This window comes from Thalassotalea euphylliae (assembly GCF_003390395.1).
Lineage (GTDB): Bacteria > Pseudomonadota > Gammaproteobacteria > Enterobacterales > Alteromonadaceae > Thalassotalea_F > Thalassotalea_F euphylliae_C.
Genome location: NZ_QUOV01000001.1, coordinates 749727 through 865069 on the forward strand (window position 1 = coordinate 749727; position 115343 = coordinate 865069).

Annotated in this window: 110 protein-coding genes and 4 tRNA genes (2 of these 114 cut by a window edge); 75 read left to right on the top strand and 39 right to left on the bottom strand. The window is 43.3% G+C overall.

The window, feature by feature from the left end:
• The 5 genes from DXX92_RS03225 to DXX92_RS03245 all read right to left on the bottom strand — a co-directional run.
• Positions 1–223, bottom strand: partial view of an AmpG family muropeptide MFS transporter gene (locus DXX92_RS03225; protein WP_115999122.1) — the 5' end (the start) only. 1409 nt of this gene lie to the left of the window's left edge; 223 of the gene's 1632 nt are visible here — the first part of the coding sequence; its start codon is at positions 221–223; the stop codon falls past the left edge of the window.
• A 165-nt stretch (positions 224–388) separates the two neighbouring features.
• Positions 389–718, bottom strand: coding sequence for a hypothetical protein (locus tag DXX92_RS03230; RefSeq protein ID WP_115999123.1), 330 nt, complete (start codon positions 716–718; stop codon positions 389–391).
• A 497-nt stretch (positions 719–1215) separates the two neighbouring features.
• Positions 1216–1803 carry a peptidylprolyl isomerase gene (locus DXX92_RS03235; protein ID WP_115999124.1) on the bottom strand — a complete coding sequence of 196 codons (588 nt, stop codon included), beginning with the start codon at positions 1801–1803 and terminating at the stop codon, positions 1216–1218.
• A 51-nt stretch (positions 1804–1854) separates the two neighbouring features.
• Entirely contained in the window at positions 1855–2535 is a 681-nt protein-coding gene (locus DXX92_RS03240) for a YajG family lipoprotein (protein WP_147301925.1), read from the bottom strand.
• A 10-nt stretch (positions 2536–2545) separates the two neighbouring features.
• A complete protein-coding gene (locus DXX92_RS03245) occupies positions 2546–3694 on the bottom strand; it encodes a methyltransferase (RefSeq protein ID WP_116002277.1) in 1149 nt (382 codons plus the stop codon).
• 239 nt (positions 3695–3933) lie between these two features.
• Here DXX92_RS03245 and DXX92_RS03250 point away from each other — a divergent pair, with 239 nt between their 5' ends.
• The 17 genes from DXX92_RS03250 to DXX92_RS03330 all read left to right on the top strand — a co-directional run bounded on the left by DXX92_RS03250 (position 3934) and on the right by DXX92_RS03330 (position 20316).
• Positions 3934–4485: an alpha-ketoglutarate-dependent dioxygenase AlkB family protein gene (locus DXX92_RS03250; protein ID WP_428977327.1), complete on the top strand. Its 552-nt coding sequence runs from the start codon at positions 3934–3936 to the stop codon at positions 4483–4485.
• 227 nt (positions 4486–4712) lie between these two features.
• Positions 4713–5030 carry a transcriptional regulator BolA gene (gene bolA, locus DXX92_RS03255; protein ID WP_115999127.1) on the top strand — a complete coding sequence of 106 codons (318 nt, stop codon included), beginning with the start codon at positions 4713–4715 and terminating at the stop codon, positions 5028–5030.
• 274 nt (positions 5031–5304) lie between these two features.
• The gene (locus DXX92_RS03260) at positions 5305–5853 is read left to right on the top strand and encodes a TRAP transporter small permease subunit (protein ID WP_245961388.1); all 549 of its coding nucleotides are present in this window, start codon (positions 5305–5307) and stop codon (positions 5851–5853) included.
• Positions 5853–7238, top strand: coding sequence for a TRAP transporter large permease (locus DXX92_RS03265; RefSeq protein WP_220347680.1), 1386 nt, complete (start codon positions 5853–5855; stop codon positions 7236–7238). Before DXX92_RS03260 ends, DXX92_RS03265 begins: the two co-directional genes overlap by 1 nt.
• A 66-nt stretch (positions 7239–7304) precedes the next feature.
• Positions 7305–8402, top strand: a complete 1098-nt coding sequence (locus tag DXX92_RS03270) for a TRAP transporter substrate-binding protein (RefSeq protein WP_115999130.1) — start codon at positions 7305–7307, stop codon at positions 8400–8402.
• Positions 8403–8523: 121 nt separating this feature from the next.
• Positions 8524–9714, top strand: a complete 1191-nt coding sequence (gene fabV / locus DXX92_RS03275; RefSeq protein WP_115999131.1) for an enoyl-ACP reductase FabV — start codon at positions 8524–8526, stop codon at positions 9712–9714.
• Positions 9715–10093: 379 nt separating this feature from the next.
• A complete protein-coding gene (locus DXX92_RS03280) occupies positions 10094–11431 on the top strand; it encodes a Na(+)-translocating NADH-quinone reductase subunit A (RefSeq protein ID WP_116002278.1) in 1338 nt (445 codons plus the stop codon).
• A gap of 2 nt (positions 11432–11433) precedes the next feature.
• On the top strand, positions 11434–12645 hold the full coding sequence (locus DXX92_RS03285) for an NADH:ubiquinone reductase (Na(+)-transporting) subunit B (protein ID WP_115999132.1): 1212 nt from the start codon (positions 11434–11436) through the stop codon (positions 12643–12645).
• A complete protein-coding gene (locus DXX92_RS03290) occupies positions 12635–13408 on the top strand; it encodes a Na(+)-translocating NADH-quinone reductase subunit C (protein ID WP_115999133.1) in 774 nt (257 codons plus the stop codon). The genes DXX92_RS03285 and DXX92_RS03290 overlap by 11 nt, the downstream gene beginning before the upstream one ends.
• Positions 13408–14031: an NADH:ubiquinone reductase (Na(+)-transporting) subunit D gene (locus tag DXX92_RS03295; RefSeq protein ID WP_115999134.1), complete on the top strand. Its 624-nt coding sequence runs from the start codon at positions 13408–13410 to the stop codon at positions 14029–14031. Before DXX92_RS03290 ends, DXX92_RS03295 begins: the two co-directional genes overlap by 1 nt.
• A gap of 5 nt (positions 14032–14036) precedes the next feature.
• Positions 14037–14660: an NADH:ubiquinone reductase (Na(+)-transporting) subunit E gene (nqrE, locus tag DXX92_RS03300; protein WP_115999135.1), complete on the top strand. Its 624-nt coding sequence runs from the start codon at positions 14037–14039 to the stop codon at positions 14658–14660.
• 66 nt (positions 14661–14726) lie between these two features.
• The gene (gene nqrF / locus DXX92_RS03305; protein ID WP_115999136.1) at positions 14727–15950 is read left to right on the top strand and encodes an NADH:ubiquinone reductase (Na(+)-transporting) subunit F; all 1224 of its coding nucleotides are present in this window, start codon (positions 14727–14729) and stop codon (positions 15948–15950) included.
• A gap of 112 nt (positions 15951–16062) precedes the next feature.
• A complete protein-coding gene (locus tag DXX92_RS03310) occupies positions 16063–17094 on the top strand; it encodes an FAD:protein FMN transferase (protein WP_115999137.1) in 1032 nt (343 codons plus the stop codon).
• Between the two features lie 200 nt (positions 17095–17294).
• Positions 17295–17516 carry a (Na+)-NQR maturation NqrM gene (nqrM, locus tag DXX92_RS03315; protein WP_115999138.1) on the top strand — a complete coding sequence of 74 codons (222 nt, stop codon included), beginning with the start codon at positions 17295–17297 and terminating at the stop codon, positions 17514–17516.
• 204 nt (positions 17517–17720) lie between these two features.
• Positions 17721–18488, top strand: coding sequence for a tetratricopeptide repeat protein (locus tag DXX92_RS03320; RefSeq protein ID WP_115999139.1), 768 nt, complete (start codon positions 17721–17723; stop codon positions 18486–18488).
• Positions 18489–18691: 203 nt separating this feature from the next.
• The gene (gene dinB / locus DXX92_RS03325; protein ID WP_116002279.1) at positions 18692–19756 is read left to right on the top strand and encodes a DNA polymerase IV; all 1065 of its coding nucleotides are present in this window, start codon (positions 18692–18694) and stop codon (positions 19754–19756) included.
• Positions 19757–19980: 224 nt separating this feature from the next.
• The gene (locus tag DXX92_RS03330; protein ID WP_220347621.1) at positions 19981–20316 is read left to right on the top strand and encodes a GNAT family N-acetyltransferase; all 336 of its coding nucleotides are present in this window, start codon (positions 19981–19983) and stop codon (positions 20314–20316) included.
• A 208-nt stretch (positions 20317–20524) separates the two neighbouring features.
• Here the strand turns inward: DXX92_RS03330 and DXX92_RS03335 are convergent, their stop codons facing one another.
• Complete coding sequence (locus DXX92_RS03335) at positions 20525–22225, bottom strand: methyl-accepting chemotaxis protein (protein ID WP_115999140.1); 1701 nt, start codon at positions 22223–22225, stop codon at positions 20525–20527.
• 244 nt (positions 22226–22469) lie between these two features.
• On the opposite strand from DXX92_RS03335, the gene DXX92_RS03340 reads away from it, so the two are divergent.
• From DXX92_RS03340 to DXX92_RS03400, 13 genes are all read left to right on the top strand, one after another.
• Positions 22470–23321, top strand: a complete 852-nt coding sequence (locus tag DXX92_RS03340) for an MBL fold metallo-hydrolase (RefSeq protein ID WP_115999141.1) — start codon at positions 22470–22472, stop codon at positions 23319–23321.
• Between the two features lie 177 nt (positions 23322–23498).
• Positions 23499–23936: a regulatory protein RecX gene (locus tag DXX92_RS03345; RefSeq protein ID WP_115999142.1), complete on the top strand. Its 438-nt coding sequence runs from the start codon at positions 23499–23501 to the stop codon at positions 23934–23936.
• 20 nt (positions 23937–23956) lie between these two features.
• On the top strand, positions 23957–26581 hold the full coding sequence (gene alaS, locus DXX92_RS03350; RefSeq protein WP_115999143.1) for an alanine--tRNA ligase: 2625 nt from the start codon (positions 23957–23959) through the stop codon (positions 26579–26581).
• 20 nt (positions 26582–26601) lie between these two features.
• Positions 26602–27828 (top strand): aspartate kinase, encoded by a 1227-nt coding sequence (locus DXX92_RS03355; RefSeq protein ID WP_115999144.1) that lies wholly within the window; start codon positions 26602–26604, stop codon positions 27826–27828.
• 128 nt (positions 27829–27956) lie between these two features.
• Positions 27957–28154, top strand: coding sequence for a carbon storage regulator CsrA (gene csrA, locus DXX92_RS03360; protein WP_115999145.1), 198 nt, complete (start codon positions 27957–27959; stop codon positions 28152–28154).
• 140 nt (positions 28155–28294) lie between these two features.
• Positions 28295–31027 carry a M16 family metallopeptidase gene (locus DXX92_RS03365; protein ID WP_115999146.1) on the top strand — a complete coding sequence of 911 codons (2733 nt, stop codon included), beginning with the start codon at positions 28295–28297 and terminating at the stop codon, positions 31025–31027.
• Between the two features lie 234 nt (positions 31028–31261).
• Positions 31262–31354, top strand: a tRNA-Ser gene (locus tag DXX92_RS03370).
• Between the two features lie 52 nt (positions 31355–31406).
• Positions 31407–31483, top strand: a tRNA-Arg gene (locus tag DXX92_RS03375).
• A 96-nt stretch (positions 31484–31579) separates the two neighbouring features.
• Positions 31580–31656: transfer RNA gene (locus DXX92_RS03380), tRNA-Arg, on the top strand.
• Positions 31657–31822: 166 nt separating this feature from the next.
• Positions 31823–31899, top strand: a tRNA-Arg gene (locus tag DXX92_RS03385).
• A 960-nt stretch (positions 31900–32859) separates the two neighbouring features.
• The gene (locus tag DXX92_RS03390; protein WP_115999147.1) at positions 32860–33126 is read left to right on the top strand and encodes an OadG family protein; all 267 of its coding nucleotides are present in this window, start codon (positions 32860–32862) and stop codon (positions 33124–33126) included.
• 14 nt (positions 33127–33140) lie between these two features.
• The gene (gene oadA / locus DXX92_RS03395) at positions 33141–34940 is read left to right on the top strand and encodes a sodium-extruding oxaloacetate decarboxylase subunit alpha (protein ID WP_115999148.1); all 1800 of its coding nucleotides are present in this window, start codon (positions 33141–33143) and stop codon (positions 34938–34940) included.
• A gap of 9 nt (positions 34941–34949) precedes the next feature.
• Positions 34950–36080: a sodium ion-translocating decarboxylase subunit beta gene (locus tag DXX92_RS03400; protein WP_115999149.1), complete on the top strand. Its 1131-nt coding sequence runs from the start codon at positions 34950–34952 to the stop codon at positions 36078–36080.
• Between the two features lie 110 nt (positions 36081–36190).
• On the opposite strand, the gene pdxH is transcribed toward DXX92_RS03400, so the two are convergent.
• The 9 genes from pdxH to napE form a co-directional block, all read right to left on the bottom strand.
• Entirely contained in the window at positions 36191–36853 is a 663-nt protein-coding gene (gene pdxH / locus DXX92_RS03405; RefSeq protein ID WP_115999150.1) for a pyridoxamine 5'-phosphate oxidase, read from the bottom strand.
• A 177-nt stretch (positions 36854–37030) separates the two neighbouring features.
• Positions 37031–38344, bottom strand: a complete 1314-nt coding sequence (locus DXX92_RS03410; protein WP_115999151.1) for an amidohydrolase — start codon at positions 38342–38344, stop codon at positions 37031–37033.
• A gap of 95 nt (positions 38345–38439) precedes the next feature.
• The gene (locus DXX92_RS03415; RefSeq protein ID WP_147301926.1) at positions 38440–38619 is read right to left on the bottom strand and encodes a PA3496 family putative envelope integrity protein; all 180 of its coding nucleotides are present in this window, start codon (positions 38617–38619) and stop codon (positions 38440–38442) included.
• Between the two features lie 211 nt (positions 38620–38830).
• A complete protein-coding gene (locus tag DXX92_RS03420) occupies positions 38831–39418 on the bottom strand; it encodes a cytochrome c3 family protein (protein WP_115999153.1) in 588 nt (195 codons plus the stop codon).
• A gap of 10 nt (positions 39419–39428) precedes the next feature.
• The gene (locus DXX92_RS03425; RefSeq protein ID WP_115999154.1) at positions 39429–39905 is read right to left on the bottom strand and encodes a nitrate reductase cytochrome c-type subunit; all 477 of its coding nucleotides are present in this window, start codon (positions 39903–39905) and stop codon (positions 39429–39431) included.
• 11 nt (positions 39906–39916) lie between these two features.
• On the bottom strand, positions 39917–42412 hold the full coding sequence (napA, locus tag DXX92_RS03430) for a nitrate reductase catalytic subunit NapA (RefSeq protein ID WP_115999155.1): 2496 nt from the start codon (positions 42410–42412) through the stop codon (positions 39917–39919).
• A 1-nt stretch (position 42413) separates the two neighbouring features.
• On the bottom strand, positions 42414–42755 hold the full coding sequence (locus tag DXX92_RS03435; protein WP_115999156.1) for a chaperone NapD: 342 nt from the start codon (positions 42753–42755) through the stop codon (positions 42414–42416).
• Positions 42736–43308 (bottom strand): ferredoxin-type protein NapF, encoded by a 573-nt coding sequence (gene napF, locus DXX92_RS03440; RefSeq protein WP_181901682.1) that lies wholly within the window; start codon positions 43306–43308, stop codon positions 42736–42738. Before napF ends, DXX92_RS03435 begins: the two co-directional genes overlap by 20 nt.
• Positions 43309–43366: 58 nt before the next feature.
• Positions 43367–43537, bottom strand: a complete 171-nt coding sequence (gene napE, locus DXX92_RS03445) for a periplasmic nitrate reductase, NapE protein (protein WP_115999158.1) — start codon at positions 43535–43537, stop codon at positions 43367–43369.
• Between the two features lie 238 nt (positions 43538–43775).
• Here napE and DXX92_RS03450 point away from each other — a divergent pair, with 238 nt between their 5' ends.
• Entirely contained in the window at positions 43776–46208 is a 2433-nt protein-coding gene (locus tag DXX92_RS03450; protein WP_115999159.1) for a GNAT family N-acetyltransferase, read from the top strand.
• A gap of 32 nt (positions 46209–46240) precedes the next feature.
• Here the strand turns inward: DXX92_RS03450 and DXX92_RS03455 are convergent, their stop codons facing one another.
• Together DXX92_RS03455 and DXX92_RS19045 are read right to left on the bottom strand one after the other, a co-directional pair.
• Positions 46241–46537: a hypothetical protein gene (locus DXX92_RS03455; RefSeq protein WP_115999160.1), complete on the bottom strand. Its 297-nt coding sequence runs from the start codon at positions 46535–46537 to the stop codon at positions 46241–46243.
• Positions 46534–46722 carry a hypothetical protein gene (locus DXX92_RS19045; RefSeq protein ID WP_147301927.1) on the bottom strand — a complete coding sequence of 63 codons (189 nt, stop codon included), beginning with the start codon at positions 46720–46722 and terminating at the stop codon, positions 46534–46536. The genes DXX92_RS03455 and DXX92_RS19045 overlap by 4 nt, the downstream gene beginning before the upstream one ends.
• A 127-nt stretch (positions 46723–46849) precedes the next feature.
• Between DXX92_RS19045 and DXX92_RS03460 the strand changes: the two genes are divergently transcribed.
• Together DXX92_RS03460 and DXX92_RS03465 are read left to right on the top strand one after the other, a co-directional pair.
• Positions 46850–47731, top strand: coding sequence for an ABC transporter ATP-binding protein (locus tag DXX92_RS03460; protein WP_115999161.1), 882 nt, complete (start codon positions 46850–46852; stop codon positions 47729–47731).
• A 2-nt stretch (positions 47732–47733) separates the two neighbouring features.
• Positions 47734–48747 carry an ABC transporter permease gene (locus tag DXX92_RS03465; RefSeq protein WP_115999162.1) on the top strand — a complete coding sequence of 338 codons (1014 nt, stop codon included), beginning with the start codon at positions 47734–47736 and terminating at the stop codon, positions 48745–48747.
• Positions 48748–48784: 37 nt separating this feature from the next.
• On the opposite strand, the gene DXX92_RS03470 is transcribed toward DXX92_RS03465, so the two are convergent.
• From DXX92_RS03470 to tal, 4 genes are all read right to left on the bottom strand, one after another.
• On the bottom strand, positions 48785–49219 hold the full coding sequence (locus DXX92_RS03470; RefSeq protein ID WP_115999163.1) for a hypothetical protein: 435 nt from the start codon (positions 49217–49219) through the stop codon (positions 48785–48787).
• Positions 49220–49351: 132 nt separating this feature from the next.
• Positions 49352–49858 (bottom strand): DUF6942 family protein, encoded by a 507-nt coding sequence (locus DXX92_RS03475; protein WP_115999164.1) that lies wholly within the window; start codon positions 49856–49858, stop codon positions 49352–49354.
• 166 nt (positions 49859–50024) lie between these two features.
• Positions 50025–50198 carry a DUF3545 family protein gene (locus DXX92_RS03480; protein WP_115999165.1) on the bottom strand — a complete coding sequence of 58 codons (174 nt, stop codon included), beginning with the start codon at positions 50196–50198 and terminating at the stop codon, positions 50025–50027.
• A 384-nt stretch (positions 50199–50582) separates the two neighbouring features.
• The gene (tal, locus tag DXX92_RS03485) at positions 50583–51533 is read right to left on the bottom strand and encodes a transaldolase (protein WP_115999166.1); all 951 of its coding nucleotides are present in this window, start codon (positions 51531–51533) and stop codon (positions 50583–50585) included.
• Between the two features lie 14 nt (positions 51534–51547).
• On the opposite strand from tal, the gene DXX92_RS03490 reads away from it, so the two are divergent.
• The 4 genes from DXX92_RS03490 (at position 51548) to DXX92_RS03505 (ending at position 55145) form a co-directional block, all read left to right on the top strand.
• Positions 51548–51781, top strand: a complete 234-nt coding sequence (locus DXX92_RS03490; protein WP_115999167.1) for a hypothetical protein — start codon at positions 51548–51550, stop codon at positions 51779–51781.
• Between the two features lie 150 nt (positions 51782–51931).
• Positions 51932–52711, top strand: a complete 780-nt coding sequence (gene yaaA / locus DXX92_RS03495) for a peroxide stress protein YaaA (RefSeq protein WP_115999168.1) — start codon at positions 51932–51934, stop codon at positions 52709–52711.
• Positions 52712–52830: 119 nt separating this feature from the next.
• Positions 52831–53352 (top strand): TIGR03546 family protein, encoded by a 522-nt coding sequence (locus tag DXX92_RS03500; protein WP_115999169.1) that lies wholly within the window; start codon positions 52831–52833, stop codon positions 53350–53352.
• Positions 53349–55145 (top strand): TIGR03545 family protein, encoded by a 1797-nt coding sequence (locus DXX92_RS03505; protein ID WP_115999170.1) that lies wholly within the window; start codon positions 53349–53351, stop codon positions 55143–55145. Before DXX92_RS03500 ends, DXX92_RS03505 begins: the two co-directional genes overlap by 4 nt.
• 144 nt (positions 55146–55289) lie before the next feature.
• Here DXX92_RS03505 and DXX92_RS03510 read toward each other — a convergent pair whose 3' ends face one another.
• Positions 55290–55751 carry a nuclear transport factor 2 family protein gene (locus tag DXX92_RS03510; RefSeq protein ID WP_245961389.1) on the bottom strand — a complete coding sequence of 154 codons (462 nt, stop codon included), beginning with the start codon at positions 55749–55751 and terminating at the stop codon, positions 55290–55292.
• 271 nt (positions 55752–56022) lie between these two features.
• Between DXX92_RS03510 and DXX92_RS03515 the strand changes: the two genes are divergently transcribed.
• The gene (locus DXX92_RS03515) at positions 56023–56649 is read left to right on the top strand and encodes a CCXG family PEP-CTERM protein (RefSeq protein ID WP_147301928.1); all 627 of its coding nucleotides are present in this window, start codon (positions 56023–56025) and stop codon (positions 56647–56649) included.
• A 135-nt stretch (positions 56650–56784) separates the two neighbouring features.
• Here DXX92_RS03515 and DXX92_RS03520 read toward each other — a convergent pair whose 3' ends face one another.
• From DXX92_RS03520 to fldB, 4 genes are all read right to left on the bottom strand, one after another.
• Entirely contained in the window at positions 56785–57165 is a 381-nt protein-coding gene (locus DXX92_RS03520) for a DoxX-like family protein (RefSeq protein ID WP_115999172.1), read from the bottom strand.
• Positions 57166–57247: 82 nt separating this feature from the next.
• Positions 57248–57598, bottom strand: coding sequence for a 5-carboxymethyl-2-hydroxymuconate Delta-isomerase (locus tag DXX92_RS03525; RefSeq protein ID WP_115999173.1), 351 nt, complete (start codon positions 57596–57598; stop codon positions 57248–57250).
• Positions 57599–57793: 195 nt separating this feature from the next.
• Positions 57794–59047: an ATP-dependent RNA helicase SrmB gene (gene srmB, locus DXX92_RS03530; protein WP_115999174.1), complete on the bottom strand. Its 1254-nt coding sequence runs from the start codon at positions 59045–59047 to the stop codon at positions 57794–57796.
• A 193-nt stretch (positions 59048–59240) separates the two neighbouring features.
• On the bottom strand, positions 59241–59777 hold the full coding sequence (gene fldB, locus DXX92_RS03535; RefSeq protein WP_115999175.1) for a flavodoxin FldB: 537 nt from the start codon (positions 59775–59777) through the stop codon (positions 59241–59243).
• Positions 59778–60077: 300 nt separating this feature from the next.
• Here fldB and dsbC point away from each other — a divergent pair, with 300 nt between their 5' ends.
• From dsbC to DXX92_RS03575, 8 genes are all read left to right on the top strand, one after another.
• On the top strand, positions 60078–60866 hold the full coding sequence (gene dsbC / locus DXX92_RS03540; RefSeq protein WP_115999176.1) for a bifunctional protein-disulfide isomerase/oxidoreductase DsbC: 789 nt from the start codon (positions 60078–60080) through the stop codon (positions 60864–60866).
• A 163-nt stretch (positions 60867–61029) separates the two neighbouring features.
• Positions 61030–62787 carry a single-stranded-DNA-specific exonuclease RecJ gene (gene recJ, locus DXX92_RS03545; RefSeq protein WP_115999177.1) on the top strand — a complete coding sequence of 586 codons (1758 nt, stop codon included), beginning with the start codon at positions 61030–61032 and terminating at the stop codon, positions 62785–62787.
• 117 nt (positions 62788–62904) lie between these two features.
• Positions 62905–64003, top strand: a protein-coding gene (prfB, locus tag DXX92_RS03550; protein ID WP_115999178.1) for a peptide chain release factor 2 whose coding sequence is annotated in 2 segments (ribosomal slippage) — positions 62905–62979 and positions 62981–64003 — 1098 coding nt in all. Because the reading frame shifts where the segments join, the coding sequence is not laid out codon by codon here.
• 76 nt (positions 64004–64079) lie between these two features.
• Positions 64080–65639, top strand: coding sequence for a lysine--tRNA ligase (lysS, locus tag DXX92_RS03555; protein WP_115999179.1), 1560 nt, complete (start codon positions 64080–64082; stop codon positions 65637–65639).
• A 475-nt stretch (positions 65640–66114) separates the two neighbouring features.
• Entirely contained in the window at positions 66115–68139 is a 2025-nt protein-coding gene (locus tag DXX92_RS03560) for a peroxidase family protein (protein WP_115999180.1), read from the top strand.
• Between the two features lie 347 nt (positions 68140–68486).
• Positions 68487–69764, top strand: coding sequence for an energy transducer TonB (locus DXX92_RS03565; protein WP_115999181.1), 1278 nt, complete (start codon positions 68487–68489; stop codon positions 69762–69764).
• Between the two features lie 185 nt (positions 69765–69949).
• Positions 69950–70225 carry a hypothetical protein gene (locus DXX92_RS03570; protein WP_115999182.1) on the top strand — a complete coding sequence of 92 codons (276 nt, stop codon included), beginning with the start codon at positions 69950–69952 and terminating at the stop codon, positions 70223–70225.
• 154 nt (positions 70226–70379) lie between these two features.
• A complete protein-coding gene (locus DXX92_RS03575; RefSeq protein ID WP_115999183.1) occupies positions 70380–70928 on the top strand; it encodes a YkvA family protein in 549 nt (182 codons plus the stop codon).
• A 401-nt stretch (positions 70929–71329) separates the two neighbouring features.
• Here the strand turns inward: DXX92_RS03575 and DXX92_RS03580 are convergent, their stop codons facing one another.
• Entirely contained in the window at positions 71330–71842 is a 513-nt protein-coding gene (locus DXX92_RS03580) for an FKBP-type peptidyl-prolyl cis-trans isomerase (RefSeq protein ID WP_115999184.1), read from the bottom strand.
• A 67-nt stretch (positions 71843–71909) separates the two neighbouring features.
• Positions 71910–73028 carry a tRNA-modifying protein YgfZ gene (gene ygfZ / locus DXX92_RS03585; RefSeq protein ID WP_115999185.1) on the bottom strand — a complete coding sequence of 373 codons (1119 nt, stop codon included), beginning with the start codon at positions 73026–73028 and terminating at the stop codon, positions 71910–71912.
• Positions 73029–73190: 162 nt separating this feature from the next.
• Here ygfZ and DXX92_RS03590 point away from each other — a divergent pair, with 162 nt between their 5' ends.
• Together DXX92_RS03590 and DXX92_RS03595 are read left to right on the top strand one after the other, a co-directional pair.
• A complete protein-coding gene (locus DXX92_RS03590) occupies positions 73191–73442 on the top strand; it encodes a succinate dehydrogenase assembly factor 2 (RefSeq protein WP_115999186.1) in 252 nt (83 codons plus the stop codon).
• Between the two features lie 97 nt (positions 73443–73539).
• Positions 73540–73923, top strand: a complete 384-nt coding sequence (locus DXX92_RS03595; RefSeq protein ID WP_115999187.1) for a hypothetical protein — start codon at positions 73540–73542, stop codon at positions 73921–73923.
• Here DXX92_RS03595 and nadB read toward each other — a convergent pair.
• The gene (gene nadB / locus DXX92_RS03600; protein ID WP_115999188.1) at positions 73920–75542 is read right to left on the bottom strand and encodes an L-aspartate oxidase; all 1623 of its coding nucleotides are present in this window, start codon (positions 75540–75542) and stop codon (positions 73920–73922) included. The genes DXX92_RS03595 and nadB overlap by 4 nt on opposite strands.
• Positions 75543–75799: 257 nt before the next feature.
• Between nadB and rpoE the strand changes: the two genes are divergently transcribed.
• The 12 genes from rpoE (at position 75800) to DXX92_RS03660 (ending at position 85590) form a co-directional block, all read left to right on the top strand.
• On the top strand, positions 75800–76378 hold the full coding sequence (rpoE, locus tag DXX92_RS03605; protein ID WP_115999189.1) for an RNA polymerase sigma factor RpoE: 579 nt from the start codon (positions 75800–75802) through the stop codon (positions 76376–76378).
• Positions 76379–76561: 183 nt separating this feature from the next.
• The gene (locus DXX92_RS03610; protein WP_115999190.1) at positions 76562–77197 is read left to right on the top strand and encodes a sigma-E factor negative regulatory protein; all 636 of its coding nucleotides are present in this window, start codon (positions 76562–76564) and stop codon (positions 77195–77197) included.
• The gene (locus DXX92_RS03615) at positions 77194–78168 is read left to right on the top strand and encodes a MucB/RseB C-terminal domain-containing protein (RefSeq protein ID WP_115999191.1); all 975 of its coding nucleotides are present in this window, start codon (positions 77194–77196) and stop codon (positions 78166–78168) included. The genes DXX92_RS03610 and DXX92_RS03615 overlap by 4 nt, the downstream gene beginning before the upstream one ends.
• Before the next feature lie 88 nt (positions 78169–78256).
• Positions 78257–78724 (top strand): SoxR reducing system RseC family protein, encoded by a 468-nt coding sequence (locus DXX92_RS03620; protein ID WP_115999192.1) that lies wholly within the window; start codon positions 78257–78259, stop codon positions 78722–78724.
• A 187-nt stretch (positions 78725–78911) separates the two neighbouring features.
• Entirely contained in the window at positions 78912–80702 is a 1791-nt protein-coding gene (gene lepA, locus DXX92_RS03625; RefSeq protein WP_115999193.1) for a translation elongation factor 4, read from the top strand.
• Between the two features lie 102 nt (positions 80703–80804).
• A complete protein-coding gene (lepB, locus tag DXX92_RS03630) occupies positions 80805–81737 on the top strand; it encodes a signal peptidase I (protein WP_115999194.1) in 933 nt (310 codons plus the stop codon).
• A gap of 2 nt (positions 81738–81739) precedes the next feature.
• Positions 81740–82429, top strand: coding sequence for a ribonuclease III (rnc, locus tag DXX92_RS03635; RefSeq protein ID WP_116002281.1), 690 nt, complete (start codon positions 81740–81742; stop codon positions 82427–82429).
• On the top strand, positions 82419–83330 hold the full coding sequence (gene era / locus DXX92_RS03640) for a GTPase Era (protein ID WP_115999195.1): 912 nt from the start codon (positions 82419–82421) through the stop codon (positions 83328–83330). Before rnc ends, era begins: the two co-directional genes overlap by 11 nt.
• A gap of 51 nt (positions 83331–83381) precedes the next feature.
• Complete coding sequence (recO, locus tag DXX92_RS03645) at positions 83382–84062, top strand: DNA repair protein RecO (RefSeq protein WP_115999196.1); 681 nt, start codon at positions 83382–83384, stop codon at positions 84060–84062.
• 26 nt (positions 84063–84088) lie between these two features.
• Complete coding sequence (gene pdxJ / locus DXX92_RS03650) at positions 84089–84820, top strand: pyridoxine 5'-phosphate synthase (protein WP_115999197.1); 732 nt, start codon at positions 84089–84091, stop codon at positions 84818–84820.
• Complete coding sequence (gene acpS / locus DXX92_RS03655; RefSeq protein WP_115999198.1) at positions 84820–85206, top strand: holo-ACP synthase; 387 nt, start codon at positions 84820–84822, stop codon at positions 85204–85206. Before pdxJ ends, acpS begins: the two co-directional genes overlap by 1 nt.
• A gap of 138 nt (positions 85207–85344) precedes the next feature.
• A complete protein-coding gene (locus DXX92_RS03660; RefSeq protein ID WP_115999199.1) occupies positions 85345–85590 on the top strand; it encodes a hypothetical protein in 246 nt (81 codons plus the stop codon).
• A 172-nt stretch (positions 85591–85762) separates the two neighbouring features.
• Here the strand turns inward: DXX92_RS03660 and barA are convergent, their stop codons facing one another.
• Positions 85763–88576 (bottom strand): two-component sensor histidine kinase BarA, encoded by a 2814-nt coding sequence (gene barA / locus DXX92_RS03665; protein WP_115999200.1) that lies wholly within the window; start codon positions 88574–88576, stop codon positions 85763–85765.
• A 99-nt stretch (positions 88577–88675) separates the two neighbouring features.
• Here barA and rlmD point away from each other — a divergent pair, with 99 nt between their 5' ends.
• From rlmD to DXX92_RS03685, 4 genes are all read left to right on the top strand, one after another.
• Positions 88676–90124 (top strand): 23S rRNA (uracil(1939)-C(5))-methyltransferase RlmD, encoded by a 1449-nt coding sequence (gene rlmD / locus DXX92_RS03670; protein ID WP_115999201.1) that lies wholly within the window; start codon positions 88676–88678, stop codon positions 90122–90124.
• Positions 90125–90228: 104 nt separating this feature from the next.
• The gene (gene relA, locus DXX92_RS03675; RefSeq protein ID WP_115999202.1) at positions 90229–92427 is read left to right on the top strand and encodes a GTP diphosphokinase; all 2199 of its coding nucleotides are present in this window, start codon (positions 90229–90231) and stop codon (positions 92425–92427) included.
• Positions 92428–92430: 3 nt separating this feature from the next.
• Entirely contained in the window at positions 92431–93336 is a 906-nt protein-coding gene (gene mazG, locus DXX92_RS03680) for a nucleoside triphosphate pyrophosphohydrolase (protein WP_245961390.1), read from the top strand.
• 15 nt (positions 93337–93351) lie between these two features.
• Positions 93352–93738 (top strand): YbaN family protein, encoded by a 387-nt coding sequence (locus tag DXX92_RS03685; RefSeq protein WP_115999204.1) that lies wholly within the window; start codon positions 93352–93354, stop codon positions 93736–93738.
• 325 nt (positions 93739–94063) lie between these two features.
• Here the strand turns inward: DXX92_RS03685 and DXX92_RS03690 are convergent, their stop codons facing one another.
• The 3 genes from DXX92_RS03690 to DXX92_RS03700 form a co-directional block, all read right to left on the bottom strand.
• Positions 94064–95653, bottom strand: coding sequence for a GGDEF domain-containing protein (locus DXX92_RS03690; protein WP_115999205.1), 1590 nt, complete (start codon positions 95651–95653; stop codon positions 94064–94066).
• A 200-nt stretch (positions 95654–95853) separates the two neighbouring features.
• A complete protein-coding gene (locus tag DXX92_RS03695; RefSeq protein ID WP_115999206.1) occupies positions 95854–96441 on the bottom strand; it encodes a DUF4202 domain-containing protein in 588 nt (195 codons plus the stop codon).
• Complete coding sequence (locus tag DXX92_RS03700) at positions 96425–96652, bottom strand: hypothetical protein (RefSeq protein WP_115999207.1); 228 nt, start codon at positions 96650–96652, stop codon at positions 96425–96427. Before DXX92_RS03700 ends, DXX92_RS03695 begins: the two co-directional genes overlap by 17 nt.
• Here DXX92_RS03700 and DXX92_RS03705 point away from each other — a divergent pair.
• Together DXX92_RS03705 and eno are read left to right on the top strand one after the other, a co-directional pair.
• Positions 96651–98285, top strand: coding sequence for a CTP synthase (locus tag DXX92_RS03705; RefSeq protein ID WP_115999208.1), 1635 nt, complete (start codon positions 96651–96653; stop codon positions 98283–98285). The two genes, DXX92_RS03700 and DXX92_RS03705, sit on opposite strands and share 2 nt — an antisense overlap.
• Before the next feature lie 194 nt (positions 98286–98479).
• Entirely contained in the window at positions 98480–99778 is a 1299-nt protein-coding gene (gene eno / locus DXX92_RS03710) for a phosphopyruvate hydratase (protein WP_116002282.1), read from the top strand.
• A gap of 109 nt (positions 99779–99887) precedes the next feature.
• Here eno and DXX92_RS03715 read toward each other — a convergent pair whose 3' ends face one another.
• The 4 genes from DXX92_RS03715 to DXX92_RS03730 form a co-directional block, all read right to left on the bottom strand.
• The gene (locus tag DXX92_RS03715) at positions 99888–101288 is read right to left on the bottom strand and encodes a transporter substrate-binding domain-containing diguanylate cyclase (RefSeq protein WP_115999209.1); all 1401 of its coding nucleotides are present in this window, start codon (positions 101286–101288) and stop codon (positions 99888–99890) included.
• Positions 101289–101449: 161 nt separating this feature from the next.
• Positions 101450–102196, bottom strand: coding sequence for a DNA alkylation repair protein (locus DXX92_RS03720; RefSeq protein ID WP_115999210.1), 747 nt, complete (start codon positions 102194–102196; stop codon positions 101450–101452).
• Between the two features lie 37 nt (positions 102197–102233).
• The gene (locus tag DXX92_RS03725; RefSeq protein WP_115999211.1) at positions 102234–102611 is read right to left on the bottom strand and encodes a VOC family protein; all 378 of its coding nucleotides are present in this window, start codon (positions 102609–102611) and stop codon (positions 102234–102236) included.
• A 271-nt stretch (positions 102612–102882) separates the two neighbouring features.
• Entirely contained in the window at positions 102883–103323 is a 441-nt protein-coding gene (locus tag DXX92_RS03730; RefSeq protein ID WP_115999212.1) for an SRPBCC family protein, read from the bottom strand.
• 346 nt (positions 103324–103669) lie between these two features.
• Here DXX92_RS03730 and DXX92_RS03735 point away from each other — a divergent pair, with 346 nt between their 5' ends.
• From DXX92_RS03735 to DXX92_RS03755, 5 genes are all read left to right on the top strand, one after another.
• A complete protein-coding gene (locus tag DXX92_RS03735; protein WP_115999213.1) occupies positions 103670–104557 on the top strand; it encodes a MipA/OmpV family protein in 888 nt (295 codons plus the stop codon).
• The gene (locus DXX92_RS03740; RefSeq protein ID WP_115999214.1) at positions 104545–105093 is read left to right on the top strand and encodes a DUF3019 domain-containing protein; all 549 of its coding nucleotides are present in this window, start codon (positions 104545–104547) and stop codon (positions 105091–105093) included. The genes DXX92_RS03735 and DXX92_RS03740 overlap by 13 nt, the downstream gene beginning before the upstream one ends.
• A 482-nt stretch (positions 105094–105575) precedes the next feature.
• Positions 105576–106301, top strand: a complete 726-nt coding sequence (locus DXX92_RS03745; RefSeq protein WP_147301929.1) for a hypothetical protein — start codon at positions 105576–105578, stop codon at positions 106299–106301.
• A gap of 200 nt (positions 106302–106501) precedes the next feature.
• Positions 106502–107251: a response regulator gene (locus tag DXX92_RS03750; RefSeq protein WP_115999216.1), complete on the top strand. Its 750-nt coding sequence runs from the start codon at positions 106502–106504 to the stop codon at positions 107249–107251.
• A gap of 103 nt (positions 107252–107354) precedes the next feature.
• The gene (locus DXX92_RS03755; protein ID WP_115999217.1) at positions 107355–108821 is read left to right on the top strand and encodes an ATP-binding protein; all 1467 of its coding nucleotides are present in this window, start codon (positions 107355–107357) and stop codon (positions 108819–108821) included.
• A 47-nt stretch (positions 108822–108868) separates the two neighbouring features.
• Here the strand turns inward: DXX92_RS03755 and DXX92_RS03760 are convergent, their stop codons facing one another.
• Entirely contained in the window at positions 108869–109270 is a 402-nt protein-coding gene (locus DXX92_RS03760) for a VOC family protein (RefSeq protein ID WP_115999218.1), read from the bottom strand.
• A gap of 110 nt (positions 109271–109380) precedes the next feature.
• On the bottom strand, positions 109381–109905 hold the full coding sequence (locus tag DXX92_RS03765) for a GNAT family N-acetyltransferase (protein ID WP_115999219.1): 525 nt from the start codon (positions 109903–109905) through the stop codon (positions 109381–109383).
• A gap of 383 nt (positions 109906–110288) precedes the next feature.
• Here DXX92_RS03765 and DXX92_RS03770 point away from each other — a divergent pair, with 383 nt between their 5' ends.
• The 4 genes from DXX92_RS03770 to yghU all read left to right on the top strand — a co-directional run.
• Positions 110289–112601, top strand: coding sequence for a marine proteobacterial sortase target protein (locus tag DXX92_RS03770; RefSeq protein WP_115999220.1), 2313 nt, complete (start codon positions 110289–110291; stop codon positions 112599–112601).
• Between the two features lie 20 nt (positions 112602–112621).
• Positions 112622–113245 (top strand): class GN sortase, encoded by a 624-nt coding sequence (locus DXX92_RS03775; RefSeq protein WP_181901683.1) that lies wholly within the window; start codon positions 112622–112624, stop codon positions 113243–113245.
• A gap of 251 nt (positions 113246–113496) precedes the next feature.
• A complete protein-coding gene (locus DXX92_RS03780; RefSeq protein ID WP_115999222.1) occupies positions 113497–114816 on the top strand; it encodes a sensor domain-containing diguanylate cyclase in 1320 nt (439 codons plus the stop codon).
• Between the two features lie 92 nt (positions 114817–114908).
• Positions 114909–115343: the beginning of a glutathione-dependent disulfide-bond oxidoreductase gene (yghU, locus tag DXX92_RS03785; RefSeq protein ID WP_115999223.1), read on the top strand. Its footprint extends 453 nt past the window's final position; 435 of the gene's 888 nt are visible here — the first part of the coding sequence; the start codon lies at positions 114909–114911; its stop codon lies beyond the right edge, outside the window.

Genomic DNA, 115343 nt, shown 5'->3' on the forward strand with positions numbered 1-115343 from the left:
GATCGGCTAGCGGTGACCACAAAAAGTTAATGCTATAGGCAACAAAAATTAGACCAAATAAGCCAATGCTAGAGCGAGATAAGCCTTCGTCTTTCAGCCAGCCTGTCATGGCAGAGCCAATCATCACCCATGGGAAGCCACTGGCGATGCCAAAAAAGAAAACGGTAAGTAGACGACGGTCTTGAAAGTAGCGCAGAGATTGAAGTAGCGAGCGAGCGGGCATACGGCACAAGAGTAACTAATAGTGCGCTAAGCCTATCAAACTGTGGTAGCGGACAAAAGGAGTTATTTGGCCGCTAGGCTTTAGGGCTAATATTGAGGGCTAATGTTATGGGAAAAAGTTCGGAACTAAGGTTTGCGGCTAAGATTTGGAGTTAAAGGTTTCAGACTAGGGTAGTGGGCGCCAGCCAACGCAATCGATAGGATAGCTGCCTTTGCCAGCAAAGAAATCTAAGCAGGTGTTAATTTCACTTTTAAAAAACAAATCGGTGGTTAATGCTTGCGCGCCATGCAAGCTGATTTCATGTATCAAATGCCAGAATACCCGCTCTTTCGCATTGCTCGGTGTTTCATCACTGACACTATAAGTTGTCCACTCTTCCATGGTATCGACAATGAATTTGTCGAGCTCAGTATAATGAAGTGTTCGCTCAATCACGGCGCTAATGTAAGCTCTGATTTGCTTTATTTTTTCATTGATAAACTGCTCAATTATCATGATGGTTACTCTTGCCAACGATGGAAATTTATTTAAAAAGCCACTAAAAGCTCTCGGCTCGATAATGATTATTATTTAACTTAGTTATTGACCAACATTGAGCTGTTGTCAAAGAATTGGGTTAAATTATCATATTAATCTGACACTTGTCAGATGTAAAAGTTTGATAGGTATGAACTTTTTTTATAGCCCTGCTAAAATTATGGAAATATAAGCAGCAAGTGTTGTCACTGGTTACGCAAATTAGCGAGAGTGCTTAGTCGGGGTAGCAAGGTTAGGTACTTTGGTTAGGTAGTTAGGTGAAGATATTTAGCAGAAAGGTTAGCAGAAAGGTGAATTGGCACGACTGGGTGAAATGATCAGGAGGTATAACTCAGGTAAGTACCCAGCTGAACATTATCAGATAAACCAGCTAGGCAATGTTGCAATGTAGCCGCTAGCTGGTTGATAGTCAGTTATTCAGAGTTGAGGTTTTTCTAGCTTGTCTTTGCGATGCATTACTCTGCTGGTAATAAGGTCGCTTTGATAAGCATAATTGGCTCAACAGGCACATCGTCCCAGCCCATCATTTCATTGTACTCTGTCGCTGAACTGCCCATTGCTTGCACAACTTCCATCCCTTCAACAACATTACCAAAAACCGCATAGCCCCATTGCCGGCCAGGATCTAAATTGGTGTTATCTGCTAAATTAAAGAAGAACTGGCGATTAGCGGTATGAGGGCGATTTTCTTTCGCCATAGCGATAGTGCCTTCTTCATTTTTTAGCCCGTTACCGGCTTCATTGACAATATCTGGCAAGGTTTTTAAATGCGTGAAGTCTTTATCATAACCGCCACCTTGGACAATAAAATCTTCGATAACTCGGTGAAAAATCGTGTTGTCGAAATCGCCTTGAACCACGTAAGTTAAAAAGTTATCCACAGTGACAGGGGCTTTGATGCGATCAAGCTCGACGATAATGTCACCTTTGCTGGTTTCCAACTTTACTTTCGGGAAGAGGTTGTCTGGGTCAATTGCCAAATTCTTTGCGTTAGCAAATGCGCTAATGAGTAGCAAAGTAGTGGCAAGCAATATATTTTTCATCGATAGTCCTTGGCTGATATCAGTTTCTTGTTTTAGGTTGCTTTTCTTGTTTTAGTTGTTTTGCATAAATGCAATTAGCTCTGGGTTGTTAGCAAGCTCACTAATAACCTTACCAAGCTGCTGATTTAAGTCGCGCTCCAATACAGCGATATCGGCCTTGATAGGACCATTGCTGTTACCTTTGGAAGTCAACACTTGGCTGTAGGTCTTATCCCCTTTATTGATGTTGACTAGCAGGCGAATTTCACTACTAGCTTGGTATTTCACCATCGATTGTTGAACGCTAACCAAGGCTTTTTCAATCGACACTTTCATTTGTGTTACGCCACCTTGCGTGCTCAGCCCTTGTGCATTGAGATACTGGCTTAAGCTTGCGCTTAAGGAGTCAGATAGCGACTGCGCTGGCGAGAATAATTCAGCAGGTTTGTCTTTGCGCAAAATTTGAATCAAGTGGTTACTTGGTCGTAAATCAACTACAGCTAACGATATATTGTTACCGCTGTAAATAGGCATGGCTGCTTGGCTTATCTGTGGCGCGACAATAACCTGTGAGGGTGGTGTCGCACAGGCGCCTAGCAAAGTAACAAATGAAACACTCAAAATGGTGCGATAGGAATTAGTTTTTACCGCTTTGCTGCTATTTCTTGCGGCTTTGCTCGCTTTGGCATTGGGCAAACTGCTCATAGAAAAGCAATGCGTAATAACTGAAGAGATGGCTGAAAAGTAAGACACTAATTGCTCCTTAACGTTTGATACTCGAGAGAACCACGAATTTTTTATTACTCGCAATGGTTTTGCAGTTCGAGAATACCCGCTGTAATTTAATATGGTAACCCAGTTGTCGATTGCCAATAATGCGCAGTTCGCCACCTGGTTTCAATACGCGTTTTGCATCATTAAACATCTGCCATGCAATATGGTCTGTGGTGGCATGCTGTTGGTGAAATGGTGGATTGCAAACAATTACATCGGCACTGTTGTCGGCTTCTGTTGTTAGGCAATCGTCGGCGCTAAAACGACACTGTGAAAGCAGCTCTGGCAAGTTTTCAGCAATGTTTTGCTCGGCGCTGGCAACCGCCATAAATGACTCATCTTTAAAGGTGATATGCGCAGCAGGTTGCTGAGCTAATAGGGTTAAACCTAAAACACCATTACCACAGCCAAGATCGACCACCTGTTGATTCGCTTTTACCTCAGGTAAATGCTCTAGTAAAAAACGTGCACCGATATCTAAACTCTCACGGGAAAACACCCCAGCCATATTGTGAATATTCATCACTAGCTCATTGTGTGCTAGCGACCATTGGCAATCTTGATGCGCTAAGGTGTTGTGAGTTTTCTCAAGCTGAGCAAAGACCAGTCGAGATTTTTTCTTGGCTAATGAGGTGGTCGTAGTTCCTAAAAACTTTTCGAATAGCTTGAGCGTTGAGCTGTGAATATCTTTAGCTTTTGCTCCAGCAATAAAGGTTGGCGTGCTAGCGTGATACGTATTTGCTATCAAGCTCAACTGGTAACTCAGCTGCGCATTACTTTTAGGAATACGATAAAGAATAACATCAACATTTGTTGGTAATTTATCTAACGAGCTTAGCAACTGAACATTATTCGTGTTTAGTTCGTTTTCTTCTAGGTTGTATTGGCTGCCTTGTTGAGCCAGATAAGAATCACTGACGCTAAAGACTTGTTGATCAGTAAGGTTACAGGCGAGTGCGCCAAAACTGTCGTTAAAAACTAGCACCGTTTTGTTGCCTGCCAGTAAGTTTTGCTCTTGGCAATGGGACAGTAAATATTCGTCAGTGGCGTCCCAAGCTTGTAGGCTGCGGTTGACCTGCTTTACGGGGAAACGTGACAAGCGAAGCGGCTTATCTTCGAAAAAAAATGGGCTGTGCATCATATGTAGTGACAATTTCGTGGCAGCAAGCAGCAACTAATTGCGCTGTTTGGGTTAGTCAAAAGTGCTAGTATTGTCGCAAATTCACGAGCCATCAGCCAAGTGAAAATGTACTGTATTGTTGCGTTTGTGCTGTCGCCTTTGTGCTGTTGCGCTTGTGCTAAGCACTTTCGCTCATCATAGTGACTAACTGAACGTTATCGAGGTTTATTATTAACATTACTGCCCCCAATGCCACGTTGATCTTTGAGCCGCAGTTCTATGGAATGCAACAAGCACAACAGCTTTTTGAACAACTGTACCAAGAGCTTGCATGGCGACAGGATGATATTTTTGTTTATGGCCGCCAAATTACTATTCCGCGTCTACAAGCTTGGTACGGTGACAACCAACAAGCCTACACATATTCTGGGCTGACATTAAATGCTCTACCTTGGACATCGACCTTAGCGCAAGTTAAACAAGCAGTAGAGGCCTACAGTGGTTGTTCTTTTAATAGCTGTTTAGCTAACTTGTATCGCGATGGTAATGATAGTGTGAGCTGGCACAGTGATGATGAAGCGGAATTAGGCATAAACCCCGTGATCGCTTCTGTTTCACTGGGGGCGAAACGCGACTTTCAGCTAAAGCACAAAGCGCAAAGTGAAAAACTGACCGTGCCTTTAAATAGCGGTAGTTTGTTAATGATGGCGGGCGAAACTCAGCATTATTGGCAGCATTGTATCGCCAAATCAAAGCGCGTAAAATCGCCGCGCATTAACTTAACCTTTCGGCAAATTGTAGTGCCGTAGCGCTTTATCTTGGCATCAGAGCAGCGTGTTGTTCGCTCAGACAAAAGCTGAAACTAAATTGCCTTGTCTGCTAGTAAGTTAATTGTCTTTGGTGCATTTCAAACACCAAACGGCTGGCACTTAAAGCGGGACAAACTAGACTTAGAGTAAACACGTACTCGCTAACAAAGGTGAAAAATAAAATAAAAACAGTGTATTACCATTGTTTGTTTACTAAGGGAAAAAATATGAATATAGCAACAACAATCGAGCAAAAATTGCTTTCAGCCTTCTCTCCATTGCATTTAGATGTGGTTAATGAAAGCCATCAACACAATGTTGCGCCAGGTAGTGAATCCCATTTTAAAGTGATTATTGTTTCTAAGAATTTTGAAGGCGAACGCTTAATCAAACGCCACCGAGCGATCAATCAAGTACTCGCAACTGAGCTGTCTGAGCATATCCATGCCTTAGCTCTGCATACCTATACGGAAAAGGAGTGGCAAGACTATTACGCCGACAACGTTCCGCTTTCACCTGCTTGTCTTGGTGGCAGCAAACGCTAAATAAAGCCATCAATGTCCGACAAACTTAATCAATTAAAAACAAACGAGTAACCCAATAATCTCGTTTGTTTTACCTTTCTTTTCTGTTATTACTAACCTGACATAAACGTCGATAGCTAATTTCGACGCCTTACTAAAATTATAAAAAACACAAAATGTGTAACGCTGTTAGCGCCTTACTGTATGCACTTTGGCGTAAAGTGGTGGTTCCCATTAATAATAAATAGATAGGGAGTAAGAAGGGGAGATGAACGGCTTAACGGTGCTTTTGGCTATGATTGATCGTATAACTGCCGGTTTTGGCGCGGTTATTCGGTGGCTAACCTTGTTGATGGTGGTGCTCACCTTTGCCATTGTTGTGTTGCGTTATGGATTCAATGTTGGCTGGATTGCCATGCAAGAGTCTGTACTTTATCTCCACGGCTTAGTGTTTATGTTAGGTGCAGCCTACACCTTAAAAGCTGATGGCCATGTTCGGGTGGATATTTTCTACCAAGGTTACACTGCCAAACAAAAAGCGCTGGTTAACCTAATGGGCACGCTAATCTTGTTACTCCCTGTGGTTATTTTTGTTTTTATCGTCAGTTTCGATTACATCTTAACGTCTTGGCGCATTGCCGAAAAATCGTCTGAAGCCGGTGGCCTACCTTTTGTTTATCTCAGTAAAGCCTATCTCTGGTTATTTGCCATAACGCTTGGCTTACAAGGGCTAGCTGAGATTATTCGCAATTTAAAGACGCTGTTAAGTGGTGAGTCAGAGCGCGAGCAATCAGATGGCAACAGTGATACACAATCACAAAGCCACCAAGGGGATAAATTATGATGAGTTATATCCCTTTATTGATGTTTGTGTGCGTTTGCCTGATTTTACTTATTGGCTATCCCGTTGCGTTAACACTAGCGGGTGTCGCTTTAATTTTTGCTGGCTTTGGCGTCGCCACTGGAGTCTTTGAACCTTTATTTCTGAATGCTTTACCAAGTCGATTATATGGTGTGATAAACAATCAAACCTTGCTGGCCGTGCCACTTTTTGTGTTTATGGGGGCAATGCTGGAGCGAGCGAAAATTGCGGAAAACTTATTAACGGCAATGTCGCTATTAATGGGGCGCTTTCATGGTGGTTTAGCTATTGCGGTCACGTTAGTGGGGATGTTGCTGGCGGCCAGTACCGGTATAGTTGGCGCGACAGTCGTTACTATGGGGTTATTATCACTGCCGACAATGCTTAAGCGCGGCTACGATCCTAAGTTCTCAACAGGTATTATTTGCGCAACAGGGACACTTGGACAAATTATTCCTCCATCGATAGCATTGGTGTTATTGGGGGATGTGCTCTCTAGTGCCTACCAGCAGGCGCAGCTAAAAATGGGGATCTTCAGCCCAGAAACTGTGTCGGTAGGAGAACTTTTCGCTGGTGCAGTCGTTCCTGGATTGTTACTCGTTGCACTTTATATTGGCTATTGCCTTGCGGTTGCCATTTTTAATCCTAAAGCTGCGCCGAAAGTTGCGAAAGAAGATATTGCTGAATTGGATCAGCAGCAATCGCTGAGCCGATTGATGTTAACTGCCCTGTTACCACCACTGTTTTTGATTATTGCGGTGTTAGGTTCAATATTATTTGGTTTTGCAACGCCCACTGAAGCGGCGGGGGTGGGCGCTATGGGCGCTTTGTTATTGGCTTTGATACAAGGTCAATTAAGCAAGGCCAACTTGCAAGCTGTAATGGACAGCACAGTTAAAATAACCTCTATGGTGTTTTTGATTTTAATTGGCGCTAGCCTGTTTTCTTTGGTGTTTCGCGGCTTCGGCGGTGAAGAGCTGGTGCATGGCTTTTTCCAGCAAATGCCCGGTGGTGTGCTTGGCGCGACATTAATTGTCATGCTGGTGATTTTTTTACTGGGCTTTATTCTCGATTTTATTGAAATCACTTTTGTTGTCATTCCAATCGTTGCGCCAGTGCTATTAATGATGGGGCTAGACCCAATTTGGCTTGGGATCATGATTGCGATTAACCTACAAACCTCCTTCTTAACGCCACCTTTTGGCTTTGCGCTGTTTTATTTGCGCGGTGTTGCCGATAAAGTAGTCAAAACAGCAGACATTTATCGCGGCGTAATTCCGTTTATTGCAATTCAACTGTTACTGCTGATTATTTTGGCAATCTGGCCACATTTGGTAACTTGGCTGCCTCAAATAATGTATGGCTAATGTGCGGCTAAAAGCTAATGTACGGCAGACATAAGGTTAATATAAAAACTAAAACAAGGACAAAACATGCAGCGTATTCTCTCTTATTTCTTCTCTAGTATCTTGTTAGTGGTATTGCTTGCTGGGTGCGGTGAGCAAGCAAAAACAACTTCATCCTCACAGAGCGTCGATACGCAGCAAACTTTCCAATGGAAAATGGTGACCTCTTGGCCGAAAAACTTTCCCGGTTTAGGTGTTGCGCCAGAGAAATTCGCTGCAATGGTTGGCGAAATGAGCGATGGCCGATTAACTATCCAAGTTTATGGTGCTGGCGAGCTAGTGCCAGGGTTTGAAGTATTCGATGCGGTTTCACAAGGTACAGTCCAAATGGGGCACTCAGGCTCGTATTACTGGAAAGGTAAAATTCCAGCGTCACCTATTTTTGGCGCTATTCCATTTGGTATGACAGCAACCGAACTAAACGCTTGGTTACATCATGGTGGTGGTCTTGAACTATGGCAAGAACTCTACAAACCATTCGGCATCATTCCGCTGGCAGGTGGTAATTCAGGAGCGCAGTTTGCAGGTTGGTTTAAAAAAGAAATCAATTCTATGGCAGACTTAGAAGGTTTGAAAATGCGTATTCCCGGCCTTGGTGGGGAAGTGCTAAAACGCGCTGGTGCAATTCCAGTCACATTAACGGGCGGTGAAATATTCTCGTCATTGCAAAGCGGTGCGATAGATGCCACTGAATGGGTTGGCCCATACAATGATTTAGCTTTCGGCTTTTATCAAGCGGCTGAATATTACTACTCATCAATTTGGCATGAACCAGGCACAGGCTTAGAGTTTCTGATCAATGAAAAAGCGTTTTCAGCGCTGCCAAAAGACTTACAAAAAATAATTGAAGTCGCGGCTAGAGCGGTTAATGAAGACACGCTAGATGAATACAATGCCCGCAATAATGCGGCAATGCAGACGTTAATTGAAAAACACAATGTTCAAATGCGCACCTTGCCAGAGTCCGTGTTGGCAGGCTTAAAAGCGCATACTGATGACGTAATTAACGAGCAAATTGCGGCGGACAAAGATTTTGCACGTGTTTGGCAATCGTACAGTGAATTTATGGCGTCTATTCGCCAATATCACGATAAAACGTTAAAGCAATACTTAAACAATCGATAAGCGCAACAGTCCTAAATAACTTATTGAAAATTGCTGCTCGTACCTCTTTTACTGTAAAGACAGGTACACTAGGCAGCAATTTTAAAAATAATGATTAGAACAAGGTTAACAAAGGTTTCTTATGGTTATTCAACCGAAAATTCGTGGCTTTATTTGTACAAATGCCCACCCAACAGGCTGTGCAGCTCATGTTGAAGAGCAAATCGCCTATGTAAAAAGTCAAACGCAAGCAGCGCAAAAACCAAAGAATGTGTTAGTGATTGGCGCCTCAACAGGTTACGGCTTAGCGTCGCGCATTACCGCAGCATTTGGCAATGGTGCAAAAACCTTAGGCGTATTTTTTGAAAAACCACCAACAGAAAAGAAAACAGCCAGTGCTGGTTGGTACAATACTGCGGCTTTTCAAAAAGCGGCAGATGAAGCGGGTTTATGGTCAAAAAACATTAATGGTGATGCGTTTTCTCACGAAATTAAAGCGAAAACCATTGAAACAATTAAAGCAGATTTAGGCCAAGTAGATTTAGTGATTTACTCACTTGCATCGCCGCGTAGAACCGATCCTGATACGGGCGAAGTATACTCTTCAACGTTAAAGCCAATTGGCGAAACAGTGACAACTAAAAACTTAAACACGTCAAAACGTGTGGTTGACGAGGTTACGGTTGAACAAGCGAATGATGCTGAAATTCAAGGTACCATTGATGTCATGGGCGGTGCTGACTGGGAACTGTGGATCAAGGCATTAGGCGATGCTGGTGTGTTAGCCGAAGGCTTCAAAACAACAGCTTACACTTACATTGGTAAAAAATTAACTTGGCCAATCTACGGGCATGCCACTATAGGTAAAGCGAAAGAAGATTTAGATCGCGCTGCCAAAGCGATTAATACATCGACAGCGAGCCTAGCTGGTCAAGCTTACGTGACTTCATTAAACGCTGTGGTTACGCAAGCGAGTTCTGCAATTCCAATTATGCCGCTTTATATCTCAGCCATGTTTAAAGTGATGAAAGGCGATGGCAGCTACCAGGGCTGCATTGAACAGATTCAAGATCTTTTCCGTGAGAACCTGTACGGTGACTCACCGCGTTTAGATGAGGCTGGCCGCTTAAGCCAGAACTACAAAGAGCTAGAAGATAGCGTGCAAGATCGCGTGCAAGCGATTTGGGATAAAGTTGAAACAGAGACAATCGACGAGCTAACCGACTATGTGGGTTATCACCAAGAGTTCTTGAAGCTGTTCGGTTTTGGGGTTGAGGGTGTTGATTACGACGCAGATGTTAGCCCATTGGCTGAGATTAACCATCTGAGTTAACTACTGATATTTTAAGTGTCTGAAAAAGCCAGCTATTTCACTAGCTGGTTTTTTTATGGGCAGCATATTTTAATATCTTGACTAGAATTTAACCTGAGTCGGCCGTTGTTTACGTATATTTGTTACGAAAAGTGACGAGCGCGGATAGCATAATACTCTTTTTTCGTGCTAAAATTCGCCGCTGAAATTTTTAACTTAAGTCTGGTGGCTAATAACTTTTGTTGAAATTATCTGCTGATAATCTATTGATTTTCGTCGGGTAGTCGATGCAAAGGCTGTGAAACCACTGAAATACACTGAAATCACTTAACGATAAGCGTGCTTAGCAAGATTATTGTTAGCTGGTTTTTATACTCCCGTCAAAGTAGTGCAAGTGTTTATGATTACAATCAAAAAAGGTCTGGATGTTCCTGTACAGGGTGCTCCCCAGCAAGTAATCCATGATGGTCCGTCCATCAAAACCGTTGCAACATTGGGTGAAGAGTTTGTGGGCATGCGCCCTACTATGCACGTCAAAGTAGGCGACCGTGTTAAAAAAGGTCAGGTACTTTTTGAAGATAAAAAGAACCATGGCGTTAAATTCACAGCTCAAGCAGCCGGTGTTGTTACCGAGATTAACCGTGGCGAGAAGCGTGTTTTGCAATCCGTTGTTATTGAAATCAATGGCGACGAGCAAGAAACCTTCAACAGCTACTCAGCTAATGAACTTGCGTCAATTGCACGCGAAGATGTTGTTGCTAACCTAGTCAACTCAGGTTTATGGACAGCATTGCGTACTCGTCCATACAGTAAAATCCCTGCGATTGATGCTGTACCGGCAGCAATTTTCGTTAGTGCCATGGATACCAATCCATTAGCAGCGAACCCAGAAGTTATTATTAACGAGCAAACAGAAGCGTTCAAACAAGGTTTAGTGGTACTTAGCCGCTTAACTGAAGGTGAAGTGTTCGTATCAAAAGCTCCTGGCGCTAATATTCCAACGAATGCTAACGAAGTGGTTACCGAATTTGCCGGTAAACACCCTGCAGGCCTTGTTGGTACTCATATTCACTTCCTTAAGCCTGTTGGTGCTGACAAGTTTGTTTGGCACTTAAACTACCAAGACGTTATCGCTTTTGGTCAGTTATTCACTACAGGTCAACTAAACAGTAACCGCGTTGTTTCTTTCGCTGGTCCTGCGGCCAAAAAGCCTAGCTTAGTGCGCACAGTACTAGGTGCTAACATTAATGAGTTAGCTGCTGGTGAAACTACTGACGGTGAAGTGCGTTTAGTGTCTGGCTCTTTATTACAAGGTCAAACAGCAAAAACCGTTCACGGTTACTTAGGCCGTTACCACAACCAAGTGGTTGCTTTACTTGAAGGTCGTGAAAAAGAATTCATCGGTTACATGTACCCAGGTCCGAACAAGTTCTCGGTTACTCGCGCATACATGTCGCACTTCTTTAAAGGTAAGTTGTTTAACATGACAACCACCACTAATGGTTCAAACCGTGCCATGGTGCCAATTGGTAACTATGAGCGTGTGATGCCATTAGATATTTTACCGACCTTATTACTACGCGATTTAGCCGCGGGTGATACTGACAGTGCACAGCAGTTAGGTGCGCTAGAGCTAGACGAAGAAGATTTAGCGTTATGTACATTTGTTTGCCCAGGCAAAACAGATTACGGCGTATTACTTCGTGACTGCCTGACGACGATTGAGAAGGAAGGTTAGACATGGGCTTAAAAACGTTTATTGAAGATATTGAGCCGCATTTTGAAAAAGGCGGTAAACACGAGAAGTGGTTTGCCCTATACGAAGCCGTAGCGACGGGTTTATTTACCCCAGGTTACGTCACCAAAGGCAAAACTCACATTCGTGACAGCATCGACTTAAAACGCATTATGATCACTGTGTGGTTAGCGGTTTTCCCTGCGATGTTCTTTGGTATGTACAACATCGGTTTCCAAGCCGTTGAAGCACTACAAGCAGGTTATGCATTACCTGATTCATGGCAAGTTGGTTTATTCCAAATGCTAGGTGGTGAGCTAACAGCAAACGCTGGCTGGTTTACTATGATGCTGTACGGCGCTTGTTTCTTCCTACCAATCTACGCAACGACGTTCATCGTTGGTGGTTTCTGGGAAGTGTTATTCGCGGCAGTGCGTAAGCACGAAGTAAACGAAGGGTTCTTCGTAACTTCAATTCTATTTGCCTTGATTTTGCCTGCTTCAATTCCATTGTGGCAAGTGGCTATCGGTATTACTTTTGGTGTGGTAATCGCTAAAGAAATCTTCGGTGGTACAGGTAAAAACTTCTTAAACCCAGCATTAGCGGGTCGTGCTTTCTTATTCTTCGCTTACCCAGCGGAAATCTCAGGTGACGCAGTATGGGTTGCTGTTGATGGTTTCTCTGGTGCGACGCACTTAGCAGCGGGCGCAGCAGCACAAGTAGGCGCAATTGACTACAGCATGAACCAAGCATGGTTCGACGCATTCTGGGGCTTTATTCCTGGCTCTATGGGTGAAGTGTCTACTGCCGCTATTTTAGTTGGTGGTGCATACATTCTTTACAAAGGTATTGCCTCATGGCGTATCGTATTAAGTGTATTCCTAGGTATGGCGGTAACAGCAACGCTATTTAACATGATTGGTAGCGATACTAATGCTATGTTTGCAATGCCTTGGTACTGGCACTTAGTGGTTGGTGGTTTCGCGTTCGGTATGATGTTTATGGCTACAGACCCGGTAACTATGTCATTTACTAACACAGGTAAATACTGGTTCGGTGCCTTAGTTGGTGTCATGGTTGTACTAGTACGTGTGGTTAACCCAGCGTTCCCTGAAGGTATGATGCTAGCGATTTTATTTGCTAACTTATTCGCGCCACTATTTGACTACTTTGTAGTGCAAGCCAATGTTAAACGGAGGATCGCACGTGTCAGCTAATAAAGAAACTTTTGGCAAAACGGTCGGCTTCGTTTTAGCGGTATGTATTGTTTGTGCAGCGGTTGTATCAACAGCAGCGGTTGGCTTAAAACAAAAGCAAATCGACAACAAAGCACTTGATCAACAAACTAAGATCTTAGAAGCCGCTGGTATTTTGCCAGAGAAAGTGAATAAGAGCTCAGTGAACAGCACCTTCGATCAATTCGTGGAAGCGAAAATGATCGACCTTGACTCAGGTGAGTATATTGACGGTAACCCTGAGTTGTTTGACGAGCGTCGCAACTCTCGTGATGCGCAAAAATCTGACAAGCCTGAAAATGATATCGCCGGTATCAACCGTCGCTCTCACGACGCTGTTGTTTACTTAGTACGTAACGGTGCTGGGGAAGTTGAAACTGTAGTACTACCAATCGTAGGTTCTGGTTTATGGGACTTAATGTTTGGTTACGTTGGTCTTGAAGCTGACTTAAACACAGTGAAAAACGTAATCTACTCTGATCACAAAGAAACTCCGGGCCTAGGTGCGGAAGTAATGAATCCTAAGTGGATCGCTATGTGGCCAGGTAAGAAAATTTACGGAGAAGGTGATGTTGTTAAAGCAAACCTTGTAAAAGGTGGCGCTAAATCTGGCGACATGCACGGTGTTGATGCGTTATCTGGTGCGACATTAACCAGTAACGGCGTAACACGCACACTGCAATTCTGGTTTGGTGAAGAAGGTTACTTGCCTTACATCAAGAAAAATCGCGGAGGGCTTAACTAATGGCTTCTGAAGCTAAAAAGGTATTAACTACCCCGATCGTAGACAACAACCCAATTGCCTTACAGGTATTAGGTATTTGTTCTGCGTTAGCGGTAACTAGCTCAATGGCAAATGCGTTAGTAATGACCTTAGCGGTTGTTTTCGTAACGGCATTTTCTAACTTATTTATCTCTATTATCCGTAACCACATTCCATCAAGTGTACGTATTATCGTGCAAATGGCGATTATCGCGTCATTGGTAATCGTGGTTGATCAGGTACTAAAAGCGTTCTCATACCAATTATCGAAAGAACTTTCGGTATTCGTTGGTTTGATTATTACTAACTGTATCGTGATGGGCCGTGCTGAAGCTTTCGCGATGAAAGAAAAGCCAGGTGTGAGCTTTATGGATGGTATCGGTAACGGTTTAGGTTACGGCTTTATCCTAATTACCGTGGCTTTCTTCCGTGAATTATTAGGTTTCGGTACCTTATTTGGTATTGAAATCCTACCGTTAATTCAAAACGGTGGTTGGTACCAAGCGAACGGTTTATTAGTACTACCATTCTCGTCATTCTTCATTATTGGTTTAATCATCTGGGCAATTCGCCAGTGGAAACCAGAGCAGGTTGAGAAGGACTAAGCACGATGGAACATTATTTATCACTTTTAGTTAAAACAATTTTCATCGAGAACATTGCGTTATCTTTCTTCCTTGGGATGTGTACTTTCCTAGCGGTATCTAAGAAAGTTAGCACGGCGATTGGTCTTGGTGTGGCGGTAGTTGTGGTACTAGGTATTGCGGTACCTGCTAACCAAATTATCTACCAAGCAATCTTGGCTCCGGGTGCATTAGATGCAGTGTTGGGTATTACTGATCCAACTGAGTCTATCGACTTAAGCTTCTTATCATTCATTACCTTTATCGGTGTGATCGCGGCATTAGTACAAATTCTAGAGATGGTTTTAGATAAGTACTTCCCGCCGTTATACAACGCGTTAGGTATCTTCCTACCGTTAATTACAGTGAACTGTGCGATTTTTGGTGCCGTATCTTTTATGGTTGCCAAGAACCTAACTTTAGGTGAGTCTGTAGTTTACGGTATCGGTTCAGGTATTGGTTGGGCATTAGCGATTGTTTTACTTGCGGGCTTACGCGAGAAAATGAAGTACTCTGATGTGCCAGACGGCCTTAAAGGTTTGGGTATCACGTTTATTACCGCTGGATTGATGGCTTTCGGCTTTCTATCTTTCGGTGGTATTTCGTTGTAATAAGATTAATGCAGAAGGTGAAGCGTTTAGCTAAGCCTTCTCAAGATAAGTGCTAAGGAAAAGTCGATGGAAATTATTCTCGGCGTATCGATGTTTACAGCAATTGTTGTTGCACTTGTTTTGGTAATTTTATTTGCCAAATCTAAGTTAGTATCAACGGGCGATGTAACCATCTCAATTAACGGTGACCCAGAAAAAGCGGTAACAGCAGGTGCTGGTGGCAAACTTCTGGGCGTATTAGCTGACCAAGGTATTTTCGTACCGTCAGCGTGTGGTGGCGGTGGTACTTGTGGCCAGTGTCGTGTACACGTTCATTCAGGTGGTGGCGATATTCTACCAACTGAATTAGGTCACATTACTAAGCGTGAAGCGAAAGAAGGCTGTCGTTTATCATGTCAGGTTGCGGTTAAGCAAGACATGGACATTGAACTTGAAGAAGAAATCTTCGGTGTTCAGCAGTGGGAATGTACTGTTGTTTCTAACGACAACAAAGCAACCTTCATCAAGGAGCTTAAACTAGCTATCCCTGATGGTGAGTCTGTACCTTTCCGTGCCGGTGGTTACATTCAAATTGAAGCACCAGCGCATCACGTGAAATACAAAGACTTCGATATTCCAGAAGAATATCGTGGTGACTGGGAGCGTTTTGGCTTCTTCGATATTGAATCGAAAGTTGACACAGACACGCTTCGTGCCTACTCAATGGCGAACTACCCAGAAGAAGAAGGTATTATTATGTTGAACGTGCGTATCGCTACGCCGCCGCCTAATAACCTATCTTTACCTGCGGGTAAAATGTCATCGTTTATCTGGAGCTTAAAAGCTGGCGATAAAGTGACTATCTCAGGTCCATTCGGTGAATTCTTCGCGAAAGACACTGACAACGAGATGGTATTTATCGGTGGTGGTGCTGGTATGGCGCCAATGCGCTCTCACATTTTCGATCAGCTTAAGCGTCTTAACTCTAAGCGTAAGATCTCTTTCTGGTACGGTGCGCGTTCATTACGTGAAATGTTCTATGAAGATGATTTCAATGGCTTAGCGGCTGAAAACGAGAACTTTGACTGGCATGTTGCCTTGTCAGATCCGCAACCAGAAGATAACTGGGATGGTATGACTGGCTTCATTCACAACGTTCTTTATGAAAACTATTTACGTGATCATGAAGCACCTGAAGATTGTGAATACTACATGTGTGGTCCACCAATGATGAATGCAGCGGTTATCGGCATGCTGAAAGATCTTGGTGTGGAAGATGAAAATATCTTACTTGACGACTTCGGTGGTTAAGATATTTTCCAAGGTTCGCTAGCGAGTGATTTAGTGATCTAGCTAGCAACCTAATAAAGAGCGGCATTAGCCGCTCTTTTTGTATCAATCGACATATTTTAGGGTTTATAAAATGAAGTTTAAGCTTGTTATAACAACTTTGCTTGTATCAGTATTTACCTTGCTACTTGCTGGCTGTTTTCCTGCGCCGTCAGAAGATGCTAAACAGGAATTTCATTTGCAAGGCCGTACCATGGGCACTACTTACAATATCAAAGTTGTGGCCAAGCAAGCGCAGTATGACTTAGCTCAATTACAGCAAGATATAGACGCAGCCTTAGTAGAAGTGAATAATCAGATGTCTACGTATCAGCAAGACTCTGAAATCACAGTATTCAACAATAGCCAAGGTAGCGAGCCAACCGTCATTTCAACAGGCTTTAGAACTGTTGTTAGCGAGGCGTTGAGGTTAGGTGATATCACCGATGGCATGCTAAATGTGACAGTAGGGCCATTAGTTAACTTATGGGGTTTTGGTCCTGACTTAAAACCTGAAAAAGTGCCTTCAGCAGAAGAACAGGCCGCAGCATTTGCCCGTATTGGGTTAGATAAGTTGTTGTTGACTGAACAGGGCTTAGCGAAAACGCAAGCAGACCTTTATTTAGATTTATCGACCATTGCCAAAGGTTGGGGTGTTGATGTTGTTGCTGATTTACTTGAACGCAAAGGCATTCAAAACTACTTGGTAGAAATTGGCGGTGAAATGCGCCTCAAAGGTTTTAAAGCCAATGGTACCTTGTGGCATATCGCGGTAGAAAAACCAATCACCACAGAACGTAGCGTGCATCAAGTGATCGTGCCGCAAGACAATGCCGTAGCCACCTCAGGTGATTACCGCAACTATATTGAAGTTGATGGTAAGCGTTACTCGCATATTATTAATCCTAAAACGGGTAAGCCGATTGATCATCGCTTAGTGTCGGTAACTGTGATTCATCCGTCTTCAATGACAGCAGATGGCTTATCGACAGCCATTATGGTAATGGGGCCAGAAAAAGGTTTAGCTTTCGCAGAACAACATGATTTAGCGGTAATGATGATCAGTAAAACCGATAAAGGTTTTGAAGAGATCAACACTAAGAAGTTTATGCCGTTTTTAAAATAGGCAGTCAGTAAACTAGTCAGTTAGTCTGTTAGATTGCTTTTTAAAAGTGGTATTAAATAGTTATAAGCGCAACATCGCTGAACATGGTGTTGATGTAACAAATGCGGTAAAATCGCACTGTTTTTAAGTTTTGAAATAGTTCAGTGAGACATGCTGGGCTATTGGGCACAACCGATTGCTTGGGTTAGCTTGGAATTATTATGACATTATTTTTAATTACGCTTGGTTTCTTTTTGTTAGTCGTTGCTGGAATGGCGGTGGGCTATATCTTCCAGCAAAAATCATTGGCGGGCAGCTGCGGTGGTTTAGGCTCATTAGGGATCGATAAAGCCTGTAACTGTGATAACCCTTGCGAAAAGCGCCAAGAGCGCGAGCGCAAAGCCGCGTTAGCAAAAGATAGTATTGATATTAAAATTATATAAACTGCTGGTTTTTAAAATGATTAATAGGTCGCATTAGCGGCCTTTTTTATACCTGTCGAATAATCATAACATCTTGGCTGATCACAAATAATCGGCCATCAATCACATAAGGCTTTAGTGACCTTGTTGTTTTTTCAATTTTTAGTATGGTGAAAGGGTATTTCCAACTAGGAAGGCTAACTAAGAAGGGAAAAAATAAGTTTAATGCTAATTGTTACTTGTACTCTGGCATTTCAAGCCAAGGCGAGTAAATTAACAGAATGTAATACCGACACTTGTGCTGAGTATTTTAAACAATATCAAGCAGCGGCAACGCGTGGTCATGCCGGTGCTATGAGCTTGTTGGGTCAGCTTTATCAAGCGGGTTATGGTACAGAAGCTAATATCAAAAAAGCACTGCATTATTATAAGAAAGCAGCAAAAGGCGGCGATATTGCCGCTCACTATAAAGCAGGTCTTATTTATCTCAGTGACCCAGGTTTCAAAGACTTAAACAAAGGTGTCCGTTACCTAGAAACCGCTGCCAGAAAAAATTATAAAAACGCGAATTTTTTACTAGGTATTGCTTACCTAAGTAAAGGTTTTGGTTTGCACGACTTGGTAAAAGCAGATAGCTATCTAGCCAAGTCTTATCAAGACAATCACCCTGATATGCCTGCTGTGATTGAGCTAATTCAGACATCACAGCCTATCACTGCGGAAAACTTTCCTGACCTTTCCCTAGCATTAGCTAACCAACCCTTGGCTAAAAATGAAAATGGCCGCTTGGTATGGCCACATGATGAAACTGAAGTTATTACTATTACTTCGCCGCCGATAGAAGAGGTGCTAACCGAGCAACTAGTGCTCTATCGACGCCCTGCCAAAGCGTTGGGCTCACGGTTACCAAACAGTCAGTGTAAAAATCAATTTGGGTGTTACTCTACTAGTGGTGCAGAAGGGCTGCTAGATTTTCCCTTCATCCGGTTCTAGCTCTATAGCAAATTACTCGCTTTGGCTTTTAGATAGAGCCTAACTGTATTAATATACAGTTAGGCTCTGTTTTTATGCTTCTATCATTCTGCTCGACATAAAAATAGAGGCCGAGCTCCATTAAGTTGCTGGCAATGACTAGTAACCTAGGGGCTAAATTTGAGCAATCTTCATTATTTATTAGGCAGAGTGTTAAGTTAACGATGCAAAGAAAAATTGCCCATATAGATATGGATGCCTTTTATGTGTCGGTCGAGATCAGAGATAACCCTGCGTTAGCGAATAAGCCTGTTGCAGTTGGTGGTAAATCCGATCGCCGTGGGGTATTGTCGACCTGTAATTACATTGCCCGACAGTTTGGTGTGAGCTCGGCAATGCCTGTTGCGCTGGCTCGTAAAAAATGTCCTGACTTAGTTGTCGTGCCAGGGCGAATGCAAGTGTACAAAGAAGTCAGCGAGGTTATTCGCAGCATCTTTGAACGTTATACAGACAAAATTGAGCCGCTGTCGCTCGATGAAGCTTACCTGGACCTATCACATTCGACATTACATCAAGGCTCTGCCACTTTAATTGCCCAAGAAATTCGCCAAGAAATCGTTAAAGCAACCGGACTCACCGCCTCAGCGGGTATTGCACCATTAAAATTTGTCGCCAAAATTGCCTCCGCTCTGAATAAACCTAATGGCCAGTGTACGATCGCCCCAGATGACATTTTGGATTTCTTAGAAAACTTATCGCTGCGCAAAATTCCTGGTGTCGGTAAGGTCACCTCTGAAAAACTCAGTAAGTTAGGTTTTAATACTTGCGGTGATATTCGTCGCTCTGAAGAGGCTTACTTAGTTAGTCAATTTGGCAAATATGGGCGAGTGCTTTGGGCGCGCAGCCATGGTATTGACGAGCGTGAAGTACAGGTGTCGCGCGTGCGAAAATCTGTAGGGGTTGAGCGTACCTTTGAATATGATATTGCGAGCTTTGATGAACTTAGCGAAATTATGGCGCAAAAGTTATTGCCCGAGCTTTATCGCCGTTCAGATAAATACCTGACAACCTCAGGAATGAATAAGCTTGGAGTAAAAGTTAAGTTTAATGATTTTGTTCAAACCACCAAAGATCAGAAAAGCCACGAAATTAGCTTGCCACTGCTTAATGAACTCTTAAAAGAAGCGCTGCATCGTGGGCAGGGTAAACCAGTACGACTATTAGGCATCCATATCGGCTTACAAGCACCCGAAGAGCAGACAGCACAATTAGGACTGGCGTTTGATTAAACCATTTTAAGCAATAGTTTTTGACCATGTTGTTGGCTGGTTCGTTTTGTTACTTATTCGTTGTTTTTTATTCTTTATTTATTTCTTTACGCCAAACTTCACTAGTCAATGCAAAGCACTCTTAAAAATAATAATTTCAGTGCTTTATATTGATTTTCATTTATCTTGCCCACATCACTTTACAAAGCGAATCATTAGTAACGAAACAGTTAGTAGGGAATAATATGGAAATCTCGCTACAAGAAATAACGAAAGACAACTGGCTCGATATGATCGACCTTGAAATTACTAAAGAGCAGGAAAAGTTTGTCGCGCTTCCATCTGAAGCGATCGCTGCCTCGAAATTTTATCAACATTACGTGAATCGAGGCGTGTATATAGGCAATAAAGCGATTGGTTTTATTCAGTATTATCCGAACTATGAGGATGATAAACCTTATGAAATTTTCATTGACCAAGTATTAATTGATGTTAGTCAGCAGGGTAAAGGCTATGGCTCACAAGCAGTAAAGTTAGTACTTGAAGAAATTCAGCAACTACAGGGCTTTAATTCCATCTAATTGCTATGTCGAAGGTCACGACATCATGAAAAAATTTTTTGAGAGATTTAATTTTGAAATTGTAGAGCAAGATGAATTTGATGAAACCATTATGGAACTACATTACGCCTAATCAGTTGCCCAACATTTAGAATACCAAAATAAAAAAAGGTCGTAAGCTAGTGATAATCTAGCTTACGGCCTTTTTGTTTACCTAACATGTTAACAGTTAGCGTGTTTTAAACTTCTGACATAGTTGATGCATCTGCTCAGCAAGCTCGTTTAACTGGCTAGCGCTGTTTGAAATTTGCAGTGTACCTTGCTCAACACTTTGTGAGATTTCAGCAATTTGCGAAATGTTGTCATTAACACTGCTCGCTGCCAAAGTCTGTGTTTCCGTTGATTGCTTAATGCTTTGGTTTACATCGGAAATATCATCAACCTGCTCACCAATTTTCAATAATGAGTGCTTGGTTTCTTGAATTTGCTCAACTGCCGTTGTTGCTTGCTCATTATTGGTGGTCATCGTACTGACCATGGTTTCAGTGGTGTTTTGTAGCTGATTGATGATGTTGTCAATTTCACCGGTAGAGTTCATGGTTTTACTGGCAAGTGCACGAACTTCATCAGCGACGACAGCAAAGCCTCGGCCTTGCTCACCTGCGCGAGCCGCTTCAATCGCGGCGTTTAACGCAAGTAAATTGGTTTGCTCGGCAATAGAGCCAATAACACTTGAAACTGTACCAATTTTTTCTACGTTGGTTTGTAGTTGATTAATAATCGCCATTGCTGCTTCTGCTTGTTCTGACATTTGCTCAATGACTGACACCGAGTTATCAACAACACTCTGGCCTTGCTGGGTTGCTGATTGTGCTGTTTGGGCTGCTTCACTTGCCTGTGTTGAGTTGTTAATCACTTCACTAACCGTATCTAACATGGCCGTCATTGATTGCTCTGTTTCAGCAGTGAGATGTGATTGACGCTCAGTACCGTCTTTTGCTTCTGAGGTAATGCTGCTTAAATCGCCAGCCTTGTCTTTTAGCTGGTTCGCTGAATCACTAATGAGCTCGATGGTTTGTTTGTATTGTTGGGTAATGCGGTTCACTGATTTCATGATCACCGCAAGCTCGTCTTCTGATTGCTGATGATCTAATTCTGTGGTTAAGTCGCCATCAACAACGTTATCAACGGCTGTGGTAATTGATTTCACTTTTTGCTGAATAAAGCGTGAGAAGCTGATATTGACCACAACAACGACAATCACTAGCAACAGCAGCAGGGTGCCTATGATAATCCATGCTAGCTTGTTATCAGCGGCGCGCTGCTCAGTGATGTCGATGCTCATCTCTAAGATGCCGCGCACATCGCCGAGTTGCCAGTCAGTTTTTGGCGAATCTGGGTGACTGTTGTGACAATTCACACAGTTTTGTGCGGTCAGCTTATCAGCGACACCGACACGCATTATCTGTTTACCGTTTACTTTGGTTAATTCTGAGTAGGCTTGATCAGGGTTTTTAGTTAAAAACTCCCACGCTTTTTTATTAAAGTCATCGAGTGTGCGACCACTGCGGTTAGCAAAAGGGTATGGGCTGATCAGTGAGAACTGCGTGTCTTCACTACTCATCTCATAGCTAACATCATGTAAGAAAGTGGCAGGCACAGGAATCACGCCAGTTTTGTCTTTGTGTTCAGTGGATGCTTTGATCGGGCTATCAGGGTTTATGACAGATTGGACGATATTTTTTGAGTAGTAGGTACGTAATTTCTTAAATTGTTGGGCGGTAAGTACAGCGCCGTCGACCGTTTCACTTTGGGTATTATTGCTGAGCGTATTGGGGAGCAATACAGCAAAGCCGATAATAACAAAGAGAAAAAAACTAATGGTGGGTAATAGTAATTTCCAAAGAATACTTTTGGATAAAAAATTCATCGAGGTATCTCTACTTATAATCGCCAATTGACTAATAATTGTTTTTGCTAGTTCCCTGCTAGTTAGCTTTTCATCCTTTTATCAGCTTCAAGCTCTTAACATACTCAAGGAGTTCAGGTTAATCAAATGGCTAGCTCATGATTTTTACATTTTATTAATGCTAAATTTTGTACCGTTCTGTACAAACAAGCGGTTATTTTATACAGTTTGATTAACATTCTGCTTACATGAAGAAGAACAACTAATGCTAAAAAAACTTTCTTTAATATTATTAGCCGCGACAACAAGTTTTGCTGTTTCCGCGCGCGACTTTAGTGACGTCAAAATTGAAACCAGTAAAGCGGCGGGCGATGTTTATATGCTGGCAGGTCCAGGTGGTAATATAGGCGTGTTAGCCACGGGTGAAGGTTTATTGTTGGTGGATGACAAATTTGCACCGCTGGCTGAAAAGATTGAAAACGCGATGAAGGCGATTGTTGATCAAGATCTAAAATACGTTATCAACACGCATTACCACGGTGATCACACGGGCAGTAACAGTTACTTTTCACACAAAGCGCCGATTTTTGCCCACCACAATGTCCGCAATCGACTAAAAAGCAATGACAGATTAACCAAGGATGCCTTACCTGTGGTCACTTACGACAAAGGCGTAACTATTCATTTAGCGAATGAAGAAGTGCAATTAACGCATTTGCCGAAAGGACATACTGACAGCGATACTATTGTGTATTTTAAAAATGCTAACGTGCTGCACACAGGTGACTTATTTTTTGAAGGGCGCTTTCCCTACGTAGACACCAATGGTGGAGGCTCCGTCGATGGTTATATTGCCAATGTGAGTTACATGGTTAACAACTTTCCCGATGATGTAGTGATAATTCCAGGTCATGGCAATTTGACAGACAAAGCGGGCATGAAAGAGTTTGTCGCCATGATGATAGACACAAGCAAACAAGTGAAAGCGCAGCTTAGCGCAGGCAAGAGCGAAGCAGATATTTTAAAAACGGGTGTCGCGCAAGAATACAAAGCCCTCTCTTGGAACTTTATTACCGAAGAGCGCTGGCTAAAAACACTGATTGCAGCCTATAAATAAGCCAGCAATCCAGCCTGAAAAAATATTCATTTTCATTTGAGTTTGGCGATTCCACACAGATTTGCACAGGAATCGCTAATTGCCGCTAAAACTCTGCAAATGCAAAGCAAAAACCACTACACATCTTCATTGGTTTAGGTAGAATACCGACTATTATTTGTCTGGCTTTTATATTTTTTGAACAAAGACGTTTTACACTCCGCCATCGGGCTATTATCGCGCCGAGAACACTCGACTAAAGAGTTAACGCAAAAGCTAAGCAAGAAGGCCTATTCATCTGACGATATCAAACAAGTGATCAACTTCTTACTCGATGAAGATTACTTGTCAAACATCCGTTTTGCCGAGAGCGTTATTCGCAACAAAGTAAGCCGAGGTTATGGCTGGAATGCGATTCGTCAAGAGCTCAAGCTAAAAGGGGTCAATAGCGATATCTACACAAGTGTATTAGACGAGTTGAACGTCGATTGGTACACCCAAGCAGAGCAAGCCTACCGCAAGCGATTTGGTGAAACACCCATTGAAGATCAAAAAGACAAAGCCAAGCGATTACGATTTTTACAATACCGTGGCTTCTCGATGGACGAGTGCTTAACGGCATTGAATGCAAATTAACCGAAAGTGTTGGAAAAACCATGATTAGAAGTAGTGCTGAGATTCGCAAAGCATTTTTAAATTACTTTGCCTCCAAACAACATCAAATTGTTCAAAGTGCCTCATTGGTGCCGGGCAACGATGCCACCTTGTTGTTTACAAACGCCGGTATGGTGCCATTTAAAGATGTTTTCTTAGGCGCAGAAAAGCGCAGCTATACGCGCGCTACCTCGTCACAGCGCTGTGTTCGCGCCGGTGGTAAACACAACGACTTAGAAAACGTCGGTTATACCGCACGTCACCACACTTTCTTTGAAATGTTAGGTAACTTCAGCTTCGGTGATTACTTTAAGCAAGACGCTATTAAGTACGCGTGGCAGTTCTTGACTGAGGTACTGGCATTACCAACAGAAAAGCTGTTAGTAACCGTATACGAAACTGACCAAGAAGCGTTTGATATCTGGAACAAAGAAGTCGGCGTGCCAGCAGAAAAAATTATTCGCATTGGCGACAAGCACGGCGCTAAGCAATACGACTCAGATAACTTCTGGTCAATGGGTGATACTGGTCCATGTGGTCCGTGCTCTGAAATTTTCTACGATCACGGTGAGCACATTTGGGGTGGTCCTCCGGGTTCACCTGAAGAAGATGGCGACCGTTTCATTGAAATCTGGAACTTAGTTTTCATGCAGTTTAATCGCCATGCTGACGGCACCATGGAGCCTTTACCCAAGCCATCAGTTGATACCGGTATGGGCTTGGAGCGTATCTCTGCGATCATGCAAGACGTGCACAGCAACTACGAAATTGACATTTTCCAAGGTTTAATCGGCGCTGCTGCTAACTTGCTAGCATGTGACGACTTAGAAAGTAAGTCACTGCGAGTCATTGCCGATCACATTCGCTCATGTAGCTTTATGATTGCTGATGGCGTAATGCCATCGAATGAAGGCCGTGGTTATGTGCTGCGCCGTATTATTCGCCGTGCAATTCGTCATGGTCACAAACTTGGCGCTAAAGATTTCTTCTTCCACAAATTAGTGGCGGCATTAATTGAGCAAATGGGTGAAGCTTACCCAGAGCTGGTTCAACAGCAAGCGGTTGTTGAAAAAATGCTACGCATTGAAGAAGAGCAATTTGGTCGCACCCTTGACCGTGGTATGGCGCTACTAGAAGACATTATCGCGAATATGACAGGTGATGTGATCAATGGCGACGATGTATTCAAGCTATATGACACTTACGGTTTCCCTGCGGATTTAACGGCAGATATCGCGCGTGAGCGTCAATTACGTATTGATCACAATGGTTTTGATGTTGCTATGGGCTTACAACGTGAGCGCGCGCAGCAAGCAAGCCAATTCGGCACTGACTACAACGAACAGCTTAAGTCTGAAAAACTGACTCAGTTTAAAGGTTACACTAACCACGAGTACTCAAGTACTGTGGTTGAGCTTTTCAAAGAAGGCGAAGCGGTTGTTGAATTAGCACCGGGCGATAAAGGTGTGGTGGTATTGGATAACACGCCATTCTACGCCGAATCAGGTGGTCAAGTAGGTGACACAGGTGTATTACATTTAGATGGCGGTACATTTGACGTTACTGACACTGTTAAAGTGGGTAATGCCTTTGCACACCACGGCACGGCACAAATTGCGATTGGCCTTAACCGCCGTGTGAAAGCAGAAATTGATGTCGCACGTCGTGAGAAAATTGTTAAAAACCATACCGCAACACATATTCTTCACGCGGCATTGCGCAAGGTGCTTGGTGAGCATGTGACTCAAAAAGGCTCATTGGTTGACCCAGACAAGCTACGTTTTGACTTCTCACACTTTGAGGCGGTTACCGCAGACGAGTTAAGCCAAATCGAACATATGGTGAACAGCGAAATTCGTCGCAACGTAAAACGCGAAACTGAGCTAATGCAAATTGATGAAGCCAAAGAAAAAGGTGCGATGGCACTGTTTGGTGAGAAGTACGATGACGAAGTGCGCGTAGTAACCCTTGGTGAATTCTCAACAGAACTGTGTGGTGGTGTTCACGTTGATCGCACTGGTGATATTGGCCTGTTAAAAATTACTTCTGAATCAGGTATTGCTGCTGGTGTTCGTCGTATTGAAGCGGTCACAGCAGAAGCGGCACTAACCTTTATTGATAGCCAAGCTGATACGCTAGCAACCATCGCTTCAATGGTGAAGTCTGACGTTGCCGGTACAACAGGTAAAGTTGAGCAAATGATTTCACGCGCTAAGCAGCTTGAGAAAGAAATTGCGCAGCTTAAGCAACAATTGGCATCAGCAGCTAGCGGTGACTTAGTTAGCCAGGCGGTTGATATCAATGGTGTTAAAGCATTGATTGCCGATTTAGACGGTGTTGAATCTAAAGCGCTACGTGGCATGGTTGACGAGCTCAAAGTGAAAATGGGCTCAGGTATTATCATGCTAGCCACCGCCAATGGTGACAAAGTTGGCCTAATTGCTGGTGTCACTAAAGATCTGACTGGCCAAGTGAAAGCAGGCGAGTTAGTCAACATGGTGGCACAGCAAGTTGGTGGTAAAGGTGGCGGTCGTCCAGACATGGCGCAAGCAGGTGGTAGCCAACCTGAAAATATTGCCGCTGCGCTAGCATCTGTTCAGCCGTGGCTAACTGAAAAATTGGGCTAATTCGCTCACTGTAATTTTACATGGCGATTATCGTTCAGAAATATGGGGGAACCTCGGTAGGTTCCCTTTCGCGTATTGAAGCGGTCGCAGAAAATATCATCACCACGGTTAGGCAAGGGCATCAGGTTGTTGTCGTGCTATCAGCCATGGCAGGCGAAACTAATCGTTTGCTGGCAATGGCACAGCAATTAGATGCGACACCGGCTAGCAGAGAGCTGGATATGCTGCTCGCTTCCGGCGAACAAGTCAGCATTTCATTGCTCGCCATCGCCTTAGTGCAGCGCGGCATTTCCGCTATCTCTTTATTAGCTCATCAAGTGGGTATTCAAACTGATAATCGCTTTGGCGCGGCTCGCATACAGGCAATTGATACTCAGCGCTTAACGCAGGCTCTGTCGCAAGAGCAAGTCATTGTTGTAGCTGGCTTTCAGGGGCAAGACGTTGAGCATAATGTCACGACACTTGGTCGTGGTGGTTCTGATACTAGCGCTGTTGCCTTAGCAGTTGCGTTAAATGCTGCAGAAGCACAGATCTTTACCGACGTTGATGGCGTTTATAGTGCTGACCCGCGCATTGTTGCCAAAGCACAACGCATCCCATGCTTAAGCTTTGATGAAATGCTGGTGATGGCCAGTTTAGGTGCTAAGGTGTTGCAAAATCGTGCCGTAGAATATGCGTTTAAGCATCAAATGCCTATTCGTGTATTGAGCAGTTTTAGTCAAGGGGAGGGGACACTTGTGTTGCCAAAAAGCCAAGCATTAGCTGAAAGCCAAAGCAATAATCCTGTGTCTAGTATTGTGCATGACCAACAACAGGCACTAATTTGCTTAACTGATGTCGCCGATAATGCGGTTTCATCAATCTTTGACTGCCTTGAAAAAGCCAATGTTGAACTTGATATGGTGCAGTTAGTAGGTGAGTCATCACTCGCTAAGCAGCTCTTGTTTACACTGAATAGAGATAAGCTGGAGTATGCGAGAAATGCACTACAAGAGATTACAATGTTTAACAAATTTGGTACTATCCGCAGCCGCGAATCAGTTGCTAAAATATCAGCAGTTGGTATTGGCCTAAATAGTCACACCAAAGTGGTTGGCAAAATTGTCGCACTGCTCGCGTCTGCTGAAATTGATATTGAATTAATTTCAACCTCAGAAATTTCATGTTCTGTTGTAATTGATGAAACTAATCTGGTTCAAGCAGCTCAAATACTGCATAGCGGATTCGGTTTAGATTCGTCGAACTAAGTTATCTATTTTTAACCATTGTTTTTATGGATAAATTTCAAATTTAGACTAACTTAGATAAGGTCAGTGACCAAAAACTAGCTTAGAAAAATTAGTGGATCTCAATTCATACTTAAAGGAATCGAAGAATGTTAATATTAACTCGCCGTGTCGGTGAAACCTTGATGATTGGTGACGACGTAACTGTCACAGTACTAGGTGTTAAAGGTAATCAAGTACGTATTGGTGTAAACGCACCGAAAGAAGTTTCTGTGCATCGTGAAGAAATCTATATGCGCATACAAGCAGAGAAAGGCGATTCAGAGCCTTCTGGCAACCAGTTCTAATGTAGAACTTGAGAAGAATTGATACAAATAAGGTCAGCATGTTGCTGGCCTTTTTTTTGCCTTTTTATTTCCAACGATGTCGATTTCCTTTACATTGTTAAATTGATGTTAATTTCTATAAAAACAACAAGGAGAACGGGATGTTCTTAACCCAACCCACCAAACGCTGGCTGGTTGCTTCTGTAGTCTGTAGCAGTTTGAGTGCGATTTCTTGGTCAGCATCTGCCGCTAATGAAATCACCAGCATTGAAGGTATTACTGAATACCACTTAGATAATGGCTTACAAGTCTTGCTGTTTCCTGATCAAACTAAGGAAACCGTGACCGTTAATGTGACCTATCATGTTGGCTCTAAACACGAAAACTACGGCGAAACCGGTATGGCTCATTTACTTGAGCACTTAGTGTTTAAAGGAACACCTCGTCACAAAGATATCCCCGCCGAGTTAAGCGCTCATGGTGCGCGCCCTAATGGCACAACTTGGACAGATCGCACGAATTATTTCGAAACGTTCACTGCTACGCCTGAAAACATCAACTGGGCGTTAGATATGGAAGCGGATCGCATGGTTAACTCGTTCATTGCGAAAGAAGATTTAGACAGCGAAATGACTGTTGTACGCAATGAGTTCGAGCGCGGTGAAAACAGCCCATTTCGTGTGACGCTGCAACGCACCATGGCAAGTGCCTTTGAGTGGCACAACTACGGTAAGTCGACGATTGGTGCTCGCGCTGATTTAGAAAATGTTTCAATTGACCGTTTAAAAGCTTTCTATAAAAAATATTATCAGCCTGATAATGCAACACTGATTGTTGCTGGTAAGTTTGAAAACGACAGCATGATTAAGTTGGTTGATAAGTACTTTGGTGTGATCCCTAAGCCAACACGTGTGATTGAGCCATTATACACTTTAGACCCTGCCCAAGACGGCGAGCGTCAAGTGACAGTGCGCCGTGTTGGCGATGTACAACTTGTTGGCAGTGTTTACAAAGTGCCTGCGGGTTCGCATGAAGACTTTGCCGCGTTAGATGTTGCCGCCGAGATTTTTGGTGCAGCAGCAACAGGTCGTTTACACAAAGCATTAGTTGAGAAAAAACTCGCTAGTCGTGCATTTGGTTTTAACTTCCAGTGGGAAGAGCCTGGCGTTGCTTTGTATTTCGCGCAAGTAGACAAAGATCAAGATTTAGCAGTTACTCAAGCACAGTTGCTAAAAACGATAGAGCAGACCATGGAGCAGCCATTTACCGACGAAGAAGTTGAGCGTGCAAAACGTACTCTTTTGAAAGAAATAGAGCTGACTTTTAACTCGTCTGAACGTATTGCTTTAGGGTTAAGCGAATGGGTTGGCATGGGTGATTGGCGCTTGCTTTTCTTAAACCGTGACCGCATTGAAAAAGTGACAACGGCTGATGTTAAGCGCGTTGTAGATACTTATTTTGTGAAAAACAACCGTACGGTAGGTCGTTACATTCCAACCGATAAACCAGAGCGTGTTGAAATTCCTCAAGTTGAAAGTGTTGCTGCTATGTTAGAAGGCTATAAAGGTCGTGAAAATATCGCTCAAGGTGAAGCATTCGACCCGAGTCACGATAATATCGATAGTCGCACTAAGATGGTGACGTTAGACAATGGAATTAAAGTAGCGTTATTGGCGAAGAAAACACGTGGTGAGTCTGTTGTTGTTCGCGTAGCGACTCAGATGGGCGACTTGGATTCATTGCAAAGTAAGGGCTTAATTGGTGACTTAACGGGTAGCATGTTGATGCGTGGTACCACGACGTTCACAAGAGAGCAGCTTAAAGACGAGTTCGACAAGCTGAAAACTAATGCGGTTATTGGCGGTGATGCTGAAGGTGCTTCAGCGCGTTTAGAAACGGTTAAAGCGAATTTAGTACCTGCCTTAAAGCTAATGGCACAAGTGTTAAAACAGCCTTCGTTTGATGCCAAAGAGTTCGACCAACTTGTTTCAACAACCGAAGTTGATATTGAGCAACAACTACAAGATCCACAAGCTATTGTATTTAGAGAATTCTCGCGCCGTCAAAACCCATTTGACGCGTCACATCCGCGTTATATCGCAACGATGGAAGAACAGTTAGCAAACTTAAAAACAGTGAAGTTAGCTGACTTACAAGCCTTCCACAAGCAGTTCTACGGCGCTAACAGCATGCAAGTTAGTGTTATAGGTGATTTTGACGAAATGGTCGCGGTTAAAGCGTTAAACGACTTATTCGGCGATTGGGCTTCGGAGCAAGCTTATAAACGCATTACCCATCCTTACCACAAGCAACCAAGCAAAGATCAAAGCTTTAATACACCAGATAAAGAAAATGCCGTATTTGTTGCTTCAACTACTTTGCCGGTAGGGGTTAACAGTAAAGATGCGCCAGCACTTGAGCTAGCAAACTACATTTTCGGTGGTGGATTCCTAAATAGCCGCTTAGCAACTCGTTTGCGCCAAAAAGACGGTTTAAGTTACGGCGCTGGCTCTTTTGTTCGTATGAGCAGCAATGACGCTCGTGCCTCAATGGGCGCATATGCGATTTGTGCACCGCAAAACTTAGCGAAAGTTGAAGTGGGCTTCAAAGAAGAGCTTGAGCGTTTAATTAAAGATGGTTTCACTGCTGAAGAAGTTGAAGCAGCCAAATCAGGCCTATTGCAAGGTAAGCGCGTTAGTCGCTCACAAGATAGAGAGTTAGTCGCTAAATTAAATGGCAACTTGTATTACAACAAGAGTATGCAGTTCGATAAAAAATACGAACAGCAACTTGCAGCGTTAACACCTGAGCAACTACACAAAGTGGTGAAGAAATATTTCAAACTGAAAGATTTCTCTATCATTAAAGGTGGTGATATGAGTAAAGTTGAATAAATGAACATTTATTTATAGTTTTGAAAGGCTACCTTGCAGGTAGCCTTTTTTAATTCGGGCAATATTAGCTGCTGGGCTGATGTTAAAAACAAACTTAATTCATCAAAAAATTGCTCAATTAATCACGTTTTTGCCCTAAATATCGACGTGTTGTATTAATTGTGAGCAAACGAAATAAAAAGTTTAAAAAACTGTTTGACTTATTTTTCAGAATCATTAATATTCGCAGCCACTGGTGAGATGGCCGAGTGGCTGAAGGCGCTCCCCTGCTAAGGGAGTATACGGTTTGTAGCCGTATCGAGGGTTCAAATCCCTCTCTCACCGCCATTATTTCTTAATGGCATCTACGTTAACTAAGATGTAAAACTGTTAATTATGCGGACGCGTAGCTCAGCTGGATAGAGTACCTGGCTACGAACCAGGCGGTCGCAGGTTCGACTCCTGCCGCGTCCGCCACTTTCTCGAAAGTGGTAATAATTTTAACAACTGGTTAAGCATAGAAAAACAGCTAATATTAAGGCTGGTTAAATAAATTAATAATACTTTTATTGCGGACGCGTAGCTCAGCTGGATAGAGTACCTGGCTACGAACCAGGCGGTCGCAGGTTCGACTCCTGCCGCGTCCGCCACTTTCTTTAAAGTGGTTAAGCAATAAATACTATCCTTACCTCGGGATATAAAATAATGATTAACTGTGAACACGCAGTTCAGCTTGATAGGCAGTATGCTTTGACTTAGATGGCTACGAACTGGTTCGCTATCCTTACCTCAGGATATAAAATATCGATTGACCGCGGACGCGTAGCTCAGCTGGATAGAGTACCTGGCTACGAACCAGGCGGTCGCAGGTTCGACTCCTGCCGCGTCCGCCACTTAACTTGAAAAAGAAGAAACCAGTCATTTGACTGGTTTTTTTTCGCCTGTAGAAAGTTCAAAGCAAATCTAGTAGATGATCAGGGCTTTGTTGCAGTAGCCCAAAGGATTAGCTGGATAGCCTGATATAAAAGTAAAGTGGCTACGAACCAGGCGGTCGCAGGTTAGGCTCCTGCCAGTGCTACAGCAATCAAGAGTGCCACATCTAAGAAACCAGTCTTTTGACTGGTTTTTTTTCGCCTGTAAAAAGTTCTTAGCAAATCTAGTAGGTGATCAGGATTTTGTTGTAGTTGCCCAAAGGCTAAGCTGAATAGCCTGAAATAAAATCAAAGTGGCTATATTAAGCTTCACTTGCTAGAAACCTTGTAACCCCACTATCGACCACCTGATAATGGCTAATGCATCATCAATAGTCGTCAATGTGCTTTATGAAGCGCCTTATGGATACATTGGCCTCTCAAATAACTAATGCCAATTGAATTAATTAATTGGTATCGGATAACTCGATAGTTGAGCTTCACTTTCTCTTTTCAACTTAACAACAAAATCGATCTTCGAATGAGAGTATTTGAACCCATCATGGTGAGATTGAGTGTAATGGGGTTTTCTTGCTATTCATCATCGTCGAGCTAGGCTTAGCTATAACTAAAAAGCATGAAGATCATCTTCAATCAACAAAAAACTGCATAATTGTATAGACAGCTTTTTTATCAATATTGTATACAATTTCATTGTAAGTCAGTGAAATTAAAATAATTAGATAAAAAATATTGTATACAAAAATTGTTTTTGCTGTTTTTTGGCTGCATAAATATCAAAATATTATGAATGAATAGTGAAAATGATGATTTGAGCTATTGACATCTTTTTTTTTATCTTAAATGGCTATTTCTTGATTGCATTTTCAATATTGGAGTGATTATTCTAGCCAGACAAAGAAAATAATAAGAGAGTAACAAATGGAATCACTCAGCCAATTGTTTATTGAAGCGGGCACACTGATGCTTGCTGGTATGGTGTTTGTTTTCGCCTTTCTTGGCATTCTTGTGGTGATCATTAATACCGTATTAGCACCACTTGCAAATAAGTTTCCCGACCCTGTAGCACCGGCCGTTACTCGCCCACCAGTTAAAAAATCTGCGGCTAATGATGGTGTCTCACCTTCAGTTGTAGCGGCTATTTCAGCCGCTGTTTCACAATACCGCCAAAAGCATAATAAAGAATAGATAGGAGCATGGTCATGACAAAACCATTAGGTATCACAGAGCTTGTACTAAGAGATGGACATCAGTCCCTGTTAGCAACCCGACTTCGTTTAGAAGATATGTTGCCGATCGCTCCAGTGTTAGATGAAGTAGGCTTTTGGTCAATTGAATCATGGGGCGGTGCAACGTTTGATGCGTGTATTCGCTACTTAGGTGAAGATCCTTGGCATCGCATTCGCGAGCTGAAAAAAGCGATGCCAAATACCAAGCAACAAATGCTATTTCGCGGGCAAAATATTCTAGGTTATCGCCACTACGCTGACGATGTCGTGGAAAAGTTCGTTGAACGTGCGCACATTAATGGTGTTGATGTTTTCCGTATTTTTGATGCGATGAACGATGTTCGCAACTTACAAACAGCGATCAAAGCGGCAGTTAAAGTCGGTGCTCATGCCCAAGGCACACTGAGCTTCACTGAAAGCCCTGTGCACACGCTTGATGGTTGGTTAACAATGGCCAAGCAACTTGAAGATATGGGCGCGCACTCGCTTTGTATTAAAGACATGGCAGGCCTACTTAAGCCATACTATGCAGAAGAGCTAATTACCAAATTAAAAGAAACCGTTGCGCTGCCAATTTCATTACATTGCCATGCTACCACTGGCTTAAGTGTTGCGACTCATATGAAGGCGATTGACGCCGACATTGATGTTATTGATACTTCAATTTCATCAATGAGTATGACTTACGGTCATTCACCAACAGAAACCATTGTTTCGGCAGTTGAAGGTTCGCCGCGTGATACTGGTTTAGACATGAACAAGTTGGCAGAAGTGGCAACCTATTTCCGTGATGTTCGTGAAAAGTATGCCAAGTTTGAAGGTAGTTTGAAGGGCGTTGATGCACGTATTCTATTAGCTCAAGTGCCAGGCGGCATGCTAACCAATATGGAAAATCAATTACGAGAGCAGGGTGCAGCTGATCGTTTAGACGAAGTACTAACTGAAATTCCTAAAGTTCGTAAAGATTTAGGTTATATTCCGCTAGTAACACCAACCTCGCAAATTGTAGGTACCCAATCGGTGCTGAATGTACTGACTGGCGAGCGCTACAAAACCATTACCAAAGAAACCGCAGGTGTATTAAAAGGCGAATACGGCGCAACGGCAGCAGAGGTTAATGCTGAGCTGCAGACACGCGTGCTTGATGGTAGTGACGCCATTACTTGCCGACCTGCAGATCTGCTCGATCCAGAGGTGGATAAATTGACGGCGGAACTAGAGCAGCTAGCCAAAGAGAAAAGCATTGATTTAGCAGACGATGTTATTGATGACGTGCTTACGTATGCGTTGTTCCCGCAAATCGGTTTGAAGTTCTTAGAAAATCGCAATAATCCAGATGCTTTTGAACCTGCACCTAGTAAAGCAGATGCTGCACCGAAAGCAGCGCCAGCACCAGCAGCTAGCAGCACGGGTGGTACTGAAAACTATTCCGTTGCAGTTGATGGTAAAGTTTATGAAGTAGTTGTTGGCCCAAGCGGCAGTGTTAGCTCGGTAGCGCCAAGTTCAGCACCGGCCTCGGCGACAGACGCTGCAATTAAACAAAGCGCATCAGTTTCAGCCGAAGAAACGCTGAATGCACCACTTGCGGGTAATATTTTCAAAGTCTTGGTTAGCGAAGGCCAAGAAGTGGCGGAAGGTGATGTGGTTATCATCATGGAAGCAATGAAAATGGAAACCGAAGTACGCGCAGTAACAGGTGGTACGGTTGTTAGCTTAAATGTCCGTGAAGGTGACTCAGTTGCTGTTGGCGACGTGTTACTGAGCTTATCATAGGGGCATAACATGGAGCAGTTACAAACACTCTGGATGTCCACAGGTCTTGCCAACTTTGAAGTTGGCCAGATCGTTATGATGCTCGTTGGTTGTGGCTTATTGTATTTGGCAATTGCCAGAAACTTCGAGCCGCTGCTGCTTTTACCTATGGGCTTTGGCGCGATTTTAACCAATATCCCTGTCGCTGGCTTCTCTGAAGTTGGTGGCCTACTGCACTATGTTTATTATGCAGGGATCGACACGGGTATCTTCCCGCTGCTGATCTTTATGGGCGTTGGTGCGATGACCGACTTCGGTGCGTTAATCGCTAACCCTAAAACACTGTTTTTAGGTGCTGCTGCGCAGTTTGGTATTTTTGCTACCTTGTTTGGCGCGATTGCCTTAAACGCCATTCCTGGATTCGAATTTACGCTACAAGATGCTTCAGCCATTGCCATCATTGGTGGCGCTGACGGCCCTACGGCGATCTTCTTGGCGTCTAAATTAGCGCCTGAGTTATTAGGTGCAATTGCCGTTGCTGCTTATTCATACATGGCGCTTGTGCCAATTATTCAGCCGCCAATTATGAAGCTGTTCACTAATGAAGAAGAGCGCAAAATTGAAATGGCTCAAATGCGTCATGTGACCAAAATAGAGAAGATTATCTTCCCGCTGGCGGTACTACTAATGGCGATTTTCTTCTTGCCAGCAGCAACGCCACTGGTTGGTATGTTCTGTTTAGGTAATTTGATGCGTGAATCAGGTGTGGTAGATCGCTTAAGCTCAACCGCGCAAAATGAGTTGATCAATATCGTCACCATTTTCTTAGGCTTAGGTGTTGGTTCGAAGCTAAGCGCGGATGCTTTCTTAAATGTAGAAACGTTAGGTATTTTAGCCTTAGGTGCGGTGGCATTCTCGATTGGCACAGCGTCAGGCGTATTGATGGCGAAACTAATGAATAAGCTGTCGAAGGAGCCGATCAACCCACTAATTGGTGCAGCGGGTGTTTCAGCGGTACCGATGGCTGCACGTGTGGCGAATAAGGTTGGTTTAGAAGCAAACCCACACAACTTCCTGCTAATGCATGCGATGGGACCAAATGTTGCTGGTGTACTTGGCTCGGCAGTTGCTGCGGGTATTCTGTTAGCACTTGTCGGTTAAAGTAACTAGCTCGATGAGCTAAGCTGATAATTAATAAACAAAAAGCCCAAACCCCACGCAATACTGCTTAGGGCTTGGGCTTTTTTATGATTTATGCTTTTTGCTAGGGGCTAAGGGTGTAGCTTAAAAGTTTGCCAGTCGTTGTTCGTTTGGTCATTTTTTTCAAAACACAGCCTATCGTGCAAGCGGCTTGCACGGCCTTGCCAAAATTCCATGTAGTGCGGTTTTACGCGCCAACCGCCCCAGAACTCAGGATGTGGAACGTCTTTACCTGAAAACTCTTGTTCAAACTGCTGTACGCGTTCCTTAAGCTCATTAGGGTGAGTGAGTTGTTGGCTTTGTTTGGATGCCCATGCGCCCACTTTACTGCCGCGGTCGCGGCTGTTGAAGTAATTGGCTGATTCTTCCACGGTAGTTTTTTCAACAGTACCTTCAATACGCACTTGGCGTTGTAATACATTCCAGTGAAATAACAAGGCGACCTTTTGATTGCTTTCAAGCTCATGGCTTTTGCGGCTGCCATAGTTGGTGTAGAACACGAAGCCTCGCTCGTCGAAAGATTTCATTAGCACCATGCGCGAGCTTGGCTGGCCATCTTTACTACAAGTGCTTACCGAGACTGCTTCAGGTAATAAGATCCCAGATTTATTGGCATCATTAAACCAAGTATCAAATAGGGCGATTGGATCGCTGGCATCATCAAATTCAGGTAGTGACAGGGCAACCCCTTGGCCAAAAGTAAATAAACAACGAATTTTTTCTAGGAAAGTCATAATGATAACAGCAATTAATGATTGAGCTTATTTTAGCAATTTAGCATGCTGGATTACCACAATGAAAGTGACAAGCCAGTAGCATAAATTACGTAATGTAAAATCCAATTATACTACTGGCAGAAAGGGTTTTTAGTTCATTTGTGCTTAATTTGCTTAAGTTTAATTTACCTAGCCTTAATTCATTTGCATATAGTCAAATGTTAAGTTCGTTAGTAGTTCAACACCTAACTTCATGCCGCTTTCGTCAATTTTAAACTCTGGCGTATGGTGACCCGGTGCTTCATCTTCTGGAATATCGCGGCTTTTGCCACCAACGAATAAATACAAGCCTGGCACTTTTTCTTGGAAGAAAGAAAAGTCTTCAGCACCTGTTACGGCTTTGGTTGCTACAGCATTACCTTCGCCAGCGGTGGCGACTAACGTTGGTAGCATAGTTTGCATGAGTTTTGGATCGTTATAAGTGATTGGGTAGCTGTAATCTAGCGGTAACGTTACTTCTGCAGTGGTGTTCATACTCGCCGCAATGTTGGTTGCTTTGCGATGCACGGCTTCGTGAATATGCTCGCGAATATCAGGGTTTAAGCTGCGAATGGTGCCGACCAACTCAACTTCGCTTGGAATGATGTTAGAGCGATTACCGCCGTTAATCATACCAACAGTGACAACGGCTGCGCTGTCAATAAGCTTAACTTCGCGGCTAACAATGGTTTGCAAGCCCATAATTACTTGCGCTGCGGAAACGATAGGGTCAGCGCTTAACCAAGGGTAGGCACCATGTGACTGCTGACCTTTGATGACGATGCGGTATGGGTCAACCGCTGCCATAATGCCTTCTTCTTTGTATTCTACGGTGCCGACATCTTGACCTGAGCTAATGTGTAAGCCAAAAATAACATCGACATCTGGGTTTTTGAGTACGCCTTCTTTAACCATCACTTCAGCACCGCCAACTTCACCGCGTGGTGCGCCTTCTTCAGCCGGTTGGAAGATAAACTTCACTTTACCGGTTAATTGGTCTTTCTTCTCAGTAAGAATTTTTGCCGCGCCCATTAGCATGGCAATATGGGTGTCGTGACCACAGGCATGCATCACACCGACGTCTTTACCTTCATGCACCGCTTTAACTTTAGACTCGAAAGGTAAACCTGTTGCTTCTGTCACTGGTAAGCCGTCAATATCGGCTCGTAGCGCAACCACGGGGCCAGGTTTACCAGAATCAAGTACGGCAACAACGCCTGTTTTTGCGATACCTGTTTGCACATCTAAACCAAGCTCAGTTAAATACTTGGCAATGGTTTTAGCTGTTTCGAATTCACGATTAGAGAGTTCAGGATGTTGATGGAAATGACGGCGCCACTTGATCACTTGTGGTTCAATTTGGCTTGCCATATCGGCGACGTCTGCTTTAAACGAGCCCGTATTTGCTACGGCGGTTTGCAATGATGAGCAAGCAACAGCAATGCTTGCAGCTAATAGAAGTTTTTTCATGTTGAAGTTGTTTTTGTTGTTGAAGATAGCTTAACCATACTGCAAAGTGGTGGTGTTTGCTAACCATCTATCTTCGATATTGCGCTAGCTATCGATTAAACCTCCCAGTCATCGGAATTATCCAGCAGTTGCTTTAGGCGTTTCTCTTCGAGTAATTCGTCAATGCGTTTACGTACTTTTGACTCTTTAATTGATTGCTCATTGCTTGCTAAGTCTTTTTCGTAGTCTGGTAAATCGGCTTTGTGCTGTGTGTGCTTGCTGTCACGATAAGTCATCTTTATCTCACCCATTGGCAGTAGTTAACAGACATAAAAAAGCCGACAATGCCTTAAAAATCAGCATGGTCGGCATTAATTTGAACATAGGCAACAAATTTGGCTTTTTCAAATAAAAATGAAAAGGTTTGTTAATTTGTTAGCACTATACTGTGTTCGTAAAAGCCCTCTGGCTTAGTTAGCTTATGCTTACCAAGCACTTGTCTAATATCTACCAGCCTTCGACTCCTTGCATATCAGGCAGGCGATGTGCGATCCCTTTGTGGCAGTCAATACAGGTTTTTTCGCCACTGGCCAATGAGGTTGAATGCATTTGCGCGGCACGCTGACTTTGCACGCTAAAGTCCATGTAATCGAAATTATGGCAGTTTCGACATTCAAGCGAGTCGTTCGCTTTTAATCTTGCCCATTCGTGTTCAGATAAGCGTTTGCGATTTGCCAAAAACTTCTCACGGGTGTTAATGGTACCAAATATTTTGCCCCACACTTCTTTTGAAGCCTGCATTTTACGAGCAATTTTGTCTGTCCAATTATGCGGTACATGGCAATCTGGACAAGTGGCCCTAACACCCGAGCGGTTAGTAAAGTGAATGGTAGTTTTTAGCTCTTCATAAACATTGTCTTCCATTTCATGGCATGAAATACAGAATGTTTCGGTATTCGTTGCTTCAAGGGCAGTGTTAAAACCACCCCAGAAGATTATACCCGCGATAAAACCACCGAGTGTTAGAAAGCCTAAACTGTAATGAACGCTTGGCTTTCTAATCGTCTGCCATGCTTTTACTAGGATATCTTTCATCTAACATCTCCTATTTTTGCTCGCCGCTATTAACTTTCTGCGAGGTGAGTGTGTGCATATCAACAAAGCTATTATCAATGAGTGGCTTAGCTTCAAATTGATTAACATGGCATTGATTACAGAAATAGCGACGCGGCGACAGCTCAGCTAAGAAGTTTCCTTCTCTATCCATAAAGTGGGTGACACTAACCATAGGGGCTTGTGAGTCTTGAGTGCGCTCGCGGCTGTGGCAAGACATACACTTATTACTATTTAGATTCACTTCGTAATTACGCGTGGTGTGCGGAATAACCGGCGGCTGCATCGGGTAGTTGCGCGCTTGTTTAATATCGCTATTAATTACATTTGGAATTTTCTTGGTTGACTCTTGTGTGTCAATTGCAGTGCTGTGTCTTAGCGTGGCGATATTGTCATCTTCACTAGCTATGGCTTGCGCACCGAGCGAGCTAAGCAGCACAGATAAACAACAGATAATGAGTTTTTTCATAATTTTGCTCCTTATGCTTTCTCAATGCGAACCGCGCATTTTTTAAAGTCGGTTTCTTTAGAGATAGGGTCGGTGGCATCAAGTGTCACTTTGTTCGTTAGGCGGCTAGCGTCAAACCAAGGCATAAACACTAAGCCAATTGGCGGTTTGTTACGGCCTCGGGTTTCAACTCGGGTTTCCACTTCACCTCGACGAGAAACAATTTTCACGGCATCTCCTCGGCGCAGACCACGCTTTTTAGCATCGTCAGGGTGCATATAAACCAAAGCGTCTGGCATCGATTGATAAAGCTCAGGTACACGTTGTGTCATCGAACCAGAATGCCAATGTTCAAGCACACGGCCTGTCGAAAGCCACAAATCGTATTCTTTATCTGGGAACTCCGCGGCTGGCTCATAAGGCAGGGCGAAAATAATCGCTTTGCCATCTGGCTTACCATAGAACTCAAAGCCCGAACCTGGTTTAACATAAGGATCTGAACCTTCTTTAAAGCGCCATAAGGTTTCTTTGCCGTCTACCACAGGCCAGCGTAAACCGCGCTCTTGGTGGTATCTGTCATAAGGAGCTAAGTCGTGCGCTTTACCGCGACCAAACGAAGCGTACTCTTCAAACAGCCCTTTTTGAATGTAGAAGCCAAAATCACGGGCTTCTTGATTCAGTCGGTCGTCAGGTACTTCGCTTAGTGGGTATTTGTTGACTTGGCCATTGGCAAACAGTACTTCAAACAAGGTTTTGCCTTTGTAACTTGGGTTTTTATCTAAGGTTTTCTTTTCCCACACATCGTCGGTTTTAAAGCGCTTTGAAAACTCAACAAGTTGCCATAAATCAGACTTCGCACCTTCTGGCGCTTCTACCATTTGATACCAAGCTTGCGTGCGGCGCTCAGCGTTACCGTACGCACCTTCTTTTTCCACCCACATTGCAGTTGGTAAAATCAAATCAGCAGCTTGTGCTGTCACGGTTGGATAAGGGTCTGAGACAACAATAAAGTTTTTCGGGTTGCGATACCCTGGGTAACCTTCTTCATTGATGTTGGCAGCCGCTTGCATATTGTTGTTACATTGCACCCAATAGAAATTGAGCTTGCCATCTTTAAGCATGCGGTTTTGCAGCACGGCATGGTAACCAGGCTTTGGTGGAATAACATCTTTTGGCAGTTTCCATTTCTTCTCAGCAATTGCGCGATGTTTTGGATTCTTCACTACCATGTCGGCCGGTAAACGGTGGGCGAAAGTACCCACTTCACGCGCGGTGCCGCAAGCAGATGGTTGGCCAGTCAATGAAAATGGACTATTACCCGGTGTAGAGATTTTACCCGTCAACAAATGAATGTTGTAAATCATGTTGTTGGCCCACACACCACGAGTGTGTTGGTTAAAGCCCATGGTCCAGAAAGAACACACTTTACGATTTGGATCGGCATAGAGCTCAGCCAGTTCAATGAGCTTGTCTTTTGGTACATGAGAAAGCTCTGACGCATACTCTAGGGTGTACTTGCTGACAAACTTAGCGTACTCATCAAATGAAATCGGCTTTGAACCACCCGCTTTGGTATTGTTCTTCGCTTTTCTCTCTAGCACGTGCTCAGGGCGCAAACCGTAGCCAATATCTTGGTTGCCCATGGCGAATTTGGTGTGCTTGTTAACAAAGTCATGATTCACTTTGTTATTTTGGATGATGTAATTAGCAATAAAATTCAAGATGGCAAGATCGGTTTGCGGTACGAAAATCATACCGTTATCGGCCAAATCAAAGCTGCGATGTTCAAATGTTGATAGCACAGCCACCTTAACATGTGGTGCACTTAAGCGACGATCCGTTATACGGGTCCATAAAATCGGGTGCATTTCCGCCATGTTGGAGCCCCATAGCACCATAGCATCTGTAGCTTCAATGTCATCATAACAACCCATTGGTTCATCAATACCAAAGGTACGCATAAAGCCTGCAACCGCAGAGGCCATACAGTGACGAGCATTCGGGTCAATGTTGTTTGAACGAAAGCCAGCTTTCATCAGTTTCGAAGCAGCATAGCCTTCATGCACTGTCCATTGGCCAGAGCCAAACATGCCAACGCCAGTTGGGCCAACATCTTTCAGTGTTTGCTTTGCTTTTTCTTCCATCACATCGAATGCCTGATCCCACGTAATCGGGGTAAACTCACCATTTTTATCGTACTTACCGTTTTTCATGCGAAGTAGTGGTGTAGTTAAGCGATCTTTACCGTACATAATCTTGGATAAGAAATACCCCTTAACACAGTTCAGCCCTTTATTTACTGGCGATTTAATATCACCATGGGTAGCTACTACTTGACCGTCCATCACACCAACATTGACGCTACAACCTGTACCGCAAAAACGGCAAGGAGCTTTGTCCCATTTGATTTTGGTGATATCACTGGCAGTGATTAAGTTGGAAGCTTGTGCAGGTATGGAAACCCCGGCTACTGCAGCAGCGGCTGCAACGGCATTAGCTTTAATAAATTCTCGGCGATTTAGTGTCATCTTAGTTCACCTCGGTTGTTACTGGCGCTTGTGGCTCAGTGAGAAATTGGTGGTAAACCGGCGAAATGCTTAAAAACTCGTCGGTTAGACGGATTTGATCCACGATTTTGGCGATAGCCTTTTGGCTACTGCCCTCAACGGTAAAAACGATTTTTCCTTGTTCGCTATGGCCATGAACCTCACAGCCTTGGTAGCTATTAACAAAATGGCTTAATGCTTCAACCAACTGTGGTGGTGCTTGTGCAACAAAACTGGCGATATGGTATTCGCTGGCCTGACCTGTCTGTTGGTCATTTGCTTTTTGGTGGTTAGCTTGCTGCTGATTAGCGTTGGATTGGCTCATGTTTGAGCTCCTCAAATTGAGATGCTGAATAACCAGCACTGTTAGTATTGTGGTTGATGGCAATCGCTTTTTGCGGACAGGTGGAAATGCAAGCACCACAGAGCGTGCAATCGTCGTTATTAATAACGGGTACTGGAATCGCGCTGGTAATAAACTGAAAGCTGATGGCGCGGCTATCACAAACATCGCGACAGCTTTGGCAGTAAATTTGGTTAGTCGCTAAACAGGTGCTGTTGATTTCAATGTTGGCTGACCAAGGTCGATTGGCTTCGCGATGTGCTTGTGCTGTGAATAGCGGTTGGTCGCACTGGCGCTCACATTCACCACAAAAGGTACATTCCGCTTGATTAAAATCAAGATAAGGAAAGCCCTTACGGTCACGTTTGATAACTTGTGTTTCACAGTGTTCAACACACTTATTGCATTGTGTGCAGGTCGCGGTAAAAATCGCTTCGCTAGCTGTCCACGGCAAGCGTATTGGGGCTTTTTCTACTTGAGCTTTAAATCGACCTTTTAACAGTTGTCGACGTGCTCGATTAGCAACTTGTTCCATCAGCATTCACTCTAAATTGCAACTCAGCGTTATTCGTATAAGTGCTAAGAAAGGGAGCTTAGGAAGTTGGCGGCCCAGTTAAAATTTGTGATATCCAGACGATAAAGCCATAACCGCCGACAATCATCACAGCCAAAATGGGACCGAGAAAAACAGCAATAAAAATGAAAAGATTACGCTCGTATTTTTTTTCAAGCGCTTGCTCTTGAGAGTTAGTGTCGATATTCATAACCTGTGCCCTTGGATTGAATATGCAATTAGTCTAATGAAAGTTGAGCGAACAAAACTTGATCTAGATTAAATAGTAAAACGTAAGTGTAAGTGCCCACTTATTACCTAAGTTTTATTACTAGCCGCTAGTACATAGATTTAAGTTTAGATTACAATGTCAGCTTTTCACGGTTTAAATAAGCGTTAGTAAATTAAGCTTATTTATCAACTGCCTAGATATTTTTGTTATCAAGTTAATGTTAGAAACTTCTATCTCCAAAGGTTTTACCGAATTTAGCGCTGGCTTGCTTGACGCTCGTCATCGCGGTGCAATTTTTTTATCCGGCAGTTTTTCCTGGGCGGTAGATTGGTATTTCAGGCATCACACTTGTACTCAGACTCAAACCCAAGACCAACTCTCAGGGCAGGTTAACAAGGTCAGACAAACTGAGCTTGGAGCAATATTTTGCGAAGCAGCAAGTGAACCGTTAACTGATATCTTCTGCGCGCAATGGCGTGCATTCAATAAGCTTGAAAGTGGTGATGAGCTACCAATTAACTTTATTTCGAGCAAAATATATCGCCACCACCTAGGGCGTGAAAATCACGCTATTTTTTTTGCCGACCCAGCATTTAACCTAGATGCGTTCGCCGCGTTAAGTGGCACGCTTGTCGCGGGTGGCATTATGTATATTTGGCTTGGCGATGAGTCAAATATTGATGAAGCTGAGCAAGTTAATACTTCTAACTTTCTTCAGCGACTTAAAGCATATGCCGCCGCTCAACGAGGTATTTACCATATTTACCAAAGCCAAACTGAACACGCGATCTTTGGGCGATATTCAAAAGATGAAAGTGCAGCGCTCGGCAATGAAGAAGACGATGAGCAAGACAGAGCAAAAAATAAATCATCTGATCAATTCCCTGCTTTAAGAGAAGCGGGGCTAACGTCAGATGCTCTGTTACCAGCCATAAAAGCGCAAGCGACTGCTGAGCAGTTGATTGCCGTAAAATATATCGAAAAAGTATTAACGGGCGGGCGCAACAAACCTTTAGTGTTAACCGCCGATCGAGGGCGAGGAAAATCCACCGCTTTAGCACTTGCCACCGCGCAACTGTTTTTTGCCAGTGAGCGAGCGCTTAATATCGTCATTACCGCGCCACATAAAATGGCACTAGGCGTTTATTTTACTCAACTGCGCAAGCTGTTAGATGATTCGCAGGAAGGTAAATATCAGCTTAGTGATCATCAAATTACTTGGCGACAACACAGCTTAACTTTTATGGCCGTTGATGAGTTGTTGCGCAGCCAACATCATTCTAAATCTAACCCTGACTTATTGTTGGTTGATGAAGCTGCTGGAATTCCGGTATATCTGCTCAATAAGTTAGTGGCGCAGCATCACCGCATCGTTTTTAGTTCAACTATTCATGGTTATGAGGGGGCGGGTAAAGGATTTACGGGGAAATTTATTCCAATGTTGTCGGCTAAAGGCTTGCAAGTAAAAACGTTAACCTTAAACGAACCTATTCGTTGGGCAAATCATGATCCGCTTGAGCAGTTAATTTTTAATACCTGCTTACTAAACGCGAGCTTGGGCGAGTTGGATGTGTGCACTGTCAAGCAAGGGCAAAATTCATCACCTGAGTATCGCTATTTTACCGGCGATAAGCTTGCTCAGAATGAACAATTGCTAGTGCAAGTATTTGCTATATTAGTGACGGCTCATTACCAAACCAAGCCAAGCGACTTAAAGCTACTGTTAGACGATCCTAGTATTACAGTTGCGGTTCAGTTGGTTCAACAGCAAGTGGTCGCTGTTGCTTTGTTGATTGAAGAGCAAGTGGTTGATAAAGCGCTTCATAGCGCAATCGTTAGCGGTCAGCGCAGGCTCAAAGGGCAGTTAATACCGCAATCGCTGGCGCAACAAAGCCAGTTACCTCAAGCGTTAGAGTTTCGCTACTTAAGAGTGATGAGAATTGCGGTTCATCCAAGTGCGCAAGGGTTAGGCTTTGGCAGCGCATTTATAAACGAAATAAGGATTTTTGCTCAGCAAGTAGATATTGATTTTGTCGCAACAAGTTTTGCGGCGTCTTCAAATGTCGTTAACTTCTGGCAAAAAAATGGTTTTACGCCAGTTAAGCTTGGCTTTAATCGAGATGCCTCAAGTGGTGAGCATTCTTTAGTGATGCTCAATGATACGAGCTTACAAGCAGCGCAACAAAAATTTGTACAGCAAGTCTCTGCCGAATTTTATGAAGCACTTAGCTACTGGCTAGCCGATGAATTTAGTCAGCTTGATTATTCACTGGTGATGAAACTTCTGGCCATAGCACCTAAAAGCAGCCTTCCACCAATAACAGCTCGTGATTGTGAAAAGCTACTCGCCTTTAAAAATAATGCAAATTTGTATCGACTTGCTCGGCCAAGTATTGCTCGCTGGCTACAAGCTTATATTGCAAAGGTTAGTGTTGCACAAATTAACATTGATCATGGTAACGTTGACCAAAATAGCGTTGGCCAAAACAACCTTGCTCAACAAGATAAAGAAAAACTATTAGCCGCGCTCAAACCCATGGTTGCTAAATGTTTGATGCTTCACCAAGACGCCGATATTTGCCAGCGCTTTGGCTTTACCGGCAAAAAAGCCCTTTATCAGCACTTTCAGCAGCTAATAAAGTTGAGCTAGCGCTTATTACTTCAGGATTGCCTCAAGGATTGTTACAAGGATTGCTGCAAATGCCATTGCCAGTACCTTTGCATGCGCAAGTATTGGCAGTGTTTCTGTTTAATTGCTTGGCACTCTTCGTGGGATAAAATTCGGCTTAAATAGTAGTTAATGTATTTTAGAATCTGTGTTTCTGGTGAGGTTTGGTAGCTCAGTAAAAGTACCTGTAGCCATTGCTCCATGATCGATAGCGCTTTGGTGTAGCTTTCTTTTTCTTCAAGAATGCCTTTGATAGGCTCCTCAAGAGTGCCTTTATCGTCTTGACTAACTTTTTGCATTGAACACTTCATAAGCTCACCTCATCAGTATCAACACTACTATTAAGCAGTGATAACCAGAGCACTTGTTTGGTATTAGCATCTAAGCAGCGACAGTCATTACCTTTGACTTGTCCTTGATAAATAAGCTGCATCAGTAAATCACTCGACATCTCTATTTTGACTTTCGCTGGTATTGCGGTATGAGTTGATGGCATAGTTTCGTTACCCTGTTTATCTCTTTTTTAATAATCTAGCTGACAAAATTATTTTTGTAAATGATAATTATTATCATTTGTTGCTTTGTAGTTCAGCTAAGTGATAGCCATTGACAATGAGGAAGGAATGCAACCGATTTTAGAGGTTAAAAATTTAGTCAAACAATATCGCGAATTGTTTGCGGTTAACGATGTTAGTTTCGCCATTGAAGCTGGCCAGTGTTTTGGATTACTGGGCCCCAATGGGGCCGGTAAAACAACCACTATCGAAATTATGGAAGGCATTATCAAAGCCAGTTCAGGGCAAGTGCTTTATCAAGGAAAACCCGTTACTTCGGCGATAGCGCAACAAATAGGTATTCAGTTTCAGCATACCGCGTTGCAGGACTTCTTAACGGTAAAAGAAACATTGGATTTATTTTCATCGTTTTACCAGCATTCGTTACCGCATGAAACACTAATAGACCTGTGTGACTTGTCGGAATTTTTAAACCGCGACAACCGACTGCTTTCTGGCGGTCAGCGTCAGCGTTTGTTATTGGCGTTGGCCTTAATTAATGATCCAGAAGTCGTGTTTTTAGATGAGCCTACAACGGGGTTAGATCCACAAGCTCGACGCAATTTTTGGCAACTTATCCAAAATATCAAAGCGCAAAATAAAACCATTGTGTTAACCACCCACTACATGGATGAAGCCGAGCAGTTGTGTGACCAAGTAGTCGTGATGGATCACGGCAAAATAATAGAGCAAGGCACCCCCAATGATTTGCTCACCAAACATTTTGGCCATGTTTTTGTGTACCTACCAACCGAGCAAGTACCTAGTGAATTGGTAAGTGAGCATAGTTGGCAAGTGGACAATGGCAAAGTTGAAATCGTTAGCGAGAATGTTGAATCAACGTTGAGCATGCTTATTGCCAAACAGGTGCCATTGGAACAACTACAAGTGAAATCAGCTAACTTAGATGATTTGTTTTTAAAACTTACTGGCCATTCTTTGCGGGAGTAGTGATGAATTTCAATCGATTTTTTGCCGTATTTAAAGCACGTAATTTAGAGTTTTTCAGAGATAAGTCGTCGCTCGGTTGGAACCTTATTTTTCCAGTATTGCTCTTGGTGGGGTTTGCCTTTGTTTTTAATGATGACAACAAAGCGGTTTATAAAGTAGGGCTGGTGTTATCAGACACAGCAACTCAGCCTGAGCATGCTTTTTTAGCCGTCAAACACATTGAGTTTATCGAGTATGGTGACTTAGAAAAAGCGAAACAAAAGCTAACCCGCCATAGTGTTGACCTGTTGATTGACTTCGACAATCGCGAATACTGGCGTAATGAGTTATCGACGAATAGTTACTTCACCGAAAAGCTCTTTCTCGCCGAGGAAGCTTCATTTGGCGCACAGACAGTGGCGGGCGAAGCCATTCGTTACGTTGATTGGGTGCTACCAGGTATTTTGGGAATGAACATGATGTTTAGCTGCTTATTTGGGGTTGGCTATGTCATTGTTCGCTATCGTAAAAACCATGTACTCAAACGCTTAAAGGCAACGCCCTTATCGGCATTAGAATTTGTCTCGGCGCAATTACTCTCCCGCTTGTTTATTGTCACTTTTATGTCGACCGTTGTGTTTGTTGGCTGCAACTTTATGTTTGATTTCTACATGCTGGGTAGCTACGTAGACTTGCTTATTGTCGCGATGCTGGGGGCGATGAGTTTAATTACATTGGGGTTATTAGTGGCTTCGCGCAGTAAAAGTGAAGAGTTAATCGGTGGGTTGTTAAATTTAACTTCTTGGCCAATGATGTTGCTCTCTGGTGTGTGGTTTAGCCTAGAAGGGGCACCGCAAGAAGTTCAATGGTTTGCTGATGTGTTACCACTAACTCATTTAGTCAGCGCCGCGCGCGAGATCATGACTGAAGGTGCTACGCTTGTCGATGTTAGTTACCATGTAACTGTGCTCGCGATTATGACAAGCGTGTTTTTGGCATTAGGGGCATATTTGTTTAGTTGGAATACTGATCGCTAGCGGCAAGTAGTTTTATACAAACGACTAACAAGCGAAATTAGTAACGCTCGATAATTTGCTGGCGCAGCCACTGGCTTGCGCTGGCGGTATCATTAAATTGTTTTTGTAGTCCTTGCTCTACTTGCTGCTGGGCGTGCTGCTGTTGAGCAACTGAAATATTGTAGATGGCAGATGTTGAAGGTGAGCAAACAACGGCTTTACCAGCAAAGCTAGGCATGTTCAGCAATTGTTTATTGTAGCGATTAGACACTTCAAAAGCGCCGGGTGTTGCGCCTCTAAAGCCAGAAGTATCGATTAATATACCAAAGGGTTTGTGGCTGAGTTTATTCACTTGTGTCGCGACACAATCAATGTATTTCGCAGCCGACTGTTCATTAGCTTCACCGCGTAGGACGATACTGAGAATATCGTCTTCTATCGCTAACTGAAATTTTCCGTGAGCAACATTTAAAATGGCTGATGAGGTAGACAACTTACTTACTTCAATTACATTTGATTACAAACTAAAGGCGAAATTTACCTCGTATAAATTCGTTAAACAAGCTTTATTTTTTAATATTTACAGCCTGTTAACACCTTTATTCAGATAACACATTATGAACGCTTATAGCTGTTGAATTAGGCGTACTAATTGGCTGATTTTTACATTCGATAACTGTCGATAATCGAAATAAGGGCAGACAATAGTTCGAGTATTTGTATTGATAGCAAAAAATTCGTTTAACCACTGACAATGAGCCGCAATCCCTAATTTATCTGCATAGGTTTTGCCAATCACGATGTGAATTCTTTCCATGTGATTAGCGCTTGTTGGTTGATATGACTCACTGCCATTAAACAATAAACACTGCTGGCTGTCGCTATGCAGCAAATTGGAATCTCTTAGTTGTTGCCAAGCCTCAAAGTCACTTGGGTTGCGTTCAAACTCCAGTTTGGCAAAAACATTGAAAACTTTTCGCCAATGGTTACCCGTTTGTTGGCCAACCTGATAGATATCTTCTCCTTGCATACCGTACATTTGATCGAGGTTTTGATAAAAGGGAAGCGGAGGAATATTTTCGATATAAAAATAAATTGGGGCGTCGAGCGAGCCCAAGCCAACATAATGCATAACAATGTACGTGAATGGAAATAGCTAGCTATTATCGCTAGCCTGATCGGTTACTCACAAGCTGCTTTTTACAAGAAGCAATAAAAAACCCGGCGATACCGGGTTTTTGCATGATTAGTTGATTTTATTTAGCTTTGTTAATGTTTAATTAGTTAATTAATAGCGCTTAAAATTCATCTAACATATATTCCAACGAGTCTTCATAAGCCCTCAATTCTTTCTCTAGTTGGAACTTCTCTTTCAGTTGTTCAATTTCACGCCACTTACGTTTTTTGTTAGTACTTGCTTTGGCCTTCGGCTGTTTTTCGAACGAGTCCAATACTGCTTGAAGTTTATCCATGGAATGCTCCTTTTTTCTACAACTGCATGTTTTAAATATCACACCTGCGCGCATAATAAAACAGTTTTTGTGATCTTTTTTTGACAGAAAAATGAACATTGATTACTAATTGATTACACAAAGTCACAAATTTGATTTGGCTCAAAGTGCGAATAAAAAGTCTCAAATTAGGGTTGCGAAAAGCGAAAAATAAGCAGGGTACGTAGTGGGGCAGGTTAGCGTTAGTACTTTATAAATAAGGCTTGGCGAATAGTTTTAATCAACCTACTTGGGAGTTTTGAAAGGGCAATAAAAAAGGCGGCTGTCGTTGTAAAAACGAACTAAGCCACCTTTTATTGACGCAAATTTTCGCTTAGTTAAGCGTCTTGATTTGGCGCATATAGATTAAAATAATTCAGCTAACTGGCGCTCAAGTTTTTCTTGGTCAACGGCAAAATTGCGAATACCTTCAGCTAATTTTTCAGTCGCCATTGCATCTTGGTTCATTGCCCAGCGGAAAGCTTGTTCGGTTAGTGCAGGCTCGGCAGCAATTGCTGCTTGCTCGCTTGATAACTGCTGTTCAACTGGCGCGTCATTTGCTGCAAGCTCATCCATTAATTGCGGGCTAATGGTTAAGCGATCACAACCAGCCAATGCTAATACCTCACCTGTGTTTCTGAAGCTCGCACCCATAACAACTGTGTTATAGCCTTTAGCTTTATAGTAGTTGTAGATTTCAGTCACCGAAACTACGCCCGGATCTTCTAACGGCGCATACTCTTTCTTATCAGTGTTTGCTTTAAACCAATCTAAGATACGACCGACGAATGGCGAGATTAAGTAAACACCGGCTTCAGCACAGGCTTGTGCTTGTGCAAAGCTAAATAACAACGTTAAGTTACAGTTGATACCTTTCTTTTCTAGAATTTCAGCTGCTTTAATGCCTTCCCACGTTGAAGCAAGTTTGATCAAAATACGATCGTTGCTAATACCTGCCTCGTTATAAAGTGCGATTAACTTTTCTGCTTTTGCGACACTTGCAGCAGTATCAAACGATAAACGTGCATCAACTTCAGTTGAAATACGGCCAGGTACAACTTTCAAAATCTCTAAACCGATAAGTACAGACAATTTATCTGCAGCATCGATAACTTGCTGAGCGGCGTCATCAGATTGAGCTTTTGCCCATGCGCAAGCTTGCTCTAGTAACGGTTGATATGCTGGTAATGATGCAGCTTTTAATAGTAAAGACGGGTTAGTCGTTGCGTCTTGCGGCTGAAATTTAGCAATGGCTTCAATATCACCAGTATCGGCAACAACTGTCGTCATTTGCTTTAGTTGATCTAATTGATTCATGGATTTTCCTCTACATGAAAGATGAATATGAAAAACAGAGTGATCGGCCAGATGATGAAAAATTACAACAATCTGCTGTTGAGTTGTTTGAGACTGTTGGTTATTTAACCGATAACAAGTGGTTTGTTGCCGTATTTTTATCAAATTTACGGCGCTTTGCCTACCGCTTAGCCAAGAATAAATTGGAATTATTAAGAATAATTGACCGATTGCTCAATAATGGCATTTTAACGCTTAGCTTTGTGTAGTTTTCCAGAGAGCTGACATTTAATTTTGTTGAAAACTCACGTTCTATTTTGTTGAAGACTCTTATCAATTATTTAGCAGGCATCTGCCATGTTTACGTAAAATCTGCTGTGGTATAGTGTCACCATTAATTGATTGAAAAGGCGATATTTATGTTAATTGTTGTCTCACCTGCAAAAAATTTAGATTACGAATCACCACTGGCAACGCAAAGCCATACACAGCCAGAGCTGCTGGAGCACAGCCAAGCGTTAATAGATGTGTGTAAAACACTAACACCAGCCGATATTAGTTCGCTTATGGGCGTCAGTGATAAAATTGCTGGCTTAAATGCCGCGCGTTTTGGTGAGTGGGCAACGCCTTTTACTCAAGATAATGCACGCCAAGCGGTGCTTGCGTTTAATGGTGACGTTTACACCGGCTTAGATGCGGCAAGCTTTTCTGAACAAGATTTTGACTTTGCTCAGCAGCACTTACGAATTCTTTCAGGCCTATACGGTTTATTAAAACCGCTTGATTTAATGCAAGCTTACCGCCTAGAAATGGGCACTAAACTGGCTAATGATCGCGGCACGAATTTGTATCAGTTCTGGGGTGAGATCATCACAGACAAAGTGAACGAAGCATTGTCTGCTCAAGGTGATCAAGTGCTGGTTAACCTTGCCTCAACAGAGTACTTTAAGTCTGTGAAGAAAAAGTCGTTAACGGCTGAGCGTTTGATCACTCCACAGTTTAAAGACTGGAAAAACGGTCAATACAAAATGATCAGTTTCTTTGCGAAAAAAGCTCGTGGGTTAATGGCGCGTTATATTATTCAAAATCAAATTACTGATGTTGAACAGCTCAAAGGCTTTGACTTAGCTGGCTATAGCTATAATGAAGAATTAACTAAAGGCGATGATTTTGTCTTTACCCGCCGTGAACAAGATTAACAGGCCATAGTTAAGTTCACGGTAAGATAAAGCGCGAAGGCTTATTCTGTAGCTTTCGTGCTTTATAACTATCTTACTGATAATATTATTCTTTAACCTCGTGAGTGACAGGAGAGTATATGCTCACAATTTTAGCTAAGTTATTTCAGGCGTTACATTCGGAAAATTCAACACGCCAAATTGCTGCCGCGGTCGCGTTAGCGCTTATTTTTGCATTATCTCCTTTGCTTTCGTTACAAGCCTTTTTCATTTTATTTGTTGTACTGCTAATTCGTGTGCACTTGGCGTCGTTTTTAGTGGCCATCACAGTATTTGAAGGGGTGAGGGTGATGCTCAACACTACCATCATCAATATTGGTGAGAGCTTATTAACCACCGCTAGCTTGCAAAGCCTATTTACTGGCTTGTATCAATTTGACGTATTTAAGCTGGCGCAATTACATCATACTTTCAATTTAGGAGCGTTAATACTTGGTGTTGCCTTGGCTATTCCGCTGTACTTCGTCACTAAAATCTTAATTGATAAATATCGCGAGCATATTAAAGCCTTCTTCGAGCGCTTAGCTATAGTCAAGGCACTCAAAGCGAGTCGGGTATTTGCCATTTATCAGGAATTGCCAAAGCTGGGAGGTCGAGCATGAGCAAAGTGATCCGCTGGCAAGGGCTAATCGCTTTTGTCGTTATTCTGGCCCTTATTCTTGGCTCTGTGGTGCTATTTGCTGGGCCGATTGCCAAAATGGCGATTGAGCGCTTCGGTGGCAATTACACTGGTGCAGAAGTGAATGTTGACAAGGTCGATGTAAACTTCGCACCTTTTGGTGTCGAAATTTGGCAGCTGCAAGCAACCGACCCCAAAGCGCCAGAGCAAAACATGGTCGCTTTTGAACACGCAGACGCAAGCGTTGATTTGTGGCCATTCTTATTTGGCAAAACTATTGTTGAAAATGTTGAAGTTAAGGCGTTGAGCTTTAACACTGCTCGTCAATCGGCTGGCCGTGTTTATCGAGCGCCAGACGAATCTGCGATTGGCAATATGACTGAGCAGTGGCAAGACGACATACAGGCCAATTTACCTGATCCCAATGAGCTGCTTGCGCAAAGTAACTTACTGACGGTGCAACGAGCCAAAGCACTGGAAGCCACTTACCAGCAAGAAAAAGATTTGGTTGAGCGCACTAAAGCTAAATTACCAACCAAAGAAACCTTAAAAGATTACCAAGCTCGCGTTAAAGCTTTAGGCGACGTAAAAGTAAAGTCACTGGCTGATATTGAAAAAATCAAAGCAGATTTTGACAAATTAAAAGCTGACTTTAAGCAAGAGCGTGAAAAGATCAAACAAGCAAAAGCTGATGTTATTGCGGCTAAAAATAGGTTAAGCGAGCAAGTCGTTGCCCTTAAAAATGCGCCGAGTGAAGATTGGCAAAATATTTCACAGCAATACCAATTGCAAACGCTAGAGGCGGAAGACTTCGCTCACTTGTTGTTTGGCGACAAAGCCCGAGAATACTATCAATGGGCAGATATTGTGTTTGCTCATGTTAAGCCATTACTCGCGAATAAAGGTGATGGTGAGCAGGTAGCGAGTGAGCAAACAGCTCTTGCTAAAGAACAAGGCCGCTTTGTGCACTTTGAGGAAGACTCTCCACTACCTGATTTCTGGTTAAAACAAGGTAGTGTAGAAGTGGTTGCAGGTGACGCGCGTTATCAAGCTAAGCTCAGCGATATTACGATGCAACATTGGCTAATCGACAAGGCTAGTGATATCAAAATCACTGCGGATGGGATTCAAAGTCAGGGAGCACTAGATGCGGCTCTGGACTTCACGCTTGATGCTAGCCAGCAACTGACCAGTCAAGGTAATTGGCAGTTGACCAAGCTACCTCTGCAAAATATTGGCTTACAAGAAACCGATAACCTAACGCTGCAACTGGTGTCTGCTTTACTGTCGGTTGCCGGTAATATGTCGGTCAATAACGGCGAGCTGGCACTCACCAGTGATTTTGATTTAGCCAGTAGCCAATTTGATGGTAGTGCCGATTCGAAAATTGCCAATGTGGTACTTGATACCCTTAAAGCGAATCAAGCGTTGGGCTTAACCGTCAATGCTAATGGTAATTGGTTATCACCTAGCTGGGGCGTTAGTTCAGACTTAGAGAATATTTTGGGTAATGCACTAGCGCAACAAGTAGAGACTAAGCTGGCCGGCTTTAAGAGTGAGTTGCAAGCTGGACTCAACGATAAAATGTCAGGCTCATTATCGCTCGGTGAAGGGCAGTTGGGTGAATTACTTGATTTTGAAACCTTGCTGAATGACAGCGATAAAGCCTTTGAGAATTTAGCGAATAACGATGTGGTAAAACAGCAACGTAAAAAGCTAGAAGATAAAGCAAAAGACAAAATTAAAGACAAGCTAGGTAAGCTGTTTGGCGGTTAAGAGTAGCTGAACTGAGCTTTACCTTAGCTAGCGACAAGGCTAGTGACAATGCCAGTCACTAGTACAGGTCACCAGAATGAAAGCCCAGCGATGGGCTTTTCTTTTTTCTTTTCTTTCGCGTTTAATTGCAAACGGCTGTGCACTTTAGTTACTGGGACTTTTAGTTGAGGGAATGGGTAAGTTATGTGCTTGTAGAAAACTCAGCTTATCCCAGTATCCACGTTGCATCACAATTAAACCGTTTTGAATGTGGAAAAAGCCGCAGCCTCTTAAGCCAATCGGATCTTTCCATTCCAATATTGCCCATTCACCGTCTTGAAAAATATTGTCGACGATACACACCATTTCGGCATTGGCGAACTCTTCGCGGAACATTTGATAAATCGCCTGCTTACCCACAACAGGTTCATTGGCGACTTGATGATTAACCGCATCACTGTGATAGAAACTACTCAGTAGTTCAGCGTCTCCAGCATTAAATGCAGCAACCCACTGTTTTACTATCTCTTTGGATGATGCGCTCGTTGCCTTTTCTGTCTTACCATCGGTACTTGTATTGGTACTTGCATCGGTATTTGCATCGCTATTCATTTGTGACCTTTTCATATTATTCCCATTTTGGCATACAACCCAATCTTTCATTGCAAAATGCAATGAGGATCTCTCGCAATGTGCAAATAGCTTATTTTAATTTACATGTATAACAGCCTAAGCGTTTGAAAGATATGGATTAAATATGTTGGTGTTAGTTTTGCTTTAACGAATGTTGTGTAAAGCGTTACTTAGCGAGTGAATTAAACAGCATATCGCCAGTAATGTTTTATCGTTTTAACAACTATACACGAGTTTGAAACCTCGTAAGCAGTAAGGAGTGGCTGTGAAGAAGGCTAGTTTATCAAACATGTTGTTGGGGTTGATATTGTGCTGCTGTGCAGTTTCTCTCAAAACTCAGGCGGCATTAATTACTTACGAAACCCAAGGCTTTACAGGCAATTTTTCCAGTTTAGATTTGAAAACCATCTGGCTGAATTTAGATGGTGATATCAATTCACAGTCGCTTGATGAATTTGAGCGGATATGGTCGGGCAATCAAACCTTTAGTCATCTAACGGTTGAGCTGAACCTTGCAGAAGATACTGTTTGGACACTACAAGCTGGCTTAGACGCGGGCTTAGGCGCCCAAGTTTATTTAGACGGTACATCTATTTTTAAAGACAGCACCGATCTGTGGTGGGCGTATAATTGGAATCACAGCGATACGGTTAAAATTGAAAACCTAAACCTTAGCCAAGGCTCACATCGGCTTGAATTTTATTGGTTAGAAAACTGCTGTAACGGCTTTAATAGCATTAGGTTTACCGAGCAAAGTTCAGGTGTTACTTCGGTGCTAAATCGAGCGGCACTCAGCTCATTTGAAATCCCAAATCCTGCTTCAATTTCACTGTTAGGATTGGCCTTAGTCGGTTTATTTTTTACTAGCTTTAAACGTGATTACTCGCATTAAAACTGTTCGCTTGTAAAAAGCGTAATCAAAATACGATTTACGAGCAAAGACTAGATTAACTAGGTAACGAGTTTGACAAGACAAGGACGTCGCATGATTATATTTCGACATCGAATAATCACTAATTCGATAGCGCTATCGAGCACTTGTCTCTGCTAGATTATTACTTAACAGAATAACGCTTAATGCGATTAATGAGATGTTGGTCGTCACCGGATTAAAGGCTTCAATTAACAGTTGCGCCTGCATTAAGGCGACAAAGCTTAATAAACCAATTAAAGCCAGAATATTCAGAACAACTAGAGGCTTGTGTCGATAAAATAAAAGTAAGGTGATACCAAACAGTATTTCACCGACACCTGCTGCTTTGGTAATAAGGTACGAATACTCTGCTGAAAAAACAAAGCTGGCTGTCATCTGTTTTTCAAGCGGTGCGATATGGACGAGCTTGGGAAATAGACCGTGGTAAATCCAGCTAAAACTGACAATAATTCTGGCGATTTGAATGGGTGACATAACCACTTCCTTGTTGTCAGTTGCTTGTTCGTTGTAGGGGGGATAGTTTAAGGGCCAACGAATATGGATAAATGCTTAGCTGCTAGCACTTGGCTTTTAGGTAGCTAGTTCTATCTATGTCGAGTACTTCGATTGAGATTTCACAATTTGCTAATGCTAACGGCATTAGCGCGTTCAATACACTTGTACTTAGCAGTTGTTTTTGCTCTTCACTGCGACCTGAAAGTATTTTGAGTGTGATATGAATAAAGTCTGACTGGCTCTTTTTTGATTGGTTACTGCCTACTTGATAGCTGTTAAAGCTATGGGCTCTGATTTTAATATCGTTGCCGTCAGGCTCAAATAGGTTACTTGCCAATGCTCCTTGAAAAACGGCTGAAACAAGCTTGTTGCTATCAAGTGTACTGGCGTGTTCGATAATGCAATGGGGCATTTTCTAGTTTAAATTGCTAGTTTAAAGTTTTATGAAAGTAGCCTAATGCTACCTAATTGAAAGACAAGAAAAAAGCGCTAACTTATCAGGTGATAAATAGCGCTTTTTTATTCTTTTGAAATAACGACAAGTTAACAGGAGTCACTTACTTAGTAGCTTATGTAAGTGCTTTTGTCGTTATAATTAGTGGGGCTATTACTTTTTCTTCGCCGATTTCTTTGCTACTTTTTTCGCGATTTTCTTCGCTTTAGCTTTTTTCTGTGCTGCCGATTTTTTCACTTTTGGCTTTTTCATCGGCACTTTCGCTTCTTTAAATTTCGGTCTTAGCTCGTCAATCACACGACGTTGTAGGCGCTCTTTGGTATAGCGCTCAATCTTACCGATGGAAAGCATATCGTGTGCTTCTACCAATGAAATTGCGGTGCCTTTGTTACCAGCACGGCCAGTACGGCCAATACGGTGCAAGTAAATATCGGCTTTGCGTGGCATATCAAAGTTAATCACGTGGGTGATATCGTCGATATCTAAACCACGGGCTGCAACATCGGTTGCTACTAAGACATTAAGCTCACCTTTGCGCAAGCGATCAACCGCGCTGTTACGCTTGTCTTGTGGCATTTTACCTTCTAACCAAACACATGGAATGTCAGCGCTGTAGAGTTTGCCCGATAAGAACTGAACTGTTTCGCGCTTGTTGGCAAACACTACCGCACGTTCTACTTCTTCTTGCTTAAGAATATGAGTCAGTAGCTCAAGCTTGTGCTGCTTGTCATCCGCTAGGTGCAACCATTGGTGGATTTTCGCTTTTTCCTTGCGAGACGGGTTAGCTTCTAAGTACACTGGCTCATCAAGGATGTCTTTGGCGAACTTGATCACGCCAGCACCTTCAAGCGTTGCCGAGAACAACATGGTTTGTTTACGCCAGCGCGCTTCACCGATTATGCGGTTGATGGTGTCAGCAAAACCCATATCCAACATGCGATCCGCTTCATCCAGAATCAGGATTTCAATTTCACGAGCATCGAATTGTTCGTTTTCAATGTACTCCATTAGACGACCCGGTGTTGCGATCAGCATATCGGTGGTGGCCGTTAGAATTTCTTTATGGCTACCATAGTTAACACCACCGGTGATGACACCGGTTTTAATATTAGTGTGGGCGGTAAGTAGCTCGTTTTGCTCGCTAATTTGCAGCGCTAATTCACGTGTCGGCGATAATACGAGTACTCGTGGAAAGCCTGGCTTTGTGCGTGGGTAATCTAGTAAATGCTGAGCAGCAGGTAATAAAAACGCAGCGGTTTTACCTGTCCCCGTTGGCGCTGAGGCTAAAATGTCTTTGCCGTCCATTGCTTCTGGCAGCACTAATTGCTGAATGGAAGTGGGCTTTTTAAAACCGGCTTTGGCAATGCCACCGATCAGGTCTTGGTCTAAATCAAACTGCTCGAACATGAATATTACGTCGCTACTTGGGCACAAAGATGTGCAGATTATAGTGTGAAACTGTTTATTTACCTAAAAGTGGCTTGTGCCAACATAAATAATCGTTGGGGTTGCACTCTTAGTTTGTGTCTTTAATGTTGCGTGGGCCGTTCGCAATCGGCTTTACGCTAGATTTCTTGCGTGAATTTGGTGATTTGATAAATCAAGCCAGTATATCAGCAATCTCTTCCAATACACTTTGGCACCATTGGCTGATACGGGCGTCAGACTGGTCATATTGGTTGTCTTCATCCAAAGCTAAGCCAACAAATTGGCTGCCATCTTGGGTCAGGGCTTTTGAGGCTTCAAATTCATAGCCTTGATTTGGCCAATAACCTATGACATGGCCGCCTTGCTCAATCACACAGGTGTGCAGCATACCTAAGGCGTCTTGGAACCATTCTGTATAGCCAATTTGGTCGCCCATACCATACAAGGCAACAATTTTATTGGCGAAGCTAATGGTTGCTAGGTCTTGCCACTGAGACTCCCAATCTTCTTGCAACTCGCCGTAATCCCAAGTGGAAATGCCTAAAATCACTAGGTCGTAGTCGGCAATTAAAGACAATGGCTCGTCTTTAATATTGTGCAGCTCAACTAGCGGCGTGCCAGTGTCATCGTTACCCATTTCTGCTTGAATTTTTTCCGCAGCAATCTCGGTATAACAAGTGGTTGAGCCATAAAATAAGCCGATTTTCATTGGGGTTTTACGCCTTGCTTTATTGGTGTTCCAACTAAGATGATTCTCAGCCAAAAACGAATTGGAATTAAAACGGGCGCGAGTTTAGCAGAAATGGCGTATTCTTCGCCACTACTATTCATTCAATTGGTATGGTGCCTCAAGGATTCAGCATGGCATAGAACCTTTAGCTATAGGCTTAGGTTTGCATTTTTAATGCGTAGGTTGTAATTTTAGCCATCGAATCAGGGTCTGTGTGTTCACTTGGTTGCTTGTAGCCAATAATTTCGTAACCCTATTACCCAATTTTGGAAGATGTAAATGAAAAAGCTGTTTTCTGCCGCGGTTTATGCCAGCGCACTTCTTTGTTCTTCTTTTGCGCTTACCGCACATGCTGAAAGCCCAGAGCAAGTTCCAGCAGCTGTTGCTAACGCTTCAGCGGCCACTTTTAATGCTGAAAAATTAAAACAAACCATTAGTCAAACATTAGGCTTGGAAGTGAGCACTGCCCGCAAAACGCCAATGCCTGGCTTAGCTGAAATTGTTACCGAACAAGGCTTGTTTTACACCAGCTACGATGGTGAATACTTTATTCAAGGTAAGTTATTTAATTTAGGCCCTAACGTTACCAACTTAACGGAAACTAGCCTAGCGCAAGTGCGTTTAGACGGAATGGCTAAATTTGAAAAAGACATGATCGTGTTTCCTGCGAAAAACGAAAAGCATGTTGTGACGGTATTTACTGACATTACCTGTGGTTACTGCCGTAAATTGCACAACAGCATGGAAGAGTACAACGATTTAGGTATTACCGTTCGTTATTTAGCATACCCACGTGCAGGTGTTTACCAATCGCCAGGCACTTATACACAAGGCTTTGAAGACTTGCGCTCAATCTGGTGCAACGAAGATCCTGCCAAAGCGATGACGCGTGCGAAAGCTGGTTCAAGTGTCGCTCGCCGCATTTGTGACAAGCCTGTTGAAGATAACTTTAAATTTGGTCGCCAAGTCGGTGTCAGTGGTACGCCAGCGATTATCTTAGCGAACGGTTTTATGCTACCAGGCTACCGTGACGCAGACGATCTAAAGAATATTTTAGAAAACCTATAAATTTAGTCGTTTCTCAAGTTCAAAGAGGCCGCACTTCGTTGTGGCCTTTTTTGTTAGCTCTTTTTTGTTAGCTTTTTTCATTGGCAATTGGTGTGCAAATCTAAGTAGAATTAACGCTTAATACCGCAGCTTTACTTCCTAAAACTCAAAACACGCTGACATCATGCAAAAACAAATCATTCGCCGCACGCCAGTTGCCGACCAACATTTACCGATGAATCTTCACCCTGTGGTGCGTCAGCTTTATGCCAGTCGAGGTGTCGCGGGTGATCACGAGCTTGAATTAACGCTCAAGCAAATGGCGCCAGTAACTAGCTTGTCGGGCTTAGCTGCGGGCTGTGACATTCTTTATCAAGCCTTACAAACGGGCAAGCGCATTACCATTGTTGGGGATTTTGATGCCGATGGCGCCACTAGCACGGCGTTGATGATGGAAGCGTTAACCTTGCTAGGCAGTCGCTCGCACAACTTTATTGTGCCGAATCGTTTTGAGTACGGTTATGGCCTATCGCCAGAAATCGTGGAAATTGCCCATCAGCAAGGGGCTGAGCTGATCATTACCGTCGATAACGGTATTAGCTGCTTTGCGGGTATTGAATGCGCGCAATCGCTTGGCATGCAGGTGATTGTTACTGATCACCATTTACCGGGTGAGAAGCTGCCTCCTGCCGATGCCATTATTAACCCCAACCAATATAACTGTCAGTTTCCGTCAAAAGCCTTAGCTGGTGTGGGGGTTGCTTTTTACTTTATGCTGGCGCTGCGTAAATTATTGCGTGATGAAAACTGGTTTGCTAACCAACAAATACCAGAGCCGAACCTTGCCCAGTTACTGGATTTAGTGGCGTTAGGTACGGTCGCCGATGTCGTGCCGCTTGATGCTAACAACCGCATTTTGGTGGCACAAGGGTTAAAACGTATTCGTGCCGGTTTCACGCGCCCCGGTATTCAGGCGCTAATCGAAATTGCTAAACGCGATCAAACTAAGCTGGTAGCGGCCGACTTTGGCTTTGCCCTAGGCCCACGGATTAATGCGGCAGGGCGATTGGATGATATGTCGTATGGCATTAACTGCTTGCTGGCCAATGATCTAATGGAAGCGCGGGTGATGGCGTCAGAGCTGGATGAGCTTAACAAGGCTCGCCGTGAAATTGAACAAGGGATGCAAGTGGAAGCAGAGCGCGTGCTTGCGAGCCTTAAGTTTTCAGAAGACAACTTGCCTTTTGCTATTGCGCTATTCCAAAAAGACTGGCACCAAGGGGTGATTGGTATTGTCGCCGGTCGCTTAAAAGAGAAGTTCCACCGTCCGAGCATTGTGTTTGCTGCTGCGGATGCTGACTTTCCCAATAAAGATGGTGTTTTTGATAACGAACAAGAAATTAAAGGTTCTGCACGTTCAATCCCTGGCTTACATATTCGTGATTTGCTCGAACATATTGATAGCCAACATCCGAATATTATTATCAAATTTGGCGGTCATGCGATGGCGGCAGGCTTGTCGATTCAGGCGAAAAACTTTGAACAGTTTAATCAACTTTTTAGCCAGTATGCCGAAGCTTGGTTAGACAAAGAACAACTCACCGGCACACTGCTATCTGATGGCGAATTACCCGCCTCGTTAATGACCATTGAATTTGCGGATTTACTACAAGAAGCAGGCCCTTGGGGGCAACAATTCCCTGAACCACTATTTGACGATGAATTTGAGCTGTTACAACAGCGTATAGTTGGCGAAAAACACTTAAAACTCGTCGTGCAAAAAGACAATATTGCTTTTGATGCCATCGCTTTTAATGTTGATGTTAAAGCGTGGCCGAATAGTCAGGCAAAAAAAGCGCATATCGCCTATAAATTATCGGTCAATGAGTTTCGCGGTAAGCAAAATGTCCAGCTGATGGTGGAGCATTTGAAAGCCTTGTAAAAAGCGCTATTTTTATCCGCCTATTTAGCCATGTATTTAGTCGTTTAATTAGACAGGCAATTGAGCTACAATGCCGGACTTTTCCAATCGGCATTTTGATAAGAGTTTTCGACCCGAATGTTTGAAGTTAATCCTGTATTAAACACCATTAAAGACATTAAAGAGCGCACCACCATGCTTAGGGGGTATCTTTGACTACGAAGTCAAAGCTGAGCGTTTAGTTGAAGTTACTCGCGAATTAGAATTACCGGAAATTTGGAACGAGCCTGAGCGCGCACAAGCGCTTGGCAAAGAGCGCTCGGCGTTAGAAGCTGTGGTAAACACAATTGAGCAGCTAGAAGCAGGCTGTGAAGATATTGATGGCTTAGTTGAGCTGGCGGTTGAAGCGGAAGACGAAGATACTTTCAACGAAGCTGAAGCCGAAGCACAAGAGCTGGTCGAGCAGCTTGAAAAGCTGGAGTTTCGCCGTATGTTTGCTGGCGAGCAAGACGAAAACGATTGCTACCTCGACATTCAATCAGGCTCAGGTGGTACCGAAGCGCAAGACTGGGCAGAAATGCTGATGCGTATGTACCTGCGCTGGGGTGAAGCACACGGCTTTAAAACCGAAGTGATTGAAGTGTCAGATGGCGATGTCGCCGGTATTAAAGGTTGTACCATTAAATACTCGGGCGAATACGCTTACGGTTGGCTGCGCACCGAAACAGGCGTGCATCGTTTAGTACGTAAATCACCTTTTGATTCCAGTGGTCGTCGACATACCTCGTTCGCCTCAGCGTTTATTTACCCTGAAATTGACGACAATATCGAAATTGATATCAACCCTGCCGATTTACGCGTTGATACCTTCCGTGCGTCAGGTGCAGGTGGTCAGCACGTTAACAAAACCGATTCTGCGATTCGTATTACCCATATTCCTACGGGCGCTGTGGTGGCGTGTCAAAACGATCGCTCGCAACACAAAAACCGTGCAACAGCGATGAAGCTATTAAAAGCTAAGCTGTATGAAATGGAAATTCAAAAGCAAAACGAAGATAAACAAGCGCTCGAAGAAGGTAAATCAGACATCGGGTGGGGCAGCCAAATTCGCTCTTACGTATTAGACGATAGCCGAATTAAAGATTTACGCACTGGCGTGGAAAACCGTAATACCCAAGCGGTATTAGACGGTGATTTAGATAAATTTATTGAAGCCAGCTTGAAGTCTGGCCTTTAATAACCCAATTTTTTGAATTTTAACTAAGCTAACCTACAAAATGTTAGCTGTATTTTAACCAAGTTTGAGACTGAAAATGACAGACCAAGCAAATCAAGACGAAAATAAATTAATCGCCGAGCGTCGCGGCAAATTAGCGCAAATTCGCGAAAACTGCCCGGCTAATGGCCATCCAAACCAGTTTGACCGAAAACACTATGCAGCTGATTTACAAGCTGCCCACGGTGAGAAAGACAAAGAAATGCTTGAAGCTGAAACTGACGTTTACAGCATTGCTGGTCGTGTGATGGCAAAGCGTGGTCCATTCTTGGTACTACAAGATATGACAGGTCGCATTCAAGCCTACGCTGACAAAACCGTACAAAAAGACATTAAAGCTCGTTTAGGCGGTGTGTTAGATATCGGTGATATCGTTGGTGTAACAGGTACTTTGCATAAATCTGGCAAAGGCGATTTGTACGTTAATATGGACAAGTACGAGCTACTCACTAAGTCGCTACGTCCATTACCTGAAAAATTCCACGGCTTACAAGATACGGAAACTAAGTACCGTCAGCGTTACGTTGATTTGATCACTAACGAAGAAACCCGTGAAACTTTCCGTATTCGCTCGAAAATCGTTGAAGGTATTCGTCGTTTCTTAGCGGATCGCGACTTTATGGAAGTGGAAACGCCAATGCTACAAACCATTCCAGGTGGTGCAACGGCGAAACCATTTATTACCCATCACAATGCGTTAGATGTACAAATGTACATGCGTATAGCGCCAGAGCTTTACTTAAAGCGCCTAGTGGTTGGTGGTTTTGAGCGCGTTTTTGAAATTAACCGCAACTTCCGTAACGAAGGCTTATCAACACGTCACAACCCAGAATTCACTATGATTGAATTCTACCAAGCGTACGCTGATTACCATGATTTAATGAACCTAACTGAAGACATGCTACGCACGTTAGCAGAAGATGTCATGGGTAACCCAGTGATCCGCAATACCGTGAAAAACGCTGAAGGTGAAGTGGTGGAAGAGAAATTCTACGACTTTGGTAAGCCATTCGCGCGTTTATCTATGGTTGACGCGATTTTGAAATACGCACCTGAAGGTATGGTAACCAGCGAAGACGAAGCGGCACTGCGCGACCCTGAAAACAACTTCGATACCATCAAAGCATTAGCGAAAAAAGCGCATGTTAAAGAAGGTGATGCGGCGAAAGTTTGGGGCCCTGGTAAGTACATTTGTGAAATCTTCGAAGAAGTCGCTGAGCACTTACTTGACCAACCGACGTTTATCACGGAATACCCATGGGAAGTATCGCCACTGGCACGTCGTAACGACGAAAACCCATTCATTACTGACCGTTTTGAATTTTTCGTTGGTGGTCGTGAGTTAGCGAATGGTTTCTCTGAGCTTAACGATGCCGAAGACCAAGCCGAGCGTTTCCGCAAGCAAGTGGAAGAGAAAGACGCAGGTGATGATGAAGCGATGCACTTTGATGAAGACTACATCAACGCGCTTGAGTACGGCTTACCACCAACAGCCGGTGAAGGTATTGGTATCGACCGCTTAGTGATGTTATTCACTGACTCGCCAACCATTAAAGACGTGATTTTATTCCCGCATATGCGTCCGCTAGCGGAATAAGCATAAGTAGCTGCTATTTAGCCTTGTGCTAATCTTGCTGCTTAAAATACGTCCCTTCACTAAATAGATGAAGAAAAGCCCAAACAAACGTTTGGGCTTTTTTGTTTTCTAGCTCGCTCTTAACGCGATTCAACAGCCCTTATTATTTTGCACGCTAGCTCTTGCGAGCTTCACACTTGACGATACGAAATGTGTAGAAGTTGTGCAGATTTTGCTCAGAGTGTGAAGTTTCAATGGAGTTCCTTTGGGGTTTATGACATGCACTGAACCTAACACCTACAATGCCATCAGAGTTGATGAACAGGACATTCTGGAAATGGATATTTCAATCGCGCACTAAGTATTGCGTTGACGGGGTTTCTTCCTTAGTCACAAAAATACTGACTTAACAGAGTGGGTAATTGCCAAATACAGCCATAAAATTTGTGGTGCAGGCGAACCGCTCACTAATTCAATTCAGTTTGTAGGGCATGAAATGATGAAAAAAGCAGGTTTTAATTGTACGGCATTAGCAGTGTGTTTAGCGCTAACTGGGTGTGGTGGTAGCAGCGACAGCGAGACAAATACAAACAGCAGCAGTAATGCGTTACCCCTTGTTGATGCAGGCGCGAGACAAGACGTTGATGAGCGCAGCTTTGTTACTTTATCAGGCACTGCTATCGATGCTGAAGGGGAAGTGAGCTTTGTTTGGCAGCAGGTTTCGGGCACATCTGTTAATTTAAACAACACCAATACACTCACCCCAAGTTTTCGTGCACCTGCAACTAGCAATGATGAGAGTTTAGTGTTTAGGCTAACCGCCACAGATAGCGACAATGCCAGCTCGTCAGATGAGGTTAGCATACAGGTTAGCGACCGAAGAGCCTCGCCACAGGGGATTAACGAGAATGCTCAAGACAGGAGAAATCAGGCAAATAACAATAGACGCAATGACCCTCGTTTTGTTAATAACCGCGAAGTCAGAACGATTGATGGCTCTTTCAACAATCAAACAAATACGCTTTGGGGCTCTTCATTTAGCCATTTAGCGCGTTGGGCCGTCGCTGACTATGAAGATGGTATTGCTTCATTAGCAGGAGCTGCTCGTCCAAGTGCTAGGGTTGTGTCGAATAATATTCATGCTCAAGAAGATGGTGAGATCATACCAAATACTTTTGGTACCACAGATTTTCTTTGGCAATGGGGGCAATTTCTTGATCATGACATTGGCGTTACCGATGGTGTTGAAGAAGCCGCTGATATTGCTGTGCCGAGTGGCGACACCTATTTCGATCCTCGCGGTACTGGCGAACAAACAATTCTATTCTCGCGGGCCTTGTTTGATCACAACACTGGTACTGACAAAAGCAATCCGCGTGAACAAGAGAATGAACTTACGGCCTGGATCGATGGCAGCATGATCTACGGCTCAGATGACGAACGTGCATTTGCATTGCGAGTAAGTGAACAGAGCCCTTATTTGGCGACTAGCGAAGGTAACTTGCTACCTTTTAATATTACTGGGCAGACCAACGCAAATGCCTTTGGTGTTGACGATGAACAGCTGTTCTTAGCGGGGGATATTCGTGCCAATGAACAGGTAGGCCTAGCGGTTATGCATACATTATGGGTACGTGAGCACAACCGCATTGCTACCAATATGGCGCAGGCGAATCCTGATGCCAGTGGTGAGCAAATATATCAAGCGGCAAGGCGACTAGTAATCGCGAAAATTCAGATTATCACCTATCAAGAATACTTACCGGCGCTAATTGGAGAGGACGCAATTAGTGACTATCGTGGCTACAATGCGGCGGTAAACCCTGGCCTATTCAATGAGTTTGCAGTTGCGGCTTATCGCTATGGCCATTCATTAGTTAACAATCAACTGCTGCGCCTAGATGCGCAAGGCAATAGCATTGAGGCTGGCGCTTTATCATTGCGTGATGCCTTTTTTACCGCCCCTAACTTGCTGACTAATGAAACAAGCATAGACCCTATTTTGAGAGGTCAGGCGAGTCAACTTAGTCAAAAACTTGATGTTAATGTAACCCATGAACTGCGAAATTTTTTGTTTGGACAGCCGGGAGCGGGAGGCTTAGATCTGGTTTCACTTAACATTCAACGTGGACGAGATCATGGGGTACCCTCGTACAACGATATGCGAGATGTGTTTGGTCTCGAACGCGTTACCAGCTTCAATGAAATTACTTCAAACCCTGAGCTTGCAGCAGCGTTGGCGCAAACATATGAAACGGTTGACGATATTGACTTGTTTACTGGAGGACTGGCTGAAGACCCGCTTAGCGAAGTCGGCTCACAAATGGGAGAGTTATTCCGTGCTATGCACATTCGCCAGTTTGAAGCCTTTCGAGACGGCGATCGCTTTTGGTATCAGCGTTACTTGTCGCCAGAAGAGTTAAGGTTAGTGGAAGGTACGACTTTAGCCGAAGTTATTCGAGCCAATACCAGTATAGGCAGTGAGCTTCAAGAGAATGTTTTTTATCTAAAAAGCAACTAATCTTGTGATGTTATGTTGATGATATAGTGACCTGCTAGTAACAACTCAAATAAAAAGCACCTTCAGGTGCTTTTTTACTCAAGAGATCAAACAATTAGCTTATGTAATGTGCAAGCATAAGAGGCAGTTAGCTTAAAGTACAGTATGGATAACATAACTGCATTGGCAAACAGCACTAGTGATAGGGCATTTCAAGGTTACAGTAAAAGAGCAGCGAGAAGCAGATTAGTTATAAAAGGCTGAGGTTCTCTCGTTACTTTTTATTAGATGATATTGGCCATGGCGCTTACCCTTTGCCTACATAAATGGAGTTGCTATAGTATTTCTAATTTGCAAAGGAGCTGCTTATGAACAAGCGTTTCTCATTAATATTTTTAATTCTCGCCCACTTTCCTTTTAGTTCTGCAGCTATTGCTAAGCTGCCACCTGAAACGTCGCCACAAGAACAGTCTAGTCATGAAGCTACCAGAACTAAGCAAATTTTATCTACTGAAATAACGCAGATTATTGATGCTAAAGCTAAGCTTCGCGTGCCGCCAAAGTTTCCAATTAGTGAGGCTAAAAAGGGGATAGATGGTTGGGTAAGACTGAGCTTTATTGTCGAGCCTGATGGTTCAACTAGTAATGTTGTTATTTTGGAATCAACAGGGCGTAAGAGTTTTGAACGAGAAGCGTTAAAAGCACTTAAACAATGGCAATATGAGCCTGCAATGGAAGGTGGTAAGCCGATCCAACAGTGTAAAAATAGTGTTCAAATTGACTTTAAAATGGCCCGTGAGCAAGAAGGCGTTTCAAGACGTTTTCTCAGCTTATATCGCAAGCTTGAAAAAGCCTTTAATAAGAATATTCAGAAAGATATTACTGAGCTAATTGATAGGCTTGAAAGCTATGAGGTAAAAACGCTACGCGAGTCATTTTATAAATATCAATTAATGACACGCTATGCAAAGCACCAGCAAAATAAGCGAAAAGAGCTCAATTACCTTAACAAAACATTTCAATTCTCCGGCGTTGGCGGCTTCTTTGACCATAAACGCGCAGTACAAAGTGATACTGTCGATGCTGTTGGCGTCAAAGTGAAAAAGGGCGAATCTGTGGACGAAGCTATTTCAGCGAGCACGCAACGACACTATAAGTTTCTTGATGTAGCATTATTTCCAGTGTTACATGACAAACTTTTGTTAGAACTCGACTTTGGCCGTGTCGGCGATGCGTTAGATACCGTTGATAAGCTTTTGTTATTGTCCTCAGCCAAACCTAACTGGCCGGCATACCAACAGCAAAAACAAACGCTTATTGATTTTATTGCCAGCGATACGCCAATAGTTACCCCAGGTTTCATTGGGAAAAGAGACTTTTGGCAGCACACCTTAATTCGCAATGAGTTCCAACTCGCCGATGTTTCAGGGGAGCTACACAAACTGGACATACGTTGTCGTAATAAACGCCACGTTTACACTGTTAACGAGCAATCTATTTGGAAAATTCCGAAGAGCTGGCAAGGCTGTAATGTCCTTGTTTATGGTGATAACAAAGCGAGCTTCAAATTAGTTGAACTAAATCCAAGTGATACAGCTAAGCAGCTAAAAGGTGCGATGGCAGAAAAGCCAAGATTACAGGGTTAGTAGTTCATGGTTAATAATTCAGGGCTTCTAAATCAGGGTAATAAGGCTTAGGGACTTTGTCTCGCCTATTTTTGTGCACAAAAAAACATCAAAAAAGTTGTAATAAAAATAAGCTCATGATGACTATTGAGGGGAGTGCTTAGTCATCACTGATTTTACTTTGTTTAATCGTTTGGGAGCTGAATATGGAAATTATTGAAAAAACTGTTTTAATCTTCACTATTGTGGCCTCGATTGCTGGACTCGCTTGGCTAGATAAGCGTTTCGCTTTAGGTTTATCTAGAGGAATGAACCTAGGTGTTTCATTAGAGGATAAAGACGCGCTGATAGAATCGAAATTAAAGCGCCAAATAGAAGAAAAGTCTCAAGAAGTAGAGTCACTTAAAGCGCGCGTAGCGACCTTAGAAAGGATTATTACTGACCCTGCTGAGCAATTAAAACGTGAAATAGATCGACTTTAATCATTTATTTGCATTTACTTGCTAGTCAGCTGCGCTGAACCCATCGGTATTTTTCTAAGTAGCTGGCGCTTAATTTTTTAACACGCACTACTTTTTAACCTGCTAGGCTGTGTTAGAGTATGTTCGCTAACCGAAAACAAAAAGGAATAACGAAATGGCATTTGAGGTAAAGTTTGAATTAAAAGATTCAGATTTAGCGCATTTTCGCGAAGTAATGAAAAAAGCGATTGACGGTGCATCGCACTTAAGTGAAGAAGATATTCTGGCTAAAGCCAGAGAGCTTAGTGCGAGCGTACAAGCAGATGTGCCAGAGTTCGTCGCCGACCGTTTACGTAAGCTCGAAGTTTTAGTCACCATGGTTGAAGATGCCCAATGGAAATTAGACGGGGAAGAGCGAGCGAATGTGCTAAGTGCACTTGCTTACTTTAGCGATCCAGAAGATTTAGTACCGGATCATATTCCAGCACTAGGCTTTTTAGATGATGCGATTATGATTGAGTTAGTCGTAGAAGATTTACAAGACGATATCGAAGCATTTGAAGAGTTTTGTGCATACCGTGAACGTGAGCAAGGCCGTGCTGGCGATAAAGAAATTACCACAGAAGATTGGCTAGATTCAAAACGCAGAGAGTTGCATAGCCGTATGCGTAATCGCCGCAGCTCACGACGCAGTGGACGCTCAGGCTTCCGCTCAATTTTCTAGGCTATAGCTAGTTATACCAATTTGATTAATTATTTAGTCTCTCAGAATGACATAAGCAGTATTAGAACAAACGAAATTTATGACGATATAGTTGTTCTACATCGAGTGAATTTTTTGTAGTTATCATGCTGCTTATGCATTCCCAAGGGCGAGTTTTAAAGGCTCATATACTGCGTTATGGCGTTTGACAAGGGAATAACCATTCTCTGCGCGTCAAGCCTAGTCTATGAGCCTTTAAATTCTCGCTGAGTGATCAAATAATTATTCAAGTTGGTATTGAGCTCAAGCGATAAAAGAAAAAGCCTCAATTTTGTTCACTTAATTTCTGTAAAACTGAGGCTTTTTAGTATCCGATAAAGGTGTTTGTGATACAAACGCCCAATTAGTAGGATTGAATTCGTTTAGCTATCACATCCGCAGCTGTCACCACAGCCGCCTTCTTCGCTTTTCTCGCTATGCACATGGCCGTGTTCTAGCTCTTCTGCAGCCGCTTCACGTACTTCTAGAATTTCTACGTCGAAGTGTAAATCAATGCCTGCTAGCGGGTGGTTACCATCAACGGTAATTTCTTCGTCAGTGACTTCTACCACGATAACCGTTTGCTCGCCTTCATCTGTTGTTGCGCGCAGTTGCATGCCAACTTGTAAGTCATCCACACCTTCCATCACGGCTTTTGGTACAGTTTGTACGTATTCGTCGAAACGCTCGCCGTAAGCAAGATCTGCTGCCACATCTACTTCAAATGTGTCACCAGCTTCGCGGCCGTCTAGAGCTTGCTCAAGACCCGGAATTAAGTAGCCAGTGCCTTGGATAATATTAAGTGGTTCATGGTCGTAAGAGCTGTCGATTAAAGTACCTTCGCTATCTGATACTGCGTAGTGAAGTTTAACAACTGCATTGTTTGAAATTTTCATAAAATTAAAGCGCTCGTTAAGTTAAATAATAGGGTGAATAAATAAAACTAAGCTTTTTTACTTGGCGTTATTCATCTGCATTCTGTGTGTTGTCGTATGGTAGTGCGGTTAAAAAGAGTTTAACACTGTCGTTATCTTTAACCCTAAGCACGTCGCTGTCAGATAGATCATTGGCAACAACGGCTTGAATATAAAGCTCACCAGTATCTGCTTGGTAGCTAGCAAGTACATCTCCGCCAGTACGCCAGTTTTCAGCCATTTGTTTTTCGAAGCCAATGGCTGAGGCGAGCGTCGTTTCGCTGTGGCCTGTTATCAGTGCCATCATTTTTTTGTTTTTGCCTAAATACTGCATGCGGGCGACAGTTTCTTGACCTAAGTAGCAGCCTTTTGTAAAGCTAATGCCGGCGAGTTTATCTAGGTTGAGCATTTGTGGCACGTACTTGGCTACTGTGCTCTCGTTAAGTTGTGGAAAACCTTCGCTAATTTCCAATAGCTGCCATGCTTCGGGGCCAATTTGCTCCGCTTCAATTGTACCAAGCAGTTGTTCGCTCTCTTCGGCGCTAGCAACAACTAAATAACGAGTAATTTTGCCAGCCAAGTAAACGATACTGGCGCCTTGGTGCGTAACAACCGGAGTTAGGGCGTCAGGTAAGCTACCAACTTGTGCCGCCAGTTGTTGGCTCGCTTGTTCACCCACCAAGCAAGTAAACTCAAGGTTTGTCGCTTCGCTAATCTCTACTTTGGCAAATACTCCAAATTTTTGTAATTCTGCAAGTGAACTTTTTATTGAGCTTTGAGGTTGTACAAGGAATAAAGCGTCTTGATGCGTTATCAGCCTAAATACTGACAACACTTTACCTTTGGCATCGCAATGGGCACCGTGCTGCAAGCTGTGAGCATGTTGCTCATTAATGTCGCAAGTCACTTGCCCTTGTAAGTACTTTTGCTGCTCTTCACCGGCAAGTTTGATCGCAGACAGTTGCGGCAATGGCATCATAAAATTGGGGGGCAGTGTCGAAAGATTCGGTAGTGCTGAGCTCATGTGGTGATTAATGCAGAAAATTAGGTTTGAAATACAAGTATAGGCAGATTCAAAAAAAACAAGCGAATACCATGACTTTATTTCAATTGGTGTGATACCAATTTCAATAATGACTTGCTCATTCTGGCTGGTTAAAACACCCACTAACTGCGTTGTTGTTTTTGAAATTAGAACAACTAGTTACATAAAAATAACGCCTTGTTTCTGAGTGTTTTTCCTGCGCCATAAATGATCAACTAATTAATTCAATTGGTATTATTTGTGAAATTGGTAGAATGCAGCTAGTTTTGATTATGAGGAAAAGAAATGTCGTTAGCTAAAAATAAAGCGCGCCTAAAATGGGCATGTCGTCGTGGTATGTTGGAGCTTGACGTACTGTTTATGCCGTTTGTTGAAAACGCTTATGACGACTTAACTGAAGAACACAAGCGAGAGTTTGAGCGTTTGCTAGAATGCGACGACCCTGAGCTATTCGCTTGGTTTATGGGGCACGAGGAATGTGAAGACCCAGCACTTAAGGAAATCGTGCAAATTATTCTTAACCGCATCAAAGTGTGATATTTGCTACGCCCCACTAAAAGTTAATTGGCTGCTTGCTGTTGGCTGCTCTTTGCTGACAGCTTGTTATCTTGTTTTTTATTTTGCGCAAATCAACGTGCAAACCGCGCGGTGGTTATGGCATGTGTTGCTATTACTCTTCGCTTCTAGTGCTGCACTACTTTATTTAACCAAGCGTTACTTTTTTGAATCCCAGCCTGAACAGCTGACCATAGTGCTGCCTGAGCATGAGATAAATTGGCGGCAAGGTTCTTATGTGGCAGACAGTGCCAGTCGATTGAGCTTTTTAGGCTTTTGGTTGGTGTTGTCAGATAAAACCGAAGTGCTAGATAAGCAGTCAACAGAGCTGGCAAACAAAAATACAATAGCTCGAATACGAAAGAATGATCAGTACGAGCTGTTTATCTATCGTTCCCAGCTAAATTATCAACAAGTGTGCTATTTAAGCTATTTAATTAAAGCAGCACAAAAGCACCGCTAGCTTAACTGGCCTTGAATTTCTTTTGACTGATTCGGTGACAATATCGTATTGCCAGAAGACTGCGCTAAATCAGGGTAGTCGAGCGTGTAATGCAGACCACGACTTTCTTTGCGAAGTAGTGCGCTTTTAATAATTAGTTCAGCAACTTGTACTAAGTTTCTGAGCTCTAACAAGTTGTTACTGACACGGAAGTTTTGATAGTACTCGTCAATTTCACGTTGCAGTAGCTCAACGCGATGCAATGCTCGCTCTAAACGCTTCGTCGTGCGCACAATACCCACATAGTCCCACATAAATAAGCGCAGTTCATGCCAGTTATGTTGTATCACCACTTCTTCGTCTGAATCCGTAACACGGCTTTCATCCCACTTTGGCAGTTTTAGGTACTTTTGTGGGGTTTTTAAATGGTTAGCAATATCGCTTGCTGCCGCACGAGCGAATACCAAACACTCTAAGAGTGAATTACTCGCCATGCGATTAGCGCCATGTAAACCGGTATAAGCCACTTCACCGATGGCATACAAGTTTTCAACATCAGTTCGGCCATTCTTATCAATCATCACGCCACCACAGGTATAGTGTGCGGCTGGTACGACAGGAATAGGTTGTTTGGTCATATCAATACCAAGCGACATGGTTTTCTGATAAATCGTAGGAAAATGCTGCTTGATAAACTCTGCCGGCTTGTGACTAATATCAAGGTACATGCAATCGGCGCCTAGACGTTTCATCTCGTAATCAATTGCACGAGCAACGATATCGCGTGGGGCTAATTCTGCACGTTCATCAAACTCTGGCATAAAGCGGCTACCGTTAGGGCGACGCAAAATAGCACCTTCACCGCGCAGTGCTTCAGTTAGCAAGAAAGTGCCAGCATCAGGGTGATACAAACACGTTGGATGAAATTGATTAAATTCCATATTAGCGACGCGACAACCTGCGCGCCATGCCATCGCAACACCGTCACCACTCGCGACATCTGGGTTTGAGGTATATTGGTATACCTTGCTGGCGCCGCCTGTGGCTAAGATGGTTTTACGAGCGTGAATGGTTTCCACCTTTTCACTATTGCGGTTCCAAATGTAGGCACCAACACAGGCTTTGTCAGCACCTTCGCCTGAGTTATTAATTAAATCAATTGCGTTGTAACGTTCAAACACGCGAATACGATTGTGTTGTTTAATACGCGTTGATAAGGTTTCTTGTACCGCTTGGCCGGTAGCGTCAGCAGAGTGCAGAATGCGGCGGTGGCTGTGACCACCTTCCCGGGTTAAGTGATATTTCGCGTCGCCATTGTCACTTTCTTCTTGGTCAAACTCTACCCCTTGTTCAATCAGCCACTCCAAACAGGCTTTGGCATTTTCTGCGGTAAAGCGCACAACATCTTCTTCACAAATGCCAGCGCCGGCAATCAGTGTGTCTTGCACATGAGAGTCAATACTATCGTTTTCATCAAAAACAGCAGCGATACCACCTTGTGCGTAATAAGTTGAGCCCTCATTAATTGGCCCCTTACTTAATACAATAACATCGGCGTTTTTCGCTAAATGCAGGGCTAAGGTTAAACCTGCTGCACCGCTGCCAATTATTAACACGTCACAATTGTGCTGTTTGCTCATAATGCTCTCTATTTGATTGCTTTTTTACTGCCTAGACAGGCCGTTAAAGGTGTAAAAATCACAATATTACGTTAATCTAATTGCAACGGATTTTAGCGTGTAACTTGCTAATCGAATAGTCATAGCTGATGGTTATTCGCTCAATTAACAATTTTTTTCGATTTTTTCGAACTTTATGAGATGCGTATAGTCATAACAGTTGCGTTTGTCATGAGCCAGATGTTGAGTTAAGTAGTTTTGTAGGAGATATGGCTCATATGAGCGAACAGTTAATCGATCAGGAATTGGTCGAGAGAGTACAACGTGGAGACAAAGGGGCTTTTAATTTACTGGTTACCAAGTATCAATCAAAAGTCTCTAGCTTGGTTGGACGTCATGTCAAAAATCAGGCTGATGTGCCAGATATTGTACAAGAAGCGTTTATCAAAGCGTATCGGGCACTACCTAACTTTCGTGGGGAAAGTGCGTTTTATACCTGGTTATACCGAATCGCTGTCAACTGCTCAAAAAACCATTTGGTTGCGGGTAGTCGCAAACCACCTAGCTCTGATGTTGAGGTGGAAGACGCCGAGTTCTATGAAGGCGGCGATGCATTAAGAGAAAATGCTTCACCTGAGCGCATGCTGCTAACTGATGAGATCAAACGAGTTGTGTTTGAAACCATGGAGCAGCTACCGGAAGATTTACGTTTAGCCATTAACTTTCGTGAGATTGAAGGGCTAAGCTATGAAGAAATCGCGACCATTATGGAATGCCCTGTGGGTACTGTAAGGTCAAGAATTTTCCGGGCGCGTGATGCAATAGATAAAAAGATTAGCCCCTTACTTAAAAGGTAGAAGGGCAAGCGGTAAACTGCGAAAAGGTAGAAGGCCAAGCGGTAGAAAGCCAAGTGCTAGAAAACCAAAAGTAGAGAGCCCAAAGGCAGCTGCAGAGCAGCAACCTAATGGCTAATCAGTGAAAGATATTCAGCAAGAACCATTAAGCGTAAAATATAGGTGCGCTAACCAAAAGGTGTTTTTATGAGTGATAATAAGTTTGAAACCGTCTCAGGTATTATCGACAGTTACCAGCAAGACGTTGAAAAACTTGATAGTGTATTGGCCGATAGCGAAGCGGCTAAGCGCTGGGAAAACTATCATCTGATTGGTGATGTGTTAAGAGATGAAACACCAAAATCCGTGCCGTTTGATTTATCTGCACAAATCGCGGCAGCGATTGCCGACGAACCAACAGTATTGGCACCTAAACGTCGTACCTTTATTAGCGCAGCAAAAGCGAAAGTGGTTCAATTTGGTAAGCCATTTGGGCAAGTAGCGATTGCCGCTTCTGCTGCGGGTTTAATGATTTTAGGTGTTCAGCAAACCAATGTTGCAGACAATGAAGTGATTACACCTGCCCAGCAAGTGATTCAAACAACACCGTTTGTGGGAGTTGCTGATCCTGTTAGTTTGAACTACCAAACCCCAGATCGCGCTTCGCAAAAACAAGCATACTTGGAACAACAGCGCCGTTTCCAAGCATTGTTAGCAGATCACCAGCAGCAAGTTAAGCTTAGTGCTGTCGCTAAAAGCAAAGCAGCTAAAGCAACTGAGTTAGAAAGTGACAATGCGGCAGATATTACGTCAGAGAATAAGGCTGAAAATACTCCTCAATGAAATTAATTAGTAGTATGGCACTGCTGTTAAGTGTTAGCTTTTCAGCAGTGGCAATGGAAAGTGAACAAGCACAGTCTTGGTTAAAGCGACTTTCCGATTCACTGAACAACCTCAATTTCACCACGTCATTTGTTGTCGTTAAAAATAACCAAGCTGAGCCTTACCACTGGTTTCACGGTATTAGCGGTGATGACAAGCAATTAGAAATATTATCACTGCTTAATGGTCCTCGCCGTGACGTGCTTCGCCGCGGAGATATTGTCAGCTATATCGAGCCAGAACTTCCTCCTTACTCGGTTGCTGCAAGCCATATTAGCGGGCCTATACCAGCGATTTTTAGCCAAGATGTGTCTCGCCTTGAAGACAACTATGAGTTTATTTCCGTTGGACGTAGTCGTGTTTTAGGTAAGCCTGCTCAACTTATTCGAATTGTTGCCAGAGATGGTCATAGGTTAGGGCATTGGCTGTGGCTAGACATGGACACTGGCTTGCCACTGAAAATGGCGTTAATTACCCGCAAGGGCCAGTTACTAGAGCAAATTCAATTTACTCACTTGGAAATTACCGAACAGCCCTCAGAAAGCTTAAAACAGCTAGAAAGCGCAGAGTTGCCGCAAGTGCTGGCATTACCCGATAGCCAAACTCAAGCATTTGCTTGGCAAGTAAACTGGTTGCCAGCAGGCTTTGAGCGAGTCAGTGCTAATCGCCATCGCATCGCTAATACAAAACAGCCAGTTGAATTTATGCTGTTTAATGATGGATTAGTGGATATTTCTGTTTACGTGAACCCAAGTCAGGAAAAGCAACGAGCTGTTGAGTTTGTCATGAACGGTGCAACGGTCATCTTAAACCAGATAACGAATGGTATTGAGGTCAGTGTTGTTGGTAAAATACCATCGGCAACGGCTAAAGCAATTGCAGATTCAGTGGCACTGAATGGCTCAAATCAAACAGGTGCGGGTGCTCAGTAGCTAAAAAGTCAGTAAAAAGCTCAGCAAACAAGAGCTCCAAAAACGTTCAGTAAAAAGGTTAAAAGACAATAAGAGTGGACAACGAATAATGGATGAAAAAGCGACCATTGTTGAAGTTAACAACCACAGTGTGGTGGTTGAAAGCCAAGTTAAGTCCACCTGCAGCCAGTGCCAACAAGTGGACAATTGTGGCAGCGGGCTTGTCGCTAAAGCTTTACCGCAACAAAAACTGCGCGTGGAAATTGTTACGCAAGAAGAGTTCTCTGTTGGTGAGCAAGTGATTATCAGCATCCCTGAGCAAGCCATGCTAGCAGTAGCTTGGCAAGTGTATTTATGGCCTGTTATCGGTTTAATGCTAGGCGCTGGCCTAGGCCAACTATTGTTACTTAACGGCATATTAAGCCATGAATTGCCAACCATTATGATGGGGTTTTCTGGCGGTTATGCCGGTTTTAAATGGGCAAAAGCCAGATTGGATAAGAACCCCAAACAACAAGCACTAGTGCCAACGATTAAACAACGTTTAATTTCTACTTTAGCGACACCAATTTCATAGTTAGCCCTTGCCTGCTGAAGCAAATAAAAAGTGAACTGGCTAGTTTGTCGCTTCGCTTGCTACGTTTTTTAACATCTTTTTCATCGCTATTGGGCAACTATCTCAGCCCAGCTATAGCCCCAGCGCGGTAAATTAGCTAAAATCTCGCCATTCTAGATTTTGCAGCTTTTTTTATACATTCCAGTTTATGAAACATATCCGAAATTTCTCCATTATTGCCCATATTGATCACGGTAAATCGACCTTATCAGATCGTCTAATTCAACATTGTGGCGGTTTGTCTGATCGTGAAATGGAAGCACAAGTTTTGGATTCAATGGATCTTGAACGCGAGCGCGGTATCACCATCAAAGCACAAAGTGTGACGTTAGACTACAAAGCCCGTGACGGTGAAACTTACCAGCTGAACTTTATCGACACGCCAGGCCACGTTGACTTCTCATACGAAGTATCACGCTCGTTAGCGTCATGTGAAGGTGCGCTGTTAGTTGTTGATGCCGGCCAAGGTGTTGAAGCACAAACGGTAGCCAACTGTTACACCGCAATTGATTTTGATATGGAAGTACTGCCTATCTTAAACAAAATCGATTTACCACAAGCTGACCCTGAGCGCGTGTGTGAAGAAATTGAAGATATTATCGGTATTGATGCGACAGGCGCGGTATCTTGTTCGGCAAAAACCGGTATCGGTATTGAAGATGTTTTAGAGTGCATTGTTGAAAACATTCCTGCGCCAGAAGGCAACCCAGACGACAACCTACAAGCGCTAATTATCGATTCTTGGTTTGATAACTATCAAGGTGTTGTTTCACTTGTACGTGTGATGAACGGTGAAGTTCGCGCGGGTGACAAGATGGTAGTCATGTCGACGGGCCAAACTCACATTATTGATAAAGTCGGTATTTTTACCCCTAAGCAAACCGAAACTGGCGTATTAAAAACCGGTGAAGTTGGCTTTATTATCGCGGGTATTAAAGAAATTCACGGTGCGCCAGTAGGTGATACCATCACTATTGCGAAAAAAGAAGCAGAAGCACCGCTGCCGGGCTTTAAAAAAGTACAGCCGCAAGTATACGCGGGTATTTTCCCAATCAGCTCTGACGATTATGAAAACTTCCGCGATGCGCTAAACAAGCTGAGCTTGAATGACGCTTCGTTGTTCTTCGAGCCAGAGAACTCATCAGCATTGGGCTTCGGATTCCGTGTTGGTTTCCTGGGCATGTTGCACATGGAAATTATTCAAGAGCGTTTAGCGCGTGAATATGACCTAGATCTGATCACCACGGCACCAACGGTAAACTATGAAGTAGAAACTACCCGTGGTGAAGTGCTGCAAATTGATAATCCAACAGATTTACCACCGATTAACGAAATTGCCGAGATTCGCGAGCCAATCGTACAAGCGAATATTCTTGTGCCGCAAGAGCATTTGGGTAACGTGATTACCTTGTGCATTGAAAAGCGCGGTGTGCAAAAAGACTTGGTTTACCACGGCAATCAAGTGGCGGTAACTTACGAGTTGCCAATGGCCGAAGTGGTGATGGATTTCTTCGATAAATTGAAATCTACCAGTCGTGGTTATGCATCATTAGACTACCATTTTGTTCGCTTCCAACCAGCTGACATGGTGCGTGTAGACGTAATGATCAATGGTGACCGCGTTGATGCACTGGCAATGATCACCCACCGTTCAAATTCAGTACCTCGTGGTCGTGACTTGGTGGAAAAATTACGTGAGCTTATTCATCGCCAAATGTTTGATATTGCGATCCAAGCTGCGATTGGTAACAACATTATTGCCCGTAGTACCATCAAGCAAATGCGTAAGAATGTAACGGCTAAATGTTACGGTGGTGACGTCAGTCGTAAGAAGAAACTATTGCAGAAGCAAAAGGAAGGTAAAAAACGCATGAAGCAATTGGGTAACGTTGAAGTGCCGCAAGAAGCGTTTTTAGCCGTATTGAAACTCGATAAGTAATCTCGACTTTCGCCTAGGCTTAGCTTGGTTTAACAATCTACTAACTAAGCCAAAAGCGGGGCATAAGAGAATAAATCCCGAAGAGGACAAGATAGGACAATTATGGCCGTATATTTCTCTCTGTTTTTAGTATTAGCAACTGTCGTCACCGGTGTGGTTTGGGTTGCTGATAAGTTTTATTTGGCGCCACAGCGTCGTTTAAAGTTGGCAGATGCCATTGCTGAACGTGGTGAGGCGCTAAGCGACGAAGCGAAGGCAAAAATTAGCGAGCCTAATGCGCTGACAGATACAGCGGTACAGGTATTCCCTGTGATTGCGTTTGTCTTAATTTTACGCTCGTTTTTGTATGAGCCGTTCCAAATTCCGTCTGGCTCTATGATGCCAACCTTGCTTGATGGCGACTTTATCTTGGTAAACAAGTTCAACTACGGTTTAAAAGATCCGGTTGCGCGCAATCAGTTTTGGGAAAACGGCTTGCCAGAGCGCGGCGATATTGTGGTATTTAAATACCCAGTTGACCCAAGAATTGATTACATCAAACGTGTCATTGGCCTACCGGGCGACCGCGTCATTTATCGCAACAAATCGCTGTATATTAAGCCAGCTTGTCAGCCTACTGACAATGCATGTCCTGAGTTTGAACAAGTCGTGCAAGACTTTGAATCAAAAGGTGAATACGTTGATAACGGCTTTGAGCTAACCCGTTATACTTCAAATATGCCTAACAAAACACATGAGATTTTAGTGAACAATAATACGTTACCGCGCACTGCACACTACTTTAACCAAGCGGGTACACAGCGCGATGAATTCGTTGTACCAGCAGGCCAATATTTTGTCATGGGTGATAACCGCGATAACAGCTTAGATGGTCGTTTCTGGGGCTTTGTGCCGGAAGCTAATATGGTCGGTGAAGCGGTTGCTATTTGGATGAGCTTTGGCTTTGAACGTGGCGAAGATAGCTGGGTGCCAGATTGGATGCCAAGTTGGTTCCCATCATCGGTGCGTTTTTCTCGTATTGGTGGTATTGAGTAGTGATTAGGAATACCCCAGAAGCATTAGCTAGACTAAGTAAGCGCTTAGGCTATCGCTTCACAGAGCAAAAATTACTGTTACAAGCCTTAACGCATCGTAGTGCCAAAGGTTTACACAATGAGCGCTTAGAGTTTCTTGGTGACTCAATTTTGGGTTTTATTATTGCTGAGCAGTTATATCAGCAATTTCCGAAGGAAAGTGAAGGCGAACTCACTCGCATGCGTTCAAGCTTAGTGCGTGGTGTGACATTGGCGCAAATGGCACGTGACTTTAAGTTAGGCGAGCACTTAATTTTAGGCCCAGGTGAAAAGAAAAGTGGTGGTCATCGCCGCGACTCGATTTTAGAGGATGCCGTGGAAGCCATTATCGGCGCTATTTATTTAGACGCTGATATCGAAACCTGTAAAGACTTAGTTTTGAAATGGTTTGCGCCGCGTCTTGCTGAAATTCAACCGGGCATTACCCAGAAAGATCCGAAAACTCGCTTACAGGAATACCTACAAGCACGCAAAATTGCCCTGCCGCAATATGAAGTGATCGATATCAAAGGACAGTCACATAACCAAGAATTTACGGTCAAATGCACGACCGATATTAATCAACAGGCTATTATTACCAAAGGCAGTAGCCGTCGTAAGGCAGAGCAAGCTGCCGCTCAGCAAGTGTTGGAGATGATAGAAAATGACAGCTGATACTCAAAAGTGTGGTTTGGTTGCCATTGTCGGTCGCCCAAATGTCGGTAAATCAACTTTACTAAATGCTTTGCTCGGCCAAAAGGTCAGTATTACCTCGCGTAAGCCACAAACTACGCGCCATCGCATTTTAGGGATTTTAACTGAAGACGGATACCAAGCTGTGCTGGTTGACACTCCAGGTTTGCACTCGGAAGAAAAGCGTGCCATTAACCGTTTAATGAACCGCGCTGCGAGTAGCTCAATTTCTGAAGTTGAATTGATTGTCTTCTTAGTTGAAGGGACGCATTGGACAGGTGATGATGAGCTTGTGCTCAACAAGGTTAAGCAAAGTGGTGTGCCGTGTATTTTGGCGATCAACAAAATCGACAACGTACAAGATAAAGAAGAATTACTACCGCACCTACAAAAGCTAGGTGAAATGCATGACTTTAAAGACATTATGCCAATCTCTGCAACGAAAGGGGATAATGTTGAGAAGATCAAACAGCTTTGTTTTGATGCCTTGCCTGAAGGTGATTTCTGGTTCCCAGAAGATTATATTACCGATCGCTCTAGTCGCTTTATGGCGTCTGAGATTTTACGTGAAAAGTTAATGCGTTTTACTGGTGATGAGCTGCCATACTCAACGACAGTAGAAATCGAGCAGTTTAAGCAAGACGAGAAAGGTATATTACATATCAATGCCTTAGTCTTGGTTGAGCGCAATAGCCAAAAACGTATGATCATCGGCAATAAAGGTGAAAAACTGAAAACCATGGGCCAAGAAGCCCGCCGTGATATGCAGGCACTTTTTGGTCAACAAGTGTTTTTAGAGACTTGGGTAAAAGTGAAAACCGGTTGGGCAGATGATGAACGAGCGTTGCGCAGCCTTGGTTATGGTGACGATTACTCTGGTTAGCTTGTTTAGCAATAAGTCCTCTGATTAAACGCGCAAGAGGTAATTTAGCACTTGCACACTCCACAGCCACAAGCCGCATTCTTACTCCATAGTCGGCCTTACCAAGAGCACAAACTTTTGGTTGAGCTATTAACGGCAGAAGACGGGAAGGTTGCCGCTGTGGTTTATGCTGGCAAAAGTGCTAAATCGAATAAAAAAGCCTTACTTCAGCCATTCCTGCCGCTGGCGGTCACGCTTAAAGGTAAAAGTCAGCTTAAGTCGCTGCAAACCATTGAAGCCAATGGTAAGTCCCTGCTACTCAGCGGTGAGCCGTTATATTGCAGCTTTTATGTCAATGAGTTACTGGTGAGATTGCTACCTGAGCAAGTGCCTTGCCCTTGGCTATTTGAACGCTACCAACAAACCTTAGCTTGCTTAGCCGAGCAAGGTGTCGATCAACAAGCACTGCGACAGTTTGAGTTGGCTTTGCTGGAAGAGTTAGGCATAGGGCTAGATTTCTTTGCGCTGCAAAGCATTCAAACCGATACAGTTAGCTTTAATCTTGACTCTGGCTTTACTGAGCCGCTTTCGAGCTTACCTACGTATTCAAAAACAGCATTGCTTGGTATTGCGTCAGGGGAGTTTAACGATAAGGCAAACCTGTATACAGCGAAAACCTTAATGCGTAATATCATCAATCAATTGCTGGGTAACAAGCCACTTAACAGCCGAAGCCTGTTTGATAAGAAATAAGATAGTTTGAGAAAAGAGACTCATTTATGAAGGACATTTTATTAGGGGTCAATGTTGACCATATCGCCACACTGCGCCAAGCTCGTGGCACAACTTACCCAGATCCTGTACATGCGGCGAGTGTTGCTGAACATGCTGGTGCTGACGGTATTACCATTCACTTACGTGAAGACCGCCGTCATATTCAAGATCGTGATGTGCATGTGATGAAAGAAACCTTGCAAACACGTATGAACCTAGAAATGGCCGTGACCGAAGAAATGATCGCCATTGCCTGCGACGTTAAGCCGACCTTTGTTTGCTTAGTACCGGAAAAACGTGAAGAGTTAACCACTGAAGGTGGTTTAGACGTGGCGGGGCAGTTAGCTAAAGTAACGGATGCTGTTGAACGATTAGCGGATGCCGGTATTTTGGTTAGCCTATTTATTGATGCCGACAATGCGCAAATTGACGCTGCAAAAGCCGCTAAAGCACCTTTTATCGAAATTCATACTGGTCATTACGCCGATGCAACAAGCGAGGAAGCACAGCTTGCTGAGCTAGCAAGGCTTCGCCAAGGTATTGAATATGCTGATAGCATTGGGTTGAAGGTCAACGCTGGTCATGGTCTTAACTATCACAATGTTAAACCGATCGCTGCCATTGAGCAGATCATCGAATTGAACATAGGGCATGCGATTATTGCCCGTGCAGCGATTGACGGCCTAGAAAAAGCTACTCGTGATATGAAGCGATTAATGCTTGAGGCACGTCAGTAATGTCTGTGGTTGGTGTTGGTACTGATATTGTTGAAGTAAGCCGTATTGCGCAAATGAAAGATGCGGCCAAACAACGATTAGCAGAGCGCGTGTTAACCGCGAGCGAACTTGCTATTTATAGCGCACACCACCAGCCACAAGCTGATAGCTTTCTCGCCAAACGTTGGGCGGCCAAAGAAGCGGCGGCAAAATCATTAGGTACTGGGATTGCCGATGGCGTTTCGTTTCAGCACTTTGTTATTGAAAACCTACCGTCAGGCGCGCCAGTGTTAATTTTATCTGATCGCGCCTTAGTATTAGCCACCGAGCTTGGTGCCAGTCATTGGCATATTTCTATCTCTGATGAGAAACACTACGCACTTGCTTTTGTTGTCTTGTCGAGCTAGCAATAATTGGTAATGAAAGTAATTATCTATCTCGGTTACAATTTTTTTGTTAATAAATTGTTAACTGATATAGAAAAGTGCTTTTGTTTAGCTATACTCAGAATGGTTAAGCAGTAACAAAGGCCTTTGAAATTAACCATGCAATCTGAAAAAAAGCCCTTGGTTGAGCGCCGTGGTGTCCAGCCAGAACATTCCGTGTGGTGGGATAAACTTACATTAGCACAAAAGTTTTCTGCCAGTAGTCTTGGCAAGTTTGGTTATGAGCTACAGTTTGTTCGCTCTGGCGACCACGGTAGTCTAGCTGTGCTGACATGTAACAATGGTATTGCCACCATTAGTGACGATGGTGAGATAGATACATCCCCAAGCATTCAAATACGCTAGCTAGCATATCTAGTTAGCACTTCAGCCTTAGAGCCGCTCAAAGGCTCTACATAAACTCAAGCAGCCATAAACCACCATTTAATCTAACCTGCCTTTTGAACGCCTTGATAGCTTTGTTTATTTACAAATCTGTAGTTTATTTCTAGTTGTGTTTTTTATGCAGGAAAGACAATTAGCTTTGACTACTTAATTCTTCGACTTCTTCCAGCACTTTAGGTGCTTCATCGAGGACATTATCTATATGTTCGAAGAACTCAAAAAACTCAGGCTCGAGTTGATCTAATAGCTGTCCTTGTTTGAGCATAGTTTCGATTTGGTGAGTGATCTTGCCAAGTGCTGGAACTCCGGTATAGCAACAAGCACCGTTAAGCTTGTGAATAAGTGTGTTAACTTGTTCGATATCTTGGCAAACAATGGCTTCGTTAATCAATGATTTCGTTTCCGGCAAACTGTTGACTAGACCTGAAAGCATGTCTTTTGCTAAATCGACTTTATTACCTGTTCGACTTAAAGCCAGCTGCCAGTCAATCGCCGTCGTTTGAATGGGGAGTGCAAAGCTCGCGGCATCAATCACTGTGGGGGATTTTATCTCGGCGTGCGCAGTTGTCTCGGCTTTTGGACTTAGTAAGGTTAAGTCACAGTATTCGTATATAGTGTGCTTTAACATTGACTCATCAATGGGCTTAGTCATGTAAGAGCTAAAACCCTCTACCATTAACTTTTCTTTCTCGCCACTGAGTGCATGAGCGGTAACCGCAATAATCGGTGTTTCATCATTAAAGGTTTGTGCTTTGATGGTTTTAAGCGCAGTAATGCCATCCATCACAGGCATTTGAATGTCCATAAAGATTAAGGCGAACTTTTCACTTTGGCATAAATTGACCGCTTCTTGACCATTGCAAGCGGTATGTATTTCTTGTACTTGTTCGGCTAGTAGTGCATGGATTAATTTTAAATTAGCATCATTATCGTCTACGGCGAGTACTTTAATAGGTAGTTTTTGCTCGCCAACAATAGGCACTTGCGTAGTATTCTCGTGATGCTGCGGCATTAACGATTTAGCCAGTCGAGAAGGCGTGATAGGTTTACTTAGGCAACTTGTCGCGCCATTACCGATTAATACTTCATGTAAGCTTGGTGAATTACTGTTCACTGCCAAGTGAATGGTGTTGGTACGTTTTTGAAGTAGCGCAATGAGCGCTTTTAGCTCTGGTAATGCTGCTGGCGTGACATCATGGCTGATCAGGGCAAAGTCATAGTGCTGTTTTTGTTCTAGTTCAGTGGTCAACTCGTCCAAGGTGCCAATTGGCATCACCTGCATATGCCAGCTTGTTAAAATGTCACTGGTGGCAATTCTGCTATGCGTGTGCGGTTCAAAATATAGAATACTTTTATTGGCTAATGCTTCGACTGGTAATGCGTGAGCCAAAATAACCGGGTTAATCTCGCACTTAAAGGTGAACCAGAACGTTGACCCTTCTCGCTCTTCACTGATAAAGCCAATATCACCTTGCATCTCTTGGGCGAGTCGCTGCGAGATGACCAAGCCAAGCCCTGTGCCACCATAAAGGCGCGTAACACTTTTATCTGCTTGACCAAAAGCTTCGAAAATTGTTTTTTGTTGCTCGCTGTTCATGCCAATACCAGTATCGGTAACCGTGACTTTGAAGCTCGCTTTGTTATCTTGCTGATGTTCGATATCCACATCAATACAGACCGCACCTTTGTCGGTAAATTTTATCGCATTGTTGGCAAGGTTGATCAGAATCTGCTTAATCCGCATGGCATCGCCAATCAGCGAATCCGGTACTTGTGGCGCGATTCGCAGTGACAATTCAATATTCTTTTTGTGAGCGCTTGGCGCCAATAAGGTTAATGACTCTTCCAAGGACTCACGCAAGGTAAATGGAATACTTTCTATCACCATTTTGCCAGCATCGAGTTTCGAGAAATCGAGAATGTCATTGATAATCGCTAATAAGTTATTGGCAGAGCGCTCAATGGTTTGCAGGTAGTCACGTTGGGTATCGCCAAGCGGTGTTTTAAGTACTTGGCGAGTAAAGCCAATAACACCATTCAGTGGCGTTCTTAGCTCGTGACTCATGTTGGCTAAGAACTCAGATTTAACCTTGTTTGCTTCCTGTGCCTTGCGCTTAGCGATGTCTAATTCAACGTTTTGAATTTCAAATTGCTCTAAACTTTCGCGTAAATCGACAGTTGCTTGGTCAACACTGCGTTGCATTTCGTCGTGATAGTCACCAAGGCTCTGCGCCATTGCGTTAATACCGTTTTTGAGAAAGTTGAGCTCGCCGACCAGTTGACCACTAACACGACTTTCAAGCTTGCCTTCACGAATACGATCAACCGCTTGCACCATTGAGGTTACAGGGCGGGTTACGTTTTTAATTAATCTAAAGGCAAAAATTGCACTTATTAGTGAGCCAAACACCACGATGCCCAAGGCAATAACAATCTGACTTTGCTGACGAAATTGCACTTTGTTGCGATCAATTTGAATGGCGATATAGCCAAGCGCATTTTCATACACTAAGTTTGGCGATTGCTGTCGGATGTCATCGTATATTGGCGTGCGAAATATCAAGTAGTTTGGCACCACTTCAACCATGGTTTGCTGTGGGATCAGCTGATCAGGTTTAAGTCGCAACAAGCCAGTGTCGCCATGATACGCACTCGTTACAAAGATCTGATTGTCAGCGGTAAAAATCGTAATGTTTTTAACAATATCAGAGTGGTTGCGATGCGCGGTACCAATCAAGCGGCGCAAGATATCGCGATTTTTCTCAATAATGGGTTCAACACCGACAATCGCGATAGGCTCGGCGATACTTTTAGCACGAAGCGTTAAGTATTCGTCTAATTCAACATATCGGTTGTAAGAAAAGTAGCCACCAATGCCAAGGCCAATCAGTGTCGTTGGCACTATGGTAAGCAAAACAACCCAGTCTTTAAGACTTATTTTGTGCATGTTGAGGCGGAAGTTAGGGTAAAATCAGATATCTATTATCGGTATCATGTCATATCGACAAGTAAATTTGTAGCTTATACCTTAAGACCTTATTTTTTCATGGCAAAAATATTTCAAGCACCTAAATCATCTGCTCGCAATCAAAAGTTGTTGGGGCAGGTTATTAAACTCACTATCGATCGCCTTGACGTTAATGGCATCGGTGTTGGCCGTTATCAAAAAAAGCCCGTGTTTGTCGCAAACACCTTGGTGGGTGAGCATGTGCAAGCCAAGGTTATTGAAACTAACAGTAAGTTTATTAAAGCGAAAGCCGTTAAAGTTGCCCACCTTAATGACCAGCGTCAAAAGCCCGTATGTGAGCACTATTACGTTTGTGGTGGCTGCGATCTTCAACACTTATCTCATCAAGGACAACTCACCTTTAAGCAGCAAAAAGTGACAGAGCTTTTTGCTCGTCAAGGGCTTACAGCGTTGCCTTGGCAACCAGCGGTTACCGGAAGTGATTGGCACTACCGTCGTAAGGCTCGTATTGGTGTACAGTACAACAAGCTAGGTGAGGCAACGCTCGGATTTAGGCAAAAAGAAAGTAACACCTTAGTGCCGATTAAATATTGCCATGTTCTGTCAAAACCTTTGGCGTCGATTACCACAGCACTCGCTAATGTGCTGACAGAATTAGCTGAGCCTAAAAGCATCGGTCATATTGAAGTAATTCAAACCAAACAAATTAGGTTGGTTGTAAGGCAATTACGTAAGCTTTCTGCACATGCTAAAACCGTTTGGCAACAAGCCGCGAAACAGCATCACTGGCAAGTAAGTTTTGACTATGGCGATGAGGGCACTGATTTATCTGCATTAGAAGCGACGGAAAACCAACCGCTGAGCTATGAACTTGATTGTGTTATCGACAGGGCAATAGACAGCTCAATCCATAGCTCAAATAAGAGCTCAGAAAAGGGCTCAGATAAGGACTCAAATAAGAGCTCAGATAACAAAAGCATTACTATTAATTTTGCCCCCAATGACTTTATTCAAGTAAATGGTGAGGTGAATCAACTTATGGTCAAGCAGGCGCTCAGCTGGCTTGAATTAGACAGTGCAGATGTGGTGTTAGATTTGTTTTGTGGCTTAGGTAACTTTTCTTTGCCAATGGCAAAACACGTTGCAAAGGTCGTTGGGGTTGAAGGTGTGCAAGCTATGGTGGACAGCGCCTCAGCAAACGCCGCTCGCAATCAAATCACGAATTCGGCATTTTATCAGCTTGACCTTAATAGCGACTGGAAAAATCAAGCATGGCAAGCGCATCAATTTAATAAAGTCTTACTCGATCCAGCACGTGCCGGCGCGCTGGAAGCTTGTGAGCAACTCGCCACGATAGAGGCGAAGTGCATCTTGTATGTCAGTTGTGATCCACAAACTTTAGCGCGTGATGCTAAAGTGCTTAGCGAACAGGGTTATCAGGTGAAAAAAATTGGTTTAATCGACATGTTCAACCACACAAAGCATGTTGAAACTATGGTATTGTTTGAGCGTATTGCAACAAATTAGAACGCGCTTTATAGAGTTGGTTAAATATTCATCTAAACACAGCTAGCGCGGCCTTCATTTTCTGTACAGCTATTCTTTTCTAATTGTTCGCCAAGGGAGTATTTATGGTATCGGTACGCAAGTCTCATCAAATCTCAGCGACTAGTTTTGAGCACTGGTTAGCAGAGCTTCAGCTAAGTGACACAAAAGCCCAAGCCTTGCAGGCATTATGGCTGCAAGTGCAAAGCAAGTTTACTGAGCATGATATTGCGCTCGCCAAAGCGAAAGAAATGGTGGAAATATTAGCCGAGCTGAACCTAGACAAAGACTCATTAATTGCCGCTATTTTAACGCCATTGATTGACGAGCAGGTTTATGACTTGCTTGAGGTGAAAGAGCAATACGGTCAGCAAGTTTATATGTTGTGCAAAGGCGTGCAGCAAATGCAGGCAATTAAAACGCTACAACAAACCCAAACCAATAAAGTGGCAGCAAACCAAGTAGATAACATACGCAAAATGCTACTGGCGATGGTAGAGGATGTTCGCGCTGTGGTTATCAAGCTCGCTGAGCGTTTGTGCTACTTGCGTTTGGTGAAAAACAGCGAGGAAGACATTCGCGTACTCGCTGCAAAAGAAACGGCAAATATTTATGCACCGCTCGCCAACCGACTAGGTATTGGTCAACTAAAGTGGGAGCTAGAAGATATTGCTTTTCGCTACCTGCACCCAGAAACCTACAAAAAAATTGCGAAATGGCTTGATGAAAAACGCTTGGCGCGCGAGCAATACATGGTCGATTTTGTTGATAGCTTGCAGCAACAATTGGAGGCGGTAAAGGTGAAAGGGCAAGTGTATGGCCGTCCTAAGCACATTTACAGCATTTGGAAGAAAATGCAAAACAAGTCGTTAGATTTTGAACAACTGTTTGATGTACGAGCGGTGCGAATTATCGCCGAAGAACTGCAAGACTGTTATGCCGCATTGGGGGTAGTGCACACTAATTGGAAGCACTTGCCGAGTGAGTTTGACGACTATGTTGCCACCCCTAAGCCAAATGGCTATCAATCGATTCACACTGTGGTGCTTGGACCTGAAGGAAAGTCGGTTGAAATTCAAATACGTACCGAGCAAATGCACCAAGATGCTGAGCTAGGAGTGGCGGCGCACTGGCGTTATAAAGAAGGTAGTGCTAGCGGTAAAACCTCAGGTTTTGATGAAAAAATTGAGTGGCTACGCAAGATTTTGCAATGGCAAGAAGATGTCTCAGAAAGCGGTGAAATGCTTGATGAACTGCGCAGCCAAGTATTTGAAGATCGAATTTATGCCTTTACGCCCAATGGCGACGTGATTGATTTACCTGTTGGCGCAACGCCACTCGATTTTGCGTACTATATTCACTCCAATGTTGGTCACTGCTGTATTGGTGCTAAGGTATTTGGGCGAATAGTACCTTTTACTTATCAATTACAAACCGGTGACCAGGTTGAGATTCTTACTAGCAAGCAGCCTAATCCAAGTCGCGATTGGCTAAATCCAAACTTGGGCTATATTCACTCAGCGCGCGCACGTGCTAAGGTTCAGCACTTTTTTAAATTGCTTGATCGCGATAAATATATCGAGCTGGGCAAGCAAACGCTGGAAAATGAACTAACGAAAAGCCAAATAGCAGAGGTGGATTTACTCGATGCTGCCAAACGTTTTAACGTTGGCAGTGTTGAAGATCTCTATGCTGCGATTGGCTCAGGTAATGCGCGTTTGCAGCAAGTTGTGAATTACTTGCAGCAACAAGTAGCAAAAGATCAGCCCGAGCCTGAAATAGACCCACAATCACTCGTTAGCCAGCAAGCGGCAAATAAAAAGCCAGTGCGCAATGATGGTGTGATTGTCTCTGGCGTTGGTAATTTGATGACGCACATGGCGAAGTGTTGTTTACCTGTACCGGGTGATGACATTCTCGGCTTTATTACGCAAGGTCGAGGTATTTCAGTGCATCGCAGTGATTGTGAGCAATTAGCGAACTCGCTTGAACAAAATCCAGAGCGTGAAATAGAAGTGCAATGGGGGCATGAACAGCAAAAAAGCTACCAAGCAACCTTACAAGTGACCGCCAGTGATCGCCACGGTTTATTAAGAGATATTTCGACGATTATCGCCAACGAGCGAGTGCTTATCACGGGTATGGCAAGCCATTCTGACAAGTTTAAGCAAACCACCCGAATGAGCTTTACGGTAGAAATTGCCAACAGCAGTATGCTCAATCGCATCGTCACTAAGCTTCGTCAACTTGATGATATTATTGACGTTAAACGGCTATCACATTAACTCATGATAAATATCGATATGAAAGATGCACCGGCATCAATGGCAAAGCTGCGCTGGATTATGGCGCAGCTACGCGATCCTGAAACGGGCTGCCCATGGGATCTTAAGCAAGACTTCGCATCAATTGTTCCACACACTATTGAAGAAGCCTATGAAGTGGCTGAGGCCATTAACCAGCAAGACTTTTCTGAGTTAGAAAAAGAGCTTGGCGACTTATTGTTTCAAGTGGTGTTCTACAGCCAGTTGGGAGCAGAGCAAAAGCGGTTTGATTTTGATTCGGTTGTGGCGGCAATTTGTGAAAAGTTGATCCGTCGCCACCCCCATGTCTTTGGTGATAAAACTCTAACGACGGACGCTGATATTAAAGCGAATTGGGAAAATGAAAAAGCGAATGAGCGAAAGCAAAAAAATCAGCAAGAGAATTTAAGTATTTTGGCCGATATACCGCAGGCGTTACCGGCATTATCACGAGCTAATAAGATTCAAAAGCGTTGTGCGCACGTTGGCTTTGACTGGGATAATATTTCGCAATGCTTTGAGAAAGTCGAAGAAGAAGTTGCCGAAGTTAAAGCAGAGTTGACCGGTGATTTAACCAATAGCGCACAACAAGCAAGGCTAGGGGAAGAGCTGGGGGATTTACTCTTTGCTGTGGTTAATGTTTGTCGTCATGCTAAACAAGATCCTGAAGCACTGCTGCGAGCCGCAAATGATAAATTCAGTAAACGATTCAAGCATGTTGAACAGCAAGCGACAAGCTCTGGTAAACCCATGGCTGAACATGACTTAGCGACGTTAGAGCAGTTTTGGCAAAGTGCTAAGCAGGTAGAAAAAAACGGTTACGAGCAATCCCTGCAAAGTCGAACTGAGTTGCAGGCAGCTCAAACAAAGCAAACTGCTAATAAGCCCTAGGTTGTTATTTATTCTATGCGTATAAGTAGAATTGCCTTGGTTATTGTCGGTTTACTCTTTGTGGGCTTGGGCATCCTTGGGGTGGTTTTGCCTGTGTTGCCAACAACGCCGTTCTTGATTGTTGCGGCCGCCTGTTTTGCAAAGTCTTCGCCTAGGCTCCATCAAATGTTGCTTGATAACCGAATATTTGGACCAATGATCCGCGATTGGCAAGCACACAGAAGCATTCCACTACGAGCTAAACGAATTGCTTTAGTCTCGATGGTGTTGGCATGTGCTTGGTCATGTTATGTACTGCAAAGTTATTTGTGGGGGGCGTTAGTTATTGCGCTGATCACTGGGCCATTTATTTTTGTTTGGCGCTTGCCAATTAGCGATCAAAAGCCACCAGAAGGCCGATAAACACCCAAGTACCTTATTTAGCGATAAATACCAATTTCAATAAATACTTGAACATTCTGGCTGGTTAAAATGCTCATTAACTGCGTTGTTATTTTTGAAATTAGAACAACTAGTTAACAACAAATAACGCCTTGCCTATATGGATGTAGGTACTTAGGTTTTGCTTGGAGCATAAAACCTGTGTTTATGAACCTTTTTCCTACGTCATAATTGATCAACTAATTAATTCAATTGCTATAACTCAATTGCTATTAACGTTTACAGATATAAAAAAACGAGCGTATTGCTCGTTTTTTCGTTATGACATGTTAAATTGTTTAAATTGTTAGGTCATTGCCTTTTCTGCTTCAACTTTGACCAGCTTGTCGTCTTTGGCAACCACGATACAATCTCGGCCATTCTCTTTTGCTTTATACAAAGCTTTATCTGCCAAGTTAAAAACATCGGTACTATTACTGCACTTTTGACTAAAGCCTGCGATGCCAAATGAACACGTCATTTTAAGTACTTTGTTCTTTTTACGTAGTTCAAACTTGAGGTTGTTGATCACACCCTGAATTTTTTGCCCTATCTGAACGGCGCGATCAATTTCGGTTGCCGGTAAAATAATTACAAATTCTTCACCGCCAAAACGCGCTACATAATCAGAGTTGCGAATGTGCTTTTTCAATGTTTGGCCTAAGCATTTTAGGACCTGATCGCCAATGCTATGACCGTAAGTGTCATTGATGCTTTTGAAGTTATCAACGTCAATCACCATTAAGGTCAACGGCTGCTTAGTGATTTGCCAATGTTTGCGTTCATCATTAATACGCAGCACATAACCTTTGCGGTTTCCGATAGTGGTTAGTTCGTCGATTAAGCTGGTTTCTTCAGCAACATTAAGCTGCTTTTCAAGTTGATCAACAAAGTTCGAGGTGCTTTCAATTTGGCTGGTCAGTTCTTGGATTGTTGCTTCGTTGGTGCGATGAATTTGTTTTTGTTCATCGGAGTAGCTATTCATTAGCTTAGCGATCAAACTGACACTGTCTTTGATATGTTGCTGCATACCGCTGAGTGTATCAATACTCTTAGCTTTAACTTCCATATTCTGTAACTCGTTGGCCATGGACTGACTCACTTTGTCACAGCTATCTTGTGAAGAATCAACCAGTTTTTTAACCACACAAGTTTGGCTAATGGCATTCATTAAATTGGCATGAATGTCATTAAGCATTTCTTCGGTAGCACAGCGCTCTTGCTGAATAAGCAGGGTTAAATAAGTGGTGGTGCGCTCTAATAAGTTTATGGCAGTAAAAAAGGTGCCTTTACCTTCTTTAACACTCGAAGCCTCGCGCAAAATTCCACTAATAAACTCGTCATTCGGGTATGTTTTGGTTAACTGTTTTGAAACGACAACCACATCTTTGAGCAGCTTTTTACTGGCTAAGTGAACATCAGCGGCAACAACGCCTGTTTCATCTGTTACTACGTCTTCCGCTTTAACAACTACGCTCGAAGATTCTCTTAAGTTACTTAGATCTGTGGCAAAGTAATCAATCGTTTGGCCTGCGCTCATTAAAACCGTATGCGCGGGTTGAGCGGTATTAAGTTCTGCTAACAGGGTTTCAACTTTTTCCAGCTGATTAGATGATAAATTACGAGTGCCTGTTTTCTTCACAATCGCTTTGAACTTGGCGATATCTTTTTTCTGATTTTGATAATCGACATTATCAAAATTCTTTTTCATTTTTGCGTATTGTTCTACCAACGAAGCGAAAGTAAACATCGCTTCATTAGACTTAATTGCTTCTTTAATATTATTAACTTGCACAGCTAACGGACCAGAATTCGGAGCGGCCTCGAGAAAATGTCTAATAGCTCGCTTTAATTCCGTGTTAGTGCGCTTGAGTGCTTGTAAATCTTGACTACTCATGGCGTTGAAGGCTTACGTAAATCCTAAAATTAGTAACTTGTTGGGTTATGAGCTGCGCTTGGCGATGTTATGTCTTGCAGGCCAGATTCAAGAATAAAAAGAATGCATTGAAATGGCCATCGTCAGCGTGTTCACAAAATAATAACAAATGTGCTAAGCGAACTCAGCAAAAATTCAGTGATTAATTGATCAAAAGGCGACTAAATTTCAGCTAATGCTTGTTCAACTAAGGCAGCTAAATGCGCGGGTAGATCTGCTTTAAGCGCAATTTGCTGGGCAGTTGCCGACATTTTTTTCCAAGTTTTTTGCAAAATACTGATAATTTTTTCGTCACTATGTTTTGCTGCAAACGGCGCAAAATAGTAGCTGAGAAACACTAAGCAGGCGACATCTTCAAGCGTTTGACTTTCAGGGTTAGATTTTAACTTTTCCTTGCGAATAATCGCTGCAGTTCGGTCAGCATCAGCTGGTGCATAGCCGTTGGCTAACATCAGCTCACTAGCCGTTTCGGCATGAAGTTGGCCGAGCGCTTTGCGCCATTTTAGGTAACCCGCTTTACCTTCGGGATATTCGCTACGTGCAATTGCCCAACGTTTGACATGTTGAGCGCGTACCGCAATTTGTAAGTGCTCGCTGCTGTCAGGCCAAAAGCTATGTAAGCACTGTGACATACGTTGACCGTAAACTAGCTCTTTCGGTTGTGGTTGACCATCAATCTGTTCAACATTGGGATCTTGCTGGTTGATTGCATCAATCGCGTCAAGGACAAGGTTAAGTGCTGCGCTCATAGTGTTCTTTTTCCGTTCTAAGTGGCACCATCATACTCAGTTTTTTAGCATTGCCAACTGTCTGTGTTAAATCACTAATTTTATTGGCTGCTTGCTTGTTGTTCATAGGGGCTTTGGGTATAATGCCGCCCCGTCCTGCTATACTTGCATCTTGCATCGAAGATCCAAGTTTGGCCAATTTCCAAACTTCCTTATTTTCTGGGTTAAACATGACTACAAGATATATTTTTGTAACGGGCGGTGTTGTGTCGTCGTTAGGTAAAGGAATTGCTGCAGCCTCACTCGCTGCGATTCTGGAAGCGCGTGGTTTGAAAGTGACCATGTTAAAGCTTGACCCTTATATTAATGTTGACCCGGGAACCATGAGCCCAATTCAGCACGGTGAAGTATTCGTGACTGAAGATGGCGCCGAAACAGATTTAGACTTAGGTCACTACGAGCGTTTTATTCGCACCAAAATGACCAAGCGCAACAATTTCACCACCGGTCGAATCTATCAAGATATTTTAGCGCGTGAGCGTAAAGGTGAATTCCTTGGTGCCACCATTCAGGTTATCCCTCATATTACCAACGACATTAAGCGTCGCGTCATTGAAGGTGCGGAAGGTTACGATGTCGCTATGGTTGAAATTGGCGGTACGGTCGGTGATATTGAATCACAACCTTTCCTAGAAGCGATTCGTCAATTAGGCACTGAACTTGGCCGTGAGCGCGCCATGTTTATGCACTTAACGTTAGTGCCGTATTTAGCTGCTTCAGGTGAAATCAAAACTAAGCCAACTCAGCATTCGGTAAAAGAGCTGCGTTCAATTGGTATTTTCCCTGATCTACTAGTTTGTCGTAGTGAAGACGTTATTCCTGCGAATGAGCGCGCGAAAATTGCGTTATTCTGTAATGTTGAAGAGCGTGCTGTTATCTCAATGCGTGATGTTGATAGCATCTACAAAATCCCTGCATTGCTTAAATCGCAAGGTGCTGATGAATTAGTTTGCCAACGCTTTGGCTTAGATGTGCCAGAAGCGGATTTATCTGAGTGGGAACAAGTGCTTTACCAAGAAGCTAACCCAGTTGATGAATTAACCATTGGTATGGTTGGTAAGTACATCGAACTGGCTGATGCCTACAAATCAGTTAACGAAGCCCTTAAACACGCCGGCTTGAAAAACCAAGTAAAAATCAAGATTGAGTACATTGACTCACAAGATCTTGAAGTTAAAGGTACCGAGTTACTTGAGCATTTAGATGCCATTTTGGTACCAGGTGGTTTTGGTGAGCGTGGTGTTGAAGGTAAAATTCTTGCTGCGCAATACGCCCGTGAAAACAAAGTCCCTTACTTAGGCATTTGTTTAGGTATGCAAGTGGCCTTGATTGAGTTTGCCCGCAACGTTGCTGGCTTAGCAGATGCACACTCAACCGAGTTTAACCCTGAAACACCTTACCCAGTAGTTGGTTTAATTAACGAGTGGTTAGATGAAGACGGCCAAGTTGAAACACGCAGTGAAGCGTCTGATTTAGGCGGCACCATGCGTTTAGGTTCACAACTGTGCCACTTAGTGAAAGGTACCAAAGCCTGTGACGTATATGGCAGTGAAACAATTTATGAAAGACACCGCCACCGTTATGAGGTAAATAATAACTACCGTGACCAACTAAGCAAAGCTGGCTTAGTATTCTCGGGGTTATCTGCGGATAAGAAATTAGTTGAGGTGATAGAAAACAAAGATCACCCATGGTTTATTGCGGGCCAGTTCCATCCTGAATTTAATTCAACACCGCGTGATGGACACCCACTGTTTGAAGGCTTTATTGCAGCGGCATTTAGCTTTCACAAGCAAGACGCTTAATTTTCTAAAACCGTAGCCTAGCTACGGTTTTTTTATTGCCGCTATTTATTTTCGTGACGTGCAAGTCGTTAACGTTCGGGGTAAATTAGCGGCATAAAATGCGTGTTGATAGCACGCATCAATTATCATTATCGAATTATCAAAGTTTAACAATTATCAAAGCTCAACATAGCAAAAGCTGTAGAGGAACAAACATGTCAAACATTGCAAAAATTATTGCACGCGAAGTGATGGACTCTCGCGGTAACCCAACGGTTGAAGCCGACGTTTATTTGGAATCTGGCGCATGGGGTCGCGCTTGTGCGCCATCAGGTGCATCAACAGGTTCGCGTGAGGCTCTTGAACTACGTGATGGTGATAAATCACGTTATTTAGGTAAAGGTGTATTAAATGCCGTTGCTGCAGTGAATGACAAAATTGCCCCTGCACTGGTTGGCAAATCGGCGCTTGAGCAAGCAAATGTTGATCAAATCATGATTGACTTAGATGGCACAGAAAACAAAGAAAACTTTGGCGCCAATGCCATTTTAGCGGTATCGCTAGCAACAGCTAAAGCGGCAGCCATGGCAAAAGGTGTGCAGTTATTCGAACATATTGCTGATTTGAATGGCACTCCAGGTCAATATTCATTGCCACTACCTATGATGAATATTCTTAACGGTGGTGAGCACGCTGACAACAACGTTGATATTCAAGAATTTATGGTACAGCCTGTTGGTGCGCCTAGCTTTAAAGAAGCATTGCGCATGGGCGCGGAGATTTTCCACGCATTGAAAAAAGTATTATCTGCAAAAGGCATGAATACGGCGGTCGGTGACGAAGGTGGTTTTGCACCTAACCTAGAATCTAACGCTGATGCCCTGGCGGTAATCAAAGAAGCGACAGAGGCGGCGGGTTACGAATTAGGTAAAGATGTAACGTTAGCGCTAGATTGTGCTGCTTCTGAATTTTATAATAAAGAAGAAGGCATTTACGACTTATCAGGCGAAGGTAAGCAATACACTGCTAACGAATTTTCTGACTTCTTAGCGGCTTTGTGCGCTGAGTACCCAATTATTTCGATTGAAGACGGCTTAGATGAGTCGGATTGGGATGGCTTTAAATATCAAACAGATTTACTCGGTGATACAGTGCAAATCGTTGGTGACGATTTATTCGTAACCAATACTAAGATTTTAGCGCGCGGTATTGAGCAAGGTATTGGTAACTCTATCTTGATCAAATTCAATCAAATCGGTTCATTAACCGAAACATTAGCGGCGATTAAAATGGCGAAAGATGCTGGTTTTACCGCGGTTATTTCACATCGCTCAGGTGAAACTGAAGACGCGACTATCGCTGATCTAGCTGTTGGTACAGCAGCTGGCCAAATTAAAACTGGCTCTTTATGTCGCTCTGACCGCGTTGCTAAGTACAACCAATTGCTTCGCATTGAAGAGTTTTTAGGTGATAAAGCTGTATTCAACGGACTGTCAGAAGTTAAAGGTCACTAACCTTTAGTTACTGATAGCTTTTATTAGCTGACAATAAAAAACGCTGCTTGATGCAGCGTTTTTTGTGACGGAAGCGCTCATTTCTGCGCTCGCAGCTTTGATTACGTTGCTAGTTTATCGCTACCTCTATCTTGTCTTTACCTGCTTCTTTAGCAAGGTAAAGTGCTTGATCGGCACTGGCAAACCAAGACTCTTGGGTATCGCAGCTACCAAGCTGCGCAATGCCGATACTGCAAGTGACAGGGCAAGGTAATTTAGCGCTTTCTATTGTTAATTGCTGACGAATACGATTGGCCAAGCTTAAGCCATCATTTAAGTTGGTTTCTGGGCAAATAATCACAAATTCTTCGCCGCCCCAGCGGGCAGTAAAATCAGTCTCACGGGCACAGCCTCGAATGGTATTAGCCAGCACAACCAGCACCTCATCGCCCACTTGATGACCAAAGTTATCATTAAAGGCTTTAAAGTTATCGACGTCACACATGATCAAACAACATTCTGATTGGTAACGTTTTTTACGATTGATGCATTCCGCGATTTTGTCACTAAGGTAACTGCGGTTATGTAATTTCGTTAAATGATCGGTCACGGCCAGCGCTTCTAGCTGGGTGTTTTTCTTTTCTAGTGCTTGGTGCAAGCGCTCAAGTGCTTGGTTCTTTTGCGCCAATGCGTGTTTTTGTTGCAGCGAATAGTAATACCTGAGCCCCATCATCATCACCAGAAGTGCGCCGATGGCACCGATTTGCCAAGCTAAGGTGTAATTGGTTTGCGAGATAACTTTAACGGGCTCAAGCAAGCTAAACGCGTGACGGTGGTCTTCTTCACTGAGCTTAAGTATGGCTTGATTTATTTTTGGCATTAAGTCGCTATGCTCATGCCGTAAGCCAATACGTAACTGATCTTTTAAATCGGCTAAACCGATAATACGAATATTGGCTAAATTATGCTGGTGGATCAAAAAATTTGCGCCGTAATAAGAGCTGACAAACAAATCGATTTCTTTGTTATTAACTTTTCTTAACCCTTCAAGTTCACTTGCCACTGGCACTTGTTCAATATTGGGGTAGTAGCGGTTGAGGTAGCTTTCTAGGCGGTAGCTTTTAACAACGCCAATACGCTCATTGGTAACTTGTGCCAAGCCGCCAATCAGCTTTTGCTGATAATGAGCAAATATCACGTTAGGGGCTTGGAAATAGGGGACTGAGAAAATTAAATACTCGGCTCTCGCGTCGGAGTAATTTAAAAATGGGGTCAGATCACACTCATCTTTAGTAAGGGCCTCAATCGTCGCTTGCCAAGATTCAGTTTGAACGAGCTTTATCTCAAGGTTGGCAAACTTGGCTATTTTCTCAAAATAGAATGCCGATAGCCCAGCATGCTGACCTTGTTCTAGATACTCATAAGGAGTCCAATTGGGGTCAACGCAATAGTTCAGTGTTCTGGCCTGTGCTCCATGCGCAGCCAACAAAAGCAAACAACAACCGATAATTTTATGAATAAATTGTGGCAAGTGTTACTTCCTTAAAGATTTACAGGCAACTGCTGTACAAATGTCTGGTAGTCAATTGGGTTCGCTCACTCACTGTCTGTCCTTGACGCCTTTATTAAACCTAATGTGAATGTGACAACATTGCAACTTAGTTGCAAAGCCCCCTGAAATTACTTCCTTTGTTATGTGCTTAACTGGCCTAATAAAAACTGTTTTCTAACGACAGGTGAAAATTTTTCAATCGCATAGCGCAGCATTGTTCTTGGCATTCTTACATGGTATTTGACTAAAAATTGGTACTCAATGTCATAGTCTTTTTTGCCTATTTCTCTGAGCATCCAGCCAACCGCTTTGTGAATAAGATCTTGTTTATCCGTTAATAGTATTTCGCTTAATGCTAGTGCGTCGGCGAAGTCGTCGCGTTTAATAAAGTGATAGGTAGCGATAATGGCGACGCGTCGATGCCAAAGGTTCTCAGAGTCTGCTAGTTGATATAGTAATGCGCGGTCTTTACTCGACGTTTTACTATATAAATAGCCACCAACAATTGGGTGGGCAGAGCTATCAACTAAATCCCAATTGTTAACTTGATCTAAATTTTCTAAGTAAAAATCGAATATCGCTTGATGCTCGTTTGAGCGCTTTTGTTTAAATCGGCTCACGAGTATCAGTAATGCGCACAAGCGGGCTTCGTGATATTCACTGTACAATAATACGTTAACTTCACTCAGTGGGAGGCTTTTGTATTGGCTCACTATTTTTCGGATTTGTGGTACGCGAATACCAAGAAACTTATCACCCTCGCCATATTGCCCTGGTGCTGTTTTAAAAAAGCGCGTTGAGTGTTCGGCAATTTTAGCGTCGGCCATCGCATCAAGGCTAGCTAGCGCTGTAGCAGCTGATGGTGTTTGTTGTGTGTGCTTTGGCATAAGCTCTTAACTCTTTTAAGCTTTCACTATTTTCTCGCTATTTTAGCTCTACCCGCCAAGGTGGGTTTTTTCGATTTTCGCCAGCCCAATATAGCTTTATTTTGTTGTTACTAGGGTCTTTTAGTATTGCTTCGCGCCATAGGTATCGTTGATCTGTTGGCAATTGTTCAAATGTAAAGCCCTGCTTAACCAAGCTATCCACTTTGTTATCAAGTTCCTCACACTCAAAGTAGATAACGCTTTCGTTTGAGTTAAGCTTTTCGGTAAGTGACAGTGAGAAGGTGGCATCACCGTCTGGGCATTCAAATCTTGCGTAGTGATTTGTATCAACGATTTGCGTAAACCCCATTGCGCGATAAAAAGCGGTAGATTGAGCCATATCAACGGCTGGCAGTGTTACTTGATTTAGGTTCAATGTTAACGTCCTTGAGTTTTTATTTTTATTTCTACTCTATGAATTTTAGTCGGATTTGAAAATAAAATATTTTGGTGCAATTGTAAGCGGCTGTGTAAACCTCAATTGCACTGCTGGCACTGGCACTGGCAATAGGAAGAGAGTAAGAGTGACAGACTAAACCAGCATCAGGTTAAAAGTGATAATAGAGTTGCTAACACTAAATAGAATAAACGATTAATCTGGAATCTATTGTCTAAAATCCACTAGACCATACATAAAGCTACACGCTCTAGTGATAAGGGTTACCTTGGCCCGATTCTAAATAAGCCTGCAGGCTTGATAAGTATTGCTGCCAACCCGATTGGCAAACCCGATAGCAACTAAGTGATGGTACTAAACCGTTATGTGTTAGGCTGACATTCGTCCCATGTTTTTGCTCTTCTAAATGCCAAATAATATTGGTACCTAGCCATTCATCTTTTTGTTCAAGCGAAGGTAAATCGTGAAAAGCTTCGGTAACATGCCAAACGAGAGAATGGCATGGCGTGGCCTCTGCGACTGTCATCACCCAATGTGTATTGTTTTCAAAATACACACTTAGCAAGTCACCAATTCTACTGGCACAAGTGGCATTTTCAGTCCACCACTTACACACATCCAAGGTGAGTGCAGTGTATATACTTGCTGGTTTGGCTGCGATATAAAAACTGGAGGTGAAGCTTTGCTCCATCGCTATTTGCTCGATTGTCTGCCCTAAAATTAAGTGTAATCAATTCTGAGTGTTCTGCCAGCACGCCAATAACTAGGGCCTTTGCTAGCGTGAAGTGAATTGGTTTAGCGAGTTATGCTTGCTTAGTTATCACTTATCACTTATTTGGGGCTCAACGCTAGCCTTGTTGCTTTTAATGCATTAATAAATCGCTAGCATGCCAAGTAATGACATCGTACACTTGGATTTGTCTATAAAATAACAAAATGAAAGACTTAGCTCGCACTTATGTAATGGTAACTGCTTTGCTGACCAATAATATAGCGAGCGCCTTTGAAATCGGCACAGGCTTTAAAACAGAAAAATAATGAAAAAAAATTTATATAACCTAGTGTTGGTTTGGTTAGCTTTTGTTGCTTGTTATCCTCACCTTGTCACTGCTCAAACTAATCAAGCCTTTGCAGCTGAGCAACAAACGGTACAAATATCGACAGTAAATGACACTTCTGTACAAGAAGGCAGCTCATCAGAGTCACACTGGGAGCTAGATCTTGGTTTGGTCACCACCTATCGCAATACTTTAATCGATAGTATTGATGAATTTCACAATACCATTGAACTTGATCCTGTTATTTCTGGTGGTTATTACAAAGACAACTTTTTTGCTGAAGTCGCTCCCTTATCAGGGCGTCCGTTTACTATCGGGCATATTCTTTATCAAAGCGAAACGCGGCAGGTAAGTGTTATAGCCGAGTCGTTATTTTTTGAATTGTCAGAAGACGACCAAGAGCGCGGCAATTTACTTGATGGAATTGAAACGCGAAAAGCTTCAACGGAAGTTGGCTTTGAGTATTTTGGCATTTTTAGAAAGTTTGATGTGCGGATGGCCGTTGTACATGACGCACTATCAAGGCATCACGGTACGGTTGCCAGTCTTGATGTATCAAGGCCTTACTTTACCCGTCACGCAATGTTCTTACCGGGTATCAGTGTTGCTGTTTATGATGATAATGCCACCGACTATTACTACGGGGTAAGTGCCGAAGAGGCGACAAGTTTTCGACCTGAGTATAGACCAGGTGCTGCATGGGTTGGTCGAGCACGACTCTACGTTGAACGGCCAATGGATGATGACTGGTCAATTATAGCTGCCGCTAGTGTATCGCTGTTTAGTGACAATATTAGTGACAGTCCTCTGGTGAGTGGCCGTGATACAGTGTATAGCTTGAGTGTAGGCATGCTATGGACTTTCTGATGGTTAGGCCGCATCGACAACTGTTAGCGAAGTTGGCCGCAACAATTGGTATGTTATTGCCTATGCTTACGATTAGTCAGGTGCAGGCTCAGGCTCAAAACAACTCTGCACCAGCAGAACCGTTGAGCCAGCAATCAAGTAAACTAGCGAATCAAGCCAACCAAGCTAATCAAGCCAATCTAGCTCGCCACGCTAAGTCGCCGATGTTGATTGCGAGTCCCAATGTTTGTGAGCTTGCTTCGGGTACATATCTATGTTCAATGAAAGCTGCATTGATATGGGAAATGCCACAAGCTGGCCATTATTGTTTATACGAGCAAGAAGAATTAGAACCGTTGAAGTGCTGGAAAAACCAATGGTCAGGCAGCCATGTGATGATGTTCGAATCAGATAAGCCTGTTACGTATATCTTGCGCAGCTATCAATCTGCCAACTTGCTAGGTGATGCAATAGTGCAGGCAAATATCAATGTCATCGGTACGTTGGAACAGCGCATTCGTGCCAAGCGTCGCCGTCGTTTCTTACGGATATTCTAGCCACATCTCAGTAGCAACTTAGTGTAAAGATTCACTTGCTAACCCGTGAGTCATACACTTTTTGACAACTAACATTGATTTATACAAGTGTGCGACATTTCTCGACATCTCAATTAAAGAAACATACAGGTATCAACTTTAAGATTTCCCTCATACCAATTGAACTAGGGCGTGTTGATCTTTCGAGATTGAATTTTGTTCAATCTAAACGCTTTCTGATCGCGGCGCTCGCTTTGTCGCATAGTCGTTCTATGTAAAATGCGAGCAACAATGAGCAGGAGGCGTTTAGATGAACCCCCTCAACACAAAATAAAGGGGCAGCGTCTGTTTGAGTTTTCTACTGTGTTGGCACTTATTTATGGAGAATGATTACACTGCACAAGTGCCGCCTTGTATAAAACCCAAACAGACTGCTGCAAAAACAACCCTGAAAGATCAACACGCCCTAAACAATATGCATTTAATAGCAAAGGGAAATGATGATGAAAAAGTTAATCTCAACACCAGTAATCTTATCTAGTTTTGTATTCGCACTGAGCTCTGCGGCGATTAGTGCTCAGCAATTAAGCCCAAGTAATCTTATTGAACGGCCATTAGTCTTAGCTGATGGTGAAATTGCCGTCGGTGGGGCATTGCTCTTTGGCGAACAAACTGACGGTGACAATAAATGGCGCGCATTGCCCGTGTTTGGCTACGGCGTTACTGATAATGTTACTGTTGGCTTTGGCGGTATTCGCTATCAATTTATGGAACGTTGGCAAGACAAAACAGGGCTCGAGATGACGCTAGGTTTAGGTTTAACTGGCGGGCGAGAAGTTATCGGCGCTGACGACTCTTACGGGGTTGGTCTTGATTTGTCGGGTAAGTATGTATTTAGCTCAGATACCGCACTGACTTTTGGCATCGAATATATTCATTGGCAAGAAGACAAACGCGATAATCGTGGTGAAGTTGCATTGTCAGTTGGATTTGAACAGCGCCTCTATGGTCAGTTGAGTGCCTTTGGTCAATATACCTATAGCGATTTGCACGATTTCGTTGAAGATGATTCACACGCAGGCTCGCTTGGCTTAAATTACACCTTATCAAAGCAGTCTGATATTGGCTTGCTTGTGACCTACTCGAATTTTGACGCACAAGCCAATGGCTATAAAGCCGATGATATTTATGAAAAAACCGCTGGTGTGTATTACACCTATCGTTTTTAGCGGTATGATAGTGAGCGAGTTCATTTGTTTTGGCAATTCATTGAAGCCAAGGTGATGAACTCGCTTTTTAGCGCATAAATTGCTGGTCATAGCGTTGAATATTATGCTGAGTCGTATGTTAAAAGGGAGTTAGCTGCCTATTATGGAAATGAAGTTGATAAAAGGTACATTTATTAAAGGTAAGCAGATGGAAGGTAAGCATGGAAATTAATCAAGGGCATGTCTTTTTGGTTGAGGATGACACCAGTTTAGCGGACTTGGTTCAAGATTATTTTCAGCGTCAAGGTTACCAAGTGTCTGTGGAAGGGCAAGGTGATAAGGCGGTTGAACGCATAGTTGCGGCTAAACCGGATCTGATCATTCTCGATTTAATGCTGCCTGGAAAAAATGGGCTAGATATATGTCGAGAGCTACGACCACAACTTGATACGCCGATCTTAATGCTAACGGCGCGAACAGATGATATTGATCAAATTGTTGGCTTGGAAGTTGGCGCTGATGATTACATCTGCAAGCCAGTTAAGCCGAGATTGCTACTGGCAAAGGTAAATGCGACCTTGCGCCGCGGTGCAAAAATCGCTAATCAAGTAGCAATTGAGGAAGCTGCGGCTCCCGTTGCGACACAAACTATCGCACCGGGCATTATTAAATGCGGCACCTTAACCGTTAACAAGAATAAGCAGGAAGTCTTTCTTGCCAATGAGGCGATTGAGCTAACCACAAATGAGTTAGAACTGCTTTACCAGTTTGTGGTGAATGCTGATCAAATATTGTCGCGTGACGATTTACTTAACACCCTACGTGGCTTTGGTTACGACGGCTTAGATCGCACTGTTGATATGTTGGTATCGCGTCTGAGAAAAAAACTGGGTGACAACTCCACCAAGCCGAGCAAGATTAAAACGGTGTGGAAGAAAGGCTACTTATTGGTTGCTGATGCATGGCAATAGATGACACATGGCAATAGATGACACCTATTCGTTTATCATAAACACTCATTTAACAGCAGTCACTTAACGGCACTCACATATAGGCGCTCACTTAGCATCAATAATGAAAAACCTTTTTATTCGGCTCTATCTGTTTCTTATTTTAACCTTGGTCGGGCTCGGTTGGAGTATTGATCTACTTTACAACGCAACCTTAAATAAGGCCGTGGTAGCTGAGCGCCAATTAACGTCAGACCTTGAGCTGCACAAAGGAACATTTTTCTTACTGGAGACCGAACTCAAGCGCCAACCTGCGCCAACTCGCGAGCAACATTTAACGGCAATCACCACCTCATTTGGTTATCCCGTCTCTTTACTGCATTTAGCTGAGCTAACATCGATTGCTGAGCGTGTGGAAACTCCTCTTAGTCAAGCTCAGCTGGACTATTTAAGCCTTGGTGGCATTGTTACGCTTTACGATGATATCGCTGGCGAAAGCTGGTTTTTTAAAACCTTAACGCCGACTCAAGCAAACCCGCGTATTAGCGCAGAAGCGATAAAGTTCGCCCCAGCAGAGCCAGCCAATATTATTGCCTTAGGGCCAATATTGACAGAAAGCGCAGAGCAAACCGACGCTGTTTATACTTTGATATTTTTTATTGGCCTAGCATTGGTGGTTTTTATTTGGGTGTGGCCAATTTCGCGCGGCTTAATGTCGCTTACCAAAGCTGCAACAATCTTCGGGCGTGGTGATTTTAGTGTCCGAGCTAGCACTAAAGTGGCGAAACCTTTAGAACAACTTGTTTTGCGCTTTAATTCGATGGCGGCGCGTATTCAACGTTTAATTAAATCGCACCAAGAGCTATCACATGCTGTTTCTCATGAGCTTAGAACGCCAATTGCCCGCATTCGTTTTGCCATGGAAATTATTCGTGATGAAGACGATAAAGCCATGGTCAATCAATACATAGATACCATGGACAAATCGATTGAAGAGTTGGATGCCTTGGTTGATGAGCTATTAGTTTACGCCCGCTTTGACCGTGAAGAACCGCAGCTTGAGCTTAAATCTATTAATTTGGTCAATTTAGCCTACGACGTTTGCCATCGATCTGCGTTAACGGAACCCGAATTAACTTTTCAAATAAATGGCATTAACTACCAAGATGCGAATGAACTAAGTGAAGTGACATGCTTTGCGGACAAAGAAGCGATGAATCGCGTGGTCGATAACTTAGTTCGCAATGCCGTGCGTTATGCCAAAACTACAATTAATATTGCTATCTCAAATGACGGTCAACAAGCCAGCAAGAGCGGTAGCCCAGAAGGGAGTTTGCACGTTCAAAAGCCAGCAGCGCCACAAGTAAAACTTGCGGTACAAGACGATGGCCCCGGTATTCCAGAGCCGGATAGACAATCCTTGTTTGAACCCTTTGTTAGGCTGGAAGATACACGTGATCATAAATCTGGCGGTATCGGCTTAGGGCTTGCCATCGTAAAACGCTACGTGGAGCTGCATAAGGGACGCGTTGACGTCGATCAAGCACCGCTTGGCGGTGCGAGCTTTATATTGACTTGGCCAAAGCAATAGCGCCTGCATTCTGACCATTCATCGTGAATGACATTGCTAATCAGTGACTAAAAGCGTTCTAGCAGGTCCCATTTATTGCCATAAAGATCTTCAAACACCGCCACGGTCGCGTAGCTTTCTTCACGAGGTTTTTCGAGGAAGTTAACACCGTTCGCTTTCATTTGTTCGTAGTCTCGCCAAAAGTCATTGGTGTTAAGAAATAGCATCACCCGTCCACCCACTTGATTACCAACTGCGGCGAGCTGTTCATCGTTCTTGGCTTTTGCAAGTAGTAAATGGGTGCCGGTTGTATTTTGTGGCTTCACCACGACCCAGCGTTTGCCGTCACCCATTGCGGTGTCCTCAACCAAAGTAAAGGAAAGCTTTTGGGTGTAAAACTCAATGGCATCGTCATAATCAGCCACAACTAGTGCTATGGTGGCAATGTCTTGTTGTATTGGTTTGCTCATTTATTCAAGTTCGCTAGGAATAATTACGCGGCATTATAGCTGACTCGCTCTATTAAGCTATCGGTTACCTGCTAAGTGCTAACTACTAAGAGTTTAGTTAGGCGTTAACATTACTCTTGAAGTGGTTCTGCGTGAAAATCTAGTTGCCAATAGCCAACATCTAACCATTGTCTAAACTTCAGCCCGACCTTGTTAAATTGTGCCGCTTGGGCCATCCCCAGTTTTTCGTGCAGACCCACACTGGCGGGGTTGGGTAAGGTAATGCCGCCAATTGCATGGCGTATGCCAAGTGCTTTTAGCTGATCGAACAAAACTCGATACAGTTTTAAGCCTAGCCCTTGTCTAAGGTGCTGAGGCGATAAGTAAACTGATACTTCAACAGCAAAGCGGTAAGCGCTGCGCTCGCGCCACTTGCTCGCATAGGCGTAGCCAACTAATTGCTGCTGTTCGTTTTCAATGACTAGCCAAGGCAGCTTAGCTGCTAACACTATATCGATTCGATGGCTAATCTCTTCTGCCGAAATAGGTGTTTCTTCAAAAGTTGCCGTTGAGGTTTCAATATAGTGATTGTAAATATCGCAGATAGCTTTTGCATCTAGCGCATTTGCTTGGCTTAAATTCCTAATTGTTGTCATTTAGTTACCGTTAGTTTTACACCTGAATCTATCAAAATACTCGCAAAGTTACTTCAAGGTAAAGTGAAGAAATTTGGGGTGTAAATGACTATTTTTACTAGGCAAATTTTGATTGCCATATTTTGGCCATAGTTTATCGCCACATTGCCAGATTTTAGTTAGTTCATGCCTAGGATCTTTTGTTGAACTTGCACTTAAGCTTTCCCTACTGGAGCAAAAAGGCAGTGTTCACCAATAAAACAAGAGATTATTTACAACCGCAGCAATCATTTTTCTTTGCACAGGCGCGGCGAAAACGCAGGTATCAACGAATTAGGCGGTTGCTGGTAATAATCGTTCTGAGTTTTTTAGTATTACTGCTCGTACTCTATACGCGTCAATCCATGGCATCTCAGGTTCTACGTAATGATGGGGCAACTAATCCTTATTTACTAAGCCCAATGTTAGTGTTTAATCATCCTGATCCTAAGCTGCGTTTCGCTAGTGCGGTTGATACCAGCATTGATGTCGAAATCAATGGCTTAATCGCGATTGCTGAGTTTAAGCAGGTCTTTGTCAATCCGCATGGCATTGCACTTGATGGTCAGTATCAATTTCCATTGCCAGAAGATGGTGCCGTTCATTATTTACATATGCGTGTTGGCGAGCGAGAAATTGAGGGCACTATTATGCCTAAGCCACAAGCTAGGCGGCTTTTTAACCAAGCTAAAGCGACGGGGAAGAAGGCGAGCTTAGTGAACCAACATCGCCCAAACTTGTTTACTAATGAGCTAGCGAATATTCCCGCAGGCAGCGAAGTTGAAATTACGATTCGTTTAATGATGCCAGTATCAATTCATAATGATCAGTATTCGTTGCGTTTACCCAGTGCCATAACGCAGCGATATCAACCAATGCGGACACAAGCTGCTGCGGAGCAAACTTTAAGAAGTCGTAACTATCTTAGTAGTGATGTTAGTAGTAATGATGTTAGTAGTAATGATGTTAGTAGTAATGATGTTAGTAGTAATGATGTTAGTAACCATGCACGCATACATACTCGAAGTGGGGATCTGGAGTCTGGAACCTCAGGATCCGGTTTAGTTCGTCATTTACCTGATACAATTCATGGCGATAATAAGGTAGATAGTAAACTTGCGATTAATGTGCAGTTAAATGCAGGTGCTGAGCTTGCTAAAATTAGCAGCGCCAGCCACCAAATAGCAGTAGTCGCCTCTGATTATGGTCGATATAACATTCAACTCGCTAGCGGCGAGGCATCAGCCGATCGCAGCTTTGAGATAAACTGGCAACTAGCGAGCTCAAATGCTGTTCAAGTGGCCACCTATCACGAACAAATAGGAGAGGAACACTTTACCTTATTGACCCTTTACCCACCTAACTCTACTCTTAAGTCCCAAATTAACTCATCTCTAGAAAATCCGCTATCGGATGCTCATGCACCCGAGGTCAGTGCTGAAATGAATCAGCTTGCACGCGATATGATTTTTATTATCGACACATCAGGCTCAATGCAAGGAGCCTCAATTGCACAAGCTAAAGCGAGCCTGCAATACGCGATAAAACAACTTAACCCTGCTGACAGCTTTAATATCTTGGCCTTTGATAGCAAGGTGTCGCGCTTGTTTAGCCAAACGCAAATGGCAACTAGCGAAAATATTTCCCGAGCTAAACACTTTGTCAGTGGCCTACGTGCTGACGGTGGCACCGAAATGTATCAGCCACTGAGCCAAGCGCTAGTGATGAGGCGAAGTAAAGCAGCAGACACACAGCGAGAAAATGTACTTCGCCAGATTGTGTTTATTACTGATGGCGCTGTAACCAATGAATTTGAGCTGATGCAATTGCTCTCGCATAGTACGCAAAACTATCGTTTGTATACCGTTGGCATTGGCGCAGCACCTAATGGCTATTTTATGAAAAAAGCCGCGCAATTTGGTCGCGGTCACTATGTGTTTATTCAGCGCCAGCAAGAAGTGCTAGATAAAATGACTGAGCTTTTAGACATCATCAGCAAGCCGCAGGTCACTAACCTTGAGCTGTCTTTTGATAATGTGATTCACGCAGCGCTTGATGTTTATCCAAAGCGATTAAGAGACTTACATGCCGGTCAGCCCTTACAGGTAGCGATAAAGTCATCACTACCCCTGACCAGTTTCGAAGTCACCGGGCAAACGCCACAAGGTGATTGGTATCGTTCAGTGGTGATTGATGAAAGCAATGATGCTGACACTAAATTCGCGAAAATCATTGATGACAGGGGGGAGAGCGCAAAAGAAGTAGATGAAAAAGGAGTGGCCAAGCTTTGGGCGCGTAGAAAAATTGCCGACTTACTGGATGGCTTGGTCACTGGCAAGCCGAAAGAGCAAATAAAAAATGAAGTCACAACAACATCGCTTGCCTATCAAATATTATCGCCATACACGAGCTTACTGGCGATAGAAAAGCCAGTCGCCTCTGCAGAGGCCGCCGTTAAAATAGCACGAGCTAAGCGCCATGATATCAGGGAAAAGTTGGCTAATAGTCGGCTGGCGGTGCAAGAAAGCTTGCAATTGATGATGCCACAAACATCGCTTGGTTGGTTGTCGCAGCTGATGTTAGCAGCGTTATTGATGATTTCAGCGTGTGCCGTTTATTGGTTTGGCGGGGCAAAGCCAAAGCCAGTGGTTCAGCAGAGCAAAGCGCAAAGCCTATGATACTGTGGCAAAGGATTTTGATGGTAGGAAGTGGCGGCTTATTAGTGTTAGGGGCAGTGATAGCGATGCATGCATTGTGGCTGCCAACCAAGGCCTGGCTAGCCCATGAGCTGATTAGCATTAGCTGGCAACATTATCGCGAAACGGGCCAATCGCTGAAGCCTTGGCCTTGGGCTGATACAACAGCGGCTGCACAGTTAAGCTTTTTGCGGCTCGAAGAAGATATTGTTGTGCTAAATAATGCCGATGCTACCTCGCTGGCATTTTCAGCGGGGATGATAGCGCCCTTCAATCGCGTTGATGGCGAGTCAACCATTGCCATTGCTGGCCATCAAGATACGCATTTTCGATTGCTCGCCAATATCAAAGTCGGGGACGAAATTAAACTCACTACCGCTGACGGCCAAGCACGGTATTATCAAATTTTTGACAGTGACATTGTCGAACAATCAGCGATGTTAAGTTTAGAACCTGATCAGGGCGGGCTGGTATTAGTGACTTGTTATCCTTTTAGTGACTTAACCAACTTAACTAGTTTAACGAGCGATAGCCCGTTAGCTAGTGTTGAACGGGCATCGCAGCGACTATTAGTTTATGCATTGCCAGTTTACAAACAGCCAGTTTACCAGCCACCAGTTAAATAGACCTTTGGTTATTAACGACTTACGCTCGACACTTGGTATTCACGTTACTTAGCGTGTACTACTGAAATTTTAAATTCTCACCTATAGTTAGTATTTAATAGTGGTAAAAGCGTTTAGAACTCTGGAGCCTGTTTAATCTAAACGCTTGCTAAAGTGCTAATTAAGAGTGGTAGCGAATTAACTGCTCAGTTTTACCTAACTTGATAATAATAGTGCAGCGCAAGGCTGCGATAATAAAGGTATTGGTTGTTATGGACAGCAAAGTGGATTCCAACGCACAGGGGGCCTTGGTTCAGCTCGATGTGCTTAAGTTGGTGCTAGACAATATCGGCGCCTGTGTCTTTATCAAAGACACTAATGGCTGTTACACCTATGTAAATCAGCTCGTGTGTGAAATGTTCAACCGGCCAAAGGAAGAGATCATCGGCTATGATGACCATCATTTGTTTTCACTAGATAAGTCGGATGACATCAGTAAAAACGATGAACAAGTGCTTAAGTATGGCAAAACCATATCAGCAGAAGAGAGAAATATTATTGCTGAAACGGGTGAAGTTTGTTTTTGCCTAGCCGTTAAAAAGCCATTGCTTGATTGTGCAGGTAACATTATTGGCATGTTTGGTGTGGCAACTGATATTACCGAGCGTAAACGGATGGAGCTCGAGATCAAACAAAACAATCACCTGCTCGACACCATTCTCTCCAATATTGACGCCTTCGTGTACATGAAAGATCGCAACTACCGCTTTGTTTATGCCAATACCAAAACATTGGAGTTATTTAATAAAAGCATTGATGAATTACTGGGGCATCGGCTTGACGAGTTAGTTCCCCCAGAGAGCATTAGTAATTTTAATCGCATGGACGATCAATTGTTCGCATCTGGCGAAAAGCAGGTGGGTGAAGAGCATTTTGTTGATGATAAGGGCGAAGACAAGTATTACTGGTCTACTAAGATCCCCTTATTTGATAGCGACAACGAGATGAATCGGTATATCGGTTTCTCGACAGATGTGACTGAACTTTCAAAGTTAAGGTTTCAGTTAGAGCAGCAAGTGCAAGCCGAAATTCGTAAGCGCATGCAGCAAGAACAAAGAGCCATTACTGACCCGCTAACAGGGCTTTACAATCGATTTAAGTTAAATGAAACCATGGATAGCGAATTAGGCCGCGTTCGGCGGTATCGCAAAAGCAGCAGCGTTATTATTATTGACGTTGATCACTTTAAAGATATTAATGATGAGCTGGGTCATCAAGAAGGCGATAAAGTATTGCAAGCCATGGCTAAAATTATTGCATCGCATATACGAGCAGCTGATATTGCTGGTCGCTGGGGCGGTGAAGAGTTTTTAGTTATTTGCCCAGAAACGGATTTGGATGGTGCAATACAAGTTGCCGAGAAAATCAGAAAGGCGATTGAATCAGCGCCTATTGCATGTGTTAAAAATCGTACTGTCAGTGCTGGGGTTGCCGAAGCACGAGGGCATGAGCAAGTCTCGCATTTTATTGGTCGTGCGGATATTTGCCTTTATCAGGCCAAACGCTCGGGTCGTAATAAGGTCTGTTACTAGCCTAATTGGACAAATACGGATGAAAGATAAGTGATTTACATTAGGTCAACTAAGCGTATGATTTAATAATCAAATTTATTAGGAGTTAGATAATGTCAGAAAAGCCTTACGAACCCCCTAAGGTTTGGACTTGGGACAGTGAAAGTGGCGGCAAATTTGCTAACATTAATCGCCCAATTTCAGGTGCTACATTTGAAAAAGCACTGCCTGTTGGTAAGCATCCACTGCAATTACATTCACTGGCAACACCTAATGGTGTGAAAGTGACGATTATGCTCGAAGAGTTACTTGCTGCTGGTGTTAAAGAAGCCGAATACGATGCTTACATGGTAAACATTATGGAAGGCGATCAATTTGGCTCAGGGTTTGTTGAGATCAATCCTAACTCTAAGATCCCCGCGCTTTATGACAACTCAGGTGAAACACCTGTTCCTGTGTTTGAATCTGGTGCAATATTAGTTTATTTAGCTGAAAAGTTTGGCGCTTTTATTCCTACCGAGCCATCGACAAGAGCCGAATGTTTTTCT

What these genes read in the sequence shown, in the direction of transcription:
- DXX92_RS03230 (WP_115999123.1), bottom strand. Translation starts at nt 718, where the DNA reads ATGATAATTGAGCAGTTTATCAATGAAAAAATAAAGCAAATCAGAGCT.
- DXX92_RS03235 (WP_115999124.1), bottom strand. Translation starts at nt 1,803, where the DNA reads ATGAAAAATATATTGCTTGCCACTACTTTGCTACTCATTAGCGCATTT.
- DXX92_RS03245 (WP_116002277.1), bottom strand. Translation starts at nt 3,694, where the DNA reads ATGCACAGCCCATTTTTTTTCGAAGATAAGCCGCTTCGCTTGTCACGT.
- bolA (WP_115999127.1), top strand. Translation starts at nt 4,713, where the DNA reads ATGAATATAGCAACAACAATCGAGCAAAAATTGCTTTCAGCCTTCTCT.
- DXX92_RS03260 (WP_245961388.1), top strand. Translation starts at nt 5,305, where the DNA reads ATGATTGATCGTATAACTGCCGGTTTTGGCGCGGTTATTCGGTGGCTA.
- DXX92_RS03265 (WP_220347680.1), top strand. Translation starts at nt 5,853, where the DNA reads ATGAGTTATATCCCTTTATTGATGTTTGTGTGCGTTTGCCTGATTTTA.
- DXX92_RS03270 (WP_115999130.1), top strand. Translation starts at nt 7,305, where the DNA reads ATGCAGCGTATTCTCTCTTATTTCTTCTCTAGTATCTTGTTAGTGGTA.
- fabV (WP_115999131.1), top strand. Translation starts at nt 8,524, where the DNA reads ATGGTTATTCAACCGAAAATTCGTGGCTTTATTTGTACAAATGCCCAC.
- DXX92_RS03280 (WP_116002278.1), top strand. Translation starts at nt 10,094, where the DNA reads ATGATTACAATCAAAAAAGGTCTGGATGTTCCTGTACAGGGTGCTCCC.
- DXX92_RS03285 (WP_115999132.1), top strand. Translation starts at nt 11,434, where the DNA reads ATGGGCTTAAAAACGTTTATTGAAGATATTGAGCCGCATTTTGAAAAA.
- DXX92_RS03295 (WP_115999134.1), top strand. Translation starts at nt 13,408, where the DNA reads ATGGCTTCTGAAGCTAAAAAGGTATTAACTACCCCGATCGTAGACAAC.
- nqrE (WP_115999135.1), top strand. Translation starts at nt 14,037, where the DNA reads ATGGAACATTATTTATCACTTTTAGTTAAAACAATTTTCATCGAGAAC.
- nqrF (WP_115999136.1), top strand. Translation starts at nt 14,727, where the DNA reads ATGGAAATTATTCTCGGCGTATCGATGTTTACAGCAATTGTTGTTGCA.
- DXX92_RS03310 (WP_115999137.1), top strand. Translation starts at nt 16,063, where the DNA reads ATGAAGTTTAAGCTTGTTATAACAACTTTGCTTGTATCAGTATTTACC.
- nqrM (WP_115999138.1), top strand. Translation starts at nt 17,295, where the DNA reads ATGACATTATTTTTAATTACGCTTGGTTTCTTTTTGTTAGTCGTTGCT.
- DXX92_RS03320 (WP_115999139.1), top strand. Translation starts at nt 17,721, where the DNA reads ATGCTAATTGTTACTTGTACTCTGGCATTTCAAGCCAAGGCGAGTAAA.
- dinB (WP_116002279.1), top strand. Translation starts at nt 18,692, where the DNA reads ATGCAAAGAAAAATTGCCCATATAGATATGGATGCCTTTTATGTGTCG.
- DXX92_RS03330 (WP_220347621.1), top strand. Translation starts at nt 19,981, where the DNA reads ATGGAAATCTCGCTACAAGAAATAACGAAAGACAACTGGCTCGATATG.
- DXX92_RS03335 (WP_115999140.1), bottom strand. Translation starts at nt 22,225, where the DNA reads ATGAATTTTTTATCCAAAAGTATTCTTTGGAAATTACTATTACCCACC.
- DXX92_RS03340 (WP_115999141.1), top strand. Translation starts at nt 22,470, where the DNA reads ATGCTAAAAAAACTTTCTTTAATATTATTAGCCGCGACAACAAGTTTT.
- alaS (WP_115999143.1), top strand. Translation starts at nt 23,957, where the DNA reads ATGATTAGAAGTAGTGCTGAGATTCGCAAAGCATTTTTAAATTACTTT.
- DXX92_RS03355 (WP_115999144.1), top strand. Translation starts at nt 26,602, where the DNA reads ATGGCGATTATCGTTCAGAAATATGGGGGAACCTCGGTAGGTTCCCTT.
- csrA (WP_115999145.1), top strand. Translation starts at nt 27,957, where the DNA reads ATGTTAATATTAACTCGCCGTGTCGGTGAAACCTTGATGATTGGTGAC.
- DXX92_RS03365 (WP_115999146.1), top strand. Translation starts at nt 28,295, where the DNA reads ATGTTCTTAACCCAACCCACCAAACGCTGGCTGGTTGCTTCTGTAGTC.
- DXX92_RS03390 (WP_115999147.1), top strand. Translation starts at nt 32,860, where the DNA reads ATGGAATCACTCAGCCAATTGTTTATTGAAGCGGGCACACTGATGCTT.
- oadA (WP_115999148.1), top strand. Translation starts at nt 33,141, where the DNA reads ATGACAAAACCATTAGGTATCACAGAGCTTGTACTAAGAGATGGACAT.
- DXX92_RS03400 (WP_115999149.1), top strand. Translation starts at nt 34,950, where the DNA reads ATGGAGCAGTTACAAACACTCTGGATGTCCACAGGTCTTGCCAACTTT.
- pdxH (WP_115999150.1), bottom strand. Translation starts at nt 36,853, where the DNA reads ATGACTTTCCTAGAAAAAATTCGTTGTTTATTTACTTTTGGCCAAGGG.
- DXX92_RS03410 (WP_115999151.1), bottom strand. Translation starts at nt 38,344, where the DNA reads ATGAAAAAACTTCTATTAGCTGCAAGCATTGCTGTTGCTTGCTCATCA.
- DXX92_RS03415 (WP_147301926.1), bottom strand. Translation starts at nt 38,619, where the DNA reads ATGACTTATCGTGACAGCAAGCACACACAGCACAAAGCCGATTTACCA.
- DXX92_RS03420 (WP_115999153.1), bottom strand. Translation starts at nt 39,418, where the DNA reads ATGAAAGATATCCTAGTAAAAGCATGGCAGACGATTAGAAAGCCAAGC.
- DXX92_RS03425 (WP_115999154.1), bottom strand. Translation starts at nt 39,905, where the DNA reads ATGAAAAAACTCATTATCTGTTGTTTATCTGTGCTGCTTAGCTCGCTC.
- napA (WP_115999155.1), bottom strand. Translation starts at nt 42,412, where the DNA reads ATGACACTAAATCGCCGAGAATTTATTAAAGCTAATGCCGTTGCAGCC.
- DXX92_RS03435 (WP_115999156.1), bottom strand. Translation starts at nt 42,755, where the DNA reads ATGAGCCAATCCAACGCTAATCAGCAGCAAGCTAACCACCAAAAAGCA.
- napF (WP_181901682.1), bottom strand. Translation starts at nt 43,308, where the DNA reads ATGGAACAAGTTGCTAATCGAGCACGTCGACAACTGTTAAAAGGTCGA.
- napE (WP_115999158.1), bottom strand. Translation starts at nt 43,537, where the DNA reads ATGAATATCGACACTAACTCTCAAGAGCAAGCGCTTGAAAAAAAATAC.
- DXX92_RS03450 (WP_115999159.1), top strand. Translation starts at nt 43,776, where the DNA reads ATGTTAGAAACTTCTATCTCCAAAGGTTTTACCGAATTTAGCGCTGGC.
- DXX92_RS03455 (WP_115999160.1), bottom strand. Translation starts at nt 46,537, where the DNA reads ATGAAGTGTTCAATGCAAAAAGTTAGTCAAGACGATAAAGGCACTCTT.
- DXX92_RS19045 (WP_147301927.1), bottom strand. Translation starts at nt 46,722, where the DNA reads ATGCCATCAACTCATACCGCAATACCAGCGAAAGTCAAAATAGAGATG.
- DXX92_RS03460 (WP_115999161.1), top strand. Translation starts at nt 46,850, where the DNA reads ATGCAACCGATTTTAGAGGTTAAAAATTTAGTCAAACAATATCGCGAA.
- DXX92_RS03465 (WP_115999162.1), top strand. Translation starts at nt 47,734, where the DNA reads ATGAATTTCAATCGATTTTTTGCCGTATTTAAAGCACGTAATTTAGAG.
- DXX92_RS03475 (WP_115999164.1), bottom strand. Translation starts at nt 49,858, where the DNA reads ATGCATTATGTTGGCTTGGGCTCGCTCGACGCCCCAATTTATTTTTAT.
- DXX92_RS03480 (WP_115999165.1), bottom strand. Translation starts at nt 50,198, where the DNA reads ATGGATAAACTTCAAGCAGTATTGGACTCGTTCGAAAAACAGCCGAAG.
- tal (WP_115999166.1), bottom strand. Translation starts at nt 51,533, where the DNA reads ATGAATCAATTAGATCAACTAAAGCAAATGACGACAGTTGTTGCCGAT.
- DXX92_RS03490 (WP_115999167.1), top strand. Translation starts at nt 51,548, where the DNA reads ATGAAAGATGAATATGAAAAACAGAGTGATCGGCCAGATGATGAAAAA.
- yaaA (WP_115999168.1), top strand. Translation starts at nt 51,932, where the DNA reads ATGTTAATTGTTGTCTCACCTGCAAAAAATTTAGATTACGAATCACCA.
- DXX92_RS03500 (WP_115999169.1), top strand. Translation starts at nt 52,831, where the DNA reads ATGCTCACAATTTTAGCTAAGTTATTTCAGGCGTTACATTCGGAAAAT.
- DXX92_RS03505 (WP_115999170.1), top strand. Translation starts at nt 53,349, where the DNA reads ATGAGCAAAGTGATCCGCTGGCAAGGGCTAATCGCTTTTGTCGTTATT.
- DXX92_RS03510 (WP_245961389.1), bottom strand. Translation starts at nt 55,751, where the DNA reads ATGAAAAGGTCACAAATGAATAGCGATGCAAATACCGATGCAAGTACC.
- DXX92_RS03520 (WP_115999172.1), bottom strand. Translation starts at nt 57,165, where the DNA reads ATGTCACCCATTCAAATCGCCAGAATTATTGTCAGTTTTAGCTGGATT.
- DXX92_RS03525 (WP_115999173.1), bottom strand. Translation starts at nt 57,598, where the DNA reads ATGCCCCATTGCATTATCGAACACGCCAGTACACTTGATAGCAACAAG.
- srmB (WP_115999174.1), bottom strand. Translation starts at nt 59,047, where the DNA reads ATGTTCGAGCAGTTTGATTTAGACCAAGACCTGATCGGTGGCATTGCC.
- fldB (WP_115999175.1), bottom strand. Translation starts at nt 59,777, where the DNA reads ATGAAAATCGGCTTATTTTATGGCTCAACCACTTGTTATACCGAGATT.
- dsbC (WP_115999176.1), top strand. Translation starts at nt 60,078, where the DNA reads ATGAAAAAGCTGTTTTCTGCCGCGGTTTATGCCAGCGCACTTCTTTGT.
- recJ (WP_115999177.1), top strand. Translation starts at nt 61,030, where the DNA reads ATGCAAAAACAAATCATTCGCCGCACGCCAGTTGCCGACCAACATTTA.
- lysS (WP_115999179.1), top strand. Translation starts at nt 64,080, where the DNA reads ATGACAGACCAAGCAAATCAAGACGAAAATAAATTAATCGCCGAGCGT.
- DXX92_RS03560 (WP_115999180.1), top strand. Translation starts at nt 66,115, where the DNA reads ATGATGAAAAAAGCAGGTTTTAATTGTACGGCATTAGCAGTGTGTTTA.
- DXX92_RS03565 (WP_115999181.1), top strand. Translation starts at nt 68,487, where the DNA reads ATGAACAAGCGTTTCTCATTAATATTTTTAATTCTCGCCCACTTTCCT.
- DXX92_RS03570 (WP_115999182.1), top strand. Translation starts at nt 69,950, where the DNA reads ATGGAAATTATTGAAAAAACTGTTTTAATCTTCACTATTGTGGCCTCG.
- DXX92_RS03575 (WP_115999183.1), top strand. Translation starts at nt 70,380, where the DNA reads ATGGCATTTGAGGTAAAGTTTGAATTAAAAGATTCAGATTTAGCGCAT.
- DXX92_RS03580 (WP_115999184.1), bottom strand. Translation starts at nt 71,842, where the DNA reads ATGAAAATTTCAAACAATGCAGTTGTTAAACTTCACTACGCAGTATCA.
- DXX92_RS03590 (WP_115999186.1), top strand. Translation starts at nt 73,191, where the DNA reads ATGTCGTTAGCTAAAAATAAAGCGCGCCTAAAATGGGCATGTCGTCGT.
- nadB (WP_115999188.1), bottom strand. Translation starts at nt 75,542, where the DNA reads ATGAGCAAACAGCACAATTGTGACGTGTTAATAATTGGCAGCGGTGCA.
- rpoE (WP_115999189.1), top strand. Translation starts at nt 75,800, where the DNA reads ATGAGCGAACAGTTAATCGATCAGGAATTGGTCGAGAGAGTACAACGT.
- DXX92_RS03610 (WP_115999190.1), top strand. Translation starts at nt 76,562, where the DNA reads ATGAGTGATAATAAGTTTGAAACCGTCTCAGGTATTATCGACAGTTAC.
- DXX92_RS03615 (WP_115999191.1), top strand. Translation starts at nt 77,194, where the DNA reads ATGAAATTAATTAGTAGTATGGCACTGCTGTTAAGTGTTAGCTTTTCA.
- DXX92_RS03620 (WP_115999192.1), top strand. Translation starts at nt 78,257, where the DNA reads ATGGATGAAAAAGCGACCATTGTTGAAGTTAACAACCACAGTGTGGTG.
- lepA (WP_115999193.1), top strand. Translation starts at nt 78,912, where the DNA reads ATGAAACATATCCGAAATTTCTCCATTATTGCCCATATTGATCACGGT.
- lepB (WP_115999194.1), top strand. Translation starts at nt 80,805, where the DNA reads ATGGCCGTATATTTCTCTCTGTTTTTAGTATTAGCAACTGTCGTCACC.
- era (WP_115999195.1), top strand. Translation starts at nt 82,419, where the DNA reads ATGACAGCTGATACTCAAAAGTGTGGTTTGGTTGCCATTGTCGGTCGC.
- pdxJ (WP_115999197.1), top strand. Translation starts at nt 84,089, where the DNA reads ATGAAGGACATTTTATTAGGGGTCAATGTTGACCATATCGCCACACTG.
- acpS (WP_115999198.1), top strand. Translation starts at nt 84,820, where the DNA reads ATGTCTGTGGTTGGTGTTGGTACTGATATTGTTGAAGTAAGCCGTATT.
- DXX92_RS03660 (WP_115999199.1), top strand. Translation starts at nt 85,345, where the DNA reads ATGCAATCTGAAAAAAAGCCCTTGGTTGAGCGCCGTGGTGTCCAGCCA.
- barA (WP_115999200.1), bottom strand. Translation starts at nt 88,576, where the DNA reads ATGCACAAAATAAGTCTTAAAGACTGGGTTGTTTTGCTTACCATAGTG.
- rlmD (WP_115999201.1), top strand. Translation starts at nt 88,676, where the DNA reads ATGGCAAAAATATTTCAAGCACCTAAATCATCTGCTCGCAATCAAAAG.
- relA (WP_115999202.1), top strand. Translation starts at nt 90,229, where the DNA reads ATGGTATCGGTACGCAAGTCTCATCAAATCTCAGCGACTAGTTTTGAG.
- mazG (WP_245961390.1), top strand. Translation starts at nt 92,431, where the DNA reads ATGATAAATATCGATATGAAAGATGCACCGGCATCAATGGCAAAGCTG.
- DXX92_RS03685 (WP_115999204.1), top strand. Translation starts at nt 93,352, where the DNA reads ATGCGTATAAGTAGAATTGCCTTGGTTATTGTCGGTTTACTCTTTGTG.
- DXX92_RS03690 (WP_115999205.1), bottom strand. Translation starts at nt 95,653, where the DNA reads ATGAGTAGTCAAGATTTACAAGCACTCAAGCGCACTAACACGGAATTA.
- DXX92_RS03695 (WP_115999206.1), bottom strand. Translation starts at nt 96,441, where the DNA reads ATGAGCGCAGCACTTAACCTTGTCCTTGACGCGATTGATGCAATCAAC.
- DXX92_RS03705 (WP_115999208.1), top strand. Translation starts at nt 96,651, where the DNA reads ATGACTACAAGATATATTTTTGTAACGGGCGGTGTTGTGTCGTCGTTA.
- DXX92_RS03700 (WP_115999207.1), bottom strand. Translation starts at nt 96,652, where the DNA reads ATGTTTAACCCAGAAAATAAGGAAGTTTGGAAATTGGCCAAACTTGGA.
- eno (WP_116002282.1), top strand. Translation starts at nt 98,480, where the DNA reads ATGTCAAACATTGCAAAAATTATTGCACGCGAAGTGATGGACTCTCGC.
- DXX92_RS03720 (WP_115999210.1), bottom strand. Translation starts at nt 102,196, where the DNA reads ATGCCAAAGCACACACAACAAACACCATCAGCTGCTACAGCGCTAGCT.
- DXX92_RS03730 (WP_115999212.1), bottom strand. Translation starts at nt 103,323, where the DNA reads ATGGAGCAAAGCTTCACCTCCAGTTTTTATATCGCAGCCAAACCAGCA.
- DXX92_RS03735 (WP_115999213.1), top strand. Translation starts at nt 103,670, where the DNA reads ATGAAAAAAAATTTATATAACCTAGTGTTGGTTTGGTTAGCTTTTGTT.
- DXX92_RS03740 (WP_115999214.1), top strand. Translation starts at nt 104,545, where the DNA reads ATGGACTTTCTGATGGTTAGGCCGCATCGACAACTGTTAGCGAAGTTG.
- DXX92_RS03745 (WP_147301929.1), top strand. Translation starts at nt 105,576, where the DNA reads ATGAAAAAGTTAATCTCAACACCAGTAATCTTATCTAGTTTTGTATTC.
- DXX92_RS03750 (WP_115999216.1), top strand. Translation starts at nt 106,502, where the DNA reads ATGGAAATTAATCAAGGGCATGTCTTTTTGGTTGAGGATGACACCAGT.
- DXX92_RS03755 (WP_115999217.1), top strand. Translation starts at nt 107,355, where the DNA reads ATGAAAAACCTTTTTATTCGGCTCTATCTGTTTCTTATTTTAACCTTG.
- DXX92_RS03760 (WP_115999218.1), bottom strand. Translation starts at nt 109,270, where the DNA reads ATGAGCAAACCAATACAACAAGACATTGCCACCATAGCACTAGTTGTG.
- DXX92_RS03765 (WP_115999219.1), bottom strand. Translation starts at nt 109,905, where the DNA reads ATGACAACAATTAGGAATTTAAGCCAAGCAAATGCGCTAGATGCAAAA.
- DXX92_RS03770 (WP_115999220.1), top strand. Translation starts at nt 110,289, where the DNA reads ATGGCATCTCAGGTTCTACGTAATGATGGGGCAACTAATCCTTATTTA.
- DXX92_RS03775 (WP_181901683.1), top strand. Translation starts at nt 112,622, where the DNA reads ATGGTAGGAAGTGGCGGCTTATTAGTGTTAGGGGCAGTGATAGCGATG.
- DXX92_RS03780 (WP_115999222.1), top strand. Translation starts at nt 113,497, where the DNA reads ATGGACAGCAAAGTGGATTCCAACGCACAGGGGGCCTTGGTTCAGCTC.